The organism is Ensifer sp. ENS02, from assembly GCF_014851885.1.
Classification (GTDB): Bacteria; Pseudomonadota; Alphaproteobacteria; order Rhizobiales; family Rhizobiaceae; genus Ensifer; species Ensifer adhaerens.
In genome coordinates this window covers 170,917-286,259 of sequence record NZ_JACVAO010000005.1, presented here as the reverse complement: position 1 = coordinate 286,259, position 115,343 = coordinate 170,917, and the positions used below count along the sequence as shown (strand labels likewise).

Annotated in this window: 96 protein-coding genes, 4 pseudogenes and 1 riboswitch (2 of these 101 only partly in view); of the genes and pseudogenes, 36 read left to right on the top strand and 64 right to left on the bottom strand. The window is 59.4% G+C overall.

What is annotated here, in order from left to right:
• A protein-coding gene (locus IB262_RS13010; RefSeq protein WP_192493644.1) for an aspartate aminotransferase family protein crosses the window boundary here: on the bottom strand, positions 1-639 show its 5' end (the start). The gene continues 840 nt to the left of window position 1, outside the view; only the first 639 of its 1,479 coding nucleotides appear in the window; it begins with the start codon at positions 637-639; the stop codon falls past the left edge of the window.
• A gap of 31 nt (positions 640-670) precedes the next feature.
• On the bottom strand, positions 671-1,519 hold the full coding sequence (locus tag IB262_RS13005) for a methyltransferase domain-containing protein (RefSeq protein ID WP_113080008.1): 849 nt from the start codon (positions 1,517-1,519) through the stop codon (positions 671-673).
• 236 nt (positions 1,520-1,755) lie between these two features.
• Between IB262_RS13005 and IB262_RS13000 the strand changes: the two genes are divergently transcribed.
• The gene (locus IB262_RS13000; protein ID WP_034797910.1) at positions 1,756-3,564 is read left to right on the top strand and encodes an ABC transporter ATP-binding protein/permease; all 1,809 of its coding nucleotides are present in this window, start codon (positions 1,756-1,758) and stop codon (positions 3,562-3,564) included.
• 133 nt (positions 3,565-3,697) lie between these two features.
• Here IB262_RS13000 and IB262_RS12995 read toward each other — a convergent pair whose 3' ends face one another.
• Positions 3,698-4,525, bottom strand: coding sequence for a bifunctional allantoicase/(S)-ureidoglycine aminohydrolase (locus IB262_RS12995; protein ID WP_192493643.1), 828 nt, complete (start codon positions 4,523-4,525; stop codon positions 3,698-3,700).
• 69 nt (positions 4,526-4,594) lie between these two features.
• Positions 4,595-5,281: a GntR family transcriptional regulator gene (locus IB262_RS12990; protein ID WP_060521105.1), complete on the bottom strand. Its 687-nt coding sequence runs from the start codon at positions 5,279-5,281 to the stop codon at positions 4,595-4,597.
• Positions 5,282-5,473: 192 nt separating this feature from the next.
• Between IB262_RS12990 and IB262_RS12985 the strand changes: the two genes are divergently transcribed.
• A complete protein-coding gene (locus IB262_RS12985) occupies positions 5,474-6,118 on the top strand; it encodes a flavin reductase family protein (RefSeq protein WP_192493642.1) in 645 nt (214 codons plus the stop codon).
• Between the two features lie 3 nt (positions 6,119-6,121).
• On the top strand, positions 6,122-6,853 hold the full coding sequence (locus tag IB262_RS12980) for an aspartate/glutamate racemase family protein (protein ID WP_060582932.1): 732 nt from the start codon (positions 6,122-6,124) through the stop codon (positions 6,851-6,853).
• Positions 6,854-6,917: 64 nt separating this feature from the next.
• Here IB262_RS12980 and IB262_RS12975 read toward each other — a convergent pair whose 3' ends face one another.
• The 8 genes from IB262_RS12975 to IB262_RS12940 form a co-directional block, all read right to left on the bottom strand.
• Positions 6,918-7,562 (bottom strand): DUF480 domain-containing protein, encoded by a 645-nt coding sequence (locus IB262_RS12975; protein ID WP_192493641.1) that lies wholly within the window; start codon positions 7,560-7,562, stop codon positions 6,918-6,920.
• A 283-nt stretch (positions 7,563-7,845) separates the two neighbouring features.
• Positions 7,846-8,826: an ABC transporter ATP-binding protein gene (locus IB262_RS12970; protein WP_234798773.1), complete on the bottom strand. Its 981-nt coding sequence runs from the start codon at positions 8,824-8,826 to the stop codon at positions 7,846-7,848.
• A complete protein-coding gene (locus tag IB262_RS12965) occupies positions 8,823-9,809 on the bottom strand; it encodes an ABC transporter ATP-binding protein (RefSeq protein ID WP_034797922.1) in 987 nt (328 codons plus the stop codon). The genes IB262_RS12970 and IB262_RS12965 overlap by 4 nt, the downstream gene beginning before the upstream one ends.
• A complete protein-coding gene (locus tag IB262_RS12960; protein ID WP_192493640.1) occupies positions 9,806-11,290 on the bottom strand; it encodes an amidohydrolase family protein in 1,485 nt (494 codons plus the stop codon). Before IB262_RS12960 ends, IB262_RS12965 begins: the two co-directional genes overlap by 4 nt.
• Positions 11,287-12,480 (bottom strand): amidohydrolase family protein, encoded by a 1,194-nt coding sequence (locus IB262_RS12955; RefSeq protein ID WP_113080013.1) that lies wholly within the window; start codon positions 12,478-12,480, stop codon positions 11,287-11,289. The genes IB262_RS12960 and IB262_RS12955 overlap by 4 nt, the downstream gene beginning before the upstream one ends.
• 3 nt (positions 12,481-12,483) lie before the next feature.
• The gene (locus tag IB262_RS12950; RefSeq protein WP_060529200.1) at positions 12,484-13,434 is read right to left on the bottom strand and encodes an ABC transporter permease; all 951 of its coding nucleotides are present in this window, start codon (positions 13,432-13,434) and stop codon (positions 12,484-12,486) included.
• Between the two features lie 10 nt (positions 13,435-13,444).
• Complete coding sequence (locus tag IB262_RS12945) at positions 13,445-14,416, bottom strand: ABC transporter permease (RefSeq protein ID WP_034797927.1); 972 nt, start codon at positions 14,414-14,416, stop codon at positions 13,445-13,447.
• 58 nt (positions 14,417-14,474) lie between these two features.
• Positions 14,475-16,037: an ABC transporter substrate-binding protein gene (locus IB262_RS12940; protein ID WP_060539346.1), complete on the bottom strand. Its 1,563-nt coding sequence runs from the start codon at positions 16,035-16,037 to the stop codon at positions 14,475-14,477.
• A 644-nt stretch (positions 16,038-16,681) separates the two neighbouring features.
• On the opposite strand from IB262_RS12940, the gene IB262_RS12935 reads away from it, so the two are divergent.
• Positions 16,682-17,257: a nucleoside 2-deoxyribosyltransferase gene (locus IB262_RS12935; protein WP_090428025.1), complete on the top strand. Its 576-nt coding sequence runs from the start codon at positions 16,682-16,684 to the stop codon at positions 17,255-17,257.
• Positions 17,258-17,289: 32 nt separating this feature from the next.
• Here the strand turns inward: IB262_RS12935 and IB262_RS12930 are convergent, their stop codons facing one another.
• The 3 genes from IB262_RS12930 to IB262_RS35940 all read right to left on the bottom strand — a co-directional run bounded on the left by IB262_RS12930 (position 17,290) and on the right by IB262_RS35940 (position 19,152).
• On the bottom strand, positions 17,290-17,982 hold the full coding sequence (locus IB262_RS12930) for a pentapeptide repeat-containing protein (protein WP_034798066.1): 693 nt from the start codon (positions 17,980-17,982) through the stop codon (positions 17,290-17,292).
• 241 nt (positions 17,983-18,223) lie between these two features.
• Entirely contained in the window at positions 18,224-18,799 is a 576-nt protein-coding gene (locus tag IB262_RS35945; RefSeq protein ID WP_246802633.1) for a LysR substrate-binding domain-containing protein, read from the bottom strand.
• The gene (locus IB262_RS35940; RefSeq protein ID WP_246802632.1) at positions 18,799-19,152 is read right to left on the bottom strand and encodes a LysR family transcriptional regulator; all 354 of its coding nucleotides are present in this window, start codon (positions 19,150-19,152) and stop codon (positions 18,799-18,801) included. The genes IB262_RS35945 and IB262_RS35940 overlap by 1 nt, the downstream gene beginning before the upstream one ends.
• A 64-nt stretch (positions 19,153-19,216) precedes the next feature.
• Between IB262_RS35940 and IB262_RS12920 the strand changes: the two genes are divergently transcribed.
• From IB262_RS12920 to IB262_RS12910, 3 genes are all read left to right on the top strand, one after another.
• Positions 19,217-19,831, top strand: coding sequence for a LysE family transporter (locus IB262_RS12920; protein ID WP_192493639.1), 615 nt, complete (start codon positions 19,217-19,219; stop codon positions 19,829-19,831).
• Positions 19,832-19,933: 102 nt separating this feature from the next.
• Complete coding sequence (locus tag IB262_RS12915) at positions 19,934-21,331, top strand: PLP-dependent aminotransferase family protein (protein WP_192493638.1); 1,398 nt, start codon at positions 19,934-19,936, stop codon at positions 21,329-21,331.
• 178 nt (positions 21,332-21,509) lie between these two features.
• Complete coding sequence (locus tag IB262_RS12910) at positions 21,510-21,920, top strand: DUF983 domain-containing protein (RefSeq protein WP_060529243.1); 411 nt, start codon at positions 21,510-21,512, stop codon at positions 21,918-21,920.
• Between the two features lie 132 nt (positions 21,921-22,052).
• On the opposite strand, the pseudogene IB262_RS12905 reads toward IB262_RS12910, so the two are convergent.
• From IB262_RS12905 to IB262_RS12870, 8 genes and pseudogenes are all read right to left on the bottom strand, one after another.
• Positions 22,053-22,233: pseudogene (locus IB262_RS12905) on the bottom strand (porin); the annotation flags it as partial.
• Between the two features lie 153 nt (positions 22,234-22,386).
• Entirely contained in the window at positions 22,387-22,989 is a 603-nt protein-coding gene (locus IB262_RS12900; RefSeq protein WP_060582940.1) for an alkylhydroperoxidase domain protein, read from the bottom strand.
• Between the two features lie 20 nt (positions 22,990-23,009).
• Positions 23,010-23,627: a CMD domain protein gene (locus IB262_RS12895; protein WP_192493637.1), complete on the bottom strand. Its 618-nt coding sequence runs from the start codon at positions 23,625-23,627 to the stop codon at positions 23,010-23,012.
• A gap of 39 nt (positions 23,628-23,666) precedes the next feature.
• Complete coding sequence (locus IB262_RS12890; RefSeq protein WP_112983581.1) at positions 23,667-24,713, bottom strand: putative FMN-dependent luciferase-like monooxygenase; 1,047 nt, start codon at positions 24,711-24,713, stop codon at positions 23,667-23,669.
• A 27-nt stretch (positions 24,714-24,740) separates the two neighbouring features.
• Positions 24,741-26,381, bottom strand: coding sequence for an ABC transporter ATP-binding protein (locus IB262_RS12885; RefSeq protein WP_089044807.1), 1,641 nt, complete (start codon positions 26,379-26,381; stop codon positions 24,741-24,743).
• The gene (locus tag IB262_RS12880) at positions 26,378-27,259 is read right to left on the bottom strand and encodes an ABC transporter permease (protein WP_113080005.1); all 882 of its coding nucleotides are present in this window, start codon (positions 27,257-27,259) and stop codon (positions 26,378-26,380) included. The genes IB262_RS12885 and IB262_RS12880 overlap by 4 nt, the downstream gene beginning before the upstream one ends.
• Positions 27,256-28,200 (bottom strand): ABC transporter permease, encoded by a 945-nt coding sequence (locus tag IB262_RS12875; RefSeq protein ID WP_112977327.1) that lies wholly within the window; start codon positions 28,198-28,200, stop codon positions 27,256-27,258. Before IB262_RS12875 ends, IB262_RS12880 begins: the two co-directional genes overlap by 4 nt.
• A gap of 66 nt (positions 28,201-28,266) precedes the next feature.
• Positions 28,267-29,904, bottom strand: coding sequence for a TIGR04028 family ABC transporter substrate-binding protein (locus IB262_RS12870; RefSeq protein WP_060529211.1), 1,638 nt, complete (start codon positions 29,902-29,904; stop codon positions 28,267-28,269).
• 331 nt (positions 29,905-30,235) lie between these two features.
• Between IB262_RS12870 and galE the strand changes: the two genes are divergently transcribed.
• Entirely contained in the window at positions 30,236-31,222 is a 987-nt protein-coding gene (gene galE / locus IB262_RS12865) for a UDP-glucose 4-epimerase GalE (RefSeq protein ID WP_089044804.1), read from the top strand.
• Between the two features lie 55 nt (positions 31,223-31,277).
• On the opposite strand, the gene IB262_RS12860 is transcribed toward galE, so the two are convergent.
• From IB262_RS12860 to IB262_RS12845, 4 genes are all read right to left on the bottom strand, one after another.
• The gene (locus IB262_RS12860; protein ID WP_113080004.1) at positions 31,278-32,294 is read right to left on the bottom strand and encodes an acyltransferase; all 1,017 of its coding nucleotides are present in this window, start codon (positions 32,292-32,294) and stop codon (positions 31,278-31,280) included.
• On the bottom strand, positions 32,291-33,574 hold the full coding sequence (locus IB262_RS12855) for an O-antigen ligase (RefSeq protein WP_192493636.1): 1,284 nt from the start codon (positions 33,572-33,574) through the stop codon (positions 32,291-32,293). The genes IB262_RS12860 and IB262_RS12855 overlap by 4 nt, the downstream gene beginning before the upstream one ends.
• 1 nt (position 33,575) lies before the next feature.
• Positions 33,576-34,847 carry a polysaccharide biosynthesis/export family protein gene (locus IB262_RS12850; RefSeq protein ID WP_089044801.1) on the bottom strand — a complete coding sequence of 424 codons (1,272 nt, stop codon included), beginning with the start codon at positions 34,845-34,847 and terminating at the stop codon, positions 33,576-33,578.
• A 65-nt stretch (positions 34,848-34,912) separates the two neighbouring features.
• The gene (locus IB262_RS12845) at positions 34,913-35,593 is read right to left on the bottom strand and encodes a sugar transferase (protein ID WP_034797965.1); all 681 of its coding nucleotides are present in this window, start codon (positions 35,591-35,593) and stop codon (positions 34,913-34,915) included.
• A gap of 751 nt (positions 35,594-36,344) precedes the next feature.
• Here IB262_RS12845 and IB262_RS12840 point away from each other — a divergent pair.
• Positions 36,345-36,623, top strand: a complete 279-nt coding sequence (locus IB262_RS12840; protein WP_060582949.1) for an exopolysaccharide production repressor protein — start codon at positions 36,345-36,347, stop codon at positions 36,621-36,623.
• Positions 36,624-36,855: 232 nt separating this feature from the next.
• Entirely contained in the window at positions 36,856-37,872 is a 1,017-nt protein-coding gene (locus tag IB262_RS12835; protein ID WP_060521084.1) for a glycosyltransferase family 2 protein, read from the top strand.
• A gap of 88 nt (positions 37,873-37,960) precedes the next feature.
• Here IB262_RS12835 and IB262_RS12830 read toward each other — a convergent pair whose 3' ends face one another.
• Complete coding sequence (locus tag IB262_RS12830; RefSeq protein ID WP_113080002.1) at positions 37,961-38,908, bottom strand: polysaccharide pyruvyl transferase family protein; 948 nt, start codon at positions 38,906-38,908, stop codon at positions 37,961-37,963.
• 86 nt (positions 38,909-38,994) lie between these two features.
• Complete coding sequence (locus IB262_RS12825; RefSeq protein WP_192493635.1) at positions 38,995-39,960, bottom strand: glycosyltransferase family 2 protein; 966 nt, start codon at positions 39,958-39,960, stop codon at positions 38,995-38,997.
• A gap of 121 nt (positions 39,961-40,081) precedes the next feature.
• Here IB262_RS12825 and IB262_RS12820 point away from each other — a divergent pair, with 121 nt between their 5' ends.
• The 10 genes from IB262_RS12820 (at position 40,082) to opgC (ending at position 53,101) form a co-directional block, all read left to right on the top strand.
• Positions 40,082-41,566 (top strand): lipopolysaccharide biosynthesis protein, encoded by a 1,485-nt coding sequence (locus tag IB262_RS12820; protein WP_060529218.1) that lies wholly within the window; start codon positions 40,082-40,084, stop codon positions 41,564-41,566.
• A 408-nt stretch (positions 41,567-41,974) separates the two neighbouring features.
• A complete protein-coding gene (locus IB262_RS12815; RefSeq protein ID WP_192493634.1) occupies positions 41,975-43,090 on the top strand; it encodes an acyltransferase in 1,116 nt (371 codons plus the stop codon).
• Positions 43,087-43,875 carry a glycoside hydrolase family 16 protein gene (locus IB262_RS12810; RefSeq protein ID WP_192357652.1) on the top strand — a complete coding sequence of 263 codons (789 nt, stop codon included), beginning with the start codon at positions 43,087-43,089 and terminating at the stop codon, positions 43,873-43,875. Before IB262_RS12815 ends, IB262_RS12810 begins: the two co-directional genes overlap by 4 nt.
• Positions 43,876-43,974: 99 nt before the next feature.
• Complete coding sequence (locus IB262_RS12805; protein WP_192493633.1) at positions 43,975-45,198, top strand: glycosyl transferase family 1; 1,224 nt, start codon at positions 43,975-43,977, stop codon at positions 45,196-45,198.
• A complete protein-coding gene (locus tag IB262_RS12800; RefSeq protein WP_192493632.1) occupies positions 45,195-46,175 on the top strand; it encodes a glycosyltransferase family 2 protein in 981 nt (326 codons plus the stop codon). The genes IB262_RS12805 and IB262_RS12800 overlap by 4 nt, the downstream gene beginning before the upstream one ends.
• Positions 46,172-47,098 (top strand): glycosyltransferase family 2 protein, encoded by a 927-nt coding sequence (locus IB262_RS12795; protein ID WP_192493631.1) that lies wholly within the window; start codon positions 46,172-46,174, stop codon positions 47,096-47,098. Before IB262_RS12800 ends, IB262_RS12795 begins: the two co-directional genes overlap by 4 nt.
• A complete protein-coding gene (locus IB262_RS12790; protein WP_192493630.1) occupies positions 47,098-48,114 on the top strand; it encodes a glycosyltransferase family 2 protein in 1,017 nt (338 codons plus the stop codon). Before IB262_RS12795 ends, IB262_RS12790 begins: the two co-directional genes overlap by 1 nt.
• Before the next feature lie 4 nt (positions 48,115-48,118).
• Entirely contained in the window at positions 48,119-49,024 is a 906-nt protein-coding gene (locus IB262_RS12785) for a UTP--glucose-1-phosphate uridylyltransferase (RefSeq protein WP_113079998.1), read from the top strand.
• Positions 49,025-49,097: 73 nt separating this feature from the next.
• The gene (locus tag IB262_RS12780) at positions 49,098-51,458 is read left to right on the top strand and encodes a polysaccharide biosynthesis tyrosine autokinase (RefSeq protein ID WP_110819094.1); all 2,361 of its coding nucleotides are present in this window, start codon (positions 49,098-49,100) and stop codon (positions 51,456-51,458) included.
• 536 nt (positions 51,459-51,994) lie between these two features.
• The gene (opgC, locus tag IB262_RS12775; RefSeq protein WP_192493629.1) at positions 51,995-53,101 is read left to right on the top strand and encodes an OpgC domain-containing protein; all 1,107 of its coding nucleotides are present in this window, start codon (positions 51,995-51,997) and stop codon (positions 53,099-53,101) included.
• A gap of 821 nt (positions 53,102-53,922) precedes the next feature.
• Here opgC and IB262_RS12770 read toward each other — a convergent pair.
• Complete coding sequence (locus IB262_RS12770; RefSeq protein WP_034798022.1) at positions 53,923-55,377, bottom strand: TrkH family potassium uptake protein; 1,455 nt, start codon at positions 55,375-55,377, stop codon at positions 53,923-53,925.
• Between the two features lie 354 nt (positions 55,378-55,731).
• On the opposite strand from IB262_RS12770, the gene IB262_RS12765 reads away from it, so the two are divergent.
• A complete protein-coding gene (locus tag IB262_RS12765; protein WP_034798024.1) occupies positions 55,732-55,974 on the top strand; it encodes a hypothetical protein in 243 nt (80 codons plus the stop codon).
• A gap of 50 nt (positions 55,975-56,024) precedes the next feature.
• Here IB262_RS12765 and IB262_RS12760 read toward each other — a convergent pair whose 3' ends face one another.
• The 7 genes from IB262_RS12760 to IB262_RS12730 all read right to left on the bottom strand — a co-directional run bounded on the left by IB262_RS12760 (position 56,025) and on the right by IB262_RS12730 (position 65,864).
• A complete protein-coding gene (locus IB262_RS12760) occupies positions 56,025-57,119 on the bottom strand; it encodes a glycoside hydrolase (protein ID WP_246802631.1) in 1,095 nt (364 codons plus the stop codon).
• 25 nt (positions 57,120-57,144) lie between these two features.
• Positions 57,145-58,317: a polysaccharide pyruvyl transferase family protein gene (locus tag IB262_RS12755; RefSeq protein ID WP_034798026.1), complete on the bottom strand. Its 1,173-nt coding sequence runs from the start codon at positions 58,315-58,317 to the stop codon at positions 57,145-57,147.
• Between the two features lie 142 nt (positions 58,318-58,459).
• The gene (locus IB262_RS12750; RefSeq protein ID WP_113079995.1) at positions 58,460-59,638 is read right to left on the bottom strand and encodes a polysaccharide pyruvyl transferase family protein; all 1,179 of its coding nucleotides are present in this window, start codon (positions 59,636-59,638) and stop codon (positions 58,460-58,462) included.
• Between the two features lie 38 nt (positions 59,639-59,676).
• Positions 59,677-62,358, bottom strand: a complete 2,682-nt coding sequence (locus IB262_RS12745; RefSeq protein ID WP_113079994.1) for a glycosyltransferase — start codon at positions 62,356-62,358, stop codon at positions 59,677-59,679.
• Positions 62,345-63,817 (bottom strand): DUF6212 domain-containing protein, encoded by a 1,473-nt coding sequence (locus IB262_RS12740; protein WP_162731851.1) that lies wholly within the window; start codon positions 63,815-63,817, stop codon positions 62,345-62,347. The genes IB262_RS12745 and IB262_RS12740 overlap by 14 nt, the downstream gene beginning before the upstream one ends.
• 174 nt (positions 63,818-63,991) lie before the next feature.
• Positions 63,992-65,245, bottom strand: a complete 1,254-nt coding sequence (locus IB262_RS12735; RefSeq protein WP_051659390.1) for a glycosyltransferase family 4 protein — start codon at positions 65,243-65,245, stop codon at positions 63,992-63,994.
• A 46-nt stretch (positions 65,246-65,291) separates the two neighbouring features.
• The gene (locus IB262_RS12730) at positions 65,292-65,864 is read right to left on the bottom strand and encodes a MarR family transcriptional regulator (RefSeq protein WP_034798035.1); all 573 of its coding nucleotides are present in this window, start codon (positions 65,862-65,864) and stop codon (positions 65,292-65,294) included.
• A 232-nt stretch (positions 65,865-66,096) separates the two neighbouring features.
• Between IB262_RS12730 and IB262_RS12725 the strand changes: the two genes are divergently transcribed.
• From IB262_RS12725 to IB262_RS12685, 9 genes are all read left to right on the top strand, one after another.
• Positions 66,097-67,842 (top strand): type I secretion system permease/ATPase, encoded by a 1,746-nt coding sequence (locus IB262_RS12725; protein WP_034798037.1) that lies wholly within the window; start codon positions 66,097-66,099, stop codon positions 67,840-67,842.
• Positions 67,839-69,257, top strand: a complete 1,419-nt coding sequence (locus IB262_RS12720) for an HlyD family type I secretion periplasmic adaptor subunit (RefSeq protein ID WP_113079992.1) — start codon at positions 67,839-67,841, stop codon at positions 69,255-69,257. Before IB262_RS12725 ends, IB262_RS12720 begins: the two co-directional genes overlap by 4 nt.
• 311 nt (positions 69,258-69,568) lie before the next feature.
• Positions 69,569-70,228, top strand: coding sequence for a calcium-binding protein (locus IB262_RS12715; protein WP_034798040.1), 660 nt, complete (start codon positions 69,569-69,571; stop codon positions 70,226-70,228).
• 67 nt (positions 70,229-70,295) lie between these two features.
• Positions 70,296-72,548 (top strand): glycosyltransferase family 2 protein, encoded by a 2,253-nt coding sequence (locus IB262_RS12710; protein ID WP_192493628.1) that lies wholly within the window; start codon positions 70,296-70,298, stop codon positions 72,546-72,548.
• Positions 72,545-73,390, top strand: a complete 846-nt coding sequence (locus IB262_RS12705) for a class I SAM-dependent methyltransferase (protein ID WP_060521064.1) — start codon at positions 72,545-72,547, stop codon at positions 73,388-73,390. Before IB262_RS12710 ends, IB262_RS12705 begins: the two co-directional genes overlap by 4 nt.
• Positions 73,387-74,649: a glycosyltransferase family 4 protein gene (locus IB262_RS12700; RefSeq protein ID WP_113079990.1), complete on the top strand. Its 1,263-nt coding sequence runs from the start codon at positions 73,387-73,389 to the stop codon at positions 74,647-74,649. The genes IB262_RS12705 and IB262_RS12700 overlap by 4 nt, the downstream gene beginning before the upstream one ends.
• Positions 74,650-74,659: 10 nt before the next feature.
• The gene (locus IB262_RS12695; protein WP_113079989.1) at positions 74,660-75,391 is read left to right on the top strand and encodes a hypothetical protein; all 732 of its coding nucleotides are present in this window, start codon (positions 74,660-74,662) and stop codon (positions 75,389-75,391) included.
• A 10-nt stretch (positions 75,392-75,401) separates the two neighbouring features.
• Entirely contained in the window at positions 75,402-77,621 is a 2,220-nt protein-coding gene (locus tag IB262_RS12690; RefSeq protein ID WP_113079988.1) for a hypothetical protein, read from the top strand.
• On the top strand, positions 77,618-78,919 hold the full coding sequence (locus tag IB262_RS12685) for a glycosyltransferase family 4 protein (protein ID WP_113079987.1): 1,302 nt from the start codon (positions 77,618-77,620) through the stop codon (positions 78,917-78,919). The genes IB262_RS12690 and IB262_RS12685 overlap by 4 nt, the downstream gene beginning before the upstream one ends.
• A gap of 23 nt (positions 78,920-78,942) precedes the next feature.
• Here IB262_RS12685 and thiD read toward each other — a convergent pair whose 3' ends face one another.
• Together thiD and IB262_RS12675 are read right to left on the bottom strand one after the other, a co-directional pair.
• Positions 78,943-79,818: a bifunctional hydroxymethylpyrimidine kinase/phosphomethylpyrimidine kinase gene (thiD, locus tag IB262_RS12680; RefSeq protein ID WP_113079986.1), complete on the bottom strand. Its 876-nt coding sequence runs from the start codon at positions 79,816-79,818 to the stop codon at positions 78,943-78,945.
• Between the two features lie 117 nt (positions 79,819-79,935).
• A riboswitch (TPP riboswitch) is annotated at positions 79,936-80,039 on the bottom strand.
• A 289-nt stretch (positions 80,040-80,328) separates the two neighbouring features.
• Entirely contained in the window at positions 80,329-81,141 is an 813-nt protein-coding gene (locus IB262_RS12675) for a MobA/MobL family protein (RefSeq protein WP_113079985.1), read from the bottom strand.
• A 747-nt stretch (positions 81,142-81,888) separates the two neighbouring features.
• On the opposite strand from IB262_RS12675, the gene IB262_RS12670 reads away from it, so the two are divergent.
• Together IB262_RS12670 and IB262_RS12665 are read left to right on the top strand one after the other, a co-directional pair.
• Positions 81,889-82,521 (top strand): class I SAM-dependent methyltransferase, encoded by a 633-nt coding sequence (locus IB262_RS12670; protein ID WP_112985389.1) that lies wholly within the window; start codon positions 81,889-81,891, stop codon positions 82,519-82,521.
• A 165-nt stretch (positions 82,522-82,686) separates the two neighbouring features.
• Positions 82,687-83,763, top strand: coding sequence for a polysaccharide pyruvyl transferase family protein (locus IB262_RS12665; RefSeq protein WP_112985388.1), 1,077 nt, complete (start codon positions 82,687-82,689; stop codon positions 83,761-83,763).
• A gap of 190 nt (positions 83,764-83,953) precedes the next feature.
• Here IB262_RS12665 and IB262_RS12660 read toward each other — a convergent pair whose 3' ends face one another.
• From IB262_RS12660 to IB262_RS12625, 7 genes are all read right to left on the bottom strand, one after another.
• Positions 83,954-85,684: a hypothetical protein gene (locus IB262_RS12660; RefSeq protein ID WP_112985387.1), complete on the bottom strand. Its 1,731-nt coding sequence runs from the start codon at positions 85,682-85,684 to the stop codon at positions 83,954-83,956.
• A gap of 274 nt (positions 85,685-85,958) precedes the next feature.
• Complete coding sequence (locus IB262_RS12655; RefSeq protein ID WP_162727368.1) at positions 85,959-86,840, bottom strand: hypothetical protein; 882 nt, start codon at positions 86,838-86,840, stop codon at positions 85,959-85,961.
• Between the two features lie 409 nt (positions 86,841-87,249).
• Positions 87,250-88,317, bottom strand: a complete 1,068-nt coding sequence (locus tag IB262_RS12650; RefSeq protein WP_112985385.1) for a hypothetical protein — start codon at positions 88,315-88,317, stop codon at positions 87,250-87,252.
• A gap of 16 nt (positions 88,318-88,333) precedes the next feature.
• Positions 88,334-89,599, bottom strand: coding sequence for a hypothetical protein (locus tag IB262_RS12645; protein ID WP_112985384.1), 1,266 nt, complete (start codon positions 89,597-89,599; stop codon positions 88,334-88,336).
• 5 nt (positions 89,600-89,604) lie between these two features.
• A complete protein-coding gene (locus IB262_RS12640; RefSeq protein WP_112985383.1) occupies positions 89,605-90,258 on the bottom strand; it encodes an ABC transporter ATP-binding protein in 654 nt (217 codons plus the stop codon).
• A gap of 844 nt (positions 90,259-91,102) precedes the next feature.
• Positions 91,103-91,693, bottom strand: a complete 591-nt coding sequence (locus IB262_RS12630) for a hypothetical protein (protein WP_162727366.1) — start codon at positions 91,691-91,693, stop codon at positions 91,103-91,105.
• Between the two features lie 27 nt (positions 91,694-91,720).
• Positions 91,721-94,054: a glycosyltransferase gene (locus tag IB262_RS12625; RefSeq protein ID WP_112985381.1), complete on the bottom strand. Its 2,334-nt coding sequence runs from the start codon at positions 94,052-94,054 to the stop codon at positions 91,721-91,723.
• A 480-nt stretch (positions 94,055-94,534) separates the two neighbouring features.
• Here IB262_RS12625 and IB262_RS36475 point away from each other — a divergent pair, with 480 nt between their 5' ends.
• The 3 genes from IB262_RS36475 (at position 94,535) to IB262_RS12610 (ending at position 96,237) form a co-directional block, all read left to right on the top strand.
• Complete coding sequence (locus IB262_RS36475) at positions 94,535-94,891, top strand: tyrosine-type recombinase/integrase (protein ID WP_348646907.1); 357 nt, start codon at positions 94,535-94,537, stop codon at positions 94,889-94,891.
• Positions 94,866-95,066 (top strand): tyrosine-type recombinase/integrase, encoded by a 201-nt coding sequence (locus IB262_RS36470; protein ID WP_112985415.1) that lies wholly within the window; start codon positions 94,866-94,868, stop codon positions 95,064-95,066. The genes IB262_RS36475 and IB262_RS36470 overlap by 26 nt, the downstream gene beginning before the upstream one ends.
• Before the next feature lie 110 nt (positions 95,067-95,176).
• Positions 95,177-96,237, top strand: a protein-coding gene (locus IB262_RS12610; RefSeq protein ID WP_192493627.1) for an IS630 family transposase whose coding sequence is annotated in 2 segments (ribosomal slippage) — positions 95,177-95,669 and positions 95,669-96,237 — 1,062 coding nt in all. Because the reading frame shifts where the segments join, the coding sequence is not laid out codon by codon here.
• 16 nt (positions 96,238-96,253) lie between these two features.
• On the opposite strand, the gene IB262_RS12605 is transcribed toward IB262_RS12610, so the two are convergent.
• The 5 genes and pseudogenes from IB262_RS12605 to IB262_RS12585 all read right to left on the bottom strand — a co-directional run.
• Positions 96,254-96,421 carry a transposase gene (locus IB262_RS12605; RefSeq protein ID WP_162727365.1) on the bottom strand — a complete coding sequence of 56 codons (168 nt, stop codon included), beginning with the start codon at positions 96,419-96,421 and terminating at the stop codon, positions 96,254-96,256.
• On the bottom strand, positions 96,418-96,777 hold the full coding sequence (locus IB262_RS12600; protein WP_246802630.1) for a transposase: 360 nt from the start codon (positions 96,775-96,777) through the stop codon (positions 96,418-96,420). The genes IB262_RS12605 and IB262_RS12600 overlap by 4 nt, the downstream gene beginning before the upstream one ends.
• Positions 96,778-96,898: 121 nt before the next feature.
• Complete coding sequence (locus tag IB262_RS12595; RefSeq protein ID WP_210337636.1) at positions 96,899-97,195, bottom strand: transposase; 297 nt, start codon at positions 97,193-97,195, stop codon at positions 96,899-96,901.
• Between the two features lie 60 nt (positions 97,196-97,255).
• Positions 97,256-98,332 carry a polysaccharide pyruvyl transferase family protein gene (locus IB262_RS12590; protein ID WP_112985378.1) on the bottom strand — a complete coding sequence of 359 codons (1,077 nt, stop codon included), beginning with the start codon at positions 98,330-98,332 and terminating at the stop codon, positions 97,256-97,258.
• A 292-nt stretch (positions 98,333-98,624) separates the two neighbouring features.
• Positions 98,625-99,178, bottom strand: a pseudogene (locus IB262_RS12585) (transposase); the annotation flags it as partial.
• 216 nt (positions 99,179-99,394) lie between these two features.
• Between IB262_RS12585 and IB262_RS12580 the strand changes: the two are divergent.
• Positions 99,395-100,132: a methyltransferase domain-containing protein gene (locus IB262_RS12580; RefSeq protein WP_162727364.1), complete on the top strand. Its 738-nt coding sequence runs from the start codon at positions 99,395-99,397 to the stop codon at positions 100,130-100,132.
• 428 nt (positions 100,133-100,560) lie between these two features.
• On the opposite strand, the gene istB is transcribed toward IB262_RS12580, so the two are convergent.
• The 13 genes and pseudogenes from istB to IB262_RS12515 form a co-directional block, all read right to left on the bottom strand.
• Positions 100,561-101,355 (bottom strand): IS21-like element helper ATPase IstB, encoded by a 795-nt coding sequence (istB, locus tag IB262_RS12575; protein ID WP_112977379.1) that lies wholly within the window; start codon positions 101,353-101,355, stop codon positions 100,561-100,563.
• Positions 101,345-102,877, bottom strand: coding sequence for an IS21 family transposase (gene istA / locus IB262_RS12570; RefSeq protein ID WP_192493671.1), 1,533 nt, complete (start codon positions 102,875-102,877; stop codon positions 101,345-101,347). The genes istB and istA overlap by 11 nt, the downstream gene beginning before the upstream one ends.
• Before the next feature lie 109 nt (positions 102,878-102,986).
• Positions 102,987-103,451: pseudogene (locus IB262_RS12565) on the bottom strand (IS66 family transposase); the annotation flags it as partial.
• A 45-nt stretch (positions 103,452-103,496) separates the two neighbouring features.
• Positions 103,497-103,844, bottom strand: a complete 348-nt coding sequence (gene tnpB, locus IB262_RS12560; RefSeq protein WP_027997154.1) for an IS66 family insertion sequence element accessory protein TnpB — start codon at positions 103,842-103,844, stop codon at positions 103,497-103,499.
• Positions 103,841-104,236 (bottom strand): transposase, encoded by a 396-nt coding sequence (locus IB262_RS12555; RefSeq protein ID WP_113079415.1) that lies wholly within the window; start codon positions 104,234-104,236, stop codon positions 103,841-103,843. The genes tnpB and IB262_RS12555 overlap by 4 nt, the downstream gene beginning before the upstream one ends.
• 248 nt (positions 104,237-104,484) lie before the next feature.
• A pseudogene (locus IB262_RS12550) lies at positions 104,485-104,664 on the bottom strand (ATP-binding protein); the annotation flags it as partial.
• Positions 104,665-104,838: 174 nt separating this feature from the next.
• Complete coding sequence (locus IB262_RS12545) at positions 104,839-108,639, bottom strand: glycosyltransferase (RefSeq protein WP_162727291.1); 3,801 nt, start codon at positions 108,637-108,639, stop codon at positions 104,839-104,841.
• A gap of 194 nt (positions 108,640-108,833) precedes the next feature.
• The gene (gene rfbA / locus IB262_RS12540; RefSeq protein ID WP_192493626.1) at positions 108,834-109,700 is read right to left on the bottom strand and encodes a glucose-1-phosphate thymidylyltransferase RfbA; all 867 of its coding nucleotides are present in this window, start codon (positions 109,698-109,700) and stop codon (positions 108,834-108,836) included.
• A 117-nt stretch (positions 109,701-109,817) separates the two neighbouring features.
• A complete protein-coding gene (gene rfbD / locus IB262_RS12535) occupies positions 109,818-110,711 on the bottom strand; it encodes a dTDP-4-dehydrorhamnose reductase (protein WP_113079417.1) in 894 nt (297 codons plus the stop codon).
• On the bottom strand, positions 110,708-111,763 hold the full coding sequence (rfbB, locus tag IB262_RS12530) for a dTDP-glucose 4,6-dehydratase (protein ID WP_112984655.1): 1,056 nt from the start codon (positions 111,761-111,763) through the stop codon (positions 110,708-110,710). Before rfbB ends, rfbD begins: the two co-directional genes overlap by 4 nt.
• Before the next feature lie 17 nt (positions 111,764-111,780).
• Positions 111,781-112,353 carry a dTDP-4-dehydrorhamnose 3,5-epimerase gene (gene rfbC / locus IB262_RS12525; RefSeq protein ID WP_112984736.1) on the bottom strand — a complete coding sequence of 191 codons (573 nt, stop codon included), beginning with the start codon at positions 112,351-112,353 and terminating at the stop codon, positions 111,781-111,783.
• A 62-nt stretch (positions 112,354-112,415) separates the two neighbouring features.
• Positions 112,416-113,519, bottom strand: coding sequence for a glycosyltransferase family 4 protein (locus IB262_RS12520; protein WP_162731796.1), 1,104 nt, complete (start codon positions 113,517-113,519; stop codon positions 112,416-112,418).
• On the bottom strand, positions 113,516-115,343 hold the 3' portion of the coding sequence (locus IB262_RS12515; RefSeq protein WP_192493625.1) for a glycosyltransferase family 2 protein. 152 nt of this gene lie beyond the right edge of the window; the window shows 1,828 of its 1,980 coding nt (coding positions 153-1,980); its start codon lies off the right edge, out of view — the gene reads right to left on this strand; it ends in the stop codon at positions 113,516-113,518. Before IB262_RS12515 ends, IB262_RS12520 begins: the two co-directional genes overlap by 4 nt.

The window sequence follows — 115,343 nt, the reverse complement described above, 5'->3', positions numbered from 1 at the left end:
AACGCGCCGGAGGGCGCGGTCGCCGAGGCCGAACAGTTCCACCGCCTTGCGATGGCAACTGTGGCTCTGGTCCGAACCGTAGAAGCAGAGCGGCCGATCGCCGATGCCATGCGCACGCACATCGATCCCGGCTTTGACGTTGCGGGCAACCGTCAGGCCGACAATGTTGGCGACCGAGCCGCCGCTGACGAGCGTGCCGCTGGCCGTCGTCGGAAACCCCAGCATTTCCTTGCACCAATTGACGACCTGTTGGTCCATGAGTGCGGCGGCATGGTTGCCGCCGCCGACGTTCGACCCCTGGACGGCAGCAAGAAATTCGCCAAGCGCCCCGGTGAAGTTTCCCGACCCCATGTACCAGGCCCAGAAGCGGGGGTGGATGTTGCCCATGGGATAGCCGAGCACGTTTTCCGCGACCGACGCGTAGATCTCTTCGAGCGGCTTTGGTGTCCTGGGAAGCGGGGCAGAAAAGCTCTCCCGCACCATATCGGGCATGTTGCGCCATACCGGCCGTTCCCGGACCTGGCTGAGATAGTCTATCGCATCGTCGACGATGCGATGCGACAGAGCCCGCAATTCAGCCCAGTCTTGCGGGTCGAGCGTTTCCTCCACCCTGCTGGACGCTGCCGATCGCTTGTCCATGGAAACCTCCCCTCCCCGTCGTTCCCTTCTGCTATGGTCGCGTGCCGGCGACGATCGTTGCCGTCGCGCACAGTTCCACCTTGCCCGCCCGGATCGCCTGGCCTGCCAGATCGAGAACCTCGCTGCGGATGCGGTTGCGCGTCTGATCATCCGCCTGTGCCAGTCCGGCGACGACGGGTGCGGCGATCTCGGTCATGAAGGCCCAGTAGTCCTCCGGGGTCTCGTGGACCATCGTGGTGGTGACCTCCTCCTCGTGGATGTCGTGCAATCCCGCATCCTCGAAAACGGCCTTCATCAGGCCTGCAGACGCGCAGCGAAACAGGCCGGGCGCGCCGGCCGGAGGCTTCGGCATGTCGACGTGCCGGGCGATCGTCGCCATGATCGTCGTTGCCCAGGCGTTCTTTTCCGGTGCACCCCACACGGCAGCGCATACACGCGACTGGGGCTTTGCGACCCTCGTCAACTGTTGGGCTGCCGCTGCAACGTCGGGAAAAAACATGAAACCGAACCGGCAGAGGACGGCGTCGAATGTTGCTTCCGGAAACGGCAAGGCGCCAGCGTCGCAGGCCCTCGTTTCGAAATTCGTAAGACCGCGATGCCTGGCGTTCTCCGTCGCCACCTGCAACATGCGCTCTGAAAGGTCGGTGACAGTCACGCGGCCCTTCGGTATCGACGCCGCCACCGTCAGGCCTGGTTCTCCAGTTCCCGCAGCGACGTCAAGCACCCGGTCGCCGTCCTTGATGGCCGCCTGCCGGATCATTGCCTCGCCGAAGGGGGCGAGCCATCCAAGCACCAGTGCGTCCCACTTCTTCCAACCGGCGGAGAAGCGGTCCCAGGTCTCTCTTTGCTGATCGCGGATTTGATCGAGATGCGCCGACATGCAGGCTCCTCCCTCGGTGCCGTGTTCCGACCTCGCTCACGAAACTATGGACCCTCTGCGGAGGGTTGCAATTCAACTTTCCCGCCGCAATTCGGGCAGTGTGCCGCATTGTCACGGTTTTTACGATCCGCCCTGTGACCGCGGTTACATGTGGGCGCAGACAATCCGCGCTAGGGAGAGAGGGTAAGGCAGGCTATATTCTACTCGAGGAGACCGGGAAGGAGAGATTCGCACCGATGTCGAACCGGACGAACGGCAAAAATAGCGGCCGGATAGAACCCAGCGACGAACAATCCCTCGGTGATCAATTGCGGATGATGCATCGGGCCTTCATGGCCTCGCCACTGCGCAACAAGATCATCTGGCTGAGCATAAGCATCATCGTTGTCATCGTTGTGACAGCCTTTGGTCAGATCATCCTCAACCGATGGTACAAGCCGTTCTACGACACGCTCGAGCGACGCGACCTTCCGGCCTTTCTCCATCAGCTCGTCGTCTTCGCCCAGATCGCCGGCGTGCTCCTCGTTCTCAATGTTTTGCAAACCTGGCTCGGCCAGGTCATCAAGCTGCGCTTGCGCGAAGGCCTGACCCAGGACCTGATCACCGAATGGATGCGCCCGACGCGCGCGTTCCGGCTGGCGAATGCCGGCGCCATCGGCATCAACCCGGACCAGCGCATCCATGAGGACGCGCGCCACCTGACCGATCTCTCGGCCGGACTTTCGATCGGCCTCTTCCAATCCGGTATTCTGCTGGTGAGCTTTATCGGCGTGCTGTGGTCACTGTCCGACGGTTTCGTCTTCCATGTCGCGAGCTATTCCTTCGACATTCCCGGCTACATGGTCTGGGCCGCGATCCTCTATGCGGGCACCGCCTCCTGGCTGAGCTGGCTCGTCGGCCGGCCTCTGGTGGCGCTCAATGGCGAACACTATGCCCGGGAGGCGGCGCTGCGCTTCTCGCTGATGCGCGTCAACGAACATATCGAGGCCGTTTCGCTTTCATCAGGCGAGGCCAATGAGAAAAAGCGGCTGCAGCGCGACCTCGCCTCGGTGCTCGAGATCAGCTACGGCCTGCTGCGTGCGGTTACGCGGCTCACCTGGGTGACCGGCGGCTATGGCTGGATCACCGTCGTCGCACCGATCGTCATTGCCGCACCAGTCTATTTCGCCGGCGACCTCAGCTTCGGTGGGTTGATGATGGCCGTCGGCGCCTTCAATCAGGTGCATGCGTCGCTGCGCTGGTTCGTCGATAATATCGGCGCGATCGCCGACTGGCGCGCCACATTGCTGCGCGTCGCCGCCTTCCGCTCGGCGCTCTTGATGACCGACGAACGGCATGAGGGCGACAAGCGCATCGACTTCAGGACCTCCGATACGCCGCAGATGAGCTTCGACAACATCGAAATCGTCTCGCCGACCGGCTGCATCCAGCTTCGCGAGCCGAGCGTCACCATTGATCCGGGCGAACGCGTGCTCGTCACCGGCGCGCCTGAGGTCGAAAAGGCGCCGTTCTTCCGCGCGATCGCCGGGCTCTGGCCCTGGGGGCACGGCCGCATTGCACTGCCGGTCGACGACGGCCTCGCCTTTGTGCCGAAGTCTCCCTATTTCCCGCCGGGCACGCTTGGAGAAGTGCTCGCCTATCCGAGCCCGCCCGATACCTACAGCAAGGGCGAACTCGCCGCCGTTCTCTCGAAGGTCGGCCTTGGTCGGCTGAGCGGCCGGCTCGACCAGGATGCGCGAAAGCAGATGAACCTCAGCGAGGCCGAGCAGCGCCTCCTCGCCATCGCTAGGCTCAGCCTGCACAAGCCGCGCTGGCTGATCATCGACGAAGCGCTCGATACCCTTGAGGACGACGCCTACCAGCGCGTGCTGAAGTTCATGGACGACGAGCTTCAAGGTGTTGCGATCGTCAACATCGGACGCACCGAACGCGGCAGCGACTTCTTTACCCGCGTGCTCCACCTCGACAAGAACCCGACCGGCAACACGCTCAGGCGTCTCCAGCCGCGCAGCCTGCAGCCGGCCGATCCGCAACTGGTGGACTGATAGTCCGGTCCACGGTTGGCAAACGGCGAAGCGTTGAGAGCCAGGATCTGGAAACGGCTTTATCTGGCGGAAAAAAAAGAAAAACCGCGCAATCCCTGGAATGCGCGGTTTTTCTTGGCCTAAGGTGAACTACTCAGCGTGATTTCAGCTTCATGTGGCGGTTCACGTCCTTGTATAGCAGGTAGCGGAACTTGCCCGGACCGCCAGCATAGCAGGCCTGCGGGCAGAAAGCGCGCAGCCACATGTAATCGCCGGCCTCGACCTCGACCCAGTCCTGATTGAGCCGGTAGACGGCCTTGCCTTCGAGCACATAAAGGCCGTGTTCCATCACGTGCGTCTCGGCAAAGGGAATGATCGCGCCGGGCTCGAAGGTGACGATCGTCATGTGCATGTCGTGGCGCAGGTCCGTCGGGTCGACGAAGCGGGTCGTTGCCCACTTGCCTTCCGTGCCCGGCATCGGCGACGGGGTGATTTCGGCCTCGTTGGTGAAGAAGGCCTCCGGCGCGGACAGGCCATCGACGTACTCGTAAGCCTTGCGCACCCAGTGGAAGCGAACGATCGCTTCACTTCCGTTGCGAACGGTCCAGTTGCTCGCCGGCGGAATGAAGGCGAAGCCGCCCGGCTGCATCTTATGCGCCTTACCGTCGAGCGTGATGGTCAATTCGCCCTCGACGACGAAGATCGCGCCCTCGGCGCCTTCGTCGAGTTCCGGCCGGTCGCTGCCGCCGCCCGGAGCGATTTCCATGATATATTGTGAAAATGTTTCAGCAAAACCGGAGAGCGGCCGGGACAGTATCCACAGCCGGGTCTTGTCCCAGAACGGCAAATAGCTGGTGACGATGTCCATCATCGTCCCCTTCGGAATCACCGCATAGGCTTCGGTGAAGACCGCGCGATCCGAAAGGAGTTGGGTTTGGGGCGGGTTGCCGCCATGCGGTGCATAGTAACTACGGTTGGTCATATCTTCCTTCAGTCTGCTTGCAGGCACCGCCTCCTCTAAAGTGCGGTGCAATGGGTCGCGCGCGCCGCATCAAAGCAATGCGGTGCGAAGATCGCGGGGCTGGTCTTTCTCCTCGTCCAGGTCCAGCTCCGCTTCGACGTGGTTCAGGTGCTCGGCCATTTCCTTGATCGCGCTCGCGACGTCGCGTGACGCGATGTACTCGACCACGGCCAGATGTTCGTCCGGTCCGCAATTGTGCAGGTGGTTCGACCGGTACATTGCGGTGATCAGGGATGTCCGGGACACGAGGTCGCGCAGGATACCGAAGAGGAAGGCAGACCCCGAAAGTTCCGCGAGCAACAGGTGGAAACCACCGGAAAGCCGAACGATATCAGAGAGATTGCCGGATCGGCCGGCAATGCGCTCCTCTTCGATATGGGCGCGCAACCGGACGATATCCTTGGGATTGGCGCGCTCGCAAAGCCGCTCGACGACCCGCTGTTCGATCGCCCTGCGGGCAACGAAGACATCGCGTGCCTCGTCTACCGAAGGCTCGGAGACGAAGGCGCCCCGGTTCGGCATGATCGTCACCAGGCCATCGCGCTCGAGCGCGGTCAGTGCCTGGCGGATGCGAGCCCTGCTGACGGAGAATATTTCGGCAAGTTGTTCTTCTTTCAATCGCGTTCCCGGCCGTAGCCGACGCTCTGCAATCGCAAGCCAGATCTTCTCGCAAATGATCGCCGTCGGAGCACCGGCGACTTCGTCCGCGTTATACATGAAATCTCCCTTAGCCGTTCGCTTACTCTCGCCGTGCGGCGCTCAAAGTCAATTCCATCCGCTGCAGTTAGATATTGACTACAAAATTGTAGACAATATTGTGTACCGCAACTTGATGTGCAATGGCAACCGCTTAAACACGACCGTGCGACCGGCAAATAGACCGGGCCGCGGCGCCAATTGAGAGCTCCGATGGACTTCGATTTCACAGAACTGCCGGCCCAGGACCGTTACCGCCTGCTGACGAACTTCATCGGTCCGCGACCGATCGCGCTGGTCTCGACGCTCTCGCCGAGCGGACAGGACAATGCCGCGCCGATGAGCTTTTTCAATGTCTTCTCGCACGACCCGCCGATCGTCATTCTCGGTATCCAGACCCGCCCGAACGGGGAAGAGAAGGACACGGTCGCCAATATCCGGCGCACCAACGAGTTCGTCGTCAACATGGTGGACATGGCGATCGCCGACCAGATGCTGGTCTGCGGCCTGTCCTTCGAGCCGGATGTCGACGAAGTGGCAATCGCCGGACTGACGGCGGCTGACGGCCTCAAGGTCGGCGCCCGCCGTATCGTCGAGTCACCCTGCTCGATGGAATGCCGCGTTGAGCGGCTGATCGAATATGACCGCCGCGTCATCGTTCTCGGCGAGGTCGTTCATATGCACGTGCGTAAGGACTGCCTCGACGAGGAAGGCCGCTACGTCGACCCCTCCCAATACCAGCCGATCGCACGGCTGCACGCCAACAACTACATCACATCGGATCGTCAGTTCGTCATGCCGACGCCCGACATTACCGCCTATGCCCCCCTTGCAAACGCCATGCGGAAGACGAGCTGATCCATGCGTATCCTGCTGATCAATCCGAACTCCACCCGCTCGATGACCGAACAGGCGCATCGCAGCGCCGAGCGCGTCGCTGCATCCGACACCCAGCTCGAATCGATCAACCCGACATCGAGCCCAGCCAGCATCGAAGGCCATGCCGACGAAGCGATGGCTGTGCCAGCGATGCTTGCGGAAATCCGCAAAGGCGAAGCGCGCGGCATCGATGCCTATGTAATCGCCTGCTTCGACGATCCCGGACTTGGCGCTGCACGCGAGATCGCTCGCGGTCCAGTCATCGGCATCTGTCAGGCGGCCGTGCAGGTCGCGATGAACATCGCGACCCGCTTTACGATCATCACCACCCTGCCCCGCTCCGTGCCGATCATCGAGGACCTCGCCGAGGCCTACGGTGCCGGCCATCGCTGCCGCAAGGTGCGCTCGGTCGACATGCCCGTGCTCGCGCTGGAGGAGGATCTGGCCCACACCGAGGAGATGCTGGTTCAGGAGATCCTGAAAGCACGCCAGGAGGATGGCGCCGAAGCGATCATCCTTGGCTGTGCGGGTATGTCTGAGCTCTGCGACCGCCTGAAGGCGCGTACCGGCATGCCTGTGATCGACGGCGTGACGGCAGCCGTGAAACTTGCCGAGGCGCTGGTCGGGGGCGGCTATGCCACCTCGAAGGTGGGTGCGTACGACTATCCGCGCGCCAAGGAAGCGCCGGCCTGCCGACTGGTCGACGCCAGCTGAGCGCATCCGAATATGTCCCGGGCGCACATGGCGCCCGGGACATTTTGTTTCCGGTGCCGTGCTGTCAGCGCGTCAGGGCGTCAAGCTGCTCCTCGAGCGTCGCCACCTTCCGCTCAAGCGCTTCCAGTCGTTCTTCGAGAGCCGATAGGGCCGAACCGCTCGGCGCCGACGACACGGCCGCCCTTTCGGCAGGCTGCTCGACTTCACCACACAAGAGATGCGCGAAGCGGTCTTCGCGCTGGCCGGCACCCCGGTTCAGTTGAACGATGAGCGGCGGACGGCGGCCCATCATCAGATCCAGATTGTCCTTCAGCTCCTCGATCGACGAGAACCGCGCCATGCGCTCGCTGCGCGCCCAAAGCTCGTAGGCCGTCTGCGGGCCGCGCAGAAGAAGCAGGCCGAGCACGACGATCTGCGGCGACGTCAGCGAGAAGCGGTTGGCTGCGAGGTGCTCGTAGCGCTCGACCCGCGAGGCAAATGCTTGCCGGACCAACCCTTTCTGCCCCAGAGACGAGAGAGCGCGGTGGATCTCGACCTGCTCGAGCGCCATGACGGGATCGCGCGCCGTTTTCTGGTTGGCAGCCGAATGCGCCGAATTGAGCGTCAGCGGATAGACGTCGGGCGTCGTTTCCTTCTTCTCGATCAGGCATCCGAGAACGCGGGCTTCGACGGCATTGAGGACGGGGAAATCGGTGTCGGAGGTGTTCATAAGCCAACTCTTCAAATCAACGCATTTCGATCCCGGCCGGATGTCCCGAGCGGGAAGCGGTCCGACCATTGGCCCCTAACCTAACGTGAGTGTTGGAGCCCGGGAATGGTCATCGGTCTATTTCGTTGAATTCCGGTTAGCAGCCTAGCACTTGCCCCACGACAGCGATGCGAAAGGGGCATGCGAACTGCTTGGCGCAAATACTGAAAATCGTCGGCGGCAAAAAAGAGGCTCCGCGACTGGTACGACACGGAGCCCAAGTCTTCAGGGAAAGAGGTGGGCGTTACGCTGCGTTGATCGCCTTCACAGTTTCTTCGATGCGGTGGCAGGCGGCACGCGAGCCGTCAGCGAAGCTGCGCATCTCCGGCCGCTCGCTCTTGCAGCGCTGGTCTGCAAACGGGCAACGCGGATGGAAGGTACAGCCGGACGGCGGGTTCAGCGGGCTCGGCACTTCGCTCGCCGCAATGCTGCGCCCGCGCTTTGGATGGGTAATATCCGGGATCGTCTCCAGCAGCAGCTGGGTATAGGGATGCCTCGGATTGGCAAAGAGCGTCTCGGTGTCTGCCTCCTCGACGATGCGTCCGAGATACATCACGGCGATCCGGTCCGACATGTGGCGAACCACGCTCATGTCGTGGCTGATGAACAGATAGGTCAGCCCCATCTCGTCCTGCAGCTTGCGCATGAGGTTGAGGATCTGCGCCTGGACCGACACGTCGAGCGCCGAGGTCGGCTCGTCGCAGACGAGGAACTCCGGCTCGCCGGCAAGCGCGCGGGCAATCGAGATACGCTGGCGCTGGCCTCCCGAAAACTCGTGCGGGAACTTGGCACCGTCCGAGGGCGCAAGGCCGACGATCGTCAGCAGTTCGCCGACCCGGTCCATGATCTCGGCTTCGGAGTTGCGCAGCTTCAACTCGCGCAGCGGTTCGGCGATGATGTTGCGCACCCGCCAGCGCGGATTGAGGCTTGCATAGGGATCCTGGAAGATCATTTGGGCCGAGAGCGGCTCGCCGTTCTTGCTCGGTGCAAACCGCACCTCGCCTTCGCTGGCGCGATAAAGACCTGTGACCAGCCGCGCCACCGTCGACTTGCCGCAGCCAGATTCGCCGACGAGGCTCAGACAGCCGCCCATGGGCACGCTGAAGCTGATGTCGTCCACGGCGCGCACGAACTGCCGCGGTTTGCGCTCGATGACGCGGTTCAGCCAGGGTGCCGAAACGTCGAAATTGCAGGTCAGGTCGTTGACCGTCAGGGCATCACTCATAGCACTCCTCCTGCATTGAGCCAGCATGCGGCGACGCCGGTCCCGACCGGCGCCGGTTCGGGCCGATCCTTGCGGCAACGCGGCCCGGCATCCGGGCAGCGCGGGTTGAAGGCGCAGCCGGCGGGGATCGCGTTCAGCCGCGGCATGGAACCGTCGATCTGGTTCAGCCGCTCGACGCGGCGGCCAAGCGCCGGGATCGAGCCCATCAGGCCCCGCGTATAGGGATGACGGGCGTTTTTCAGCACCTCGGCGACAGGGCCGATTTCGACGAGCCGCCCGGCATACATGACCGCGACGCGATCGGCCGTCTCGGCAATCACGCCCATGTCGTGGGTGACGAGCATGACCGCCGTTCCGTGATCATCGCAAAGACGGCGAAGCAGCGAGGTGATCTGCGCCTGGATCGAGACGTCGAGCGCCGTCGTCGGTTCGTCGGCGATGATCAGCTTCGGTTCCGCGGCAAGTGCCAGGGCAATGACGACGCGCTGGCGCATGCCACCCGAGAACTGATGCGGATAGTGGTCATAGCGTGCCTCGGGCGCCGGAATGCCAACTTCCTTCAGGAGCTGGATCGCCCGCGCCTTGGCATCGGCCTTGGAAAGCTTCAGGTGAAGGCGGATGGTCTCAACAAGCTGCGCCCCGACGGTGAAGAGCGGGTTCAGCGAGGTCAACGGATCCTGGAAGATCGCACCGATCTGACGGCCGCGCACCTGCTGCATCTGCTTGTCGTCGAGCTGGTCGATGCGGCGGCCGCCGACCCAGACCTCGCCGCCGGAAATGCGGCCAGGCGGCTCCAGAAGACCCTGGACGGCAAGACCGGTCATCGACTTCCCGGCGCCGGATTCACCAACGACGCCAAGAATTTCGCCGGGGCGAATGCTGAGCGAAACGTCGGATAGCGCCTGCACTGTTCCATGGCGGCCAGGGAATTCGACGCAGAGACCGCGCACGTCGAGCACGGCCGATGAGGTATGTTCAGTCATCGCTGCACCTCCAATGGGTAGCTCGGCGGGAAGATCTCGCTGACAGGCGGGTGACCGAAGCTCCGCTCCGGATACTTGGCAATCAGGCCATCGAACTGGACCTGTGCCTGCGCGCGTGCCGCGTTCATGTCGAAGCCTTCCACCTCGCCATCGCGCATCGACAGACGGCCATCGACGAAGACCGCCTTGGTGACGCGTCCGGAACCACCGACGACGAGCGTCGTGATCGGATCGATCGCCGGCGCCATGTGATGGTCCATGAGATCGAACACGGCAATATCGGCACGGGCGCCCGTTTCCAGGCGACCGAGATCCGAGCGACCGAGGGCCTTGGCGCCGCCAAGTGTCGCAGCATCAAAGAGATCGGCGCAGCTGACGGCTGACGGGTCGCCTTCGACGACGCGGGCAGCGATCAGGCCGACGAGTAGGTTCATCAGCATGTCCGGCGGCGTCGTATCGGTGCCCATGGCAATATTGACGCCCCGCGCCTTGACCGAGCGGAACGAGTTGAGCGTGCTGCCGCCGCGGGCCGAAACCAGCGGGCAGTGCACGATACTCACACCGTTTTCGGCATAGAGACGCAGATCGTTGTCGGTCGCCTGGGTCGCATGCGGCGCAATCAGCCGGTCGCTCAAGAAACCGAAGCTCGCCAGCCATTCCGGCGCCGTCTTGCCATGCAGGCGGCGGACGGTGTCGACCTCCATCGTGCCCTGCGCAGCATGAAGCCGGATCGGGCAATTGAGGTCGCGCGCCGCATCGGCGGTGCGCACCAGCAGTTTCTCGGTGCAAGTTTCCACCCGGTCGGGAGCCAGCAGGCCCTTCACCAGGCCACCATGGCGACCTTCATGGTCACGGATGAAGCCAATCGCGTCGTCAAGGCCCTTCAGACCCCTTGCCTCGTCGAAGATCGCTTCGAGCTGACCCGGCGCCGTCACCATCATGCCGCCGGCGCGATAGGCCGGGCTCAGATAAACGCGAAGACCCAGGTCACCTGCGGCGTCGGATGCGGCGGCGAATTCAGCAACGGTCTCGCCCCATTCGCGATAGAAAAGCGAGGCGATCGGCGCTGCGGTGGTGATGCCATTCAAGAGAAGCTGCGCGAAGGCGAAGCGCTTCTGGAACGCCAGCTCCTCCTGCGTGTACATCTCATAGGGGCCGCGCTCGATGTAGCTCAGCGGCCAGACGCGACCCTTGGCCCAACCAGGCTGATGGTCGATCGCTAAGATCGTCGTGTCGAGATCAGACAGCGCATCGAGGTCGATGAGCCCGGGGCTGATCATGGCTGCGCCGAGATCGATGCGGCGTGCCACCTCTCCTTCGAAACGTGGGCCGACATAGAGCAGCGTGCCGCCCTCGATGACGACTTCGCCGTTCGGGATCAGCCGGTGCGAACCGTCGCGGTGCCCGAGAACCCATTGCGCTGTCAGAAGCGTGCGTCCTTCGGCGCGCTCACCGAGCGTCAAATCCTTGATGTTGGTCATGGGATCGCCACCTCCGCAACGCCGTTGCGGGCGACGACGCGGCCACGCTTGACGACCAGCGGCCGCGGCGCGACGTCGACGACGGCATGCGCCAGCGTCTCGCCGATGAGCAGGGTGAAATCGGCATCGCAGCCAACGTCGAGGCCATATCCCTTGATATCCATGACGTCGGCGCCGCCCTTGGAGCAGACGTAAAGCGCATGTTCGAGATCGACGTCGCGGCGCAGGCCGTTCTTCATGCCGAGGATGCGGGCGCGATCCATCATGTCGGGTTGGCCCCACGGACCCCAGGTGTCGCGGATACCGTCGCAGCCGGCAGCAACCTTCACGCCGGCATCCTTCAGACGCAGGATCGAAGGCACGGTCGAAGACGGAGAGCCTGTCGTGACGATACGGATATCGAGTTCGGCGATCTGTTCGATGAGACCGCCGACGCGCAGATAATCCGGTGCGCCGAGCGCAAAGGCGTGGCTGATCGCGACCTTGCCCTGCATGCCGAGCGCGCGGATGCGCTCGAACATCATCTCCATGCTGAAGGCGCCGAGTTCGCCCTGCTCATGCAGGTGAATGTCGATCGGCTTTCCATGTTTTTCGGCAAGGCCGAAGATCGCGTCGAGATGGCCCTTTGGGTCGCGATCGATGCCGCAAGGATCAATGCCGCCAAGGACTTCAGCGCCATTGCTCAGAGCCTTGTCGAGCAACTCGACAGTGCCGGGCCGCGTGACGAGGCCCGACTGCGGGAATGCGACGATCTCGATATCGATGACATCTTTCAGCACCTGGCGGGTCTCGATGATGCCTTCCATCAGCCGAAGGCCGTGGGTGGTGTCGATGTCTACATGGCTGCGGATGTGGCTTGCGCCATTGGCAGCGAGCATGATCGCCTGGCGCATGGACTGACGGTGCGGATCAATGCCGATTTCCAGCCGCTTTTCGCGTTCGAAATCGATGCGTTCGCGCAGCGTTGCGGTCTTGGCGTTGACGTGCCAGGGCATGCCCCAGACCGACTTGTCGAGATGGGTATGCGCCTCGATCAGACCGGAGATCACGATATGACCGTTGCCGTCTTCCACGGCCACGCCATCGGCGGCGAGGCCCTTGCCGAAGGCGGCGATCTTGCCGTCGCGCACCAGGATGTCGGTCGCTTCGCCGGCGTTGGGCCTGACGTTACGGATCAGGAGATTGGACATCATTCACCTCAATTTCGGATTGAGCGCATCGCGCAGCCAGTCACCGAGAAGGTTGACCGAAACCACGAGAAGGCAAAGCTGGACGACGGGGAAGAGCACCACCCACCATACGCCCGAAAACAGGAACTGGTTGCCGAGACGGATCAGCGTTCCAAGGCTCGGCTGGCTCGGCGGCATGCCGATACCCAGGAACGAAAGCGTCGCTTCCGTCAGGATCGCCATGCCGAAGTTGAGGGTCGCAGCGACCATGATCGGCGTCAGCGTGTTCGGCAGGATGTGCTTCAGCATGATGCGCCGCGCTGGCGTTTTCAGAAGACGCGCCGCCTGAACGTATTCCTTGCCGCGCTCGACGATCGTCTGGGCGCGCACGGTACGGGCATATTGCACCCAGGCGCTGAGCGTGATCGCCAGCACCAGAACGGCGGCAGAGCCAACGTCCCGCAGTTCCGGCGGCAGCATCTGGCGCGCGACGGCACTGACGAGAATGGCGATCAGGATCGTCGGGATCGACAGAAGCACGTCGCCGATGCGCATCAGGAAGTTGTCGATGAAGCGGCCGAAATAGCCGGCAACGAGGCCGAGGCTAAGGCCGACGGCGAGCGAAAGCACAACCGAGGCGACGCCGATCAGGATCGAGATGCGCGAGCCATAGAGAATGGCCGAGAGCATGTCGCGCCCTTGCGTGTCGGTGCCGAGCACGTAAGGCCATTGGCCGTCGGCCTCCCAGATCGGCGGCAGCTCGGAGTTCCAGAGCTCGAGCTGAGCCGGATCGAAGGGGTTCTGCGGCGCAATCAAAGGTGCTGCAAAGGCGGTCGCGATCAGGAACGTAAGGATGATCGCGCCGATGATTGCCGAAGGCTTGTGGGTGAAGGACCACCAGAGATCGCTCTGGCGCCAGCGGGCAAGCCGCGAAGGCTTGCGCGCAGGTGTGGTTTGCTGGACGTGATCTGTCATGGCAACGACCTCAGCGGGTTGCATCGCGCAACCGCGGATCGATGACCGCATAGGCGATATCGACGAGCGTATTGAGCGTGACGAAGATGAAGGAGACGATGCAGAGATAGCCCGCCATGACCGGCATATCGAGGAAGGTGACCGCCTGGATGAAGAGCATGCCCATGCCCGGCCACTGGAACACGGTTTCGGTGATCAGCGCGAAGGCGATCAGCGAGCCGAAGTTCATCGCCGTCATGGTGACAACCGGCATCAGACAGTTCCTGAGCGCATGTCGGAAATAGATCCGCCACCGCGGCACGCCACGGGCGCGTGCGAACTTGATGAAGTCCGAGCGCAGCACTTCCATCATTTCTGCGCGCACCAGACGCATGACCAGAGTGATCTGGTAGAGCGCGAGTGCGAGCGACGGCAGAAGCAGCGATGCGCGGCCCGACGACGTCAACAGGCCGGTGCTCCACCAGCCGAGCTGCACCACATCGCCGCGCCCGAAAGCAGGTACGAGGCCGAGCGTTACGGCGAAGACGAGGATCAGAAGGATACCGACGACGAAGCTCGGCAAGGAGACGCCGATGATACTGACGAACTGCAACCCCTCGGAATACCATCGCCCTCGGTGGATAGCGGTCAGGACACCAAGTGGAAGACCGATCAGGAGCGACAGGACGGTTGCGACCAGCGCCAGTTCCATCGTTGCCGGGAAGCGCTCGGCAATGAGCTTCATCACGTCCTGGCCGTTGCGGTAGCTGATGCCGAAATCGCCCTGGGCGGCATTGCCGACGAAGCGGCCGAACTGGGTGAGGAACGAATCGTTGAGCCCGAGCTTTTCGCGCAGCTCGATACGGTCGGCCTGCGACATCTGCTCGTTGGCCATCAACTCGACCGGATCGCCGGCGAAGCGGAAGATCAGGAAGGCGAGCAGCGCGACGGCGAGCATGACCAGCACGGCATTGGCCAGCCGCTTGATGAGAAAGACAATCATTGGGTTTCTCGCTGAATGAGGAGCCCCGGCAAAGCACGCTCTGCCGGGGCAAGAAAACTCAATCGCCGATACGGGTCAGCCAGTGACGCGGCTTGTTGTCGGCCCGAATGGTCACATCCGTGACGTTCTTCGACATTGCCCAGGCCATCGGCTGCTGATGCAACGGGATCATGATGACCTCATCCTTGGCGAACTTCAGCGCCTCGGTTTCGATCGCCAGACGCTTGTCGTGATCCATCTCGAGCGCGGCCTTCTTCACCATCGCGTCGAGTTCCGGATAGGACCAGCCGCCATAGTTGGCGACGCCGGCCGCGCCTTCACGGGTCGAGAGAACCTGAACCAGGATCGAATAGGCATCGAGGGTCGGCTCGTTGGCCCAGCCGATCATGTAGGCGTCGGACTTGCCGCCGGCGCGCTTCGGCGCCTGCACGGCGCGCGGACCGATGTCGAGGGTTGGCTTCAGGCCGACGCGCGACAGCATAGAGACCAGTGCGCTGCAGACGTCTTCCTCGTTGACGCTTTCGTCGTTCATGCATACGAGCGTGAACTCCTTGCCGACGGCGCCTGCCTCTTCGAGCAGCTTCTTGGAGAGTTCCGGATCATAGGCGGTCGGCACATCGAGTTCGGCGCTGTAGCCCGGGATTTCCGGAGCAACCATGGTGCCGGCGACATGCGACTTGCCGCGCATCACGCGCTTGAAGATCAGTTGGCGGTCGATGGCATGGTCAATCGCCTGGCGCACCTTGATGTTGTTGAAGAAGTTTTCGCGACCGTCGGCGAAGGTCTCGTGACGGTTGAAGACCATGTGCACGGTGCGCAGGTCAGTGCGCTCGATGACCTTGATGTCCGGCGAGCTCTTTAGGCGCTCAAGATCCTGCACCGGCGCACCATCGGTCAGATCGATTTCGCCCGAAAGCAGCGCTGCAACGCGGGTTGCGGCCGAGGTAATAGGCATGAATTCGATGCGGTCGAGATTGTGCTTCGGCGTATCCCACCAGCCGTCGTTCTTGATGAGAACGGTCTTGCTGTCGGGCACGCGCGATTCGACCTTGAACGGGCCGGTGCCGTTGGTGTTGTAGGTGGCGTAGCCTTCGACCTTGGCGCCGACATCGGTCGGCAGCTCGGACTTGTTGTCGACCAGCCAGTCCTTGTCGAACATGAAGATGTTGGTCATGTCGTTGAGGAAGAGCGGGTTCGGCGAATTGACTTCGATGTCGACCGTGTAATCGTCGACCTTGGTGGTCGAGACATAGGCCGGAATGTTGCCGCGCAGCGGCGAGGTCGGATGGCTGACGCGGGCCATGGAGGCGACGACGTCGTCAGCGTTGAACTCGGCGCCGTTTTGGAACTTTACGCCCTTGCGCAGATGGAAGCGCCAGACCTTGTCCTTGACCATCTCCCAGCTCGTGGCGAGGGCCGGCTCGACCTTGAACTCCGGCGTATAGCGGGTCAGGCCTTCGTACACGTGGTTGAGGAAGGCCAGGTTCGAGGTGCTGCCATAGGAATAGGGGTCGAGCGAGAAGATATCCCGCGGGCTACCCCAACGCAGCGTTTCGGCGGAGGCCGAGGATGCGAGAAAGGCAAATGCCAACCCCGCGAGGAGATGCTTTCTCAGTTTCATATCGTTCCCTCTGTTTTCTCATCAGTCGCCATATGCAGGCGCCCTTACCCACTCGTGAGCAAGTTGCCCTAGATTTGAAGCTGTCGGCGACAATGTCAACTATTTTGTCGACAATTTTGTATGCATGATTGTTCAAAGTCGCATACGGCGGTGAAAACGACGGCCCACCAGCGGACGAGGGCAAGGGAAAAATAAGGGGGAAGCGGCAACCATGGAGCGAATCGAAACCGGAGAAGCGCCCTTGCAAACCGGCGGCGGGCATCCTGGCATGTCTGCGTGCAAACAGGATTCGTTAGGAAACACCCGTATTTAGGAGTGTTTCCGCATGTGAACGTGGCAGAGACCGAGCCACCAACGACCCGCGAGCCTTCCCGTGGGATGGTGCGCGCGCCGGTGGCGGCGGTTGCGTTCGCAGCCCCCGCTGACATCGGCTGCAGATTTTGACACGTCCGCATGTCCAGCTCGCCCGCGTGGCATGCGCAAATCTCCGGAATTGGCCGAAGGTGGCACATGGCGGGCCACGGGCGTCTCCACCGGTGGGGCAATGCGCTCAGCCAGCATACCTGCTTCCCACGCTCCAAAAAACCGTGGGCAAGCTGAAGTCCATGGCTAGGCTCGGCGGCCGCTCGAAAATGTGAGGAGAAATGCGCGTGAAAGTCTATCTCGCTGGCCCGGAAGTGTTTCTGCCCAATGCGGCGGAGATTCAGAAATTGAAGGCAGAGTTGGCGCGTGCAGCCGGGTTCACACCGCTCGTGCCCGGCGATCTTGAGATTCCGCCGGCTCCGACCAAGCATCAGCGCGGCCTTGCGATCTACGCCGTCGACGAAGGCATGATGCTTGCCGCCGACATGATCATCGCCAACCTGACACCGTTTCGCGGCATCAGCGCCGATGTCGGCACGGTCTTCGAACTCGGCTTCATGTGCGGTCACGGTAAGCACGTCTATGCGTATACCAACACCTCCCGCAGCTACTACGAGCGCATCTTGCACGACCACTACGGCGGCAAGGCCGGCTTGCGCCTCGACGGCCGCATGGCCGGTCCTGACGGGCTCAGCATCGAAGACTTCGACATGGCCGACAACCTGATGCTCGATGGCGGCGTTCTGCGAAGGGAAGGCAGGCTCGTCCAGCGCGAAGTGCCTGAGGCCGATCGCCTGACCGACCTGCAAGCCTTCAAGGAATGCCTTGCGATTGCCGCAAAGCGGCATTTGGCATAACGACCGATTGGGCCGCGGCTTTGTGACGGCTATCAGTCGCTGGCGCAGGGCCAGCCCGCCGGCGTGCTCATGCCGGCGGGAAGCTTGGTCGAGCTGTCACCGCAAGTCATGTCGACCTGCTCCTGTTCAAGTCCGGTTGCCTCGGACAGGTCGACGCCCTCGATACGTGTCAGGAACATGAACGCCCCCTGGAAATCGATCGGGCCGGAAAAACTCGTGCTGGTCAGGTCCGCGCGCGAAAGGTTGGCATGGGTAAACCGGGTTCCGGTGAGCTCCGCCTTGTCGAAATTCGCCCGGCCGAGTTCGGCCTTCTCAAAGCTTGCCCCCGTCAGGCGGGCACCGCTGAAATTGGCCCGCTGCAGCTCGGAATTGACGAACGATGCCTTCTCGGCGGAGACGCCTGCGAAATTGCACCGATAGGCTTCGATTTTGGAGAAGTTCGCGCCATTCGCGGTAGCCCCCGCAATCGAGGATCGAACCAGAGTTGCCTTTTCCAGATTGGCTTCTGTCAGGTTCGCACCGCGCAGATCCGTCAAGGTGAAGTCGGTGTTGACGAGATTGGCACCCTGAAGGTCGCTGCCGCCGAGCATAAGCGCTTTCTTGTTGCAGTCGGTCCAATCGGCTCCAGGCGATGCGGAATCCTTGCAACTGGCGGCATGCGCCATCGACGGCGCTGCGAACGCCACTAGGCCTATAGCCGCCGCCGGAACGACCAGTGCCTTCATGACGTCGGCCACGATCCTCGATGCCTTTGCGCTAGCCGGGCGCAGCGTACCGCGCTCCTGGCCGAGATTGATTTTGAGGATGTTCATGGCGCCGCTCCAGGACCCGAGGGTCGAATCGATTGCATATCAGGTGCTTCGCGCGCCTTTCCGCCGACTGGCATCGCCGGTCATGCGCGCGTGTTCGTTAAACGTATGACGTTGCTCGCCTTTATGCAAATGACAGAAATGAAAACGGTCCGTTTCAGATCGATTCGGCCAGCAGCCAGTCACGCAACGCCGCGCTTGGTCCATGGTCGCCGATCGCTGACGGCGACAGCAGATGATAGGCCGTACCGTCTTCGATAAATCCGCATGGCGCGGCCAGGATGCCATTGTCGATATCGTCGCGGACGAGTTGCCAAGGCCCGATCGCCACGCCGATCCCGGCGATGGCCGCCTGAAGGCTGATATAGAAATGCTCGAAGACTTGGCCGCGCTGTTCGGGTGCGGCGCGGTCTGCCGTCGTCCCCCAGGTCTCCCACGCATTTGGCCGCGTTCGCGTATGCAAGGGGATCGCGTCCTTGCGCAATTGAGGCAAAGAGCCGGCCTCAGCCTCGTTAAAAAACAGGGCGATTTTGTCCGTTCGGCAGACCGGACCTATTCGCTCTGGAAAGAGCGGCACGGCATGAGTGCCGCCCGATCGAGGAAAATCATCGCGCCGGATCGCCAGATCGATGCCACGGCCCAAGGACACCGGCTCACCTCCGGCAACGAGGTGGATAGACACCTCAGGATGCCGCGCCTGGAAATCAGGAAGGCGCGGTATCAGCCAGCGCATCAGAAGGGTCGGCTCGCAGGACACCACCAGCGCCGGCGTTCGCGCCACGTCCCTGATCTCCCGGACGGCACTCTCCACCAGACGAAACCTTCGCGCACGGCCGCCGCCAGCTTTCGCCCCGCTTCTGTCAGGAAGACACGCCGGCTGCGGCGTTCGAACAGCGCCACGCCGAGTTCGTCTTCGATAAGCCGGACCGCGCGACTGATCGCGCCGTGCGTCAGATGGAGCGCGTCCGCGGCGCGACTGAAGCTCTCGAGTCTGGCCGCCGCCTCGAAACAGCGCAGCGCCGCCAGCGGCGGAAGCCGCGTCGCCGACATCTGTGAGTGCAGCTCACCAAAATGGTCAGAACTCATCGTTAGTCGCTTCTCATCGATCAAGTTATTTAGACATTAATGAAAGAGACGAACGGGAAAGACAATGACTGAACTGTTAGCTGTAGTAACCATTACAATCTTTGCCGTCGTCAGTCCGGGACCGGATTTCGCGATGGTGACACGCAACAGCCTGCTTTTGTCGCGGCGGGCCGGCGTCCTGACGGCGCTCGGTATCGCCGCCGGCGTCTGGGTCCATGTCGCCTACACTTTGCTCGGCGTCGGCCTCTTGAGCCAGTCGCTATTTCTCTTCACAGTTCTGAAGTTCGTCGGCGCCGCCTATCTGATCTGGCTTGGCATCAGGATGCTACGCACCAAGCCAGCCGAAACGACGGGCTTGGCCGCACATCCCGCCCTCTCCGACATCGGTGCGCTGCGTGTGGGGTTTCTCACCAACGCGCTCAACCCCAAAACGACGATCTTTGTCGTCAGCCTGTTCATGCAAGTCGTCGGGCCGACCACGGCTCTGCCCGTCCAGATGGGTTACGGCGCGTTTATCTCTGCCGCACATCTGATCTGGTTCGCAATCGTTGCCCTGTTCTTTTCCTCCGGGACGGTACGGCTTCGTCTTATCGCGCTTCGCCATTGGATCGATCGCACCTTCGGCGCCCTGCTCGTCGGCTTCGGCGCGTTGCTGGCAACGGCAAGCGTGACACGCTAGGCGACGCTTGGTCGCGGGCGCGCCGCTGCATTCCCACTGTTAACACTTGCCCTCAATCGGATAACCATGCAATATCCATACAATTAGCATGAGGTAATCGCGATGGTGGACGTGCGCTTGGGAATTTCGTGGCAACCGGTAATCCGTAAATCGGATGGACCGCTTTATCTCGCGATCGCCGACGCCATCGCTGCCGATATCAGCGAAGGGCGCCTGTCCGAGGGGATGCGTCTGCCGCCGCAGCGCACGCTTGCCGAGGCGCTGGGGATCGACTTCACCACCGTCAGTCGCGCCTATAACGAAGCCCGGCATCGCGGCCTCGTCGAGGGCCGGGTCGGCCAGGGCACCTACGTGAAAACGCGACGCATCCGAACCGGCAGTACGCCGGCAGGCGGCCTCATCGACATGAGCATGAACCTGCCGCCGTTGTTCGACGACCCGATGCTCGCCGCTCGGCTCTGGGACGACATGGCGGCGCTGCAGGCCGATCATGGGCTCGAACTCCTGATGCGATACCAGCCGCCGGGCGGCACCCTGCACAACCGTGCTGCAGGCGCCGCATGGCTGAAACCCAGGCTGGGCGAGGTTCCGGCTGAGCGCGTTCTGATTGCCGCTGGCGCGCAAGGAGCTCTGCTTGCCACGCTTGGCAGCCTGACCAAGGCCGGTGACATGATTTGCGCCGAGGCAATCACCTACCCCGGCCTGCGCGCGCTCGCAGCACATCTCGGCATCAGGCTGCACGGCCTCGCCATGGATCGAGAGGGCCTCCTGCCCGAAGCATTCGAAGAACTCTGCGCGAAGCAAACGCCGAAAGCGCTCTATTGTAATCCGACGCTTCACAATCCCACGACAACGACACTTTCGCTCGAACGGCGCCAGGCGATCGTCACAATTGCCCGGCGGCACGACGTAGCGATCATCGAAGACGATGCCTATGGCGCCCTTCCCGTTTCGACGCCGCGCCCGTTGGCGGCGCTGGCGCCTGACCTCGTCTACTATGTCGGCGGCCTTGCGAAATGCCTGTCGCCGGCCTTGCGCATCGCCTATCTTGTCGTGCCGGACAGCCGAAGCTCGGTCCGCGTCGAAGGCGCGATCCGGGCCACTGTCGGCATGGCGTCCCCTCTTGCGGCCGCTATCGCCACGCGCTGGATCGAGGACGGGACGGCTGACGCCGTGCTCGCAGCCATACGTAGAGAGACGGCGGCGCGACAGCGCATCGTCTCCGAGCTTCTTCCAGCCGGCGTCGCACAAACGCATCCGCATGCGTTTCACGCCTGGCTGCAGTTGCCGCCGCCCTGGACACGCGGCGAACTGAGCGCGCGATTGCAGGCAGCCGGCATCAGCGTCGTTGCAAGCGACGCCTTTGCGCTCGGCGCGCCACCGGAAGCCGTCCGCCTCGGCCTGGGCGCCGCTGCCGGCCAAGCGGAGCTGCGACGCAGTCTTCTCGTCATCAACGACCTCATCGGCCGGCCCCCCGCCGCCTCAAGCTTCGTGGTGTAAATGATCGGCGGGCGAAATTGTCGCAGACATGTATGCATACAATAAATTGACAATGTATGTTTTTCGGCGCCTAATCCTGGCGAGCCTGATGCGGCCCCAAGAAGAAGAAGCGGCCGCATATCCAGGCAATCTCGGCGCAAAACTCCAGCGCCAACCGGAACGCCTGAAAGGAACAAACATGTCTTCCGATAGTGATTGGCCGCCGATCCCGCCCATGCAGACTGGCTTGCGCGGCCGCTGCCCGCGCTGCGGGCAAGGGCACCTGTTCAACGGCTTCCTGAAGATGCGCAAGGAATGCGAAGTCTGTGGCCTGGATTACTCCTTTGCCGATCCGGCCGATGGCCCCGCTTTCTTCGTCATCTGCTTTGCCTGCGTACCGAGTGTTTTCCTTGGCGTCTGGCTGGAAGTTCAATACAGCGCACCGCTCTGGATACACCTACTGGTGACCGGGCCCTTCATGCTGCTGACCTGCATTCCGCCGCTTCGCCCCCTGAAGGGCTGGCTCGTCTCAAGTCAGTTTTTCTACAAGGCTGAGGAAGGCAAGGTCGTAAGGCGAAACACCGAGCCGCCGGTGGCGACGACGCAGTAGGTCCTGAGTGCCGGAGAAGCCTAGAACCTCCAAATAGATCGCTAGAAAATAATTGCGCCGCCTACTGTTCATAGTTGACGGCGCTTTCACCGGATGTCTCTCTTCTTAAAGGCCGGCTCTACCAAACGAGGTTTGGAAGAGGATGAAGCCACCGATCTTGAGGCAGATTTCGGTGCCCGGGATGTAGAAGTATCCAGTGCCGAAGCGTCGCAAACGCGAACGTATTCCATGGCTGCGGCTCCGCTGCAACGATGGGATCGGCGGCCTGGGCGCCGGAAAATGCTGCGAGAGCAGCAGCGGAGCCGAGAGCGATCTAGGTGGCAGTCGGACGACCAGGTTCTCGGCTACGTCCGTCTGCAGCGTAACTTCTAACCCGATTAAACTCGGATGAAGGAGGCCCGCAACATCTCTCGACCTTGCGGGCTCTCTATGTGTTGTGCCAGTTACGGCGGATCGCGTGAGCGGCTTAGTTTGCCGGTGTCGGCTCTCCAAGTGAGAGCATCAGCCGGTTTGCCCAGTTGAAGAAGGCGGCACCATGGATGACGTCGGCGATCTCCAGTTCGTCGAGGCCCGCTGCCGAAAGTCGGGAGATGTGCTCCTCTCCGAAGGCGGGCGGGGTCGCCGTCAACGCCACAGAAGCGGCGACGATTGCATTCCAGCGCTCGCCGAGATCGGTTCCGACGCCCTCGTCGAGGAGCTTCTGCACATCCTCTGTGCGCTTTGAGTGATGCGAAGCGAAGCGCGAATGTACCGAGGCGCAGAAGATGCAGCCGTTATATCTAGACGCGGCGGTCGCCGCCAGTTCGCGCTCGGCGCGCGGCAGGCCCGAGCGGGTGTTGTAGAAGATGTCCTTGTCAGTTTTCGTGCGCGCTTCAAGCACTTCCGGATCGCGCACGAGCAGGCGGAAGTAGGGCGACTTTGCGCGCCCAGCCTCGACCAGGCCTTTGAGGTGACGCTCCGTCAGTTCTTCCTCAGGCAAAGGCTGCAGCCACGGTGTCCATCCGATCTCGGCCTGCGTGAAGGTAACAGGAGGATTTTCAACGATCGGGATGATGGCATGTTCGGTCATTCGCATGTCCTCTTGAGTTCTTAAGCCGCAGCGCGCTTCGTGGCGGTCGACAGCAAGCCAAGACCGGTGATGACGCGGATCTGAAACGCAACGAAGGAAATCAGCTGCGACAGGGTCACGACACCATTTGTCGTCCAGCCAGCGTCGAGCAAGGCTTGCAACGCCTGCGGGCTGGCATCACGCAAATGGAAGACGAGCAGGTGGGTGTGGTCCAGCGCGGCGGACAGCTTACGGCCGAGCACCTCGCGGCTTGACCGTGATACTTGATAGAGTGGGCCGGCTTCATTCTCTCCATTAAGGGGCCCGTCCGGATAGTTGCCGTATGGCCCTGTTGCCCGTCCTGACCCGATCTCGGCCTTGATAACCTCGATCAACCAGCGATCGGTGTCGCTATCCTCGAAAGGACTGCTGTAAAATTCGAAAATGTCCGGCTGACGGTGCAGGCCGGCAACGAAACTTGCGATCGCATGCCGCTCCGCCGCCGACACGTCGCCGAAATCCGCGGGCTGAAAGAGTGCAAGATAGCTTTTCTGCGCCTGTTCGCGGGTTTCCGGCCGTTGGGCGCGAATGCGGTCGAGCGCCGACCCGGCGGTGATGCCGGCCAGCAGATCGATGATATCCGGTGACGTGGTGGTCATGACGTCGTCTCCTTTGAAAAATGGAACCAGCTGTCCGTTTCAACCGACGGCGCCGAAACGCCGGGCATGGAATTTCTCCTGTGGCGACCAGCCGAGCGCCGGAGCGACCTTGCTGGCGATGAGCTCGATGGAGCGCAGAATCAATGGGTGCGGCGGATCAACGGAATGAACCTGGAACACCAGATCGGTGACACGCTCCAGCGTCTCATCTGCGCTGAGACTGGCGATGACGTCGTCAACGGAGCCGACATGCACGTCGAAGGCCGCAATCAGATCGGCAAGTGAATTGCCGGGAACTGTATGACCGCTAGCGATCAGTCGTTCCGCACCCCGTCTCAACCCAACCTCGGCAAGCCGCAACGCTTCGGCGCGGCTGTCGGCAACGAACAGGCTGCGAGAACCGAGGATACGCGGCGCGCGGCCGGAAGGAAGCGCATGCAGATAGGCGTCGATGATCGGGTTTTGCAACTCCGCCAGCGAAGCGTGCGGATTGTCTTCTGGCCGCGGTTGGGTGCGTGACAACATCAGGCCGTCGCCGGCCCGCCCCGCCCGCTCGCCACCCGCCACCGAAAAGGTTGCCTGCCAGATACGGCCGAGCAGTTGCGGCGCTGACGGGTAGAGGCGATCTCCGCCTGGAAGGCCACGACCTGCCCAAGCGTCGAGAACCGTTTGGAGATGCCTGCCGAAGATCGCGCCGCGATCGGCGCTTTCCAAGCCAAAGGCCGTGAAGGAGGACGGCGTGCCGCCGGTCCCGAACCCGACCTCCAGTCGCCCGCCGGAGAGCAGATCGAAAACGGCGGCGTCCTCGGCCACCCGGATCGGATTTTCGAGCGGCAGCGTAATGACACCGGTCCCGAGGCGGATGCGCGTCGTCTCCGCGGCGACATGAGCAAGGAAAACCAGAGGCGCCGGAAGGCCGCCTTCGTCCGCGTGGAAATGGTGCTGCGCGACCCAGGCCGTGTCAAAGCCGAAACGCTCGGCGGTGACGATCTGCTCCTTTGCGTAGTAGTAGCGGGTGCCCGCCTGAACGTCGTCGAGCAGCCGGGTAAAAAAGCCAAGGCGTTTGCGTGGCGTCGTCTCAATCATGGTCGGTCCTGTCTGTAGTCCGCTGCTTCAGGCCGCAGCCCGGCGGTTGCGTCCGGGAATGGCATTGATCAGCTCACGGGTGTAATCGCTGCGAGGGTTTTCGAAGACGTCGGAAACGGTTCCGCCGTCGACCAGACGCCCATCCTTCAGAACCGAAACGGTGTCCGAGATCTGACGCACCACGGCGAGGTCGTGGGAAACGAAGAGGTAGGTGAGCCCGAGGTCGCCCTGCAGTTCGTCCAAGAGGTCGAGAATGCGGGCCTGCACGCTGACGTCGAGTGCGGAAACCGCTTCGTCGAGCACAACCAGTTGCGGATCGAGCACGAGCGCCCGGGCGATGGCAACACGCTGGCGCTGGCCGCCGGAAAGCGCATGGGGCCGCCGTGCAAATGCGTCCTCAGGCAAACCGACGCGGCCAAGGATCGCCCTTGCCTTCTCCTCACGATCAGAACGTAGAAGTCCCGGGTAATTCGTCAGCGGCTCGGTCACGATCTTCAGCACGCTTTGACGCGGGTCCAGCGAGCCGTAGGGATTCTGGTAAACGAGCTGGACCTTGCGGCGGAACTGCCGAAGCCCTTCTCCGCTCAGGCCCGAGACATTGGTGCCGTCGATCTCAATCCGCCCGGCCGTCGGCCTGTCAAAGCCGACGATGTTGCGGATCGTCGTCGTCTTCCCAGAACCGGATTCCCCGACGATCGCATGGGTCGTTCCGCGCCGGACGCGAAAGCTCAGTTCGTCGACGGCGCGTAGCGGGGACCCGCCGTCCTTGCGAACGAATTCGCGGACAAGGCCCTCGACGACGACGATATCGTCCGGAGCCTCCGCAACGGGTGGTCGAACCGTTGCCAACCTCGGGGGGGCGGTAAAGGATGGCGCGTCCGAAAGCAGTTGTTTCGTGTAGGGACTGCGTGGTGCGGCCAGAACAGCGCCCGTTGCGCCCTGCTCCTGAATCCGGCCGCCCTGTAGGACGACGATCCGATCGGCCCGGTCGGCGGCAACACCGAGATTGTGGGTCACCAGAAGCACGGACGTACCATACTCCGTTCGCAACTCGTCGATGAGATCAAGAATGCGCTTCTGGACTGTGACGTCGAGCGCGCTCGTCGGCTCGTCTGCGATGATCAGCTGCGGCTTCAGCGCAATCGCCATAGCGATCAAGACCCTTTGGCGCATGCCGCCCGACAGTTCATGCGGATACTGCCGCGCCCGAAGTGCCGGCTCGCTCAAGCCGACGCGGGCCAGAAGAGAGAGCACCCGGGCCTCGATCTCGTCGGATCTCAGCGCGCCGTGGATCCGGAACATCTCGCCAAGTTGCGAGCCGATCGTCTTGACCGGGTTGAGCGAACTTCCCGGATCCTGAGGCACGAGGCTGATCCTCGCGCCGCGCACCGTATCCAGTTGCCGATCCGTCCAGCGGGCAATGTCGGTTCCATTCAGCTTGATGGTTCCGCGTTCCACTCGGCCATTCGCAGCGAGCAGACCGATGATCGACTGTGCGGTCGTCGTCTTGCCGGAACCGGATTCACCGACAAGGGCCACAACCTCACCTGGATTGATGCGAAACGAAACGTCATGAACGGCGCGGCGTTCGCCGCTGCTGTCAGCGTAGGCAATGCAAAGATCCTCGACCTCGAGAACGGGGGGAAAAGATCCAGGTATGACGGTCATGCTGCGGCCCTCCCGAAAGATTGGCTGACGCGATTGGCAGCCAGCACGACGAGGACAACCACGATGCCGGGCGCGGTGGTCAGCCACCAGGCGGTCGAAATGTAATTGCGCCCCTCGGCGATCAGCAGCCCCCATTCCGGGGTCGGCGGCGGCGCGCCGTAGCCGAGAAATCCGAGCGTCGAAATCTGCAGTACGGCCGATCCGAATTGCAGCGCGGCAAAGGCGACGACCGAGTTTAAGGAATTCGGCAGAATATGGCGCCACAGAACCGAGGCAAAGGTCCCGCCACTGCCGAAGGCCGCCTCGACATAATCGCTGCGACGCACGCGCACGACTTCCGCCCGCGCCAGCCGGGCAAAGCCTGCGACCGAGGTGACCCCAACAGCGATTGCCGCGTTCACAGTTCCAAAGCCGAGCAGGATAATGATGCTGAGCGAAAGCAGCAGCGGAGGGATCGACAGGAGCACGTCGACAACGCGCATGATCGCATCGTCGAAGCGACGCCGCACCGAACCAGCGACGACGCCGAGACCGGTGCCAACCGCAAGTCCCAGCCCAACGGCGACAAAAGCACCTGTCAGGGAATGAACTGCCCCGTAGACGATGCGCGCATAGAGATCGCGCCCGAGCGCATCGGTTCCGAGCAGATGATCAGCGCTCGGCCGCTGCAACTGCGCGCCGCCGACGCCCTCAAGCGGGTTGTAGCCTGTGAAGAACGAGGGGGCGACCGCCCAGAGGAAAACAGAACCGAGGATAAGCCAGGAAAGGGCCAGTCCTACGGGTACACGGCGCAGCCGCGATGCCGCGCCAGAACGCCGCTCGCTCCTTGCCCTTGGCGCCGCAACGGCGTCATCGTGAAGCGTATCGAAGGTCGTCATGCAACGGCTCCTGTTTTGGTCCTGAGGCGTGGGTCGAGCACCGGATAGAGCAGGTCCACAGCGAGATTGATGATCACGAAGGCCAGCGCAGACAGAACGACGATCGCCTGAAGCACGGCTGCGTCCTGGCTGCCCACGGCGCGTTCGGTCAGCCCGCCAATGCCGTTCAGCCCGAAGACGGTCTCGGTCACCACCGCCCCGGCAATCAGTTCGCCGAACAACACGCCGGCAATCGTCAGCGTCGGAAGCAGCGCGTTCTTCGCGACGTGCCGCCAGAGAACCCAAAGGCGAGTGGCGCCCTTTGCCCGCGCCACGGCGACGAAGGGGCGTGTCATCACCTCGTCGATGTTGCGAACGAGCACCTGCGCCAGTGGCGCGGAAATCGGCACGGCAAGTGTTGCGACCGGCAGGATCAATTCCTGCCAGGGACCAGGGTTGATGACGGGCACGAGTTTCAGGCGGAAGGAGAAGATCTGGATGAGCATGATGCCGAGCCAGAAGGTCGGGATAGAAATGAAGAGCGACGGAACCGACTGCAGCGCGCCACGCAGCCACGCAAACGGCGCGAGACTGGAGACGAAAGCGATGACGGTCGCCAGGATCGCAGCTAGCAGGAAGCCGAGCCCCGCGAGCTTCAGCGTTGCCGGCAGATGCGCAGCAAGCAGACTTGAAACCGGAACACCGGCTTGAACCGAGTAGCCGAAGTTGCCGGCCAGGAACTTGCCGATAGTCCGCGCGTATTGCACCGGCATGGAGCTATCGACCGCATAAGAGGCGCGGATTTCGGCGACCTGTTCGGCGGTCAGGCCGAGATCGGGGTTCTGGAACTTAATGAGGATCGCATCGCCGGGCATTGCCTGCAGCAGCACGAAAGAGATCGTGAATGCGGCCCAAAGCACAAACAGAGCCTGAGCAACACGATTGAACAAATAGGCGGACATGATCCGTTCCTCGCAGGCGGATTTCAGAGACGACGGCCACCGGCGTTGCGGTGGCCGTCGAACCGATCAATGTTCAGCAAGCCAGGTGCTGTAGAAGCTTGGACGCCCGACGGCCTCGAATGCCACACCCTGGACGTAGGGCGCACCTGCATAGGCCTGCGGCTCCTCGAAGATCGGGATCGCATAGGCTTGATCGACGACGTAATCCTGAACCTCGCCGGCAATCGCGAGGCGCTTCTGGCGATCCGGCTCGGACGCGAGCGCATCGAGCAGACCATTCAGCTTGGTATCGACGAAGCTCTGGACCTTGTCGCTAAGCCCGCCCTTCTGGCGCAGCACATCGCGGTTCTTCGGATAGTACTGGCTCTTGATCACATCGGGATCGGCACGGCCGACCATGGCAGGCGACACCGGCGTCTTCAGCGGATCGAGATCATCCACCGTCTTGCTGCCGCTATCGCCGGCAAGAACGCTCAGCTTGACGCCCACCTTTCCCCACTGCTGCGCGACCAGTTGCAGCGTTTCCTTGTTCTGCGGCTGCGGCAGCGATTCATAAGCTGTCAGCACCAGTTCCTTGCCGTCCTTCTGGCGCAGACCGTTGGCGGCGACCGACCAGCCCGCTTCATCGAGCAGGGCCTTGGCCTTCGCCGGATCAAAAGCGAGCTTGGCCGAGATATCCTTGTAGCCGAGGGCCGACGACGCGATGATCGAGGTTGCCTGCGGATAATTGGCAGAAAACAACGTGGTGACGATTTCCTTGGTGTCGGTTGCATGCAGCAGCGCCTGACGCACCCTGATGTCGGACACCAACGGGTTGTCCGGGCGGAAGACGACACTGTTGTTCACCCCGCGGGTGGAAGGCGCGTAGATCTGATAGTCCTGCGCCTCGACTTGGCCCTCGTCATAGGCCTGGACCTGGCGGATGAAATCCGCCTGCCCTGCGAGCAGTGCACCAATGCGCACGCTGTCTTCACCGGTGATGATGTACTTGATGCCGTCGAGATAGGCGCGGCCCTGGTGTTCGAGTTTGGCCGGGCCCCAATTGTATTCGTCGCGCGCCTTCAGGTTCAGTTCCTTGCCGATCGTCTCGCTCTCGACGACGAATGGGCCGGAGCCGATGATTTTCGTGGCGTCGCCGAGTTCTTCGAAGGGCAGTGCCAGCGTGCTTGCCGCGACCAGGCCCGAACCGATCACGGACGTTCCCTGAAGGAACCCCGGCGACGGCTTCTTGAAGTAGAATTTGACCGTCAGCGGATCGACGACTTCGCTGCGCTCGTAGTTGTTGATGACCTCGGAGACCGGCTGCTTCAGGGCTTTGTTGCCGAGGCCGAAGACGTCGTAGTTCTTGGCAACGGCAGCCGCGTCGAGCGGCGAACCATCGGAGAACGTCACGCCGGGACGGATCTTGAACGTATATTCGGTCGCATTCGCGTTGACCGTCCAGGACTCGGCGATCCAGGGCTCGATCTCCAGCGTCTTCGGGTTCTGATAGGTCAGCTTGTCGGTGATCTGGTTGAGGATGCCACCGTTCGGATAAAAGCCGCCGGCCGGCGGGTAGAGGTTCGTATGGGCCTGCTGCTCAAGATAGATCAGCGTACCGCCCTTGACCGGATCTGCCGCTTGCGCCTGCGCGTCGCTCAGAGCCAGGCCAGTGGTCGCAAGTGTGGCGAGCGTCAGTGCCAAGCGTTTCAGTTTCGTCGTCATGAGAGCCTTCCTTCAGAAATCTGGAGGCTATGGTACGACTGCGGCCGGCGTAATCAATTAAATCTAGTAAATTAATATGCTATATGTTTTACCCGAACCGAAAGAAGCATCTAGCGCGCCGTCGCCGGGGAGATAATTGTCCCTTCCCGCATTTTTCCCACCAATTTTGAAGGGCCGGGATCGACGGAAGTGTGGAAAGAAGCCCGCTGGTAACCACCGCCACATACGCGACATGGACACGTGCTTGATTGCGCGCGGCATTGACACCATTGTCGTCATCCGTTGAAAAATCTTGGCAATTTCTCTGAACCTCCCAAGGATCGTAAGCATCATGGAAAGCAATAAAGTCCTCGTCGTCGGCGGTGCCGGCTACATCGGCTCGCATACGTGCCTCGAACTCGCCAACAAGGGTTTCGAGCCTGTCGTTTACGACAACCTTTCGAACGGCCACGAAGAATTCGTCAAATGGGGCGTGCTGGAAAAGGGTGATATCCGCGACCGAAAGCGGCTCGACGAAGTCCTTGCCCGTCACAAGCCACGCGCCATCCTGCATTTTGCCGCGATGATCGAGGTGGGTGAATCGGTGAAAGACCCGGTTTCCTTCTACGACAACAATGTCATCGGCACGCTGACCTTGCTTTCGGCTGCCCTTGCCGCGGGCGTCGAAGCTTTCGTCTTCTCTTCGACCTGCGCCACCTATGGCCTGCCGGAGAGCGTGCCGATCGACGAACAGCACCGCCAGGCGCCGATCAACCCTTACGGCCGGACCAAATGGGTGTGCGAACAGGCACTGAAGGACTACGGGCAGTACAAGGGCCTGCGCTCGGTGATCCTGCGCTACTTCAACGCCGCTGGCGCCGATCCGGAAGGCCGCATCGGCGAGTGGCACGAGCCGGAGACGCATGCCATCCCGCTCGCCATCGACGCGGCCCTCGGCCGACGCCAGAGTTTCAAGATCTTCGGCACGGACTACGACACCCGCGACGGCACCTGCGTGCGCGACTACATCCACGTGCTTGATCTTGCCGACGCCCATGTGCGCGCGGTCGAATACCTGCTTTCGGGCGGCGACAGCGTCGAGCTCAACCTCGGCACAGGCACCGGCACGACCGTCAAGGAACTGTTGACGGCGATTTCCGAGGTTTCGGGACGCGAATTCCAGGTCGATCTCGTCGACCGCCGCGAAGGGGATTCGACCACCCTGGTCGCCAACAACGACAAGGCGCGCGACATTCTCGGCTGGGTTCCGAAATACGGTCTCACCGACATCACGCGCACGGCCTGGAACTGGCATTCCCGTCGTAATCAGGGTGTCTGAGATACAGACCACGTCTGGCGCGGCGGTGATCGCCGCGCCAGACGGCTCCGATTTGTCAGGCCGTGTGCTGCACCGGCCTTGAGAAAAAACCCGAGCGCAGCCGTGTGGCCAGCGGCTTCTCGATCAGAAGATAGCCGAAAACGCCAAGCGCAGTCCCCGCAATGACCGCCAGCAGCGCCGATGTGAGCAGCCCTATACCCATCATTCCACAAGCCTTGACCACGACCGAAATCGCAAAGGTGTGCCAGAGGTAGATCGAGTAGGATGCGTCGCCAAGCATCATCGGCAGCCTGCTGGGGCGGAACCAGCCCTGCGCTTCGAGCGCCAGCGTTCCCAAGACGAGCATGACGGCCAAAGGCCCGAGGATGAATTCGTCGAAAGGCAGGCGAAGCACGGCGACCGCCGCAAATCCTGAAAACGCGCCGGCGACAAGCATAAGGCCGGACATTGCGCCGGGCACCCTGCCTCTCAGCCACAACTCGGCGACGACCATGCCTGCCACAAATTCAAGAATAATCGGCCGCGTATAGGTGACGAAGAGCGCGTTGTCGCTGTCGACGGCAAAGCCGATGGCAACCACCGCCGAGAAACAGCCAGCGATCGCCGGCAACCGTCTCGACCGCGGCAACAGCAGTGTCAAGGCGAAGATCGCATAGAAGAACATCTCGTAGTTCAGCGTCCAACCCTGCACTAGCACTGGCCAGATTTCGTCGCTGCTTGGCGATCGCATGGGAATGAACAGCAGTGAGGAAAGCACATGCGCGTTGCTCAAGACCAGATTGGGAAACAGGCCAACAAGGCCGCCGATGACCATGACCGCGGTTGCGAGCCAGTAGATCGGCGCGATCCTCTGAATGCGATCACGGAGGAAGGCGAGCGGTGACACCGGCCGCCGTTCGCTGATCACCCACATGATGAAGCCGCTGATGACAAAGAAGACATCGACGCCCGCAGCACCAATTGCGAAGTGGTGCCCGGTGCGCTCGGCGGCATGAAAGACGACGACCCCGAGCGCTGCGACGGCCCGCAGATACTGAATGCCATAGATCGTTGTCGTCGGGGCGCTGATCATTGATACCTCAGTCGTAGCGGGATCTCCGATACGGCCGGCGCCGGACGATCTTCGACGCTCTGGTGCGTGCGCGCTTCCGGTAAAGTCAGCTTTCCGGCGGCGAAATAGAGCAGGAACGAGCCGATGTGATAGGGGTTCATGATGTCGATTTCGACGAAGGACCGCACCAGCAGAAGCAGCGCTATGCCGAAGAGAACGGAAGATTGCGTGTCATGATCCTGCGTCAACAACCGCTTGGTATGCCCGAGCACGGTTATCAGAAGGATGCCGGACAGAAGCACGAGCCCGATCGCGCCGGTCTCCACCATCGCTTCGATAAAGGTGTTGTGGAAGTGGAAGCCGGAGCGCGTGGCAATATAGAACTCTTCCCACAGGCGTTCGGGCTCCGAGAAGCCCTGGACCCAATAGGCCTGATAGCCGACACCGACCAGCGGTGACGACATGGCCGCCTCGATGCCCTGCTGCCACAGATAGGTCCGTCCGGTTAGGGTGGAATCCTTGCCGAAAAGCCCGAGGACAAGATCGACGCCCCCACCATAGATGGCCGCAATGGCGACCATGACGCCACAGACGGCGGCGGCGAGGAAGAGCCCCTTGCGGTGTGCCGGCGACAATAGTCCGACCAACCGCATGCCCAGCCACAGCCCGATGATGACCACTGTGGTCAACACCGACGTCGCCGATTGCGAGGCAAAAAGTGAATAGGCCGACAGCAACGCGACCAGGCTGGCTGCCGCGAACCACAGGCCGCGTTCGCCAAGCGCGATCGGCGCGACAAAGGCGAAATAGATGCCGAGCGAGGCGTAGAAGCCCAGCTGGTTCTTCGAGGCGAAAGCGCCGACGAAGCTGTAAGTGCCGTCGAGAGGATCGAGGTGGTAGACGCCGAAGACGAGTGAGTAGACGAGAACGACGCCGGTTCCGGCAATCGCGCCGCGCACCAGGGTCCTGATGTCGACAACCCGCATGGCAATCAGGGCGCAGATCACGTGGGAGAGATACTGTATCCCCGTTCGCGCCGTCATTCCGGGCGCCGCCGACCAGAAGACCGACAGGCAGGCGAAGATCGCAAATCCTAGGATCCAGAGGCGGATTCCGTAGTTGCCGAGCACACGACGGTAGTCGACCAGCACCAGTGGCAGCCACAGGCCATAGTAGAGCAGGATCGACGCCTGTCCGAAGCGCGCGGAATAGGCGAAGACGAAGAGCGACAGCGCGATCGCAACGGTGCCATAGACACCATTGCGATCGGGAGAAATCAGGCTCGCCTTCGAAATTTTCATCCTACTGCGTTGCCAGGTTGGCTTCGACCTTGATCACGTCACCCGGCAATACAGGCGTATTTTCGTCGGCGGAGATCTCTGTCGGCTTTCCGTCACGCTCGCGTATGATCGAATAGGCGATCGTCGCCTCCTCCGTATTGTCTTTCGACTGCGCGGCTTCGGCCGATTGCAGCAACGCTTCGGCCATCAAGTCGCGGCTGGTGCCGAGCTTGATCGAAAGCGTGTCGAGTTCGGCCTCGGTGTTCTGCAGGTCCTGCGCCAGCTGAGCGTCCCAATCGTTGCGAAGATTGGTTTCGTCCTGGCCCGCCTTGCTGACATCCTGTTTCGCCTTCAGCGAAGCAGTATCGATGTCGAGAAGGGCGGCCTGCAGTTCGGCCACGCGCTGCTCCAGGGACAGCTTGCGCTGGCTGAGCGCCAGGCCCTTTTCGGCGAGGCTTTCGACCTTCTCGCGGTCTTCAACGACGAGCTCGAGCTGGCGGTTCTGGGTTTCCGTCTTCTTTGCCAGCGACTGGATTTCGCTTTCGAGCAAGGACTTCAGATCGGCGAGCGACTCCAGTTGCAGCTTCTGCTTCCTGTCACGCGAGGCCATCAATGCGGTCTCGTTTGCGAGAAGCTTGTCGATACCGGGAACACCCTGAAGGTCCTTCGGCAGTTCGATGCCATCCTTTTCGGCGATCTCAGCCTGAAGGCGGGCGCGACGGATCAGCAGCCGGTTGCGCTCGGACGTCTGGACGCTCGAATCGCCATGCGCATTTATGTAGTCGCGCGCAAAGCGCTGGCCGCTTTCCGAACGGCGCAATCCGCCGCCAAGGCTTACGGCCTTCAGCACCGTCAGATTGGGGGCAAAAGGATATTCGCCGGGCTTCTGGACCTCGCCCGCGAGATAAACCGGGCGGTACTGCGCGAGTTCGACGGAGGCGGACGGCCGATCGCGCAGACCGAAGAGCGTCTGCATCTTCTCGCCGATCGCTTCACCAACTTCGGTCGTCGTCTTGCCCGCCGCCGGCAGGTCGCCGATGAAGGGCAAGGATAGAGCACCCGAAGGACCAACGGTGTACTCGCCGCTGACGACCGACCAGTCGCGGACAGCCCCCTCCGCGGTCTGCCATTCGGCCACGCGAATTCTCAGCCTATCCATAGTGCCGAGCTGATACTCATCGGCCCAAGCCGGAAAAGCACAAGTGAGCGCCGCGGCGATGAGAACCGCCCGGCGCAGGAAACGGGGTAGCGTGCGCGGCATGCGCGACTTTCCCGACAGATGATGTTCTCTCATTTGGGCTTCCCGATTGAAGGCGCCTTCCCGCGACCGGTCGCGCGGGCTTTCCAGGCGCTGTTTCGTCAGTAGCTGCCGCGCGAAAGGCAAACGGCGGGAATGGTTCTGACAACGATGGAGAAGTCCTTCAGCAGCGACCAGTTCTGGACGTACTGGGTATCGAACGCGATGCGGGTTGCGTAGGATACGTCGTTGCGCCCGCTGATTTGCCAAAGGCCGGTAAGACCGGGTCGGGATTGCAGGTAGTAGACGGCGGCGCTGTCGTAGAGCTCCAGTTCGTCCTCCACCACCGGGCGCGGGCCAACCATGCTCATTTCACCGCGCACGATGTTGACGAGCTGCGGCAGTTCATCAAGGCTGAGTTTGCGCAGGACACTGCCGACGACCGTGACACGCGGGTCGTCCTGCAGTTTGCGCGTCGCGCGCCATTCCTCGTAGGCGGCCGGATTGGCCTTGAGGTAGTCCTGCAGGATCCGGTCCCCATCAGGGCGCATGGTGCGGAACTTAAGGCAACGGAACGACTTGCCGTTGTGGCCGATGCGGCGGTGGCCGTAGAAGATGCTGCCGCCGTCGGAAAACTTGACCAGCGCCATGAGCATCAGGAACAGCGGGCTTAAGAAAACGAGGGCGAGGGAAGCGGCAAGCACGTCGAAGCCACGCTTCGAAACGCCACCCACGGGTGGGATTGCCGCAAACTCTGCGGCACTGAAAAACGGCGAATTGGCCGATCTGGTCGCAGACTTCATAGAGGTGACTCCATTTACGTTTGGCGATTTGTCGGTCTCCCCAGGGGGGCCTACAGCCCACACTGGGGCGCGCTCATCGTGAATAATGAACGTCCGGTAAGGATTTGCTTTTTGAAGGCGAAATAAAGGCGAGTATCCGAGCAGGGGCCAAAATGCGTATATCACCACTTTCGAATATGAAATATTTCTCGTGACAGGCGCTGTTATATTATTGCGAGAAACAGTATCACCTCGCACGTATTCCTGTATTGTTTCTGGCGAGCCAAATTACATTTCCGGAGAAGTGGCGATATCTTCGCAGGCCGATGTTTTCCTTGAGCTTCGGGAGCGTGATTTCCCCAGCTCCAAAATTATCGGTCGTCCGTATTTCCCAAATTTTGCTGCGTCGCACCAAGTCTTCGCGGCGCACACAAAGACTCGCAACATCGTTCAAACTTGTAATAAAAGTTGATCAGCACGTGAGTGTGGCGGCAACCATCGGGCGATGCGGAGACCGTCTCCCGACGGGAGGTGGAAAATCAGCTGCCGAGCGCAGGCTCGCGTCACAATGGCGCTCGAGGCTGATCAACTGATTTTGATTCGATCGACGCTGCTCGAAACGCGACATAAAGATTTGCCTGTTTCTATGTGCCAAAGCGGCGGCTATTGCCGGTTGCAGCCGATGTCCGCCGCCAATATATTAACATTTGCAGAGGAAAGGCCGATTTTGCGATGACGTCTGCAGCGATAGAATCGATTGCGAGCTAGTGCCATGTACGCACCACGCGTCTTCGTGAGTATGATCGGCGCCCTGACGGTTTTTGCGGTCGTCACCTATTTCCTCAATGGCTCTCTCACATCCACGCTGATCCAGACGGCGATCTGTGCGGTCCTCATTCAGATCGGCTATTTCCTCGCGGTCGTTTTCCTAATCTGGAGGAAAGCGCGTGAGCGCGGAAAAAAAGCGGCTGAAGTGCTGCAATCGGCCAATGACGACAAGCCGGGCAGCAATAGCCACCGCCTGGACCGGCCCGGTCACTTCAATCGTTGACCGCACGACCGGACAAGCCTGCCTCGCTATTCTTCAAAAAAATCGCCTTTGACGCGGTTGCGACATGATCGCCCTGCATGGTGCGGCCCGTTACGGCAAGATTCCATGCCGGGCTGCATGATCTAGCGGGTTGCCAATGACCCGGCTGCGTCATGCAGCGATCGAGAACTGGTGCAGTCCACTTGGCCCCTAGGCGCCGCGCTGCCCGCGAGACACGATACTGGAGGCCCTCATGACCACAGTCGCCCGGACAGATGTCTGCGTCATCATTGCTGCGAAGAATGCCGAGGCGACCATCGCCCGCGCGGTCGCGTCGGCGCTGGCCGAACAGGAAACCGCCGAAGTGATCGTGGTGGATGACGGCTCCACCGATCAGACCGTCGCCGCGGCGCGATCTGCCGACGATCACAGCGGACGGCTGACGATCGCACGCTTTGAAAGCAATCGCGGTCCTTCAGCAGCGCGCAACCATGCGATTGCCATCAGCCGCGCCCCGGTCCTGGCGATCCTCGACGCCGACGATTTCTTTCTACCGGGCAGGCTCGGCAGGCTGCTCGCAGTAGAGGAGTGGGATTTCATCGCCGACAATATCGCCTTCATGGGCGAGGCCGCAGTGACTGGTGCGGCTCCAAGGGTCGATGACTTCCCGCCACGGCCGCGCCTTCTCGGCCTCATTGATTTCGTCGAGGGCAATATTTCGCAGCCGGGCGTGAAACGTGGCGAGATCGGCTTCCTGAAGCCGCTGATGCGCCGCCGCTTCCTCGATAAGCATGGCATCCGCTATCAGGAGGCGCTTCGTCTGGGGGAGGATTATGACCTCTATCTTCGCGCACTGGCCAAAGGTGCACGCTACAAGGTCATTCAAAGCTGTGGCTATGCGGCGATCGTGCGCGGCAATTCGTTGAGCGGCAGCCACCGGACCGAGGATCTAAAGCGCCTCTACGAGGCCGACCGCGTCATACTCGCGGCAAACGACCTCGACGGTGAGGCAGCGGCTGCCGTGCGACGGCATGAGCGTCACGTGCGTGGCCGCTACCAGCACCGCCACTTCCTCGACCTCAAGAAAGAGCGCGGTGCTATGGCTGCGATCGGTTACCTCATGCGGCGCCCGGGCGCCGCGCCGGCCGTCACCGCCGGTATCTTCGCCGACAAGACGGAGCGCTTCAGGCCGCGCCAGGATGCGGCACCGGCGGGCGGAGGCGCGGCAGTGCGCTACCTTCTGCCCATCGGCGCGGAGCACGCGCGCTAGCACCACGCGTTGCGGCGTCGGCGCCACGTCGAACCATCGCGAGCGGAATACGCTCCGGCATCTCGTCCGGAGCGCCGTTTGTCACATCCTAGAAGTAGGCGCGCCGTACGGCGGCCAACGCATCCTGGAAGCGTTCCTTGCGTTCGGCGAGCCGGCTGTCGCTGCTCAATTGCGGCTCTGCGCGAGTGGCCTGCCAAAGTGCAAGCGTCGACGGCGCCGCAAGCACCTGCTTGGCCGCGCTGCGCAAGAACGTCTGACGCGGTTCTCTGGCCGCGACGATCACCTCGCCGTCGGCGGATCGCAGGTTCGCAGCCTCCGGCACGGTCTGCGCCTCGAAGCCCATGCCCCAGAAACGTGCGCCCTTGATCATGGCTTCGGTGCGGCTGGAGACCGGAACATGGCGGGGACGGTATTCGACGCCGACGGTTTTTGCCCAGTCGTTCCACTTGAAGCTGTTGATGCTGTCCGACGTCGTCACCGCCACCCAGGGAACGCGGAATGCATCGGCAAGAATCGCCCCATGCATCGATTCGGCGACAATGAACTCCGATTGCGCGATCTCGCGGATCACGCTCTTGGCCTCGCCGCGCGGGTCGATGTAGTGCAGGCCGACGGTGCCGCAGGTGACGGGCCACATACCGGCGATCGCACTTTCCCAATGGGGAATGAAACTGCGCTTGTATTGCTTAGGCAGGTTCCGGAATTCCGGCATGTCGGCGACCATGACCGCGGGATCGACAATACCGCGCTCCGGCGCAAGGCCGATCTTCTCGGCTGTCAACGGCCCGCGCACGCAGCGAAGGTCCCATTCGGCGGCATCCCGCATGTCCGGCAAGCTGCCGTAGCCGAAACCGCTGCCGATAACGAGCTTGCGGACGCCATCAGGCAGAAGCGCGCGGTTGAGCACCGTGCCGACGCCGACGAGGAGGATGTCGTCGTGGACATCGCGAAAACCCGGCAGCAGGAAATCCCAAAGCCAGAGGTTGAGGTCGTCGCCGAAATTGCCGTGCTGAGATTCCCAGTAATAGGGCTTCATGGGCGGTCCCTTCTTTCAAATGCGAGATAGGTTCGATGCCGCGCCTGGCGGGCTTGTTCTTCCTCCAAAAGGAGTTTCTGTCCGGATCAGCGTGAACGGGAAAACTTGCCGACGGCAAGCTCGAATGCGCTTTGCAACAGCTTGGGATCGCGCAGGACCCAACGTGCCAGCAGTCGAAACTGCGGCGACTTCCGCCGCTTCAGCCGGCGCGCCTGGCTCCAGAGCGCCTGACGACGGGCCGTGTGCTGGTAGGACTGGATCGTCGCGACGGCCGATGGCTTGCGCGAAAGCCGGTGCTCAAGCGTCTCAAGGGCAACAAAGGTGTTGAACTGCTGCTGCAGGAATTGCGGCGAATCGTTGTCGATCGAGTGGAAGATGTTGATGCCCTCCCCGCGCATGGCACCGGCTGCATCACAAAGCACGACACGATTTGCCGCCAGAATGCAGTCGCAGAAGAACAGCACGTCCTCGGCCGCGAGACGCAGCTCGGCATCAAAGCGCACCGTCTCGAAAAGCCGGCGACCAACCACCATGCAAGACAGGTGCAGGAAGCTCCAGTTCCGCAGCATGACATTGGAAAGATCGGGAATTTCGACGACAAGCGGGCTTTCCTGCAAGCGCACGACCGTATCGCTTGCCTCGAGATCGGCGATGCCGAAATGGTAGTAGAACGCCTCGCCGCCTGTTATCGACGCCCAGTAGCAGTCGGCACCAAAGCAGCTCATGCTGTCGACGGCATTCTGGAGATGATCGGTGGTCCAGATGTCGTCGGAATCGAGGAACGCGGCGAACGCGGCGTCGGCCGGAACGTTGTCGAGCCCGGTGTTGCGCGCGCCGCCTGGACCCTTGTTGTCCTGCCGGATCACCGTCACGCGCGCCCGCTCGCCATCGGCAAGCGGCCTCAACTCCTCGTCGATCGAGTAGGGAGATTGATCGTCTATCACCAGGACATGGAAGTCTTGATAGCTTTGGGCAAAGACGGACGCGAGCGCGCGCCGAAGAATACCCGGCTCCTTCTGGTAGTAGGGAATAATAACAGTCAGCTTCGCCATCTTTTCGCCCCTGCGGTTTCTCTAAAAGAGTATTTCGTGGTCTCCTCCCACCGGGTCGCGACCTCAAATCTAGCGCTTGCCCTTTGTCGGAAATCCTTCAAAGGCATCACGGGATGCTCACATGCCTTCAAACGTAAATGCCAAGTCTGTGACTCGGAACGTCGGCTGGAGCGTCCTTTCAAAGACAGGCACATTCGGGCTGAAGTTTGTCACCGTGCCGATTCTTGCCCGTATCCTGACGCCCGAGGAGTTCGGAACGGTCGCCGTCGCGCTCACCGTCGTGCAGTTTCTGGCGATGATCGGCGGCGCCGGTCTTGCCTCCGCTCTGATCATCCAGCGCGACGAGGACATGGAACTCATCCACTCCGCTTTCTGGGCCAATCTGGTGGTTTCGCTGATGATGGCGCTTGGGCTTTTCGTCTTTGCCGGACCGCTGGCGAGCCTGCTGGGTGCGCCGGAGGCAAGCCATCTGCTCCAGATCATGAGCCTGCTCATCCCGTTGCAGCTTGCCGGCGATGTTGCCTATTCACTGCTTGCCCGGCGGATGAATTTCAGCAAGGACGCGGTCTGGACCATGCTCTCCGAAATCCTCGGCGCGCTCATCGCTGTCGGGGCGGCGCTTCTCGGCTTTGGGGTGTGGTCGCTGCTCGCCCAGCTTTTCGTTTCTGCATTCATCCGTTTGGCCGGTCTCTACGCCGTCTCCGGCTATGTCCCGCGTTTCGTGTTTTCGGCACGGCGCGTACTTTCGCTCTGCCGCTTCAGCTTCGGCATGATGGGCTCCGAGATCGCCAACTTCGTCACCTTCCAATCGCCGATGGTCGTCATCAGCCGTTATCTCGGCCTTTCGGATGCCGGCGCCTATTCGGCGGCGAACCGCTTTTCCAGCATTCCGAACCAGATCGTCCTTTCAGCAGTCATGGGCGTTCTCTTTCCCGCCTTCAGCCATATGGGCGAGGATCGCCAGCGGCGCTCGCAAGCGCTGATGCTCAGCACGCAGGTCACCACCGTGCTGCTCGCGCCGATGATGTTCGGCCTCTGGGCGCTTGCCGAGCCGGCGATGCTCGTGCTCTTCGGACAGCAATGGGCCTCAGCCTGGCCGGTGCTCGGCCTGCTCGCCCTGTCGAAGGGCCTGCTGACACCCTGCAGCACCTACATTCCCTATCTCAAGGGTATCGGCCAGGGCACGACCCTCTTCTGGTGGGCGGTGATCCGGGCAATCGCCACCACTGCCGCCGTCGCCTATGCCGCGATCGGCGGATCGCTCGTCGAAGCGATGATCGCCCTCTGCCTCGTCAACCTAGCGACGCTTGTCGGCTATTCCTGGGTTGTCTTTCGCGCCGACCAGCTGCCCTTCCTGCGCGGGTTCCTGATTTCGGTGAGGCCGCTGGTCTCGGCTTTCATCATGGCTGTCGTCGTAAGGCTGCTGCTGGACCACTACGGCACGCTTCTTCCAAGCGCGGTGCTCCAGGTTCTTGTTGGCGCCGCGATCGGTGCCCTGATCTATCTGGTGTTGGTACTCGTTACCGAACGGTCGCTGCTGGCAAAGCTCACCGATATGGTTCGTTCCCGCGGTGCTTCGAGCTCGGTACCAGCCGCCGCCGAATAACGGCTGGAATAGCGCTAAAGACTGCCCCACCCTTGCCGCATTTCGGCGAGGAATGAGATCCGCGGCATTGTCTCAACTGAAAAACAGAAGAAAAAGCGCACAACTTTTCGGCGTTACATATGCGCTTTAACAAGCAGAAGCATCAGAAAATCAGCGGCCGTTAATATTCCGCAACTGACGCCCACGTCATGGTTTTTTCCCAGTCCAAGTGCGGGGATAGGCCTATTTTCCTAGTATTGCCGCGATTTCTAATGCTGCACCGCAGCAAACCAAGGCCGATTCGTTTGCTGCGGCGCCATATTTTGATCCGTGCCCGAGCCTAATCTTCTGGGTGCGGGCTCTGGTCTGCTCTGTTGAAACGGCCGCTTCTAAACGCGCTGCCAGATGGGGGTGACGGATATCGTTGATGTGAACGCGAATATCTCCTCGCGGATCAATCTGATGCGCATCGTGCTGATCTCAGGCATTGTCTTTGTGCATGTGCCTTATGATCCGGCGACCAGTCCGTATGTCGGCACCTATGGCGGCATCGACTGGTTGCGCATTTTCCTGGGTGACAGCCTCTTCCGTGTCGGCGTCCCCTGCCTCAGCGCGATTTCCGGTTATCTCCTGTTCCGTCGCGGTCTCGAAAATTTCGACTATGGCCGGACGCTGAAGACCAAGGCTCGGACGGTACTTTTGCCATTCCTTTTGTGGAACCTGGCGTTTCTCGCGCTGGTTTTCGTCGCGCAGAGCAAGGACATCAGTTCGGGCTATTTGCCGGAGGTCATCGGAGCCAGCCCAATTGAGTGGCTGAGCTTTGCCTTCGCGCTCGAGGATCTGCCGATCAATCTGCCGCTCTATTTTCTGCGCGACCTCCTGCTTTGTATCGTTCTTTCGCCAGCGCTCGCCTGGCTGATCAAGCGCTATCCGGCACAGACGCTCGCCGTCCTCTTCGCCTATGCGGTGCTGCCCGTTCCGAACGGCATCTTTTTGAAGAAGTCGATCCTCTTCGGGTTTAGCGCCGGCATCTACATGAGCCTGCATCGCATCGATGTCCGCAGCTTCGATCGCTTTTCCTGGCCGATTACCATCGCGTTCCTGAGTGCAGCCGTGCTCCTGTCCATCCTGCTCTATCAGTTTGGCCCGAATTTTCCGGTGTGGCTCGAAATGCTGCGCAGTCTGATTGCGATTTCCGGCATCGTCGGTTCCTGGGCGGTTTCGGCACTTCTCGTCCGAACCAACATCGGCGCTCAGCTTTCGCGCGGCAGCGGTCTCAGCTTCTGGATCTTCTGCACGCACTTTCCGCTACTCGTGCTCTTCTGGATGATCTGGAACCGCTCGGACATCGGCTACTACCCGGCGTTTTACTGCGCGGTTCCGCTCATCACGATCGCCTTCCTCGCCGGCGCCTACGCTCTTTCCGCGCGCTGGCTGCCAGCCCTCACCGCTATTCTCACCGGCAGCCGGACCGGCTCCGCCCGCGACATGCGTGCGCGGACAGCTGCTGTTCGCGCCGGTCCCTCCCCCCAGCAAAGGACCTGACCATGAGATCGAAACGACCTCACCGCCTCGCCCTGCTCACCCTTGTCGCCGTCGGCCTTGCCGGTCCGGCCCTGGCCGAAGAGACCACGACGGGTGCGTCTTTCATCGACAACTTCGATACACTCGACACCGCCGTCTGGTACGTCTCGGACGGCTGGAACAATGGCGCGCATCAGAACTGCACCTGGTCGAAGAAACAGGCGAAGGTCGTCAACGGCATCGCCGAACTGACGTTTGCTGAAGGAAAACTCGGCGAGCGCAATTACGCCTGCGGCGAAATCCAGACCCGCAAGCGCTTCAGCTATGGCACCTACGAGGCGCGGATCAAGACGGCCGACGGCTCGGGGCTCAACTCGGCCTTCTTCACCTATATCGGGCCGGCCGACAAAAAGCCGCATGACGAGATCGATTTCGAAGTGCTCGGCAAGAACCCGGCAAAGGTCCAGATCAACCAATACGTCTCCGCCAAGGGCGGCAACGAGAAGCTGGTCGACGTGCCGGGCGGCGCCAACCAGGGCTTCAACGACTACGCTTTCGTCTGGGAGAAGGAGCGTATTCGCTATTACGTAAATGGCGAACTGGTCCACGAGGTCACCGACCCAGCGAAGATCCCGCCCAATCCGCAAAAGATTTTCTTCAGCCTTTGGGGAACCGATACCCTGACGGATTGGATGGGCGCCTTTTCCTACAAAGGCCCCTCGATGATGCAGGTCGACCGGGTCGCTTTCACCGCGCCGGGAGACGAGTGCCAGTTCCCCGAGTCGATTGCCTGCAAAACAAACTAGCCGACGATCGGGAGCCGCGCCCGTGGGCGTGGCTCTCGCCGCTGCAAGGCGCAAAATTTGAACCATGTCCGGCGCGGCCGGGCAGAAAACTGGATGTTCATGCTTCAGATACTTTACTTCGCCCAGGATCTTGCCGACCCCGCCGTTCGCCGACGCGTGCTGATGTTGCTTGCCGGCGGCGCAAAGGTGACGCTTGCCGGGTTCAGGCGCGACGCAAACCCGCTGGCGGCGATCGATGGCATCGTACCTGTCGAGCTCGGCAACACCCATGACGGCCGGTTCGTCCAGCGCGTCGGTGCGATCGCGAAGAGCTGTCTCTCGCTGAAGCAGGCGCTGCGCGGCGTCGAACGTCCAGACCTGATCATAGCCCGCAACCTCGACATGCTGGCCATCGCCAGGAAGGCCGTCAGCCTCTTCGGCGGCGACGTCCCAATCGTCTACGAATGCCTCGACATTCACCGCCTACTCCTTTCCCCCGGCATCGCTGGCAAGGCGTTGCGGACAAGCGAGCGCCTGCTCGGCCGTGACGCGCGCCTTTTGATCACCAGTTCTCCCGCCTTCGTCGAGAACTATTTCCGCCCGTTATCGGGTATCTCGGCACCGACCATGATGCTTGAGAACAAAGTGCTCGAGCTCGACGAAACCGATGCGCGACCATCGGTGATCGCTGCCGCCGCACCGACACATGGCCCATGGCGGATTGGCTGGTTCGGTGCTCTGCGCTGCCGCAAATCACTTGCGCTGCTGGCGGCCTTCTCGCGCCGCATGGAGGGTCGATTCGAGATCGTGCTGCGCGGCCGGCCGGCCTATCGCGAGTTCGACGACTTCGACGGCTTCATCCGCAACGAACCTTTCATGACGTTCCACGGCCCCTATCGCAGCCCGGAAGAGCTTGGCGCGATCTACTCCGACGTGCACTTCACCTGGGCGATCGACTTCTTCGAGGAAGGTCAGAACTCCAAATGGCTGCTCCCGAACCGGCTCTATGAAGGCTGCCGCTTCGGGCGGGTGCCGATTGCGCTTCGCGGCACCGAGACCGCGCGGTTTCTGGCCATACGTGGCCTTGGCGTGCTGCTCGAAGAAGCTGATGCCGACGCGCTTGCCGCGCTCATGGGGTCGATGACCTCCGAGATTTACGACGCCACATCCCGGCGGATCGCCGCCTGCGCGCCGGAAACCTGGATCTTCAATCGCAGCGATTGCGAGGGCCTCGTGCGCCGTCTGTCGGCCGTCACGTCCGCCGCTCCGCCGCGCATCGCGCTGGACTTCCCGCAAGCACATCAAAACACCTCAACGCCCCAGAACGAAGGTGGATTGTCATGAGCATACGTGTCCTCATCGTCATTCCCTGCCTCAACGAGGCGGAACATCTGCAGGGCCTCGCCGAAGCCTTGCTACCCGCGGCAAAGCGCCTCAACGGCGCCATCCTGATCGCCGACGGCGGCAGCACCGACGGCACCCGTGAGATCGCGGCGCGTCTCGCCGAGAAGGATCCGGCCGTGCTGGTGCTCGACAATCCGAAACGCATCCAGAGTGCTGCGATCAATCTCGCCGTCGCACGCCATGGCACCGATTTCGATTATATGATCCGCATCGACGCGCACGGCACCTATCCGCATGACTATTGCGAGCGCCTCGTCGAGGAGGCTCTTCTGACCGGCGCGGACTCCGTCGTCGTCGCCATGCAGACGGTTGGCTTCACGCCCTTCCAGAAGGCCACGGCCTACGCCCAGAATTCCAAGCTCGGCAATGGCGGCGCCAAGCACCGTCTCGGCGCGGCGAGCCACTGGGCCGATCACGGTCACCATGCACTGATGCGCATTTCCGCCTTCCAGGCGATCGGCGGCTACGACGAGATCTTCAGCCACAACGAAGACGCGGAGTTCGACTATCGCTTCCGCCAGGCGGGCTATCGCATCTGGATGACCGACCGGACCAGCATGGTCTACTACCCCCGCGCAAAGGTCGGGCCGCTCTTCCGCCAGTACTTCGCCTATGGGCGCGGACGCGCGCGCAATGTGTTGAAGCATCGCGCCTGGCCGAGCCTCAGGCAGTTGCTGCCGCTTGCCGTCGCTCCGGTCGCTGTCGGCGCACTGCTCGCGGTCGTCAGCTGGCTTGCGGTCGTTCCGGTCGTGCTCTGGGCTGTGGCCTGCATCGGCTACGGCATGTGGATGGCGCTCGGCCAGAAGAACCCCTACGGCCCGCTCGCGGCCATCTCGGCAATGGTCATGCATTTTGCCTGGTCGGCCGGCTTCTGGCGGGAATTGCTCACCACGCGTAACCGGAGGGTGGCACCATGACCAACACCGTCGCCCGGACACAGATCGACATAGCGGTGTGCACGTTTCGCCGGCCGGAGCTTGCAGAAACGCTGCACTCCCTCGCGCTAATCACCGTGCCTGCCGATGTGGCGATCCGCATTATCGTCGCCGACAACGACGTGACGCCGAGTGCCGAGGCGCTCGTCAACCAGATGCGCCCGACCATGCCTTGCGAGATCCTCTACGTGCATTGCCCGGCGTCGAACATTTCCATCGCCCGCAACGCCTGTCTCGACAACAGCACCGGGCACTATCTCGCCTTCGTCGACGACGACGAGACGGTGTCGAGGACCTGGCTCGTGCAATTGCTCGATACCGCCCTAACGACCGGCGCCGATGTCGTGCTCGGTCCGGTTCGTGCCGAATACACGCTGTCTGCCCCGAACTGGATGCGCCGCGGCGATTTTCATTCAACCCGGCCGGTCTGGGTCGATGGCGAGATCCGCACGGGCTACACCTGCAATGTTCTGATCGATCTCACTCGCCCGGTCGTCTTCAACAGGCGGTTCAATCTGGCGCTCGGGCAGACAGGCGGTGAGGATACGGAGTTCTTCCGCCACATACATGCGGATGGTGGGCGTCTGGCCTATGCGCCCGATGCGCTGGTCTTCGAACCGGTACCGGAGAAACGCGCGCGACTTGCCTGGCTTGCAAAGCGTCGTTTCCGTTCCGGCCAAACCCATGGCCGGCTCTTGAGTGAACCGGGCCAAGCCGGCAGCCGAGTGGCCGAAATCGTCCGCGCGACGGCGAAATCAGGCTATTGCGCCATCGCAAGTCTTATGCTGCTCGGATCGCCGGTCGCTCGCTCGCGCTACGCGCTTCGCGCAATCATGCATGCGGGCGTCGTCAGCGGCCTCATTGGTGTGCGCGAACTCCAGCAATACGGAGCGGCGACCGCTTGATGACGCAACGCGCCCCCGACGTCAGCTTCGTCATCGCGGCCTATAATGCTGCCGACACGATCCGACGCTCCATCGACAGTGCGCTTGCGCAGACGGGCGCCGACGTCGAGGTGATCGTCGTCGACGATTGCTCAAAGGACGAGACCTGTGCGGTCGTCGAAGAACTCGCTGATCCGCGCGTGCGGCTGCTGCGACTTGCCGAGAACCGCGGGCCCGGCGGCGCGCGCAATGCCGGTCTCGAAGCGGCCCGTGGCGACTGGATCGCCATTCTTGACGCGGACGACACGGTTAGCCCTCAGCGGCTGTCGCGCATGATCGGCCTTGCTTCCTCGACCGAAGCTTCGATTGTGGTCGACAACATCGACGTCCTCAATCTCGATGGGCGGCTGGAGCGCATGTTTCCCGAAGCCGAGCTTGAGCGCCGTCGGACGCTGACGCTTGCGGCCTTCATCGGTTCCAACGTGCTTTTCCGCTCCACCTTCAATTTCGGCTACATGAAGCCGATCTTTGAGCGCCGGTTTCTGAACGAACATCGCTTGCGCTTCGAGGAAACGATCCGCATCGGCGAGGACTACATCCTGCTCGCCTCGGCGCTTGCCCATGGCGGCCGATGCGTCATCGATCCCTCGGCCGGCTATTGCTATCACATCCGCGAGGGCTCGATTTCGCGCGTGCTCGAACTGCGCCACATCGACGCGATGATGACGGCCGACCGGGAATTCCTTGCCAGGCACACGCTCGATGCCGAGGCGCTAGCGATGCAGCGCCGGCGCGACAAAAGCCTCGTCGAGGCGCACGCCTTCCTTCGCCTTGTCGAACACCTGAAATCCAAATCGTTGGCCGGAGCCACCCAGGTGGCTCTGACCAACCCCAGAGCGCTTCGGCACCTCAGAATGCCGATCGCCGTGCGATTGCACCGGCTGCTTGCGCCAATCGCACGCATGAAGCCTGCCACCTCGACGGTGGCGGCCGAACGACCCACCTCGGGCGAAAGCCCACACGTAAGTAAAGGATAAGACCATGGACCGTATCAGGACCGTCAGGAAAGCTGTGATCCCGGTCGCCGGCAATGGAACGCGGTTTCTTCCCGCGACGAAGGCGATACCGAAGGAGATGTTGACGATCGTCGATCGTCCGGTCGTGCAATATGCGGTCGATGAAGCCCGTGAAGCGGGCATCGAGCACATCGTTTTTGTGACCAGCCGCAACAAGCAGGCGATCGAAGACCACTTCGACGACACGCCTGAACTCATCTCGTCGCTGACCCGCTCCGGTAAGAACGCCCAGATTTCCGAACTGGAGCAGATGCTGCCGCGCGCCGGTTCCGTCAGCTTTACCCGCCAGCAAGCGCCGCTCGGCCTCGGCCATGCCGTCTGGTGCGCCCGCGATCTCATCGGCGACGAGCCCTTTGCACTGCTCCTGCCGGACATGCTCTGCCACGGCGGACGCGGCTGCATGGCCGGTCTTGTCGACCTCTACCGTCAGACCGGCGGCAACGTTGTCGGCGTCGAGCAATGCGCTCCGGAAGATGCCTCGAAATATGGCATCGTCGGCAAGGGTGCGGCCGTCCCCTATGGCTTCGAAGTCACCCAAATGGTCGAAAAACCGCTTATGGGCGAAGCCCCGTCCAATTTTTATCTGAACGGTCGCTACATCCTGCAGCCGCAGATCTTCGACACACTCGCCCATCAGCCGCGCGGCGCCGGAAACGAGATCCAGCTAACCGACGGCATGCTGAAACTCTCGCAAAATCAAGCGTTTCACGCTCATCCCTATGATGGGCGCACGTTCGACTGCGGCTCCAAGGAAGGCTTCATCGCGGCCAATGTCGCCTTCGCGCTGGCGCGTTCCGATCTCGGCGACGCGGTCTATGCCTCGGTCAAGGACATGGTCCTGTCTCACGAAGGCCGCATCCGCGCCGCATAACTGGCTTCGGCGCCTCTTTTGAAAAGAAGAGGCGCCAGCCTTCGGACCAAAGGGAAACGGACAGAGCGACCCAATGAATCAAAGAAGTCTCCCCTTCAACAGTGTCGTACCGCGCAACGTGGAGGAGCCCGACGGCTTCATCGACCTCGATCGTCTGTTTTCGGTCGTCTTGCGTCGCGCCAGAATGGTCGGCCTGTTTGTGGCGCTCTTCATCGCGCTCGGTGTCGCATACCTGGTCTTCGCAACACCGCTCTACACATCGGCAACGCAGGTCCTTCTCGACGAGAACCTGTCGAAATTTGCCGAAGAACAGGCGCCGCCACAAAACAGCGCCCTGCTCGACACCCAGATTGCCAGCGCCGTGGAAATCCTGAAATCCGGCGAACTCGCCCTGCGTGTCGTCGACAAGATGAACCTTGCCGACAACGACACCGTCCTCAATCCGCCGCGCTCGCCGTTCGACGTCGTCAAGGACGGGCTGAAGTCCGTTACGGGCATCTTCTCGAGCGGGCCGGAGATTTCCGAGGATATGGCCCGCAACGGCCGCAGGCAAAAGGCGGCGGCACTGCTCCAGCAGGGACTGGCCGTCGAACGCGTGACGCGAAGCTCCGTCGTCTCGCTTGCCTATCGTTCCAGCGATCCGCAGCTTGCCGCCGGCATCGTTCGCACCTATGCCGACGCCTATCTCAACGACCAGCTCAACGCCAATTTCGAGGCGACCGAACGGGCCTCGGTCTGGCTGCAGGAACGTCTTGCAGACCTTCGGCAGCGCACGCAGACCGCGTCTCTAGAGGTCGAAAAATACCGCAGCGAAAACGGCCTGACGCTTGCGCGCGGCGAACTCATGTCGGAACAGCAGCTCGCCGATCTCAACAGCCAGCTGATCATTGCCCAGGCCGATAGCGCAAGCGCTTCGGCGCGCTACAAGCAATTCCAGGCGATCGTCGACCAGGGACCGGAGACGGCCGTCAAGAACGCCACGATTTCCGCCAAGGAAGGCGACAACTCGGTCATCCGCGATCTGCGCACGCGCTACCTTGCGGTCAGCAAGCGCGAACAGGACGTGAGCCAGAGCTTCGGCGCCGACCATCCGCAGGCCGTGTCGCTGCGCAAGGAGAAAACCGATGTCGGCCGCCAGATCTTCCAGGAACTGCAGCAGCTGACGGCAAGCTACCGCAACGAATACGAGGTGGCGCGCTCACGCGAAGCGTCGCTGCGCGAAAACATAGAAGGCACCACCGGCCGCAACGCAAATGCAAATGTCTCGCTCGTGCACCTGCGCGAACTGGAGCAGCGGGCAGCCGCGCTGAAGACGCTCTATGAGACCTATCTGAACCGCTACGAGCAGGCCTCGCAGCAGCGCTCCTTCCCGATCGCCAAGGCGCGGGTGATTTCCAGCGCCGGCGTCCCGGCCTCGCCTTCGAGCCCGAAGAAGACGATGGTGCTGGCCCTTTCGGCGGTGCTCGGCCTGATGGCGGGCGGCGCGTTTGCTGCCTTCCAGGAGTTCCGCGAACGGACGTTCCGGCTCGAAGGCGACGTGCGCGCCATCCTCGGGCACCGGTCGTTCGGCTACATTCCATTGGTCGGCCCACGTCACCCTGGAACGACGGATCTCGTTCGCGCCAAGCTGATGAAGAACAAGATGCCGCCGCCGGTAACGCAAGGGGCGCCGTCGTTCGAGCGCCTCAGCCGCATCGTGCTCGACGCTCCGCGCTCGTCCTTCACCGAGACCTTCCGCAACGCCAAGCTCGCCTGCGACCGGATGCTGACCGGCAACGGTTCACGCGTCATCGGCATCGCTTCGGCGGTGCCCGATGAAGGCAAGTCGATCATTGCCGCGAATTTTGCGGCCCTTCTTGCCGCAAGCGGCAAGAAGACCCTTCTGATCGATGCCGACATCCGCAAACCGGGTTTGAGCAAGATGATCAATCCGCCGCCGAAGGCGGGTCTGGTGGAAGCGTTGACCGGGCAGGCATCCTGGCCGGCGGGCATCAAGATCGACCAGCAGACGAAGCTTGCGATCCTGCCGGTCGGCGGTGAAGCAGTGGACGGCAACGGCCCGTATGACAGCCATGAGCTGCTTGCGTCGCCGGCCATGGCCGAGCTCATCGACAATGCACGCAAGTCCTTCGACTATGTCGTCGTCGATCTCGCGGCACTCGCCCCGGTCGTCGATGCCAAGGCCTTCGCGCCGCTTGCGGACGGCTTCCTCTATGTCGCCGAATGGGGCCGGACGCCGTCGCGCCTGGTGCGCGACCTCTTGCATTCGGAGCCGCAGATCAATGCCAAGATCCTCGGCGTGATCCTCAACAAGACCGACATGCAGGAACTGGCAAAGTACAGCGACTTTGGCGGTGCCGAGCATTATCGCCACCGCTATGAGAAGTACTACATCGAAAGCGCCGGCACACGCCGCAAGACCGAGGCTGCATGAGGCTCAGCATCCGCCAAAACTGCGTACCTCGGATCGGAAATGGTCCGAGGATGCTGAGAGTGCATGGGAGCTGCGGGATCGCGTATGTCATTTGCCGCGTGAGCCCCATAAAATATGATTGTTATTATCATGTTTAAATGATACGTGCCGCAAACCGTGAGACCGTGGCGATGAACAGCGATATGCCGAAATATGACAGTGAGCTGATTGCGATCATTTTAGCGACGCTCGGAGCGCTGATTCTGGTCGCAAGCGCTTTGCTTTTTGTCGTTGTCTGAATCGGAACGTGAGCTTGGGGGCATCCAGGCGGTCTCACCTGAGTTTGGAGATTGATGCATTTCTGGACGCCCGAGCCCTGCTGGCTCCCTACGGTACCAGGTCGAGTGAACGGGCCATTGTCGTGGCGTAGCGGCCACGTGACGCTCGCTCAACGAGTTCGTTAAAAATGTTCCTTTAGCCGGATATCAGAAACTAACGATTTTCTCGTATGGATTTCCTCAGGCCTTAGCGCCGCCGAAATCCAAACGGGGAGATAAATGGAGAAGCAACGAGAAAGCAGGATTGATCTTCTGCGTGGGCTCGCTCTCCTCTTGATCTTTGTCGGCCACTCCGAGTTCACGTTTTCGGGTTTTGTGCAGCATTCTCGCGGTTTCGCAGATGCTTCCGATGTCTTTGTTCTCTTGGCTGGAATATCCGCTGCCCTTGCCTACTATCGCACCGATGGTTCGGTCCTGTTCCTGCGACCGTGGAAACGCGCCTTCGCCTTGTATCTCGTCCACGTCTTGTTGTTTTCGGTGCTGGCAAGCATCTCGGCCGCACTGATGCTGGCCGTTGGTCCATCGACTTGGTCCGATATGAATTCATTCTGGAGCGCGCCTTTTCAGCATGGAGCCGAGGCCATTCTGCTCATGTACATGCCGGGAAATCTCGATATCCTGCCTTTGTATATGGTGCTGCTTGGTCTCACGCCGTTTGCCATCTGGCTTCACAGTCGCTCGCGAACGATGTTGCTGAGCTTTTCGTGCCTGGTCTGGTTGGCCGCTGGGATTGGTCACATCAATCTTCGGAACTGGGCCCTAGATGGACGTGAGTGGTATTTTGATCCGTTTTCTTGGCAGTTTTTGTTCATCATCGGGATCGTTGTCGGCATTGGACTGAAACGGTCGATGCCCGTGCTCAGCTACAATCGCGTGGTGTTCCTCGTGGCCGCCATCTTTGCGATCACTGCCATCCCGATAAATCTTGCCGTGTATCTTCGCCTTACAGAGCCGCCGTTCAGCGAGCTGTATCATCAGCTCGTTTCTAAAACGAACAGCGGCCCGCTGCGCGTCCTAAATGTACTGGCGATCCTGTATCTTGCCTGGAACATCCGAGCCGTGCAGCTCGCGGCCCGTCAGCCAGCCTTTCGCCTGGTCTGCGCTGCCGGTAAGCACAGCCTTCCTGTTTTTTCCGTCGGCGTAATCCTTGTTTGTGTAGCCAAGACAGTTGTGGCCGCCACACCAAACCCGTCGCTTCTGGTACAAGCGATATTACTGGTTGCCGGTTGCCTCTTGCAGTTGGCCGTCGCGTGGTTACTTGAGGAGCGACAGCGAAAAGCCACCTGGCATGCGCATACCGCAATATCGATCCCAAAACGGTCTTGACCTTATCATTCAGCTGGCGGCCGGAGCATTGCTCCAGATAACAGACACATTGTTGCCCGCAGCACTTAAACCCTGAGCCTAAAACCGGCTAGTTCGACCGCTTCTCGAACTTACGTTCACCTCGCAGATACGCGGGGATCCCGCGCCTTAAAGTGTGCAGACAAAGTCGGATCGCGTTCGAGTAAGTCCCGCCATTCCTGCTCAGTGATGAGCCCGAGCCTAAACTGCTTCAGGAGAAATTTCTGCTCTTCGCTAAGTCGTGGGAGTTCGTCGGGCTCTGACCGCCCGAACAACATGTAGTCAACCAATTTCCGTAGAAAGTGCCTCGTCCCCATTTCATTCCTAACCACAAGGAGTTGATGCAAGAAATCTAGCATTGCGTGCACGTTTCGCGAAAGCGTCAGCTCCTACACTCAGACGAGTTCATAGCAGCTGGGACAAACCATGATTTCAGACGAAACTGCCATGATGGCCTGGAGCATTTCAGCCCGACATCTGGCACGAGGACAACGTGACCCTACGACGATGGTTGCTGAGGCGATTGCCTTGGAGCGGCAACGCTGTTTGGGCATTGTCACCGAATGCTGCGGAGAAAACAGCGACGTCGCCAGAAAGCTACAACGCTCTGACAGATAAGGTCCAAATTTCGATTAGCCTATTCGCCCGGTTGTAGATGGTCTTAGCCTGCCGCCGCCTCGCTAGTTGTAGGGGTCGTACGACCGACCGCGAAGCACCGGCTCATGCACAACGCAACCCGCCGGATGAGCAACCCTTCTCCAGTTGACGGAAGGAGGATGATTTCAAAACAATCACGACAGTGCTCAATCTCTCCAGAAGAGCGGTGTCAGGATGACCAGCACCGTCAGGATTTCCAGACGGCCGAGCAGCATCATGAGCGACAGGAGATAGAGCGCCGGGTCGGTCAGCGTCGAGAAGTTGCCGGCCGGCCCGATGATCGGGCCGAGCCCGGCGCCAACGTTTGAAAGCGCCGTTGCGACCGCCGACACCGCCGTGACAAGATCATAGCCCATCGCCCCCATCGCCAGGCTGCCGAAAGCCCAGATGAACATGTAGGCCGTGAAGAACATAAACACGGTGCGCTGCACGTCTATGTCGACAAGTGTCTTGCCGTAGCGCACCGTGTGGACCGCATTGGGGTAGATCAGCTTGAAAAGACCGGCGCGGATTGAATTGAAGATGATGATGAAGCGGTAGGCCTTCATGCCGCCTGCCGTCGAGCCGGAGCAACCACCCATGAAGGTGGCGGCAAAGGCAAGTGCGACGATGAACTCACCCCAGAGCATATAATCGTCGCTTGCAAAACCGGTCGTCGACAGGATCGACGAGACGGTGAAGAAGCCGTGCGCCAATGCCTCGTGCGCCGAGACCCCGTTGACGATCCGCTGGTAGAGGCTTGCGGCGAGCGCAAGTGCCGTCAGATAGGACAGAAAGACGATGATCTGCGGATCCTTCAGCGTATCGAGCCGCCCACGAACGATAAACAGGATGAGCACCGAAAACGGCAGGCTGCTCAGCGTCATGAAAAAGGTTGCGACCCAGAGGATCGGCAGGCTGTTGAAGTAGCCGAGCGAGGCATCGTGGGTGGAGAAGCCACCGGTCGCGACCGTCGACATTGCGTGGTTGATCGCGTCGAAACGGCTCATGCCCAGATAGGAGAAGATGATTGTGCACGTCACCGTCATCACGACATAGATCAGGATGAAGGCGCGCGTGAAGGTGACGATGCGGGCGAAGGGCTTTTCGGTGGTGTCCGAGGACTCCATCTTGAAGAAGGACATGCCGCCGACCCTGAGATAGGGCATGACGAAGAGCCCGAGCGCCACGATCCCGATACCGCCGAGCCAGTGCAGAACCGAGCGCCAGAGAAGGATACCCGGAGGCGCATGGTCGAGGCCGCTGATGACGGTCGAGCCCGTCGTGGTGATGCCGGAGACCGATTCGAAGAAGGCCTTGGCGAAATCGAGCTTCAGCGACGACAGCCAGAAGGGCACGGCGCCGACGAGAGACACGACGATCCAGAGAAGATTGACGACCAGAAAGCCCATCTTGCGGCTGAACAGCGGCGAGCCGCCCTGCGTGGCGGCGATCGCCAGAAGCGACAGACCGCCAGTCGCAAAGGCCGAACCGGCAAACACTCTCCAGTTGGGATGACCATAGAACAGATCGACTGCGGCCGGCAGCAGCATCGCGAGCGACAGATAGAACGCGGCCTTCGCGGCAATGTTGATCGCGGTCTGGTAGAGGGGTGCATGCAACGGTTGATCGCCTCAGCGCAATGTCCAGGACCGAATCGGTCCTCTGGATCTGCGGCCATTCAACCTCAAAGGCGCGCGATTCGCACCGGCTCGGGGTAGAGAACCCTCTGGTAACCAACAGTCAGTCCCGTATTTTCGCCGATTTTGTCCCATGGGCGCGGCAATCGGGTCCACGCGTTCCCGGCAAATGCCGCGCGAAAGGCGCCATTTCCATGCTGCACTGCGGCATTTTGCCCAATCAATTCTAACTCACGAAAAGATCACGTCTTTTGGCCGCGGCAAGTCATCACCTTGACTTATTTCCACGTGTAAAGCCTGCTTCATTCATTCCACATGCAACCTTGAGCACAACCGATGACCCCCGCCCGTTTCACCCAATGCCTTCTCGTTCTTCGTTGGACGCCGATCAATCTGGCAAGCGCCCTCCATTGCAACCTGGCGTGGATCGAGGCGATGGAGACCGGGGACGAAATGGTCCCGGAGGAACTGGCGACCTGGCTGGAAACGCTGGCGCGAACCCACGAGGAACTCGGCATTCCCGTCACCTACCGCGGCAAGGGGCTTGAACCGGCGACGAGCCGCGCAACGCGCCGCTGATCGACAAGGGCGCTTCGCTCCATCCAGCTCACAGCTAAAAATGCCTTGCATCAATCACCCTTGGCCGGTTCGATCGCAAGCGCGCCGGCCGGGCTTAGAGCACCGCAGCGCCATAGCCGGTAGTTTTGCTGGGTGTCCCAGTCGTAGTAGTAGGCCGCATTCAGGCGATTTTCTTCGGAAAACCGCTCGAAGACCGTCCGCATGGCCGTCATCGCCCCTTCGCGTTCGCGATCATCGACGGGGCAGCTGCGCAGTGTATTGGCAATCCCCCATTCCGTCACCCAGCAGGGCCGCCCTCTGTCGGCAGGCGCACAGAAATCGAGAAGTTTGGTGACGATCGAGGTGATTGCAGCCTTATCCTTGCGCGCCGGGTAGATGTGAATGCCATAGGCATCGACGAGCGCGTCCATGCCCCGCGCCTTCAAAAGGGCAATCACCTCGCCCGGATCCAGCCGCTCCATTCCCTGGCGGTCCGCTTCCTTGGCCCCCATGTCGGAGAGCCCGGCGGAGACGATGATCGCCTTGCTGTTGGCGCTCGCTCTTACGGCGTCGCGGGTGATCTTCAGCGCCTCGACGTAGTTGTCGAGACCCTTGCCGAACGCGTGGGCATCCTTGAGTTCGCCGAGATGTCGCGGCGTCGCTTGGCCCGGCTTCTCGTAGACGGCGAGGCCCCCGTTATAGCCGGCGAGGTTGATCTCGTTTCCGGGTTCCACCGCGTCCAGACGGATGCCAAGGGCATCGATGCGCTGCAGTGCTGACGCCAGGCCCGCGCGGTAACGATCAAGGTCCAGATCGGACAACCGGTTGATATCCCAGATGCGCCCGAAGCCGGTGCGCGGGCGAACGCTGTCCGGATAATAGCTTTTGTTCGACAGCTGGATTTCGAGCAGGATCCGCAGACCCAGCCGGTTGGCGATCTCCAGCGCGTCGATGCTTTTGTCGACAGGGCGCGACAACGATAGCCGCACATGCGTCGCGCCGCTGTCGGCAATGGCGCGAAGGATGCGTTCCTGATCCGTGCGTTCCAGCCAGGCGAGATTGAGCCGATTGATGCCGTAGCGCGCGGCCGCAGTCTCGCCCGCAAACGCCGGAGCGCCACGCGAAAGCCCCGCCCAGGCGATCAAGGCGGCCAGGAGCAGCGCCAAGGGCGCTGCCCGGTTCAGGGGCAGATTAAATGCCAACCTGTTTAAGCGCACTTTGGAAGTTCGCCTCGCATGCCGAGTAGCGTTCGGTAACCGCCTGCGCATCGATTTTCGACAGGAAGTTGGCGAGATGAGCCTTCTTGTCCGCCTCACGGTTCCAGACGCCCGCTTCGATATAGGGGAAGCCGATGAATTCGAGCATCTCGCGCATACGGTCGTCGACGGCGATCATCAGCGAGGGCGTGCCCGCCTGCATGCCGATGACGCATCCATGGAAACGCCTACCGATGCACAGGTCCCGGGTCGATGACCAGGCGCGCCACTGGTTGGTGTCGAAGAACACCATCAGTTCGTTCTGCCGCTGCCATTTTTCCTGATGCTTGTATTCGGTCTTGCCGGTGATGCGGCCGCTGGAGCGGTCATAGACCGGCGCGTTGTCATCCACGGGAAGGGTGAGGTTATAGGCGACGACTTCGTCCTGGATGACGTAGCTGGCCACGCTCTCCGGCTTCAAGAGCGCGTGGGCATCGACGATGGTGTCGGCGACGCTACCGAGATAGCCGCCGAGCGCGAGCTTCTGTGCCGAGGCAAGGTCTGCGTTGGCAAGCGACGTCAAGGAGTGGCGCATCTCGTTGGGAGCGAAGAAGAGCGAGGGGCAGCCGGTCGGCTTGACGAACTTCATCCCCTCCGCGCGCAGAAACTCCGCGGTGAAATAGCCGCGGGTCAGGAAGAAGCTTTCCTTCTGCTTCAAGACCTCGAGGAACCGCAACGTACCGGCCGGCAGGTTTTCTTTCAGACCTTCACGCTTCTGGATGCCGATGCCCATCACCAGAACCGGCATCTTCAGCTTCTCGAACACATCCGCTTCGAGATCGGCCGAGTATCCCGGACGCAGCAGGTTCGCCGAAGCGAACACGCACATGTCAAATTCCTTGTTCAGGGCATCGTAGACGTCGTTGGCGCCGCGGCTGTTGACCAGATGCCAGAACGGCACATAGGTCACGTCATGACCGCGCAAGGCATAAGCTGCGCCCTCGCCGATCAGGTAGTTGCCGGTGTTGGCGATCTTCTTGACCTGGTCGACCAGATCCTTCTTGCTTCGGATATCGTCGAAGTAGGGTTTGTGATGAACCGTCGCACCGGAAACGCGCGCCACGGTACGCTGGAGGTAGGAAGGGATTCCGGTGAGCAGGATACGCATCGATACACCTGGTTTGTGGACTGGCCCACAGAGTTGAGGAAGAGGGAGGGCGGCACGAGGAAGCGGATCTGCAAACCTCACCGTGCCGCCCGAACATCATGAATTGAGCGCCTCGGATCGAACGCGTCCGAGGCATCCCGGCTTAGAGGCCGATGCCGATCTCGCGCAGCACCGTACGGAAATTGCGTTCGCGATCGGAGTAGCGGTCGACCAGTTCCGATGCGTTCAGCCCGGCCAGATGGCTGGCAACGAACTCCGCCCGGTTTTCCGCCTTTTCGAGCTCCTGGACGTCGACCGACGGCAGGCCGGTAAAGCCCAGCATTTCGCGCATGCGGTCGTCGACGGCCACCATCAGGCTCGGCACGCCTGCCTGCATGGCGATGATCGAGCCATGGAAACGACGGCCGAAATTGAAGTCCATGTGCGAGGCCCAGGCGCGCCACATGTTGGTATCGAAGAAGGTGCGTACATCGAAGGGCACCTTCTGGCGCTCAGCGCCCGGAAAAGCCAGTTCCCCGAGCATCTTGCCCGAGCAGGAATCGAAGACCCTGCCATCGGCATCCGGCTCGACCTTCATATCGAAGTGCAGGAATTCGTCCTGGATGATGTATTGGGGCTTGGCGCCTTCCGGGTTCAGCGCGATCGCATCGACGATGCAATCGTGATTGGCGCCGAGATAGCCCGAGAAGATGGTCTTTGCCTGACCGATCTTGACGTCGGGCAGCTTCTTCATCGAGGCACGCATATTGTTCGGCGCGAAATAGACCGAGGGGCAGCCGGTCGGCCGGACGTATTTGAATCCCTGGTCCTTCAGGTAGCCGGCGGTTTCGTAGCCGCGGGTCAGGAAGTAGTGCTCGCGGTCCTTGAGAACATCGAGCAGGCGCTTCGTCCCCTCCGGCAGGCCTGTTTCCAGGTCCTTGCGGTTCTGGTGGCCGATACCGAGCATGACGATCGGCATCTTGAGCTTGCTCAAGACATCAGCCTCGGCATCCGCAGAAAGCCCCTTGCGCAACAGATTGGCGCAGGTGAACACGCAGATGTCGAAGTTGTTGTTGAATTCATCGAAACCGGTGCCGTTTTTGTGGGCGTTGTAAAGATGCCAGAACGGAATCTGCTTGGCGTGCGGCGTGATGGCGCGCAGAGCCCCCTCACCGATCAGATAGTTGCCGGTGTTGCTGATGTTGCGAAGCTCCTGAAGAAACTCGTCCTTGGATTCGGGCTGTTTTTGCCGTTCCGAATAGGAAACCGACAGGCCATTGGCGCCGTTTGCGAGGCGCGTGTAATGACCAGGAATACCCGTCAGGAGGATTCTTGGACGCATGCGTAAGTCCCTTCTTTTTGAAAAGTCGTACGGGTCGATCAGCCTGCAGCTGCGACGCCGGTATTGGATGTCTCACGCGCCCGGATGACCTTGGCGCGCGAAAGCGAGGAATTGTTCACGGCGCCGTCGCACCAGCCGAGGAACTCCGAAAAGGAGTTCGCCCAGCCGCGACGCGCCGCTGTTCTCAGGCACCCTTCCATGATCGGAGCCAGCAGGTTGCGATCGCGCGAAACCTCGGCGATCGCCTTGACCATGTCGCGCACCACCTGGGGATCGGAGGAGGCATCGATCAGGATGCCGTCCTCGCGATCGACGATCAGTTCGTCGACGGCGCCAACCGCGGTTGCGATCGGCACGCACCCGAGCTGTTGGGCTTCGGCGATCATCAGCGGGGCACCTTCCCAGCGCGAAGGCATGATCAGAACATCGGCCCAGCCGAGCGCCTTGATCAGGTCGCGGCTGGCAAAGACCGGTGGGCGCACGTCGACGCCCAGTTCCTTGAGCCGGTCCGTCCAGGAGAACGAGGCATCCGCCAGGATCTCGCCACCGATCGCCCGCGCGTCGAACGACACGTGCGCCGCACGCAGCTCTGCAATGGTCGCGGCCAGGCGGTCGATGCCCTTCTGCTGGTCAAGACGACCCATGTAGAGCAGCCGCAGCCGGTCGTCCTTGCGCTCGATCCGCCGCACCTGCAGCACGTCTGCAAGCACCTTGGGCGGCACGGAGAAACTTGCGCCGTTCGGAACGGCAAAGATCTTTTCGAGCGGCACGCCGAAGCTGTGCAGGTAGAACTTCAGTTGTTCCGAGCAGGTGAGGAAGGCGTCGTAGCAATGCTCGTGGGCGATGGCTGCAAAGGGCTGGCCGGCCGGGCGCTTGAACGGCGTGTTGTCGACGACGTGCAGATAGCACGCCGTGCGTGTCCCTTCCGAGCGCAGCCGCGCGATCAGCGGATGCATCGCCATCACGTGGTTGTTGATGACGAGATCGAAGCCCGAGAGCTGACCTTTAAGCGCACCCCAATCGACTTCATGATGGTCGGCAATGAAATCCTGGCCGAGGAACGAGCCGGAGCCGCCCCAGGCCGGGATGCCCTGATCCCAGAAGTGAACATAGTCGAAGCTCGAATCGAACTCGTCGATCACGTCCATCCGGCTGGTGCCGAGCACGAACAGATGCGTCTCGTAGCCCGCGGCCCTAAGTTCACGCGAGGCGGCGTAGATGACCTTCTCGGCGCCGCCAAACGACGCGTTCGGCACGAGAAGCGCTGCAGTTTTCTTGCCGGCTTCGCTGTGCCCGAGCGGCAGCACCGGCGAGCCGCCGATTTCCGTTCGCAAGGCCTTGTGCAGGTCTGAATAGGGCATGAGCCGCGCGGGGCGCCAGGTCCAGCGACGGCCGGCCGTGCGGCGAAGCGGACTGGTGGCGATCGCGTTGACGCAGTTGATCATCACCTGTTGCGGCGTGATCAGCGTGCGGCGCGGCAGGGCGCGCGGGAACGGGAAGCGCACATTGAGAACCGCCGAGGTCGGCCATACCTGCTGCGTGCCGATAGAAGCAAACCAGTCGAGCGCATTGTTGCGGATGACGTCGCGCAAGAGCGCCGTCGAAATGAAGATGAGATCCGGTTGGCCGAGATGCTGGGCGCCGGCGTCGAGGAAGGTCGGCTCGATCTTGCGCTGCGTCGCGTCGTTGCCGAGATGAACGAAAACGACGTTGGCTTTCTCACTCAGGCGCTCCAGGTGACAAAGCACGTTGGGCAGCATGCGCGAGCGCAAAAGCAGATCGATCGTCGCACCGCTGCCGGCCATGACGAAGGGCGGAAAATGCACGTTGTCGGGCTCGCCGGTGCTGGCCCAGAAGGCTGGGATGATGTCGTCGAGGCGCAGCCGCTTCGGTTGCTTCGTCGGATCTGTGAAGAACGAGATCGCCGCGTCTTCGGTGCGCGCGAAGAGATAACGCGGGCACTCCTCATGCTCGAAATCGACGAGCATCGGCCGCTGGAACAGCGCCTTGTGGCGCTTTCTGAGGAAGCTCACGGATGTCGCGCGGTCGCGGTTGGCTTCCTTGAAACGGCTTTCGGCGCGCAGGCGGTATTCGAACGTCGTGTCATGGCAGGGCGTTCCGACAAAGCCGTGCTCGACGCAGGAAAGCCAGAACTCCCAATCCTCAAAACCGTTCTGTCGGTCGTCGTTGAACCGAACGCCTTCCTGGAAGACCTCGATCGAGATCATCGAGCCGGTGTCACAGATGTTGTCCGTGATGCAGTGGACGAGCCGCGAATACTGGTTGCCGTAGTGAGCCCGCCAGCTCACCGAGAAGGTGTCAATGTTGGTATAGACCCAGCCGGCGCCGCTTTCGTGCAGGCGCCGATAGAGGGTCTCGATCGTTCCCGGCAGGACTCGGTTGTCGGCGTCAAGGAAATAGACGGCCTTCGCCTCGGGCAGATTTTCGAGCACGTAGTTGATGGCGCGGTTGCGCGCGCCGCCGGGGCCGGCGTTTCGCCCGAAGACCACATGGATATCAGGGTGGGCCCCGGAATAGAGCAACAGCTGATCGAAGGTTTCCTGCCGCGGGTCGCCGTCGACCGAAACGACGATGGCAATACGGCAGCCCTCGAGGTCCGATGCAAGCGCGGATTCGAGCGCTTCGAGCGCCAGCGCCGCATGGCCATAGAGCGGCATGGCGATCGCAACGAGGTCCCTTGGATCGCTATTGCTGGACATGAGACGCACCACTCGACTGCTTGACCATCCGGAAGCCCGACACCTTGAGCCAGGAGAAATCGACCGAGTCGGTTACGGCGCGGCTGAGGATCATCAGATCCATGGGCTGGCGCACCGGCTCGTCGAGCTGGAAGTTGATGTTGATCGGCTGCTCATTGGTGACCTCGCGCCAGCCGCTGAAGAAGGCGGACGGCTTGACCACCCCCTTGCGAGCCAGTTCCGCCACTTCGGAGCGCGCGTTCGAGCCCGCTGGCGCGAGCAGGAAGCTGACGGCTGCCGGGGCGCCCTTGGGATGATCGACCACAGCGCTTGCGGAGAAGGATATGGTGCCGGGCTCGACAGCGCGACCGACGGCGCCGGCCGATACCCCATTTGCAAGCGGATGGCAGACGACGGCGTGTTCGTGTTCGAGAAAGCGCACGGTCTGGAATTCCGGGACGACCGGCGTCACCGATACGTCAACGATCTGGCTGAGCAGATCGACCGAAAGCCGGTAGTCCTCGATGAAGTGGCCGTCGAGCAGCGCGGTCGGCGCGATCATGTTGGGCATGCGCGTCGGCTTGACGCCGGGCAGGCCGGTGTAGACGCGGAACGCTAGAGGGCGCAGATCAAGGTCGGCGTGTCGGGTCTCGGACCGAGCCGTATAGTGTTCACTGGCGATGGGATAGCCGAGCGAAAGCCCGATCGTTTCACTACCGGTCGTCGAAACGCGCAGCCGCAGTGTCTTCGCGCCTCCCCCGCAGGTGCGCGGCAGGGCAAAGAAGTTCCAGCTCGGAACGAGCTGCGAGAATGGAACGGCCCACTCGGCAACCCCCTCGCCGCTCTCGACATAGCTCAAGACAACGACCAGTTCGCCGCCGTCCCGCGGGACCGAGTTGAAGTGAAGCCCGATGCCGGCGACGCCATGGCTGGAGACCGGCAGGAGCTGTTCGACAAAGGCATTGGCAATCAGATGGCCGATGCCCTCGTCCTTGGGATCGACATAGGGGTCGTGCGCAAAGACTTCGGCGACCGGTTCCCAGTTGCGTGCCTGGAACGCATCTTCGAGCGCGCGGTAGTTTTCAAGCAGCGTTTCACGCTCGCGGCGAAGCAGCGCAAGCTCGGATGTGATTGCCGACGAGAACCGGGCAAGCCGCCCGACACCACCATCGACCAGCGTTTGAATGAGCCCAGCGCTTTCGCTGACGGCCTCGGCGCTCAAGCGCTTGATCGGGATATCCGGGACGGTGCCAAGTGCTCGCAGCGAGACGATGCCGTCGGCCAGATCCGCCTCGCCCTCGCTAGAAAAGGCGAGCCCGATCAATGGAAACACGTTTTCCAGGGTCGCATCAGGCCGATCGCCTGCCGGAAGAAAATGAACCAGGTGCTCGATGCCACTGCCCTGGACACTCGCCCTATCGTGATCCGAGGCCAACACCAGCTTTCTCTTCGCCTGCGAATACCTCACGCCAGAAGACACCAACCCTTGCACGCGCCACCCTCAATTCAACCGAATTCTCTCTGTAGTTGAATCCCCCAATCCGAAATAAACCGGCGAATTCAACGACCTAGAGAAAGCATATCAAGGTTATTTGCACTGCACAATAAGTTATATTTGCGTTTTTCGTGAAATAATAGTTCGGCTTTTGAAGTATTATGCAGATGAGACCCGTAATATTTGAGTGGATCCGGGGGTTCCCATTGCCTTATCCAGCAATGTCATCTGTCGCGCAATGCAATCGCCCAGACGGAACCTTTGCTCGACGGTGCGGCGGGCGGCTGCACGCAAGTCGGAATACTTCTCCGGTTGCTGCAAAGCGCCAGAGATCGCCTCCGCGAGCGCATCCGTATCGAAGAACGGCACGAGCAGGCCGTTGCGGCCGGAGCTCAACACCTCCTGCATCGGCGCGGTGTCCGATCCAATGACGAGAGCGCCGCAGGCCATGGCCTCCAAGACCGACCAGGAAAGCACGAAAGGATAGGTCAGATAGATATGGGCGGTTGAAATCTGGAACAGCTGCTTGAGGACACCATGCGGCACCACGCCTGGAAACAGGAACCGGTCGGCCGGGATATTCAGGGATTGAAGCAGATAGTCCTTCCACGAGCCGCCACCGGGCGGTGGGGCGCCGTAACTGACGCCGTCGCCACCGACGAAAACGAAAAGCGCATCGGGATGGCGCTTCGCGACCTTTGCGGCCGCCTCCAACGCCTGCGGGAAGCCGCGATAGGGCTCGAGATCGCGGGCGACGAAAGTAACGATCGGCGGATCACCCGCCTTTAGCACCCGTCCGTCCGGAAGCTTCAACGATGCCGACGGATCGGGACGGAAGACGCGAGTGTCGACGCCCTCGTGGCAGACGGCGATACGGGCGCGATGCTCCGCCGGATAAAGGCTCCGTTGCCATTGGGTCGGGCTGAAGCCGCCATCGATCGCATCAAGCGTCAGGAGTTGCGACATGTTGCGCAGCCGCAGTCGCTTACGCGTATCCTGGTCGGGCTTGTCGTCGGGGGCAAAGCCGATATCGGCCCCTTCGGCGCGGTAGAAAAACTCGCAATAGCCGAGTGCCGGGACATTCGGCAACACATCCTTGACGAAGGTCATACCGCCCCAGCCGATGTGCCCGACGATAACGTCGGGCACCTGCCCCTGGCGGGCCATGGCATCGAAGGTTTCGGCGACCCGGTGACCGATCCGGACATGATGGTCAGGCACACCAAGGTGCCTTCCCATCTGCGAATTGGCCTGCGGGCCGGGTTCTGCTCTGTGGCGAACGACACGCGTTGCCGGAATCCGCTGATCCACGGTTTCCGTCACGAGTGTCACTTCATTTCCCGTCTGCGCCAAATGAGACGCGAGAGCGGCGAACTGGCAGAAGCCGCGCCGGTGTACAAATGCTACGTGCATATTCCCTGCCTATAGCCGTTGAAAGGACAGCCTGTGCGCGGGCATCTCAGATGCCGTAGCGCGTTGCATTCCCCCAAACCAGCTCGAGCCGGTGCAGTGTTTGAAATGCGGTTTCGAGATTGCGCCGGTCCTGCTCGCCGTGGCTGAGGACACGTTCATAGGCGCCAGCCGCCTTGCGTAAGGAATCGCACAATTGCTTGCCCTTCTCCGAAAGCTTGATGCGGGCCGAGCGCCGATCGCGCTGGGAGGCGGCCCTGTCGATATACTCTCCGTCGCCCAACTGCTTCAGGTAGTAGGAGACGTTGGAGCCGACATAGTGGCCACGGTCCAAAAGCTCCGCCACCGACACTTCCGCATCGCCGATCGCCAGAAGGACCATCGCCTGTGCCGGGCCGATATCGTCGACGCCAAGCTTCGTCAGCTCGGCACGCAACAGGCCGGTAAAGCGCCGGCTGGCCCGCTCCATCATCCGTGCCAACTCGAAATATGTGACCACGGACGCTTCGCTCTCCTGGTCAATATTGTCATGTTCAGGGGCACTTCCAGCTGCGTCATCCCCGGGGCGGATGGCAACAGCGCCGCCAAAATCTGCGAACGGATAGAGAATCCTTTGATTCATCCCTCTCTCCAACTGAGCATTACTACAATATTCAAAAATTACTTCAAATTTTGAAGCAATTTTTCGCCCCCTTTACTCCCCCCGAATACGACTATCTTGAGCATTCCACCATTATTGTGTCACACTTATCACGGCAACACTGTGATTTAAGTGATAACAAACAAAATAGCTTCCTCAAGACCCCAACGAACTTATCCAGAAAATCGCCACGCGTGACAGCAAACGAGGCAATATGATTAGCAAGAACCAAATTGGGCCAAAGAAGGCGCAAAATGGAGCAAACGATCCGCGGCTGCTTATTTTGAAGGCGCGCCGCGTGTTTGTTTTGGCACTTATTTATGCAGCCCTGCTGAGTGCTTGCATCGGCATATTGCAGCTCTCGACACCACTCTACATGATGCAAGTTCATGACCGCGTTTTGAACAGCCAGAGCATGGACACGCTGACCATGCTGACGATTCTCGTCATCGGCGCACTCGTGATCTACGGCGTGCTCGAATACATCAGGGCTTTGACGTTCCAGGCGATGGGTAGTGCGGTCGTGCGCTGGCTGAACCTGCCGGTGCTGACCGCCGCCGTTCAGGCGGCCGCCGATCAAGGGCTGACCCGGGCGACCCAGTCGCTACGGGACCTGGCGGAATTGAGAAGCTTCCTCACAACCTCTGCCGTCAGCGCCCCACTCGATGCCGCCTGGTCGCCGATCTTTCTCGGGGTGCTCTTTGCGCTGCACCCAATGTTCGGCCTTCTTGGCGCCATTTCCATTGCCCTGCTCGTATGCTGTGGATTGCTGACTGATTTGCTGACTCGCCGGCTGATGAAAGAGGCCAATCAAGCCAATATCGAGGCCGTTTCGAAAATTGGTTCAAGCTTGCGCCATGCCGAGGCGATCGAGGCGATGGGCATGCTGCCGGCACTTGCCCGCCGCTGGCGCACCGCACAGCTGCACGCGCTCGACGCGTTGGAAACCAGCGGAAGCCGCAGCAAGGCGATGGCTTCGATCACCCGTTCGCTGCGCTTCATGATCCAGGCGGCCGCACTGGCAACAGGCTCTATCCTCGTGATGAAACAAGAGATTTCCCCCGGCGCGATGATGGCGACGACCATCCTCGTCGGACGCCTGCTCGCCCCGTTTGATTCGATGATCGAGAACTGGCGTCAGTGGGTGCTCGCCATCGCAAGCTGGCGCCGGATAGAGACTGCGCTGAACCAGGATCTGGCCGTACGCCAGACCATGCCGCAGCCGCGCACGCAGGGCGATCTTGTTGTGGATAAGCTCGTTTACGCGGCGCCCGGCCTCGATGTGCCGATCATCAAGGGCGTTTCCTTCTCGCTCTCGCCCGGCGAAGTTCTCGGCATCGTCGGCCCCTCGGCGGCGGGCAAATCGACACTGGCCCGGCTCCTCGTCGGAATTCAAAAGCCGACCACCGGCGGCGTCTTCCTCGACGGCAACAATGTCTATCTGTGGGAGCGCGCTTCCTTTGGCCAGATGACCGGTTACCTGCCGCAGTCGGTTTCGCTGCTCGAAGGAACCATCCGCGACAACATCTCGCGCATGGAGGAAGGCGAACCCCAAAAAGTGCTCGAGGCGGCTCGGCTTGCTGACGTGCACGACATGATCGGGCGCCTGCCGCTCGGCTACGACACTCCGGTCGGCGATGGCCACCTGACGCTTTCGGGCGGCCAGCGCCAGCGCATCGCTCTTGCCCGCTGCCTTTACGACCATCCTCGCCTGATCGTTCTCGACGAGCCGAACGCCAATCTCGACGCCATCGGCGAGCGCGCATTGATCCGCGCGATCGAGCGGGCGCGCAACGACGGTGCGATCGTCATCATGATCGCCCACCGGCCGACGATCATGCAGGCCGCCGACAAGCTGCTCGTTCTTGAAAACGGGCGCATCACCCAGTTCGGCCCGCGCACCGACGTGGTCGCATCCATGACACCCGGCGAGCCGAGACGGGAAGGCGTATCCGCATGACGAACAAACAGAACCTGCCAGCCTCTCGCGACGCACGCATACTCGTGGCCAAGGACGACCGCGCGAACTTGCCCGCGATCCCCGAGCGGCCCCACCCTCTGCACGGGCTGGATGCGGACGCAGAAGGAAGCGCCACCGCGCCGCTGCGCGGCGTGGTCCTTGCGGGCCTGACGACGATCCTCGTCGCCTTCGGTGGTTTCTTCGGTTGGGCGTTTTCAACGGAACTCAGCAGCGCGTCGGTCGCAAGCGGCACGATCGTGGTCGATTCGAAGCGCAAGACCGTCAGCCACTTCGAAGGCGGCATCCTCGACCGCCTCCTCGTCCAGGAAGGCGATCGCGTCACGCTCGGCCAGCCGCTGGTCAAGCTTGCCGACACCCGCGCCCGATCCGACCTTGAGGCACTGCAAAGCCGGCGCCTTGGGCTGATCGCAAAGCTTGCCCGCCTCAGGGCGGAGCAGACCGAAGCCGCGCAGATAGATTTCCCAGACGAGCTGATGGGCACCGCGGAAACCGCTGCCGACGACGCGGTGAAGGCGGAGACAAACTTCTTCGACCGCCGGCGCGAAGCAAAGGCCGGCCGGCTCGAGGTTCAGGGCAAGACCATCGAAGAGTACTCGGAAAGGGCCAAGTCGCTTGCCGAGCAGATTAGAGCGACCGATCGCCAGATCGAACTGATCACCGAGCAGCGCACCGCGATCGCGACGCTGGTTGCCAAGGAATTTGCCCAGCGCTCCAAGCTGATCGAGATCGATGCCAAGCTCAGCGAACTTGCCGCTTCGCGCGGTGAGCTTGCCGGCAACAAGGCCCAGGCCGAAAAGGCGGAAGCCGGAGCGGAACTCGGGCTGACCGGTATCGAGAACGAATTCCAGTCGGAGATCGCCGGCGAAATCACGACCGCCCGCCTCGAACTTGCAGATGTGGGACAGCGCCTCGTCTCGGCCAAGGACGTCTTGAGCCGCCTCGAAATCCGCTCGCCGCAGACCGGTATCGTCACCAACATTCAGTTGCGCACACCGGGCAGCGCGGTCTCTGCCGGCCAGCCATTACTCGACATCGTGCCTGAGGACGAACCGCTTCTGGTCGAGATGCATGTCGGCACCCGAGACATCGACAGTATCGGCATCGGCTCAAAGACGCAAATCCGGCTGACCGCCTACAACCAGCGCTCGCACCTGCCGCTCGATGGCGAAATCAGCTACGTCGCAGCCGACCAATCAGTCGATGAAAAGTCGAACGTCTCCTACTACGTGGCGCGCGCCCGCATTGCGCCGGCCTCGCTCACCGCCAACCCGGACATCCGCCTCTATCCCGGTATGCCGGCGGAAGTGCTGATCGTGCACAAGCCGCGCTCGGCGATCGATTACATGGTTTCGCCGATTGCAGAGAGCCTCAATCGAGCCTTCCGGGAAGACTGATCCAGAAGGCTCCAACACCGCCTGCGCCGGCGAAATTCAATTTCGCCGGCAATTTGTTTCTAAATTTGAATTTATTTCTAAGTAATAACAAATCTATGACCCCTTAGATATCAGGGATAATCATCAAACTGATACAAGATATACATCGTAGGTAGCAGATAATAATACAGTGCAGCTGATTTTATTTCTTTTTTGCTGTTGCCATATGTTTTTTTGCAGTGCAATGTCGCCGCGCTCGCCACCGGTTTGAGACCGAGGATGAGCGCAAGCACAACCAAAATGACGTACGCAACAACTAAGAGGAGTAGCATATGGCCACGTTGGAAGGCGGCGCGTATGATGACGCCCTTTTTGGCTCACGCTTCGACGACTTCATCCATGCCCGTGCTGGCGATGACTTCGTGAACGGAGGCAATGGCGACGACACCATTTTCGGCGACGAAGGTGATGACATGCTGTTCGGCGGTAACGGCAGCGATACCCTGTTCGGCGGCTGGGGTGACGACGTTATCCATGGCGAGAACGGGAACGACGTTCTGTTCGGCGGCCAGGGTGATGACCTGCTTTACGGCGACAACGGGAACGACATTCTCATTGGCGGCGGCGGCAGCGACCTGCTGATGGGCGGCCGAGGCAGCGACATCCTGTTCGGTGGTGCCGACAACGACATCATCAACGGCGGCCAGGGCGACGACGTCATGACCGGCGGGGAAGGCAGCGACGTGTTCGTGTTTGACGGCGGTGGCGGCAACGACGTCATCCTCGACTTCACGCCCGGCGAAGACCTTCTGCAGATTTCGAAGGACATCAACGGCCTCGACATTTCGTCGCCTGAAGATCTGGCATCGCGCGTCACCCAGGTTGGTGGCAACGTGGTCATCGACTTCGGCCATGGCGATACGCTGACGCTCGTCAATGCGGACGCCGACGACATCCAGGCGAACCCGAACCACTACTTCACGATCCATTGAGATTGACTGGCGCGCCCCACTTCCTCCCGGTGGGGCGCCCTCCCTTTTCGTCCTTCAGGAGTAGCGCGTGACGGCAGACGACCGTATCAGAAGCTTCGGCCTCGACTTCACAAGCGCCGCAGCATTCAGGCTCGGCTTCGACGTTGCTGTGCTGATCTGGGACGCACCTTCCGAACTCTCGGCAAAGACCAAATACGCCCTTTCTGCGTCGCGTTCCCTCGTACCTCTCGTCAGCATGGCGCTTCCGCGCGCCCAGGGGGGCCAACGGATCTTCTGGGCGATGCGCCCCGGAAACGACCGCGAACTCGCCGAAATCGCGGCGGACGGCGAGATCTTGCAGACGGTGGTTCTGGAACCGACCGCCAAGCTCCCTTTCCTCGATCTGGCGGCCCAACTTTCCGATCTTCAGCCCGATGGTCGTCTCAAGTTTCTCAACAATCTGCTGACGGTCTGGCGAAGCGCGTTTCGCCTGTCTCGTGACGAATTCTTTATTGGCCTCGTCGATGACGTGATCCACGCCCTGAACCTTGGGCAGCGCCCCGCAACCATCGCCTGTCAGCTCGCGCATGGACGCTATTTGGCAGAGACGACCGTCAATGCCGAACTCGGCGAGATCAACGCTATCTATGCGCTCGGCGCCGAGGCAATTTTACCGCTGCCGCAGCAATTTGCCGTAACCGGCCGAACCGAGCGCGGCCAGCGCCGCTGCCATTTCGTTCTTGAATCGTCGCGCGCGCCTCAGGCGCTCTCACTTATCATCATGGGAAAGCGCGGTATCGCGGTGCGTGAGCTTTCGCCGCGCGGTTCCCGAATTCCCAACCTCCAGCGATGGTGGCCTGAGCACGGCGCAGCGCCTGGCTTGCGCGAGTTCGTCGTGCGGTCCTTGAGCGAGGTTCCGGAAAGCGGGACGGCCCTTGCGATCGACCTGCAGCTTCGCTCCGCCCTGCCGGCAAAGCAGGCGGGCAAGTCGGCACTGCATCCGGGTGCTGAGATCGACCTCGCCCTTGCCATGTCGGAAGGCCTGCTCATCGGCGGATGGACGCGGGACGCGAACGGCGTCCTTGCCGGCATCGACTATCTCCAGGAAGACGGCACGGCCTTGCCGCTCGATGGCAACTGGTATGAATTTCCGGGCTGGGCCCGCGGCGCCGAAGAAGGCTCCAAGACCGACGTGACCGGTTTTGTAAGCTGGCTGCCAATGCGCGATCCACTTGGTCCCCTTCTTCAGCCGCGCTTCCAGTTGCGGCTGGCGTCCGGCGCAGTCAAGCCGCTGGTGCCAAAACCGCAACCCTTCGATCCAGCAACACAACGCAACCGCATCCTGCGCGCCGTTCCGCCCCAGCACGCCAACGATCAGGCATTCCGCACGATCCTTGCGCCGGCGCTGAAAGACGTGGAACAGCGACTGGGCAAGACGATCAGGGTCGACCAGACCAAGGACTTCGGCCCGATGATGGCCGCGCCTCTCATCTCGATCGTCGTTCCCCTCTACCGCGTGCTCGACTTCCTGCGCTTCCAGCTGTCGGGACTTGCGACCGATCCTTTCGTCGCGGCCAACGCCGAGATCATCTACGTGCTCGATTCCCCGGAGATCCACGACGAGACGGAGCACCTGCTCGGTGGCTTCCATCTGCTTCACGGGCTTTCGATGAAGCTCGTGGTGATGAACCGCAACGGCGGCTATGCCCGCGCCTGCAATGCCGGCGCACGCTTTGCCCGCGGTTCTGTCATCGTCATGCTCAACTCGGACGTCGTGCCCTGTGGGGCCGGCTGGCTGGAAAAGCTTGCGATGCCGGTGCTGAAGGAAAAGTCGATCGGCGCCATCGGCCCGAAACTGCTGTTCGAGGACGGCTCGCTGCAGCATGCGGGCCTCTATTTTGCCCGCAACAAGCAGGACATCTGGCTCAATCACCATTTCTACAAGGGCATGCCGGGCGCCTATGCGCCGGCGCAAGAAATGCGGAGCGTCCCGGGTGTCACCGGCGCCTGCCAGGTGATGCGCAAGGAGGTGTGGGACCTCGTCGGCGGCTATGCCGAGGACTTCGTCATTGGCGACTACGAGGACAGCGACCTCTGCCTCAAGATCCGCCAAGCCGGCTTCGACATCGTCTATGAGCCGGCAGCCTGTCTCTATCATCTGGAGCGACGCTCGATCAGCCGCAGCCAGGATTACACGCGCGGCGTCGCCAGCCAGTACAATGCATGGCTGCATACCGAGCGCTGGAACCAAGACATTACCACCCTGATGCCATCCTACCTCGGCGCCGAAGAGGCGGCAGCGCCGAGCACCCGTAAGCCTGCCGCCAGGAGCGCCGCATGAACCAGCCCGCACTTCGCCACGCAGACAACCTGCAGCCGGCCTGGCAACAGAACGAAGACCGTATCGAAGGCATGCTTCAGACGGTTCTCACCAATCGTTTCCTGCCGCAGCCGGACCAAAACAGCGTCTTCGTCGGAGATGGCAACTACCGGGCTGTCGGCGCGGAGTTTCTCGGCCACTTCATCCGCATGGGCGGATTACAGCCGAAAAGCAGCGTGCTCGACATCGGCAGCGGCATCGGCCGCATGGCCGTTCCGCTGACGCAATATCTCGATAGCGATCACGGGCGCTATGTCGGTATCGACCCGGTGGAAGGCGGCGTCACCTGGTGCCGTCAATCCGTCACGCCGGTCTATCCGAATTTCACCTTCCAGCATGTCGACATCGCCCACGAACTCTACAACCCATCAGGCAGGATCAACGGCAAGGCGCTGAAGCTGCCCTACCCCGATCGCCAGTTCGACTTCGCCATCATGACGTCGATCGTCACCCATCTGCCGCCGGACGAAGTGCTCGTCTATTTCAGCGAGATCAACCGGATGCTGAAGCCCGGCGGACGGCTCTTCGTTACCGCCTTCGTGGTCGATAGCATCGCCGCGAAGGATGAACACGGGCGGCGGGATCCCCGTCTTGCCTTCGTTCGCAGCGGCGACGGCCCCTGCTGGTTCGTGCCCGGCCTGCCGCCGCTTGCCGCCGTCGGTTTCGACGACGGCTTCCTCGACCGGGCGCTGGAGCGGGCAGGCTTCACGACGGTCCTGAAATCGCTCGGTCACTGGCGGGGCCAAAGTGCCGGTCACTACCAGGATGTCTTCGTCGCCGAACGCCGGAGTGTGAGCGGATGAAGAAGCGTATTTTGGTCGCCGCGCACAACCATCCGGCGCTTCACCCCGGCGGCACGGAGATTTTCGCGCACGACCTCTTCCGCGCCTATCAGCGGGCCGGTCACGAGGCGCTCTTCCTCGGCGCCACCAACCAGACGCACCGCCAGGTGCGGCCCGGCACAAGCTTTCAGGCGATCGGCCCCGAAGGCGACGAGGTGCTTTTGTGGTCCGGCCATTTCGATCGCTTCTTCATGAGCCAGATCGACCTCTATGGCGTCGTGCCTGACCTTACCGAGCTTTTGCGCGATTTCCGGCCGGACGTGGTTCACATCCACCACCTGCTGCTGCTTGGCGCCGAGTTTCCGCACATCGTCCGCCGCACCCTGCCCGACTGCCGGATCGTGATGACTTTGCACGACTACTATCCGCTTTGCCATCACGACGGGCTGATGGTGCGCACCAGCGGCAAGGAGCTTTGTCACAAGTCGACCCCGGACCGTTGCCATAGCTGTTTCAAGGACATTCCGCTCGATCGCTTCGTGCTTCGCGAGCAGCATCTGAAAGCATTGCTCAGGACCGTTGATCGCTTCATCTCGCCGAGCCAGTTTCTGAGGCAACGCTTTATCGACTGGGGTCTTAACGGCGACCAAATCGACGTGATTGCCAATGGCCTGCCGCCACGAGACGCGCCGTCGCGCAAGGGCCAGCCGGAGAACGATCGGCCGGTTTTCGGCTATTTCGGCAATCTCAATCCCTGGAAAGGCACGTCCGTGCTTCTCGAGGCTGCGCGGCAGTTGATCGACGAAGGCCTGCGTTTTGAGCTGCGGGTGCACGGGGGCGCCCCCTTCCAGGCCGACAGTTTCAAGGATGAGATCGCCCGCCTCTTCAAGAAGACGGCGCCTTCGGTCCAGCAGCGCGGCGCCTACAGGCGCGAGGACATCGGCGAGCTCATCGCGGCGGTCGATTGCACCATCGTGCCTTCGATCTGGTGGGAGAACGCACCGCTGGTCATCGGCGAGGCCCAGTCTCAGCGCAAACCGGTGATCGCCAGCAATATCGGCGGAATGGCCGAAATGGTGCAGGACGGCGTCAACGGCATCACCGTCTCACCAAACGATCCGCGTGCGCTGGCCGCCGCCATGCGCCGCATGGCGGAAAGCCCTGACCTTCGGCGCCGCCTTTCGGCCAATGCCCGCAAGCCCAACGATATCGATACCACTGCCCGGCGCTATCTCACGCTCATCGACGCGATCGAGCCCCGAGAAACCGTCGCCGCCTAGAGGGAAGACCATGTCTGTAGCAGCCGACAAACCGGACGTCGCACCGGAGCAAAACAATGCAAAGCCGCTGAAGGGCCGCGTGGACGCGATCGACCAGGGCCGCGTCTTCGGCTGGGCATTCGACCCGGAAACTCCGGAAAAGCGGCTTGCCATTCGCGTGCTTCTCGACGGCAAGGTGATCGCCGAGGCGCTCGCCGACCGCAACCGGCCCGATCTCAAGCGCAACGGCATTGGCGACGGCAACCACGCGTTTGAAATCGCGTTGCCCGAGATGGCGAGCGCGCGCAGCGGCGAACTCGTCGTGCTTGCGGCGACCGGCAAAGGCGGCGAACTGCCGCTTCGTGTTCCCAAGCCCGATGAACAGGCGGCCGAAGCGCTGATTGCAGCACCGCTTGCAAAAGTGCTCGACAAGCTCGACGTGCTGATGGCAGCGCAACGGCAATTGCAGGTCTCGCAGCGTTCCGCCCTGCGGTCGAAAGTTGACGACGGCGATGAAGCCGAAAGCCCCGGGCTTGCGGCAATCAGCGACGATGTCGCGAACCTCCGCGGAGAGATCACCCAGCGACTGACCGATCTCGACGTCCACCTGATGCGGCTCGACGGTGTAATCGCGGGCATGGAAAGGAGCCTCAACGCACTGAAGCAGCGCTCGAACGGCGATTTGAAGCCCGCGTTTCTGCTACTCTTCGTGCTTGCGGGCTTTGCGGCAGGTGCGATCCTTTCCGTCTTCCTTCGGACCTGAGGCGCATCTCATGCCCAGTTCGGAACTCAGCCTTTCCGCAAGCCCAGCACCGCTTGGCCGCATCGCGCGTAGTGGACGGATCATCGCCTGCCCGATCGACGAAACACTGTTGCTCGTTATCGGAACCGGTGGCCCGATGGCCGATCAGTTGCCGGTTGAGATCAATGAAGATGCGTCAAGCCAGGTCATGGCGTCGGTCGTCGGCTGGCGGCTGGCGGCACCCCAGTCTTCCGCCACGCATGGCTTCGCCGCGCTGTTGCCGGTCGAAGGTTCTGAGCTGCTGCCGACTACGCTCCGCTTCGGCAAGGCGGGTAACGGCAAGCGCTATATGGTTGCGCCACGCACTGTTTCGATCGGTGAAGTCACGGCGATGCTGAAGGATTTTGCCGGTCCGCAGTTTGTCCATGTCCTCGGCCGGCTGGTCGACGTGCTGATCAAGCCACCGCATGCCGATCAACGGCTCGCGGCCATTACGACCCTGCTTAAAACGGGAGCGGCGAGCGACGGATATATCGAACTGCTCGGCGAGGGCCATGACGGGACCATCGCCCTGAAAGGATGGGCGCACGACCTGCCCGCCGGCGTCTGCCGGGCGATCGTCAAGAGCGACGATACCGTCCTTGCCGATTGCAACGTCGCCATTTTCCAGCGCAACGACGCGCCTGACGGCTCGGCCGGCTTTGTCGGCCTCCTGTCCGCAAACGATCTGCCCCGAGCGCGCGACATTAAGGGCATATTCTATCGCGGCCGCGGCGCCTGGCGTTATGTCGGGCTCCACGAAAGCCGGGTCGTGACCGGTCCGCTCGAGACACCCGGCCATATCCGCGCGATGCTGCTCCAGAGCCAGAGCTCGCCCCAGGTCATGCTTCGCCTGCGCAATGCAGCGAGCGGATACGATGGCACCGAGACGATCTCAAGCCTTCCGGTTCCTGTCCGCCTTGGCGTGGATGCACTCTACCAGGGTGAGGATGGTGCCTTCCTGATTTCGGGCTGGCTTTTAGACGCGGAAGGCCATGTTGAAAGCGTACGACTTTGCCGGCAGGGCGGCGGCGCAAGGCTGGACGCGAGCTGGACCCGAACCGAACGGTCCGACGTCGAAGAGGCCTTCGTCGATCGGCCGGAGTTCAAAAGCGCGATTTCCGGCCATCGCCGGTCCCATGGCTTCATCGGTCAAGTCGAGCCGCTTGGTGGCGAGGCAGAAGGACCAGTTCACCTCGAACTCACCCTTCGCGATGCCCGCCGCGCCTACATGCCACTTTTCCCCGTCCGGCTACCGGCACGCGCCGCCGCCCTACGGCTGCTTGGCTCGATCGATCCGACAAGCTGGGCCCTGCCCGATATTATCGACCGACAGATCGTCCCGTTCCTGACAAGGGCACGTAGCAGCGCACCAACTGTGGAAACCACCGTCGACATGGGCCCCTTCGACCAGGCCGAGGGTACCGCCATCCTTCTTGTCGCCGGAGAAACCGAGACGGATTTCGCACCGCTTTTGGGGCTGCTCGCGCTTGATCCGCAAACGCGCCGGGCCCCCATCGCGCTCGTGCTCCAGGCCGAGCGGTTCCGAAGGCATGCAGTCCACATCCGTCAACTCTCCGAATTCTATCGCTTGCCGCTGCGGCTCGTCTCCGTCGAAGGCGCCGGCGATGCATGCGACATGGCGCAAGCGGCCGCCGAAAGCGTGAACAGCGACGCGGTCGTTCTGCTTTCCGCGTCGCTGACGCCAGCCAATACCGGGTGGTATCAGGCACTCGTTGCCGCTTACGAGGCAAAGACGGGAAGCATCATTTCGCCGACCCTTGCCTACGAGGATCACTCTATCCGCTGGGCCGGCAGCACGTCGCTTGATCGCCCCGACCATCTGCAATCGAGCCGCTACGCCGGCTATCCTGTCGGCGCCGTCAATCGCCTGAAGCTGACCCGGGTCGCAACTGCATCGCTCGATTGCTGCATCCTGCCGCGTAAGGCGCTTTTGGAGGACGCTGGCCTGTCGCAGACCTATCTCGGCGCAGCGCTGAAGGGCCTCGATCTTGCCCTTCGCCTCAGCGGCAAGGGCTATGAAGCCTACTGGCTTCCTTCCCTGCAGATGGTCGGATCGGACGACATGCCCGGAGCGGGCTCCGCCGCCACCGCCCGGTTCGTGGAGCGTGTCGATCGGACGCTCTTCCGCGCCCGATGGATGCCCGCCTCCGAAACCGCCCAAACATTCTTCGAGGAGACTGACGCATGAGCGAAAAACTCCGCGTACTGGTGGTCTCCCATGGCCACCCGACCCATTCGCTTGGCGGGGCCGAAATTGCTTCGCATGGCCTTCACAAGGCGCTGAACGGCCTATCGGGCGTGGAATCGATCTACCTTGCCCGTGTCGGCAGTCCGGTTCCGCGCCATGGCGCCTCCGCGCTGATGAGCCTGCGTCTTGCCATGGACGAAGTGCTCTACCACGCCGAAGACTTCGATCATTTCTTCCTCTCCAACGGCGATACGGACGCGATCCGCCGCGACCTCTTGCGCTTCGTCGGCGACATCAAGCCGGACATCGTTCACTTCCATCATATCCTCGGCTTCGGCCTGGAAGCGCTCTACGCCGTTCGTGATGCCCTGCCCAAGGCGCGCATCGTCGTGACGTTCCATGAGTATCTGCCGATCTGCCACAATCACGGGCAAATGGTGAAACGCCCCTCGGGCCAGCTTTGCAACGGCGCCTCGCCGATCAGCTGCCACACGTGCTTCCCCGAAATCCCGGTGTCGCGCTTCGTTCGCCGCGAACAGTTCGTGCGCGGCATGCTCAATCTCGCCGATGCCTTCATCGCGCCGAGCGCCTTTCTCGCCAACCGCTATGTCGAATGGGGGCTCGAAGCCGCAAAAATTTTCGTGATCGAAAACGGCATCGTCCTGGGCGACAAGGCGCCGGCTCGTGAATTGCCGTCACCAACGGCGCGGCGTAACCGTTTTGCCTATTTCGGGCAGATGACGCCATTCAAGGGCGTTCACGTGCTGATCGACGCGGTATCGCGTGTGCCGGACGACATCTGGGGCGATGATTCCTCGCTGATGATCTTTGGCGGGAACCTCGAGCGTCAGCCGAAGGACTACCAGGAGAAGGTGGCGAAACTGATCGAGGACGCCGGTCGCCGTGTGCGCTTCTATGGCGCCTACCAGAACCAGGACATGCCGCGGCTGATGCGCTCGGTTGACTGGGTGGTGATGCCCTCGGTCTGGTGGGAAAACTCGCCCGTTGTCATCCAGGAGGCACTACATCACGGCCGGCCGATCCTGTGTTCGGATATCGGCGGCATGGCCGAAAAGGTTCGCGACCGGCTGGATGGCTATCACTTCCGCGCCGGCAGCGCCCAGGATCTCGCCGACCGCCTGATCGACGTTTTGGGCGCGCCACGGGCATGGGACAATCTGCGTGCGACACTTCGGCGACCGACGAGCCATGTCGATTGCGCGCGGGAACATGTGGCGCTCTATCGGAAAATGCTCAAGGGCGAGCAACCGGCCCTGCCGAGCGCGGCAGTGGCCTGAGATAGGCCAGAAGCCCACACTGCTCAGCCAGATCGCGAAGCACGGCCAAGAGCGCCCTGGGCTTCGGCTACGTTCGATGCCGCGGCGCCCGACCCTTTGTCGTCGCCCCACCAATGATGAAAATGATGCACCGGCCCCCGCCCCTGTCCGATAGTCAGACGATCGGCAGCGACCAACGCGTCATGCAAGTAGGCCTTGGCAGCGACGACCGCATCCTCGATCGACTTGCCCTTGGCAAGACCCGCAGCGATTGCGGCCGAGAGGGTGCACCCGGTGCCGTGATCGTTCCTGGTTTCGATCCGAGGCCGCGACAGGTTGAGGACGTCCCGCTCGCCAAAGAGAACGTCGGTTGCATCCTTGCCCTTGCCATGCCCGCCCTTCATCAGCACCGAACGCGCACCGAGTTTCAGAAGCATCTCGGCCTGGCGTGCGATCTCGGTCTCGGTTTCAGCGATTGCGCGTCCGGTCAACAGCGCCGCCTCGGGCAGGTTCGGCGTCAGTATGAGCGCCAGCGGCAGCAACTCCTCCCTGAGCGTCGCGATCGCGTCGGGGTGCATCAGGTGATCGCCGGAGGTCGCCACCATCACCGGGTCGATGACAGCCAGCCGGCCATAGCGTTTCAGACCGGCCGCAATCACCTCGATCGTCTCCCGCCGCGAGGCCATTCCGATCTTCACCGCACTAACGGCGAGATCGGAAAATACGGCATCGATCTGAGCCGCAACGACGGTCGGGGAGATATCCTCCACCGCAGATACCCCGCGGGTATTCTGCGCCGTGACCGCCGTGATCACGCTGGCGCCATAAACGCCCAGCGCCGAGAACGTCTTCAGATCCGCCTGGATGCCGGCCCCGCCGCCGGAATCCGAGCCTGCGATGGTGACGGCGATCGCGGTCATAGCCCCACCTGCTTGAGACCTGAGCCCTTTCGGTTTGATTTAAGAACAGACACGAGCAAAGCGACCTCCCCGACATGGACGGAGATCCGGTCGACAAGCGCAGAGACGGCTGGTGAGCAGAAAGGCCCTCGCCGTTCCTACGCCGGTATGATCCGGATCAGGTTCAAGGGTCTGGCTCACCGCCATCTCAGCACCGTGATAGTGCGCCCCTCGGCGGGAGGGATGCTAGGGGAGCGTAGGCGGGGATGTCAATTGCCGGAGTTTAGAGCCGGAGCATCCGGCTAACGCAATTGGGGAGAATCCAAAGTGTCTCACTGAGAAAGAAGGCCCCTCATGCTCTTAGAGCACGAGGAGCCTTCTGCCTGAGCGTTCGACTTCACAGACATTTGGACTTTACTTCTCTCAGACGACGACGCAAGCGCTCATGGGCCCAGACAGCGGAGATTTGGCGCGTTAATGTCCAAGTCCTAAGCGCACGTGTACCGGAAAAACGCCGGCGATCACCCGCTCCTAAAGCGGTCTCTTAAAGCGAACGCCAACACCGCCACCATTCTCGGGAATGAACTCTATTCCTGCGTCTTCGAGCACGCGTTGCACGCGTACGAGCGTCGACGGACGTAACTTATCGTCTCGCTCGATACCCGCGCAACGTTTCACCATTGTGGTCTTGCCGGCGCCGGCACGACCAACAACCGCAGCAAGTCGGCCAGCACCGGTAACATTGGCTACGGCCGCCTGTTGCTCTGGGGACACTCGCGAGGCTGACATCCCGCGCGTCGGCTCTTTCCGGATGCCGTGGGTTGATTGGCGCGCCAGCCAAGCAGCACGCTCAGCGATTTCGGCTTCCAGACGGATCAGTTTCCGCGTCGTGTAACTGGCTGGGACACGAGCACTGGTCGCAAAGTCTAATCGCTTGCGGTCGATGCGGAAGATCTCGGGGGATCGGAGGATACGTGCCATAAGTTGGGCAAACACCCTCTCATCATCGGTGTATCGATGGAGAATTTTGGCGATGTCACGTTCGTCAAAGACACTTTTTTGGCTGACAATCAGGTCAAGCGCTATTTCCGGCCGGCGGTGAATGCGGCGAGTGTTTTGCGCTCGCCGCCCCGCTTTCAACTCAATCGACTTCGGTTTTCGCAAAACGGGTGTCTTTTCGCCATCTATTATGCGCTCAATTGCCTTCGTTTCAGCGCTAAAGCGGATGATCGGCTCAAGGTCGATGCCTTGGCGCTTGAATGATGTTCCATCAATCCGGACATCGAGACCAGCAAGCGCCAAATGACGGTTTTGGCAGGCGAACCAACCATCCCCTAGTGGCATCACGTTCGAAGTACATCGTAGCTCGATGCTTGTATGCTGCCGCAGTTAACGCGCTACGTCCTTTCCCACGACTGATGACTTGAACGTCAAAATGAGGGCTGACCACTGCACTTGCTCCCGCCTCGCGTGAGTTCTCATTGCATCCGGTTGGCGCTTATTTCGGCGACTCAAAACGCATTCTGACCGGTCCAGACGTCTCGCTACTGGGGCACCTCTCGGAGTTTGCCCCAATGGTCTGATATTTTGCCTTTCGAGACCATTTGGCAGCTTCTCTAACTACTTTTTTTCGCAACTTGACATTATAGATATCGTCTCGCTCGTGGCGACTGCCACCGCTCGACACAAACAATGGCGCCGCGAGGTATTCGGCTAGCGCCTGATGACGGCGCACCTTCATTGACGTTTTGGCCGTGGCCGCTGACTGCAGCACTGCTCCGGAAACAGCCTCCTTTTACGACGACCGTCTCGACTTTAGATCTTTGATCTTTGATTTTATATTTTCGACCTTATATTTTAGATCTTAGATCTTAAACCAAGGGACCTTGAGTACGAAAAACGTCAAGATCGTTGACGCGAGAAACTAACTCGGTCCTAATCTTACGGACACGTCAAGCAAAAACACTGAACGGTACTGACTTACCTTTCGTGGAATTCTTATCTTTACAGAAGACGTAGGCGCGTGGCGACTTGACAGTCAGAGGTTGGGCAAGGTTACTTTACTATCATGTTAACAGTGGGGACGGTTCAATGATGCTTGACGACATCGGACTGAAGAACGGTACCGACAAGGCCTCCGATCGTAACGATTTCCTGCGCCGCTACGAACCTTTCTTGGAAAGACACCGCGATAGGAAGGTCAAACTTCTGGAAATCGGCGTTCTCGGCGGCTCTTCGATACGCACGTGGCGTGACTATTTCAGCGAAGGCGAAATCATCGGCGCTGACATCAATCCTGAGGTCACACAGTATGCCGGCGAGCGCATCAGCATCGAGATCATCGATCAGGGGAAACCGGCAGACCTTGACAAGCTGGCTTGCAAAGGCCCGTATGACGTCATCATCGACGACGGTTCCCACCTTTGGGAGCACCAGATCCTTACGCTCCGCAAGCTCCTCCCGGCTTTGAAGCCAGGCGGAGTTTTCATCATCGAGGATTTGGATACGAGCCATGGCAAGTACCGCAAACAATACGGCACGCCCGGAACGTTAACCGCGACCGAATACCTGCAGCGTATCTCAGATTGGGTCATTGGTATTTGGGTTTCCAGTCGTGAAGAAGTCGAAGATAACTTCATTATCGAAGCTGGGCGGGACCTTGAGTTCGTGGCGTTTCTTCGCGGTGCGGCAGTCCTTCGCAAAAAGCTCCCCGAGCTTAAATAAACCGGTAGGCAACCTGCCATAAACGCATACTGTTTGCTGGCATCAGCCGGGCACGGTTCCCTAAAGTTTTGGGTTCTTGCCGCCTAATTGCCGTTCCGCTGGACAATCGCCCGGCAAAGGGCGTAACGAAAGATCGCCTTCATCCATTGAATACAAGGAATACCAATGTTTTTGCGACCAATCGTAATCGGATGCCCGTCCATCGCTCAAAAAGGTGATTTAAGCAATGCGGAGCTTGTGCAACGATTGGGCGGCAACTCGGGGAACATGTTGTTCACGGAGGCAATCCTGCGAAACATTGACAGAAGTTCGTTCTACCATGGAGGTCACCTACCGGATGATGCAGATGGTATTATTATTGCCGCAGCAAACTGGATGAACCCGGGCGATGATTTTAGCGCACTAGCGTCGCTGATAGAAGCTACGGACCTCCCGGCTGCCATTATAGGGATCGGCGCACAGTCGAGCGTAAGGAAAGAGATGCCTAGGGTTGAGCCTGGGACTATTCGACTTATGAAGATTGTATCCGAGCGCTCTAAAGTGATCAGTACTCGGGGACCATTTTCGTGCGAAGTCCTCGAATTTTATGGCATCAAGAACTCTATCCCGACGGGCTGTCCGTCCCTGCTGATGTGCGGCCCCTCCGGCCCAACGGTCAGATCGCGCGCATTGGGAAGAGGAATTGTAATGCATGGAACTCGCCACGCAGACAATATTCCAATCGATTTTCAGTCCTACATTTATAATCAGGCATATAAACTTAAGGCTGACATTCTATTACAATCAGAGACCACAGACCTAGAAATAGCTTACGGCAGGGCTCCTTATGACATTCCTGGGCAATCCGCTCACATTGCTGGCGTCACTTACAGAACAGAAAATTATCCCAATCTTGTAAATTACCTCAGAAACAAGGCCGCGTTCTTTCACAATCTAGACGAGTGGATCGAGTATGCCAAAAGCAAAGAGTTCTTTGTCGGAACTAGAATTCATGGAACAGTAGCGGCTTTGATCGCTGGAACCCCCGCCCTTTTAATAGCTCACGACTCCCGCACTATTGAACTCGCTCAAACCATGGGCATCCCTTACATTTCTTCAGAAAAGATAGATGTGTCAAAAGATTTGGATATCTCCGCGTTATTCGAACTGTGTTGCGGGTACAATTTCCCGCGCTACAAGTTTTATCGCGATGGCTTTAGATCATTTTTTGAGGCAAACGCCATACCGTTTAACTGGAACTAAGCAATAAGCGGCAACGATGCGTTAGCTGCAATCGCGCGGAAAATATCGGAAGGTCAATGATTTGATTCTCGCTGTATCGTTGGCACTCCCGCTAGATTTTGGCTTTCAGTCTGTCGCCATCGGACTTGCAGCTATATTGCCGATAGATGTAGGAAACGGGAATGGCAACATCGGTTCAGCCGCTGGCGTTTCATTTCGCAATCCATCCCGTGTTGCGAGAGCCCCGTTCCTTCACATACAATGTAGTGTTCGTGCCCCCATCTAACCGAGTGTAGAGCGATCCGACGGGTGCCGAAAGGACACCCTCTGGGCTTCCAGTCCCGGAGGTCCAGATTGGGCTAGATACACCCGGTCCCGGTCGGAAGTTCCGAGAGAAGACGTTCAGGAACTTCTCCGTACCTGTGCCTAGGCTCATAAACATATCAGTTACGAGTTGGAAGAAGTCACCATCAGGAGTAAAGCGAGCGATCGTTACCCCACCAACCTTGAAGGCTAAGGCCTGCTTCGCTTTGCCTTTTGTCCGGGTTGCCGCAACAAAGGCATCCGCGCCGTCATAGCCTAGCGCAACTCCGGCTGCTCCAGAATTCCGATTGCCGAAGAATCCGGAAACCTTCTCCTGACCGTAGACCGTTCTTTCGCCCCTCGCGGCCACCATGCCACGCGGAACTTTAATTCCGGTCGGCTCTACATAAAGTGCATCGTCTTCGATGCCAAAGTTCTGTCTGTTGAAGTCGCGGCTACTGTTACCAAAGAATTTACCACCCGACCATCGTCCAATTCCGAAGTATTCAAATCGAGTAATCGCTCCGGCCTGATGTGTATTCCCCGAAATTACGGGCATTTGATAAACGGTCCCGGCACGCTCATTGACAAACTCTATGTCACACTTGCCGGGAGTACCGTTGTTTGGATCTAGTGTCCGAAATGTGCAGCCGACGACCGAACTTTCCACGTGATACGTTGTGGAATCGTCCATAAATGTATCGAAGCGCAACCCTACACACCAATTCCCGTCAAAAGTACATCCAATGAAACAAGACCGCTTCGTGTTCGCCGACTTAGCGACTGTCATACCCACAGTTTGAGACCGCTCGAATTGGCAGCCAATGTAACGAACTTCTATCCCTCTATCTACCGCACCGTTCCCACCAGTGAACTGGCAGTCTAATACGGTACTGTCCGACCAACTGACGTCCAAGGTATGCATTGAGTTTTCATCGGGCAACCGGACCTTGACGTTTGACATCCTGTTAGACCAACTTATGTCCGAAAGATTTTTCTTGTAGCCGTGAAAGCCCGTTGTTCCGGTATGCGTGGTCTCCAGCTTTATGTCTTCAAACGTCATTTCGATGCATTGTCTGAAATTCATCAGATAGCGGTAGCCACCGCCAGACGTGTCCCGCAAAACGAAGCCGCCGATTTTAGAGTGCGTCGAAAGTCCGTCTGAATCATTAGTTCCGATGCAATGTGTGCCAGTCCCTGTAAAGATAAGCTTGGGCGCACCCGTCGTACCGTCGCTATCGCTGTTCGCCATCCCAAAGCCAATAATACATTGGAAACGGGGGAGATTCAGTTGTCCGTGCAGGCGGTAGTTGACGCCGCCGCGGATCAGATAAAGACGTCTAGAGAAAGCTATCGCACTCTGAAAGGCTGGCAGATCATCCGTAATACCGTCGCCCTTTGCGCCAAACATCTCCGGCGTCACGCCGAGCTCGGACAATTGATAATAGGCCGTTGTAACACCATCTGCGAGGCTGATCTCAAAGAAGCCGTCGTGCGACGGCACCACATCTACTTGCGTGTAGAGTGCACCACCAAAATCACCGGGCATTGTGTAGCCGGCTGTACGAATGAGGGTTGGAGCGAAAACGGGGTGATAATTGGCAACCGCCCACTCCCGACTGGGCACCTCGTCCACCATATCCAGGCTTCGACCACTACAATGAAAGCCGTGCTCTTTCTGTTCCGGCCATGGTACATGATCGACAGCAGCACCACTCTGCCCTACGGCAACCATCCCGACTTGGAGAAACGATCGTCGCCTCATGAACCTCCCCTAACGCGCTCGTCGGTGGAGCACCTCCATCCGAAGATACGCCACGAACCTATTGCACCCATTGCTGCACGGCTTCTGCCCACGTAGGAATGAACCGACGCAGCTAGCTAGTGCGATGTGGTAATGTTTCGCACGCCTCCTAGACTAGGCTATCTCGCAATGTTGCAACGATAAGGCTAACGATTGCCCAAACGACGAAGCAGCCAAGTCCGATTAAGCCACTATCTGTAAAGACTTCGGGATAGAGCGGCGAGTCTGGCAGAACACCAGGAACAACAAGGGCGACGTAAAGCTGCTTCTTTTCGACCTCCTTTCGAGCGTCTTCATATCCTGTTCGGGCGAGTGTGTAGATCTTCTCCGCAAACTCTTCTTTGAGACGTATGATCTCATATTCTTTCAGTTGAAATGAGACCGAATTGCTACCATCCCCAGTCAGACTGGTATTCAGAGAATCCAATTGCTCGGCAACAGCTGCGAGGCGTGCCTGGTCGTATCGTTCACCTGGGCGCCCCCCTACACCTGTCGTCGTAGCGGTCGCAAGCCGCGTCTCAATCTCTATCTTCTTTGCAGTTAAAGTCGCGATATTTCCTATTATAACCTTAGCCGTCTCAAGCGGATCAAGGTTGCCGCTCCGTTTCTGGAATTCAAGCATCGCCGTCCGAACATTCGCTAATTCGGTTCCAGCCTTTTCGACTTCCGCTATCGCTCTTGAAAGTGCGTCCGTACGACGCCTTCCAGAGATTTCATTCACAAGATGCTCACTTCTCTCTACCAATCTCTGTGACAGATCTAGAGAATCTTGCGGACTATAGGCCCTGACTCGCATAGTAAGAATATTCGAGATTGTATCGACAGACGCTGTAATATGCGTTTTCCAATAGTCCCAGCTTTGTTCTAGATTTGCAGCCGATTGCAATCTAGAAAACCTGTCTATATCTGGCCTGCCGTACCAGCCTTTGAGCGTCTCAACACCGCCGAGATCCTGAATTACAGCACGGCTTTTAAGGTAATCCAGCACCATCAAAGTGTCCTGCCCGGTGCCCTGCGAGGATGGCCCAAGTCGGATACTACCGAGGATTGATTGCGCGAGAGATCGTCCGTCGCCCCGGGCTGCCTCTCGAACAGTTAACTTCACTTCTGTGACATAAACGGGCGATGCAATTGTCGCATAGTAAATGAACGCAATCAGTGTCGGAAAGAGAACAAACAGACTGAAAGTGGTACCTAAGGATCTACCCGACCCGCTACTCGAGGCCACCGATTGGTTCTGCCCGGACCGGCCTCGCATGGCCGGCCGAAACAATAGGTTCGATGCGCGCTGCACACGAGACAATGTGCGTCGAGCGCTCGAACTTAGGAGCGCAACTTTCCGGTCTTGCGTATTGATCCCTTCATGGTCCGCTCTCAAGCCGGGGTCAACGAGACCTGTTTCAGTGGGACGCGAATTGTTTGTCATATGCGTTCTTGCATTCGATTAGGGCTTCATTGACAAAATTATGAAGGGCAATGTCCTCGTCTAACAAATCTCCAATCAATCCGATATCCGACAACATCCGCGCTAGTTCTGCGGATCCTGGCAGCACATCAAGCTTTACGTCTTCAAAGCCCGTTGTTCGGAGATACCCTGAAACGACGTTCGAAAAGTCATCGAATCGATCACGCGAACCGACAATGTTCATATCAGCCAAATGATCAAGAGCCACGCTCACGTGCTTTCTGTTGACGTCTTCTTCTGGAGCACATGCGAGCGCAGCCGTCATTGGAGACCTTAGTAATTTGCGCTGTCCAGCGTTGAGCTTTCTAAAACCGGCCAAGACGGCTCTCGGACTTTGGAGATCGATGCTTGATAAAGCGGGAGCGAGATCGCCAAACCTATCTAGTTGTTCTCGCATTCTAGGATTATTCGCCCGTTGGCGATCCAAGGTCTGTATGAGCAACAACCGTTCCGCAAGCTCTTCATATGGGTCTCGGGTTAGTGCAACTGTAAGGAAATCGCGCTCCTTCGCATATCCACCGTGACGCAACCAATTGAGTTGACCGTATATAAAAATAGAGTCCGAGAAATTATGGGTTATCGTAGCATTGATCGTATCAAGCGTTTGCCTTTCCAGGAAAGGGTACCTCAGCGCAAAGTTCGACATTAGCACTCTGAGCATATTTACTTGAGGCAACGCCGAAACCTCAAGAAACATTACTTTCTTGGAGAAGTGCGTTCTAAGATCACGGCGTCGATAAATCGGATGCCCGGTAGTTGCTTCGCAAATCGTAAAGTCTGATGTTTCAATATCTGCAACAAGACCAGCGTCCACTTGAAATCCTGCCATACCAGTGGCGTGGATTCCATGGTGCACCAGATCTGAGCGGAAGACATTCGCCTTAAACAAGATTGGCGCTCGATCCGGAAATTTTATCGAGAACTCCGGTGTTACAGTTATGTTTTCCATTACCAACCATCCGGTAACGGCTTGTCCTGTGTCTGCATCAACGTTGAAGTACATGAAAACACTGCTTTCCTCAGGAGGCCGCCATGTGGTCACGGACCATCCAGCCTATCCCGGCCAATATGCCCCAAATTAGCCCTCCGAGCAAAAATACAGCCAAGCTAAAGAGAATGCGACGCGGGTAGAGAGCTTCCTCGGGAAGCCGTGGCGTAACGTAGGTTAAAAGATATGAGCGCTTCTTCTCGAGGGTGATCCTAGCTCGTTCGTACTCCAAAACGGCATCAGCATAGATCGATCGTGCGATTTCGGCCTGCACCTCCCGCTCACGTATACTAGTCGCACGCGTCGCCAGAGAAACTTCTCCCCCAGACATCGAACCCGCTGCCATCGACGCCTCATAACCAGCGATCTGGTCCTTTATCGAATCAGCTTGATGTTGAAGCGGTGTCATTTGGGGAGCACCCGCTGCGTCACTCGCCTTCAGGGTATCAATCTGCACTTCAATGTTCGCGAGAGCCGACCTCAACTGAGAGATCAAAGTTGAAGTGACTTCGGCCGACAACTTCACATCTAAGACCCCTGCAGTGTTTCGCGCATCTCTGAGACTGGAAGTTGCAGTCTCCAATTCCAACTTAGCTCTGTTTACTTCTAGTTTACTCGTCTCGAATGCATCGATGTCGCTTTTTTGCGTGAGATTATTCACGACGGATTCAGACAACCCGATAATTTCTGTGGCGATCTTCAAACTGTCCCCTGGTGAGAATGTGCTTACAGATAACGTTGCCAGACCCGACGTCCGGTTCACATCCACAGAAACATGCCTCTTCCAATACTTTAGCAACTCCTCGGCCGTGGCATCTTCACTGACTTGCGCAATAAAGTCGCCGTTCCCAGGTCGAAAAACTCGTCGCAAACCTATGCTTTTCTCCAATGCATCGACCATTGGTCTACTGGATATGTACTCGGAAATAATGATCGTGTTCTTGGCCTGTCCGGTCTGAATTAGCGATGAGACTCCGGCGAGTGCATCAAGTGCTGAAGTGTCGCCAGACGCTACTGAGAACCTAGCCTCTGCTGTAAACTGATCTGCTGCCACAAACGAGAAGTATCCTACGGCGGCGATCGTGGGCATAACAACAGCCATAACAAAGATCGCGGCAAGATAGTACCTGAAAAACTTATCTGAACGCCGGACCCGAAACCCTCCGCTTACAACAGGCCTTGAAAAGCGCGCTTTCCTAGCAACGCGACGCAATTCTTTAGAGGCAAACTCCGCCTTAGCGATTGCGGCTTCTGAAACTCCGCTGGGTAAGCCACGCTTTGCTGCAATCTGCTCCATAGCCGTTACCGATTCAGTTTCTTATACAGCTCAACTGCATCGTCGACATCTGTAAACTCATAGGCGAGACCGTGCGCCAGAACAATTGCCCGCTTGCAGTATTCGCGAACCGTTTCCATTGAATGTGAGATCATGATCACGTCCGCTCGGTCTCGGCGCTTTGCAAACTCCTCATGACATCTGGCGGCAAACCGCGCATCGCCTACGGCAGTGACTTCATCGATAAGATAGCATTCAAAGTCGATCGCCATCGACAATCCGAAAGCCAAACGGGCCGCCATACCGGACGAGTAAGTGCGATAAGGCTCATCAATGTATGCCCCTACTTCCGCGAAGTCCTCGACAAATTCAACGGCGCGCCTTGGGTCTTGCCCATAAAGGCGAGCGACAAACTGAATATTCTCGCGCCCGGTCATCGCCCCGTGCAATCCTGCGCCAAAGCCAAGGGGCCAAGACACTCTCGTAGAGCGCTTGATCCGCCCGGAGTTTGGAAGCTCGGTACCGGCGATCAAGCGCATTGTTGTGCTTTTACCTGCCCCATTGATCCCGAGAATAGCATACGACGTACCCGCGCTAAATTTGAGGGAAACATGATTCAGAATTATCTTCTTCTGCCCCTTAGTTCGATAGAACTTGAGCACGTTGTCTAACTCGATCATGATGACAAAAGTTTGCCCCGCATAAACCGCTCGCCTAGGAGACCGAGCAATAGACATGAGTTCGAGAACCAAACGAGATATCCACGAGACAACATGTCATCGCCATAACCCTCATAGTACGCAGACCTCATCCACTCGACGCAATGGACCAACGGATTGAACCACATCATGTCCCGTACGTGTTGAGGCAACGTCGACGGAACGATAAAGACCCCTGCAGTTGCATACAGCAGCACCATTAATACGACGAAGCCAATGTGCCAGAATGGGAAAATTGCAATGATGACAGTACTCACATAACCCAAAGATATAGATAAATATATTGTGCAAATTATGGCCCCGGCTACCGTGGAATAGTCCAGTGGTATAAGATCAACTCCCGCAGCCAACAAACTTCCGGAGAAAATAATAACAACTATAAATGCAGTTACGAATTCAATTATAATTCTCGAAACAATGACATCAAACACCCTTACCACCGGGAAGAGAAATAAGGGCTTACTCAGGGTAACTGAAATTGCAATGAGACGAGCAGGATAGAGGCAGAGGATGTATGGGAGCGCACCAGTCGCGACGAAAACCGCCGGATCCGTCCCCATAGGAAGCACGCGATTTATGAAGGCCGCAAGCACGACGATCGACGTCAAGTGCGCAAGGGGCCACAGGACCGCGACGAGGTAACCGAGGTGCGACCGCCCAAACCTCGTCCGCATGTCCCGAAGAACCAACGCCGAGATAACATCGAGGCGGCTTTGCAACTTGGATTTTAGCATCTCCCCGCTCCCTAATTCCGTCGGGTGTCGGACTTGCGCATCAAACTTGGCTAAAATACGATCTTCAAGAACTAAAATTCCCACGTTACGCCTTCGCGAATCACGCGAGCGGGATTTCCTGCAATTAGAGAATTCGCTGGGAAATGTTTTGAAACGTACGTCCCTTTTCCCACGATAGAATCGGCGCCTATATTAGCGCCGCACCATACGCTCGCCCCCGCCGAAACCCATACGTGGCGCCCGATTACAATATCCCCCGGCGGGTTGAGCCTTTTTCCTGTTTTGACGTCAACAATTTTGTGAACATGACTACTAGAGACCATCGTGTCGCCCCCGAAAAGCGAATGCGCTCCGATGTTAATTGAAGATGGCTCATGCATCTGGATGATTGAATGTCCGTTAAAGCCGCATCCCACGCCGATGCGTAAATGTCCCGGCGCGAGCAGATGTATATTCTGCCCGTGAAATACGCAACTCGCCTCGATATCAACGCTTGCACCACCGGTAACTTCGAGAAAAAGATTGGCGCAATACTTCGGCGCGTCGATGCGCACCTTGTTCCCTACGCCTCTTATCACGACTCGACCAACCCCGTTTTCTCGATACTCTGGCGCGATGTGAATCTCGTTACAACCTTGGTTTTGTTCAATTATCTCAAGCATGCGCAGTCTCTTTCAGATAGGGTATCGCTAGTGATCTGTGGGCAATACAATGGATTTTGTCGAGCCTACGAACCTTATGGGCCGACGCTCGAAGAAGCCATCCTGGAGATAATGCACTAACGGATTAATCCCTCTTTGCCGGATATCGGAATTTTGTTCGACATACCACTCGAGATCGAACAGTGGCCCGGGGTTTCTCCCTTCTCTCCATCCGTAACGACAAAAATGCCTCGCGTGCCCCCGTTCCATGGCACGCATATCCCTGTAGGTCTCTCTATAATATTGTTCATCGAAGAACGGAGACATACGAACCGCATGAAGGTCAGTGAAGATCGATGAGAACAATTTTCCACCGCGACGGCGGAGTTTTCTTCCGAGCGCCAGCGTCATTTTCCCAAGTGAGCGCAGCAGACCACGGTCTGCATCGTCATCGATGTCCCCGGACTCAAATGGCAACAACTTTTCGTGAAGATCGGATCTCGTTTGGTTGGCACAGAGTGCAGCCAAAGATTTTAGCAGAAGGTCCGATGAATCTTTCCACGTTACTTCGCTAACGTCAGATTCTTCAGCGATCCAACGCGGGAAATGACCGTTCAACGTGTCTACTAGTTCGCTAGTTGTATCGTATAAATGAATATTATTTCCAAAACCATTATGAACTCGAATTTCCTCATATACCGGCATACGCCTAGCAAGAATAGGCTTTGCGTTCGCCATTGCGTTTAATACAGGAAATCCAAACCCCTCATAGTGTGATGGAAAGACAACCATACTCGCGCCTTGATACAAGTTTCGAACTTGTTCCTCTGCGATTTTTCCGGACCTGAAGTACCGAACCCTTTGAGTATTGATTCCTTCAATACCAAGCACAACAAACTTCTGCTTAGTTTTTGAAAGAAGCGCCTCCACTGTTTCCTTGACGAATTTGTGCCTGAATTCATTCCCTACAATCAGGACGTAATTATCATCTACTTGTGTGGGCCGGCGCGAAACTCGCGTTCCGCCATATTCCGCGATACTCGTCGAATGCAGCGCCACAACCTGTTGGGTAGAGCGCGGAATACTGAACCTCAGGTTAAATTGACGGGCGGTGTAGGCACTATTAAAGAAGATGGCGTCGGACGTACGCAGCGTGAGATCCCAGATACGCCGGAGACCGTTCTCGTCTAAAGACATCGCGTCCATGGCAATTGTATCCAACATGAAAATCACTACGACCGGTGCCCGGTGCCGAAGCCATTTGACATCCTTCTCCCTAAAAGGTTGACCGATGCGAACGATTGCCGCCACCGGAGATTGATCATCAATTGCCTGCCACCGGACTCCTTGTAGTCGGCCAAAGCCATGAAAATCATACGCGTCCTTTTGGCTGATGATGCTTATAGAAAACTCGCTCTCGGCCTTAGAAAAGGCCTCCACGATCTTGAACGCAGCTTCAAAAGTGCCGTTGTGGTATCTTCCAAGGGAACGCATATCAAAAGCAACATGCAACTTTTGCCTTCGATCAAGCACGAATCCGTCCAGCAACGCTAATGCCTTATAGCCAGGGGAGGACATGTATCGCGCAATACTCCGAGAATATTCCGGATACCTGGCGTTAAAGATTTCTGCATTTTTCAGCTCGCGTGACGACCTCCCAGCCTCCAGCAATGAAAATGAGCTCTCTCCAACGTGATACACAAACGCGTGGTTGGCGATCACCGCACGATATCCAACGCGATTGGCCCGCATGATGAGGTCGTTTTCCTCATTGTATCCCATTCCGTAAATTTCGTCGAAAACGCCGAATTCCGCAATTACAGCGTGTTTAACGTACAAGCAGAACCCCACCGCAATTGGTACGTATTCAACACGGGACAAGCGATGCTTTAATTGTTCAAAATTGGAATAACAGTCTTTGGGAGACAGGTGATGGAACGCTGTTCCCACCGGAGTGGTACATATAGTTGCGTTATTGGAGCGCGGGCTCACAAAGCCAACCATGTGATCGTAATAGGCGACAGCCTTCATTTCCCTCAAAGCTCCGGGAAACAATTCCACGTCGGAGTTGAGGAGGATGACGTCCTGGCGGTATTGTCGCCCCATACAGAGCGCAATATTCGCGGATTTCAGGAAGCCAACGTTCTCGCTGTTCACGATGACGTCTACCTTGAGGTCGTGCTGTAACACGCTCAGGTAGCCGTTGAGGGCCGTCAGAAGTTCATCATCATTCGGCGAATCAACAATGAAGAGAAGTTGAACATTTAGTTCCTTCAACTCTTGAATAACATTCCTTATGGAGCCAATCAGCGGAGGCAAAAGGTCTGCGCGGCGATAAAGCGGGCAGGCCAAAATAATACCCGGGCTCTGAGTTTCAGACATGTTCTGGTCGCTCTATTTTTTGTAGGTGAAGCATATCCTTGCGCGGATCCTTATGGATTGTGCTCGATCCCATGTCAGGGTCGCCGGCGTTCATAGCACTTACCAATCGGTCTCCTGATCCATCAGATGCGCTTAGCTCGGCTGCCATGGCAATGCAAGCAAAGTGAGTTGGGCATGTAGATCATTTGTAGCTCGGCCGCAGGTATGTTCGTCCGTTACCTTGCTCGCTCTCATAGCGATACCCCAACGAGCAATTCCTTATCCGACCGATCTCGGCCAGTCGTTTGCGTCGGAAAGTGCGTCGCCATATCGGACGCTGGCATGGAAGGGGCAAGCATCCCGTGAAAGCATTTTCGCTTGGTTGAGAGGCCGAGATTATAGGCCGCGTTTCAACTCGGCTGCCATAACGCGTTCGACCACGTCCGGATCGCATTGTTCATCGACGAGAAACTGGCGGATTCCACCATCCCATGTCCGTATGTGTATGTCGGCGAGGAGATTTTGGAGCTCAACGCAAACGACCTTCAGTTGGAACGGTCGCACCCGCAAGTGCTGCTGCGCGGCAAAGGGCGCAGAGACCGCGTCATCCCCATTCCTCAGGATCTGGCGCGAGCACTGACAGCCTTGTTGGCCGAACACGGAATCGCGAACCACGAGCCGCGACCGATATTCGTCGGCGCCCGCAACGAGCGCCTGACGCGCTTCGGAGCAACCCACATCGTGCGGCGAGCGGTGGCCCAGGCCATGACCATCAAGGCCGGTCTTGGCCCAAAAGCCTATATCGCCGCACATCTTCCGACACTCACTGGCCATGAGGCTCCTCCAGTCGGGCGTTGACCTTCTGACGATCCAAGCCTGGCTCGGGCACGCACAGGTCGCTACAACCCATCGCTATGCCGCCGCCGATGTCGAGATGATGCGTAAAGGTCTCGAGAAGGCTGGAGTCGCCGGCGATTTTGGCGTCCGTTTCCGACCAAATGACGCCGTGCTGCAACTACTGAACAGCATCTGAGTATTATGTGGCGGAGAATTCCAGATTATACCAGCGAGCGCTGATTGCGACTCGTTTGGGATTCCCAAATCGGCTGATTTCTGACTCATTATGTCAAACGGAGATTTGGCATGACGAGAGCGATTTCGTTGCGTGGAGACTTTGACGGGCCTGCGCTGAGGCGGCTGGCGAAGAAGGCAAAGGATGCGGCCCAGGTTCGGCGGCTGTTGGCGCTGGCTTCGATTTATGATGGCGGCTCGCGGCAGTATGCATCCGAGATCGGCGGCGTGACGGTGCAGATCGTCCGCGATTGGGTCATGCGCTTCAACGAACGCGGCCCCGATGGTTTGATCAATGGGAAAGCGCCGGGCAGCCGGGCGAAGTTGAACGATGCGCAGCGCCAGGCGCTTTCGAAGATCGTCGAAAGCGGCCCGATCCCTGCCGTGCACGGCGTCGTGCGCTGGCGCAGAAAAGACCTCGTGCAGTGGCTCTTCCAGGAATTCAGAATATCCGTCGACGAGACGACGATCGGTCGGGAGTTGAAGGCGCTGGGCTTTGCCAAGCTTTCCGCCCGTCCGCGCCACTACGCCCAGAACGAACTGGAGGGCGAGCTTTTTAAAAAGACTTCCCAACCGCGCTGGCAGATATCCGGGCAAAATGCCCGCCCGGTACGGATCTCGAAATCTGGTGGGCCGACGAAGCCAGAATAGGCCAGAAGAACAAGATCACTCGGCGATGGGCGCGGCGAGGAACCCGACCGTCTGCCCCGCATGATCAGCGCACCATGTGGGCCTACATCTTCGGTGCGATCTGCCCGAAAAAGGGCAAGGGGGCTGGCCTCGTCCTTCCCTATTGCGACACCGAGGCGATGCAGGAGCACCTTGCCGAAATCAGCAACGCCGTCGATCCCGGTGCGCACGCCGTGCTCATTCTCGACCAGGCCGGCTGGCACGTCACGCCGAAGCTGAAGGCGCCGGACAACATCACCTTGATGTTCCTGCCACCGCGGTCGCCGGAATTGAACCCAGTCGAGAACCTCTGGCAGTTCATGCGGGACAACTGGTTGTCGAACCGCATCTTCACGGACTACGACGACATCGTCGATCACTGCTGCCGCGCCTGGAACAGGCTCATTGATCAGCCGTGGAAGATCATGTCCATCAGAATGCGCGAATGGGCCCACAGGTCATGATTAGCGCACGTTGGTATTAGACGGGCCTCGGCTGGCGCAGGGACGGAACCGCCACATAATCTCGCCCGGCACATAAGAACGGATCACTGCCAGCGTCCCGCACCAGCGAAAGCAGGCTGTCCGGCTCCTTGCGGAAGTCGATCGGATGGCTCGCAAGGAAGACCTTCACGTCTGACGGGATCATGCCGAGCGTACCGCTCGGATAACGCGCTGCAAATGCGCTTCGTCGATCTCAGCACCGGCCCGGATTACAACGTCGCCGATGACCACCTCGACGACCGAGCTGACCCCGATTATCGATCTCTGTCCACTTTCAGCCGACGCCACATGGTCCGGCTCGCTCTCGTTCAGAAGGTCTCGCCGCCACCGGTAGAGTTGAGAGGGCGTAATGCCGATCCGTCGTGCGATCGCCGAGATATTCACTCCAGGCCGGCAAGCTTCCTCAACGGCCCCGACCTTAAATTCGTCAGACCAGAAACGTCGCAACTGGCGGGGAGAACGCTCAAGTCGATCCGTTACCGCCTCAATCATATGGATCATTCTAGAGCTAGCCATAGGCGTAGACATAGATCCTCACAGTCAGAGAAATCAGATGCCTGCCATAGCGTGATGTCCATCAGCCCTGCCAGATGGGGTCTGCTTATCGCTTACATTTTCGCGCTCATACCGATCTTGCTGAAGACGGTCCCGCCGCACTTCGGTCAGGAACAGACACGTGGATGGGTGATCGTCTCGCTCGGCAAGTGGGCGGTAAGGGTTTGCGCCCCAGGGGAGACTTCATCTTCGCGGCAACGGTGGGCGACAAGAGCGATGAACAGTCTTGTCTCTGTTCGACGCCGGCCTGCGTCTCAGTTTCCTCCAGGTCGGTGATCGTCAATTCGATTTGCTCGATCAGGCGATCGAGCTTCTCAGACGAACGACCAAAACGGCCGCTTAACGTCGCAAGCTGCGCCTTCAGCTTCTCGATATAGAGGTTCCTGGCATAAAGCTCCGCCCTCGAAGCGCGCGCGTAACCAAATCACTCGTTACTCGCTGTGAAGCCGTTTTCACGAAAGAACTCCAAGAACTTTGTTCTATATGCGCGATACTTGCCGAAGTCGGAGTTTTTGAAGATTTCAAAAAGACCCTCGCAATCCAAGGGGGCGTTCGTATCGATTTTGTCAGGTCTTACGTAAGGAACCCCCATCACTTCGGCAAGTTCTTCCGTTCGCGAATCATGAGCGATTAGTACAGCGGGCGTTCCGGCAATCAACGAAAGGACTGTTGCATGAATTCGTGTGCCAACAAAAAAATCCTTTTTGCGCGCGTAAGAAATCCACTTTTCCAGATTGTAAAAGAATGCGGCCTTTGTTCTCAAAAATTGAACGAGGTTTGGGTACGGCCCGGCGGCATAAGTTCGATTGACCATGTGCGCGTCAGCCGGCTCGATGTCATATGGCGCAATGCCGGTTGCAATCTCGAGATCTACTAGTTCTGACTGCAGCAGTATTTCCTTCTTTAAAGCGAATGCTTGGCGATAAAAGTAAGACTGAAATTCGCCGCCTGCGAAATTACCGTGTCTCGTCCCGTGAAGAACAATTTGTGGCCCCAGCACGCCTTTATTAAACGCAGGCCCCTGGGGGCCACAAAGCAACAAAGACGGACACCCGGTCGGAACTGAGTTCTTGATGCCGTAGTGTTCGAGCACTTCAGAAGAAAACGGTCCTCTGGTTGAAATCGCGCCGGAGCGCTCAGCTACAACTTTTAGGAGCCGAACAGTTCCGGGCTCGATTCGAGGAATCTCTTTCCTGAGGCTAGACTGCGCTCCAATCCCCACGATGAACGCTGGCAATCGCGATTTCTCAATTTCGTCTGCCAGCCACCCAAAGTCATCACCAGGGTTGAGCCAGTTCGCCGCTGCGACGACGACACAGTCACCATCGGCGTCATGTAGGCTGTTTGGCTGCCATTTACTGCCAACTATCAGCCTGAGAAGCGCTTCCGTGAAGAGCATATTTCCCGAATTTCCGCCCAGACGCTTTAGTAGCGCCATGTTGTCGCATTTTTCGTTGTCTAGGAGCGACGGTACGCCTATGACGAGTGGACGAACGAACATACTTATTTCTCGCTGCTGCGGCCCGATATAAACTGGAGGCTCATTAGATCTCTTAACGAGTACAGGTGAGGCAAGCTAGAGGGCCAGAGTGCCCATTTCGCCGGACAAGTCAGCTCTTGAGACAGTGCTTTGATAGTTTGCCTGGGGCATGCCAATTCACAGCGCTAAATGCGAATGGATTTCGTTGTAACGCTCATTCCATCGCTCGATGTTCCGGAGCGCGTTGTCGGCGTCGGAAATAGGCGAGATGGGTGTGTAGTAGCGTTTCAGGGTTTTGATGATAGCCTCCCGCGATCCGCCGATAGCCATAAGTTGGCCTGGCATCCACCAGCTTGCGAATGGCAGGCAGCAGCTCGGCATCGTCCGCTTTGAGGTAGGGTCCGCGAGGCTTGGACTTGCCCTTCAGACGTTCGGAGAGATTAGAACGCGACACGTGTAAGGCCTCCGCCACCGCCTTCATCGGGAACCGCCCTTCGGCAACAATATCGGCCGCGATATCGGTTTTTTTGACTGGGCTTTGGAAAGGGCTTCGCGAAGAATCTCGTTCTCCAGCGTCTTGCGTCCGAGAATGCGCTCAAGCTCGCGCACTCGATCTTCCAGCTTCTTCACCTCAGAATTGCCGATTACCGGCTCGTCGGAGTCCACCGCCACCGCACCTCCCTCGCTCAAGAGCCGACGCCAGCGATAGAGAAGGTTTGGCGCAACTCCATGCCGCCGAGCCGCAGAGGAAACCGTCTCCCCTGGGGCATAGCTCTCCTCGATGATCTGCAGTTTGCGTTCCGTTGTCCAGCGCCGCCGCCGGACGTCACCGATCATCAGGTCAATCTGTCGAAACTCGTTAGACATAAGCCTATCCTCAAGCCTGTGCTTGAGCCTTCCTGCTTATGCTGAGTGTCCGGTCGAAAGTGGGGGCAGTTCACACTCCAAAAGTGTTTGACAAAGTTCCTGCTTTTCAAGTCAAACGGGAATTGCCATAAGACAAACCGGCTTCGGCCCGGAAATTACGTTCAAATGTCGGCGCGAATTGCGCGACGCCTTACGAAAGAAATGGGAGAGAGACCAATGCACGATACGGCGTTAAGTACTGGAGCACTCTTCTTCGCGTCGTACGCCAACGACAACTGGACGACCGTGGTCGAGACTGGATCCCTGGATGTAAACGGCAGCCTACGGACTGTGGCGCCTGCTGGTCTCTTTTACGTTGGCGTTGATACTGAATTCGGGAAGTCGGTTGACGTGAAGGTTTGTATCGGCGATCCATTGCCATTCCGAGACGAATATGCAGATTGCATTGTTTCCTCATCGCAAATGGAGCACGACGATTTTTTTTGGATGACGTTTCTTGACATGCTTCGAGTGGTCAAGACCGGAGGCTACATCTACATCAACGCCCCATCAAACGGAGCATACCACAGATACCCGAACGATAATTGGCGCTTCTATCCAGACTGCGGCAACGTTCTCGTTAAATGGGCGCGGCGAAACGGGTTCGCTGTAGAACTGGTTGAATCGTTCGTTTCGGACAGAACTGGCGACATATGGAATGATTTTGTTGCGGTTTTCGTTAAGGGCTCGTTAAACAATCCGCCAACCACCTATATCGCTGATCAAATCAAAAGCAGGAACGTCTGGAAGTGGCACGCCGAAGCTCCCGACCACTTTACTCCGGTGGTTGAAGATCTTAGCATCCAACGGCATCAGGCAGAGCAAATCAAACAATTACGTGCACAGATCGAAGATATGGCGCAAGAACGGGTGTCCCATTCTGACCCCGTCGTAGTCATTGAACAAGCAAGCTGATGTGCTCCTGGGCTGTCATCCAACTGCGACTCGAACATCAGGTGTCCTGAACCACGGTGGCCGGATGACCTAGGCCAGTGTGTCGCTGTTGCAGCTTCGACGCCACTGCTGCAGGTAAGCCCAGCTGCAGAAGCTCGGCGAGGAGCCGCTCAATCGCCACCTGTCAGTACCGGAACAAGACTCCCCACTAGTTGGAGTGCGCCCCTGAGGATGGACGGTGATCAGGCTGCGTATTCCGGTGAAGTCGCCCGCTGATTCCGAAACGACGCCGGCCACCTATTCCGATTTCATGCCGGCCACCATTCCGATCTGAAGCCGGCCAGTTGGTGCTCCCCTGGGTCGTTGTTTTGCATGGCTGTTGGTTTCCGCGCGGAACTGAGCCGGTATTTCCACCGAGAAGTGAGCCACCTCTGAGTATGGTTTTCTGATCAGGGTTTGGTCAAGGGATTGGCTTTTTCTCCTCTCTTCTGGGCCGCAGCGGCCGAGCTGGCTTTGAAGCGGAAGCTGTCGTTGCCGGTTTCCAGGATGTGACAACGATGGGTCAGACGATCGAGGAGAGCGGTCGTCATCTTGGCGTCGCCGAAGACCGTGGCCCATTCGCTGAAGCTGAGGTTGGTGGTGATCACCACGCTGGTCCGCTCGTAGAGCTTGCTCAGCAGGTGGAAGAGTAATGCGCCGCCGGAGGCGCTGAACGGCAGGTATCCCAACTCGTCCAGGATCAGCACGTCGAGCCTGACCAACGTCTCTGCGATCTGGCCCGCCTTGCCCTTGGCCTTTTCCTGCTCGAGCGCGTTGACCAATTCGATGGTCGAGAAGAAGCGGACCTTTCGGCGATGATGCTCGATCGCCTGAATGCCGAGTGCTGTCGCGACATGTGTTTTGCCTGTGCCCGGCCCGCCGACGAGCACGATATTCTGCGCTCCGTCCATGAACTCGCATCGGTGCAACTGGCGCACGGTCGCTTCGTTGATCTCGCTGGCGGCGAAGTCGAAGCCGGAGAGGTCCTTGTAGGCCGGGAAGCGGGCAGCCTTCATGTGATAGGCGATGGATCGAACCTCGCGCTCGGCCATTTCGGCTTTCAGCAACTGGGACAGGACCGGCACGGCCGCGTCGAAGGCCGGAGCCCCTTGCTCGATCAGGTCCGTGACGGCCTGGGCCATGCCATACATCTTCAGGCTGCGCAGCATGATGACGACGGCCGCGCTGGCAGGATCATGACGCATGGCGACCTCCTACGATCCGGACGCGCAAGCCGTCGTAGCGTTCGACATTGGCCTTGGGTTCACGCAGCAAGGTCAGCGCCTGTGGCGTATCGATGTCCGGGCCGTCGGTCGTCTTGCCGTCGATCAGCCGGTGCAGAAGATTCAGCACGTGCGTCTTGGTCGCCACGCCCGCATCCAGAGTCAGTTCCACAGCCCTGACGACGACCTGTTCGTCGTGATGAAGCACAAGCGCGAGGATATCGACCATCTCACGGTCACCGCCAGGGCGGCGAAGCATCTGGTCCTGGAATTGCCGAAAGGCCAACGGCAATTCCAGGAAGGGCGCACCATTGCGCAAGGCACCGGGCTTGCGCTGGATGACCGCAAGGTAATGCCGCCAGTCGTAAATCGTTCGCGGCGGTTTGTCGTGGCTGCGCTCAATGACCCGCGCATGTTCGCATAGGATATTGCCCTCGGCCGCAACGACCAGCCGCTCAGGGTAAATCCGCAGGCTGACGGGCCGGTTCGCAAAGGATGCAGGCACACTGTAGCGGTTCCGTTCGAAGGTAATGAGGCATGTCGGTGAGACGCGTTTGCTTTGCTCGACGAAGCCGTCAAAAGCGCTAGGCAACGCCATCAACGCGGCCTGCTCTGCGACCCAAATGTCGGCGATCGTGCCAGGCAAGGTGCCGTGCGATGTCTCCCGCCACAGGTTCTGGCAATGCTGTTCCAGCCAGGCATTCAATGCCGCCAAATCTGGGAAGTCCGGCATCTGTTGCCACAGCCGTGGACGGGCATCCTGGACGTTCTTCTCGACCTGACCCTTCTCCCAGCCTGCCGCCGGATTGCAGAACTCGGGTTCGAAGACGTAGTGGTTCGTCATCGCCAGGAAGCGGATGTTGACCTGCCGCTCCTTGCCCCGTCCCACGCGATCGACCGCCGTCTTCATGTTGTCATAGATGCCGCGACCAGGCACGCCGCCGAACACCCGGAAGCCGTGCCAGTGGGCATCGAACAGCATCTCATGCGTCTGCAGTAAGTAGGCTCTGAGCAGAAAAGCACGGCTGTGCGACAGCTTGATGTGCGCGACCTGAAGCTTCACGCGCTCTCCGCCTATGACGGCATAGTCCTCGCTCCAATCGAACTGGAATGCCTCACCTGGGCGGAAAGACAGCGGAACGAATATGCCGCGGCCCGTCGTCTGCTGCTCACGCTGCCGATCAGCCCGCCAATCACGGGCGAAAGCGGCCACCCGGCCATAAGAACCGGCAAAGCCAAGAGCCACCAGATCGGCGTGAACCTGCTTCAACGTTCGACGCTGCTTGCGCGACTTCCCGGCCTCGGTCTTCAGCCAGCCGGCCAGTTTATCGGCAAAAGGATCGAGCTTGCTTGGTCGCTCTGGTATCGCGAACTTCGGTTCGATCGTGCCAGCGCTCAAGTACTTCGCGATCGTGTTGCGCGACAATCCGGTTCGTCGGCTGATCTCGCGAACCGACAGCTTCTCGCGCAGTGCCATCCGACGGATGATGTTTAAAAGTCCCATGTGGATCACTCCGTTGCCCCCGTCGCTCACCGCGTTGAGGGGAAGGTTCACATGGCTCAATTCTCAATGGAAATTATGCGCCTAACCGGCTCAGTTCCGCGCGGAAACCAACAACCTCCAGCGTCTCGGTGATATCCTCACCCAGCTTCGCCAGTTTGGCCGAGCCGCAGCACGGGCAGTTCGGGGGTGCGGCAATGACGACGCGCTCGCGCGGCAGATGCTCTGGAAAAGGCTTGCGAGATGGACGCTTGCGCTCGAAGGCCCTGACCGCCGAGGAGCGTGCCGCCATCTCCGCCGCCAGTTCGTCCTCGCCGGCGTCCGCTTCCAGTTCCTCGAGCTGCAGCTCCATCTGTTCGAGAAGCCGGGCTTTACGCTCCGAGCGGCTGCCATGGATGTCGCGCTTCAGCTTCTCAATCTCCAGCCTGAGCCGGGCGATCAGTGCATCCGAATGCGAGTTCACGGCCTGGGCGCGAGCAGCGAGCGCCTCGGCTTCACGGCGGGCCGCACGCTCGGCGAGGATCATCGCATGCGCGCTGGCAAGGTCGTCGGGAAGCTGATCGGCCGCATCGGTCATGGCGGGATGGAATCATATTCGCTCCCGCCGTGCCAGCGGTTTTGCTCATCCCGCCGACGTCGGACGCCAGGTTTTTTGCGGCATTCGCCAGTCGATGCCTTCGAGCAAATAGCCGAGCTGCGCGGGCGTGATCACCACCGTGCCGTCGGCCGCGGATGGCCATATGAACCGCCCGCGCTCGAGCTTCTTCGTGAACAGGCAGGCACCTTGGCCGTCGTGCCAGATCACCTTGATCAGGCCGCCGCTCCGGCCCCGGAAGACGAAGAGATGGCCGCTCATCGGATCGCGCTTCAACGTCTCCTGCACCATCAGCGACAGGCCGGGAAAGCCTCTGCGCATGTCGGTATAGCCTGTCGCCAGCCAGACCTTCACACCGCTCGGGACCGGGATCATCGCCGCTCCAACACATCGAGGATCCGGGCCAAGGCTTCGGTATCGATGTCGCTCTCGACCCGCAGGCGACGGCCACCGCCAAGCTCGATCATCACCATGCTTGCTTTCTTGCGCGAGCGGGAGACCGGCGGCCGCTCGGTCGGGATCGCCGGCGCAGGCAGCGCTTCGACGATCTCCACCGGAATGAGTTGCGGCACGGGCGGAGCGGAGATTTGGCAGAGCTCCTTGCGCCAGCGGAAGAGCTGACTCACATGGATGCCGGCCGAGTGGGCGATCTCTGAAACACTTGCCCCTGACTCAAGCGTCGCCGCGATCAGGCGCTCCTTCTCCTCCCGGGACCAGCGCCGACGCCGCTCGACCGACGTAATGACCTCAATCTGATGCTTCGTCATAGGACTACCCCTAGTGTTTGCACTAGGACTTGCAGCCTTCAGCCTAACTCAGCAAGGCGGCCCTCACCGGAGGGGTACCGCGCGGCTTGCGTCGCGCCCGCACCGGCGCCGCCGTCAAAACCTCGAATGTTCGCGGCTGATTCACACTGTCGCTCATAGGATTCTCCGCATGATTCATGCAGAAAATCCCCGATCAGCGGACCAAATGATACGTGGGGGTCCCTACGCGCCTACTCTCCAGGAGATCGGAGATCGCGCCGCTGCTCGTCGTTGAGCTTCTCCGGGCCCCAGTCGTCGAGGATTAGCAAGTCGGTTCTGGCGAGCGCCTTGAGGACCTTGGGATAACGGCCGTCGCCGCGCGCCAGCGCAAGGGTGGCGAACAGCCTGGGCAGGCGATGATAGGCGACGGAGAAGTCCTCGCGGCAACTTCAAATGGCCGCGACTAACGACGATCTTGCAAAATTATCCAGGATCCCGTGAAATTTCGTAGTCAGACCGCTGGCGGCGTATAAGAAGCGCGCCAGCGCTACCTCCTTCACCTAAAGGCTCAATGGAACTGAATAGAAGGTCAGCCCACAATCCCCATTTTTATTGACGCGCTGTCAACTTCGACCCGCGCGCTCTTCGAACTCCAATAGCCAACGATGAGCACGTCCAAAAAGGAAAGGTTTCCGGCTCGGGACTCTGAACTGAACACCCCTGATCGCAACGTACTCAGCGTGCATCTCCTCCCAAACGTCAGAAACCGCGTTTGTCGCTACGCCCCCGTGAAACTGGTGGAAAGTGCCTTCACCCAAAAGGGTCACGACCAAATTTCTCTCGTCTTCACACAGCCTCCGCCACATATCCAGATTCACAAGACCACCGCCTCTGCCTTTAAAGGCAGGATCAAACCCCCCGTATTCGTTCCAGAGCTCTTTTCTCAGGAACAAAGCGTTTGTTTCAGCCGGGCACTCATACAATCCAAACCGAGACGACGGGTCGAAACTGCTGATACGAAATAGCTCATAACTATTCAGACGCCAGTTGACGGTGGCGAGCAGTTCGTCTTCGATAGTTTGATTATACCCTTTAAAAACACTTGCATTTTGAGCCTCATGGCCGAGATGGAAAGAGAGGCTTCCGACGACGGCTCGATCATGCATTTCGCAGGCAGCCAAGCCCGCTTTCAGCAAATTCGGAGAGCCCATTCTGGCCGCGTCTATGAAAGCACAGACGACAACCCCTTCCGCCATCTCGATCCCCTGATTCAAAGCGGCAACCGGGGATGGCGATGGGTGCTCCATGCGCACCAACCGCATGTTCGGGCAAATATCTTGCAATGATTGAACATCATATTCCTGGGTCGAACCATTATCGACAACAATGACTTCGTAGTCATCGCTCGACAACTCTTGATTTGTTGGGCTCAGAGTTAAGAGGGTCCGCGGCAATTCCCGTGCCATATTGTAGGCAACAAGAACTACAGATAGTCTAGTTTGCCGCGATCTTCGCTTAGCGCTCTGAAACACGCTATTATATACGCCTATATATTGGTCGACCACCAAATCTTGATCAAACTTGCGGGCAGCGGCCGAAACATTCCCCGTAACTTCCTCATACAACTGAGCATCGTTCGCTAAAGAGTGAATCTTGTCCGACAGTGAGATTACGTTGACGGACCAATTATCAAGCTCTTCAATTACCCCAGCAAGCCCGTCCTCCGTCGACAGCATCTCCCGTACCTCACCAATCTCGGTCGAGATCACTGGACGTCCCACACTCAAGCACTCTATGAGTACTAGAGGACAACTCTCTCCTCGGAAGCGAGAAGCAATGAGGCCAGCATCGCATAATGCGAAGTAGTCTCGCACATTATCACGAAAACCAAGCAGCCTCACGTTAGTTGGAAGCGCTTCTTGGATAAGCCGCTCAAACTCAGGGCCATCACCTATAAGAATCAGCCCAATCCTGCGGCTTGACCGCTCGTTCGCAATCCTCGTTGCCTCAATGGCTTCGGACCACCCCTTCTCTGCAACGGCTCTAGAAGCGAGGCATAACAGGAAGTCACCTTCATTAAATCCAAGCTCTTCACGGCTCAAATTAGATAAAGGCCTCATTGAGATCGTATTCGTGATCTTTCGGAATACGTTTTCTTTCCGAAACTCCTCCGAAAATGGCGGCAGATTCTTATCCGCGATGTAAACAAAGGCGTCGATACGCTTCAAATCATTTTCATAGCGCCTCACGGTCTCAGGCGCCATAATTTCGTAAAAGCCGTGGGTGGTCACGACTTGCCGAATACTTGGGAAGTTCTCAAGCGCAATCGCAAGTGTAATATCAACCCACCCATGATGAGAATGAACTAATTCTACTCCAAGCGATTTCAGTATATCTCCGCATTCCGCGCTGTTTTTCGGCTCCACTATCGGTATTGACGGATTGAGAGTTCTGCGGACGCCCAAGTTGGTTACTTCGGACTGGAAATTTAGCAAGGTTACTGCGAACCCTCGCTCGTGCAGCAAGTTTGCGAGCAAGATCGGGAACGCCTCCCCACCACCAGTCACAAGAGCATACGTCGCAACTGCAATGTTTCTTTGCCTAAGCTTCCCCTCCTGGATAACTTTTTTCAAGCTAAACAGTCTCTCAAACTCGGCCCGCGAATTATGACCACGCTTCATGCACCAGTGTCTGTACAAGACCTCTTCGTGCGCACGAAGAACCTTCTCCCCGACAGCGTATGTCCTATTAAGATACCGCGCTACGACTTCATGTTCCTCATAATATATGTCTTTATCATGAGTCGATATCGATGTATTTTGCGGATGTTGGCGGTAGTAGTTTGTGACGTTGGGACTATAACCAACCAATCCGCCTCGAATAAGCGATAGGTAGAAGATCCAATCGCCGCACATCCTGAGGCCGCGCCACTCGGGATCGTCTAGAATACTGAGATTTCCTGGGTTACGAAATAGAACCGCGCTCACATTTGGAGCAATATTCCTCGCCCCCCACGCCGTTTCCACCAATTTGTGAGAGGGCATTACAAATGGCGCAGCCCCACTATTGAAATCAATCTCGGCCCAGTATTCTTCTGAGGTCCAGGTTCTATTTCCAGAATTTCCAGCAACAAAATCTGTACGGCAAAACGCGGCCATTACAGCGTTGTTCCGAAAAAATCGAACGAGTTCACACAACAGGTTTTTATCGCAGTAGTCGTCACTCTCGGCGATCCAAATTATTTCGCCGGTAGCAAGCTCCAAACCTCGCTTCCACTGATTAAAGACTCCACCTGAATTCGCGATATTGCAGACTAAACGCGTTTTGTCGGAGTACTTTTCAGCGTATTCTGCCAGCACCGCGACACTATCATCCGTCGATGCGTCGTCCAGAAGTATGACTTCGAAATTCTCGTATGTTTGCGAGTAGATCGATTCAAGCCTCTCGCGCAGAAACGGAGCATGGTTGAAGTTTGGCACAATCACCGACACCATAGGAGAAAAATCCGGGCGCGGTTCTGGGACTTTCCATTCTACACTGGTCGTTGCACCCGTGCCAAAGTGAGTGTTCGGGAATCCCCACTTGGTGATATTCATTCTGTCCGAGAAGGAGAGCGGTCGCCCTTCCCAGCGCCCTCGGCTTGTATAATGGGCGTGCGGATCCAGTTGACGGTCAGCCACGTCTTTATAGAAGCCGGTGTACCAATGCCTATTGAACGCGGGGACACGACCTTCATGCCGTCCGTGGGCGGTGTAGTGCTCGTAAGCATCGAGCCCAGACTCGGAAATATCGCGATAAAGTAGCAAATAGAAATTGCGGTCAAACCCAGCGTGGAATCCGAGCGTTTTCCCAACCGTTCTATAGTGCTCCGTCGGATCGGAACAAGCGGAACGTACCTGCGGATACTCGTCTAAATACCAAGCGCTATCGAAAGCAGGAATACGCCCCTCAAACTGACCATGGGACAAATAATGTTGCTTGAGCGAGCCGTTAAAGGCAGCTAGTTCAGGGTATTCCTCCAAGTACCAAACTTCGTCGAACGAAGTATAGTAACGGCGTTTCTCTCCTATCTTGCGATAGTGGTCCCAAGGGTTCAATCCACTCTCGGAAACGTCAGGGTACAACGCACAATAGAAATCAGGATCAAGACGGAATCCAAGCGTCTGCCTACCTTCGTGCAAGCCGAATAATGTATAGTGAACAAGCGGATTCATACCAGAAGCAGCAACATCTGGATTGTTCTGCAGATAGTAGGATGTATCAAATTGCGGCCCCGGATCTCGGCCCTCTGCAGATCCATGTCTCAAATAGTGTTCACCACTATCCATCGACGCCCTCGCGACATCCGGGTACTCATGCTTATACCAGCCATCATCCAAAAGTGGGGATGACCGAACAACGGAGAGTTGTCTGCGATAGTTCATCAAGTGCAGCTTCATAATGTAGTGATCACCTAAATTGCTTCGCTCGCCAGTATAGTCCCGTCGTCATTTTGGGCGACGCTACCGAAGTATGGCGGAAAGGCCTTCGGCTTTACCATTGTGAGCGTCGAAATCGACTACGGATCTTGCGTAGCCTTGCTCAACCGACGCGATGTGCCAACCAATGCTCTATCCGATCACTCGTTGATGAGTTTTAGTAGGTATTTCCCATAGGCAGTTTTCCCATATCGGGTACCATACGCAATCAGTTGCTCGCGCGAAATATAGCCGTTCACATATGCGATTTCCTCAATGCACGCGATATTTGTCCCTTGCCGATGCTGGATAACCCGAACGAATTCAGATGCCTCTAGCAAACTGTCGTGTGTACCTGTGTCCAACCAAGCATAGCCTCGCGACATCCGTTCCACAAAGAGCGCTCCCTGCTCCATATATACTCGGTTTAGGTCGGTAATTTCGTATTCCCCGCGCTTAGAGGGCTTCAGTGTCTTGGCATACTCAACGACCCTGTTGTCATAAAAATATAGGCCGGTCACCGCAAATCGGGACTTCGGTCTCTCTGGTTTCTCTTCGATACTGATGGCATGCCCATCCGCAGCCAGTTCGACAACGCCGTAACGCTCGGGATCGTCAACCTCATAGGCAAATACTGTCGCACCTTTTCTGCGATGCGCGGCTTTTTCCAAAAGGTCGCTTAGGCCCGCTCCAAAAAATATGTTGTCCCCTAGTACAAGCGCAACGTTATCCTGTCCGATGAACGTCTCGCCAATGGTGAACGCCTGAGCGAGGCCCTCAGGTTTAGCCTGGACGGCATAACTAATTTGCAGTCCCAGTTCTTCGCCCCCTCCAAACAGCCTCTCGTAACTACCTAAATGCTCCGGCGATGAAATTATCATTATCTCTCGAATTCCGGCCTGCATCAGGACAGAAAGAGGGTAGTATATCATTGGCTTATCGTAGACAGGGATCAACTGTTTGTTGATCGCTAGCGTTGCCGGGTGAAGGCGCGTACCAGAGCCGCCGGCGAGAATGATGCCTTTCATTAAAGATCTACTCCCTCGTTTGTCGTTTGATACGGCGCCCAATCCGCAACACCGAATATTTACTTGCACCCGAATCAATGAGGTAGATTCGGATTTTCCCGGGGGCAATTGCGCGGCCTATTTGGCACCAAGGAGATCTGTTAGCACGGGGCGCAGCGCAGATGCCCATTCGCGAGGCTCGATGCCAAAATCACGTTTCAATTTCTCGGTGGAGAGCCGGGAGTTCAGCGGGCGCCTAGCTGGAGTTGGATATTCGTTTGTAGCAATTGGCTCCAGCGTTGGCACTGGATACCCTGCGTTTTTGCATTCCTTAAAAACCTCACGTGCAAGGTCATACCAAGTTGCGTGACCGCCATTGACGAAATGGTAGGTCCCGGTAGGGAAACCGTCGCTGTCATTCAGTGAACGGAGAGTGATTGCGGCCAGTGTTGCGGCGATATCCGACGCCGAAGTGGGGCAACCTCGCTGATCGTTGACGACCCTTACCACGGGTTTCTCACGTCCCAGCCGCAGCATCGTCTTTACGAAGTTATTGCCATGAGCACTAATGACCCAAGCCGTGCGCAGGATAATATGGCGGGGGTTTCCGCTCCGCACCGCCTGCTCTCCCGCCTCCTTGGAGGCTCCATATACACCGACCGGCGCGATGGGGTCATCTTCCAGATATAGGCCATCTTTCACTCCATCAAACACATAATCCGTGGAGAGTTGCAGCAGTGGAATGTTGAGAACTCGAGTTGCGGACGCGAGCGCTGCAGGAGCTAACGCGTTTACTTTCCACGCCGAAAGTATGTCTGATTCGGCTCGGTCCACGGCTGTGTACGCGCCGGAGTTAACTACTGCAGAAAAACTGCCAGTAGATACATATTGTTCGAGGCGATCGCAATTTGCAAGATCCACCTCATTGCGAGTCGGAGCCACCAACTCGACGTCTTTAGGCCAGCTGTAGCGAAGCAGCTCACCTCCAACCTGCCCGGTACCACCCGTAATTAGGATACGTCGCTTGATCATACTCCTAGGCCTCGTCGTTTGGCCGCATGTGTACGATCGAGGATTTCTGTCCACCAGTCGCTGTTACTCAGATACCATGCAACGGTCCTCTCAATTCCGCTTTCGAAGCTTTCCTTTGGCTCCCAGCCGAGCTTGCTTGAAATCTTGCCGGCATCAATTGCATATCTATGATCATGCCCCGGCCGGTCAGCGACGTATGTGACCTGTTCCCGATAGGATTTCCCGTCTGTCCGGGGCCGCAAGCGATCTAATATTTCACAGACAGTTTTCACAACGTCGATGTTTCGACGTTCCGAATTACCGCCAACATTGTATGTCTGCCCGGGCACCCCCTTCTCAAACACACATTGGAGCGCACGAACATGGTCTTCCACATAGAGCCAGTCGCGCACATTGGACCCATTCCCGTAAACTGGAAGCGGTTCGCCGGCGAGAGCCTTCACGATCATGAGCGGGATGAGTTTTTCCGGGAAGTGATAAGGCCCATAGTTGTTTGAGCAGTTGGTGATGAGAACCGGCAGGCCAAAGGTGTGCCCCCAAGCAGATACGAGATGATCCGCACCGGCCTTGGAAGCAGAGTAGGGCGAGCGGGGATCATAGGGCGTCGTTTCGGTAAAGTAACCGGTCTCACCGAGCGACCCAAATACTTCATCGGTCGATATGTGGTGGAAGCGGAACTGCCGCGCGCGTTGCTCTCCTAGCTTTCGCCAGTAGTCGAGGGCAGCGGCCAGCATCGTATACGTGCCGACGATATTCGTCTGGACGAAAGCGCCAGGACCATCAATCGATCGATCAACGTGTGATTCGGCTGCCAGGTGGGTAATTATATCCGGCTGGAAATCGCGGATGGCGGCCGCTACAGCTCGCTCGTCGCAAATGTCGCCCTGTTTGAAGCTGTATCGCGCCGACGACGCAACGGATGACAGAGAAGTCAGGGTGCCGGCGTAGGTCAGCTTATCGAAGTTCAATACTTCATGTTCGGTGTTTTCGATGATGTGTCGAACCAAGGCCGATCCAATGAAGCCGGCGCCACCGGTGACGAAAATACGCATGGTCGATCCCTCTAAAATTACACTTGGACAAGTTCGAGCGGAGTACCGTCGTAATCGAACGGGCTATTGAAATCGCTGAGCAACGGCTGTCGCCCATCCTTCGGACTCAAAACCGCGTGTACCCCTTGCGGTAGGGGCCACTCAACACCGATGGCCGGATCACTCCATAGAATGCCCCCATCGTTCTGCGGCGAGTACAGATTGGAGACTTTGTACGTCACTTCCGTAGAAGGCTCCAACGTGACAAACCCATGAGCAAAGCCCACTGGAACATAAAGCTGATGTCCATTCTCAGCGGAAAGTTCGGCGCCGACCCATCGCCCAAATGTCGGCGAGTTCCGGCGGATATCCACGGCAACATCGAAGATTCGTCCACGGATGCAACGAACAAGCTTGGCCTGCGCGAAAGGTGGCGTCTGAAAATGCAGGCCTCTCAAAGTCCCAACGGGAACTGAAAGCGAATGGTTGTCCTGAACGAACTGATCGCCGATACCGTAGCCGGCGAAAGCCCTCTCATTGTAGACTTCAGTGAACCATCCGCGATCGTCGCCATATCGTTTGGGACGAAGCAACACAACCTTGGAAGTCATTGCAAATACCTTACGTGAAAAGATCCGGGATCCTAAACCCAGCCAAACGCGCGACATCGCACCTACACATGCCGCCCTTCAAGAACCTCAAGACCCGTATCCGCTGCCGCCGTCATTTGCAATACTGTTTGGCGCATCGCAGCTGCAACCCTGCGACGTATTTCATCGTCATCAACAAGTTGAAGGATGACCTCGCGCCAGGCATCGGCAGCATAGGGAATTCGTAATTCCTCGGTATCCCGGGACGAGCCGTATGCAACGCTCTCCGAAAACACCCCTGCTGCCTTGTACCGGGCCACGTCGATCCGCTTGGTCGTCGAACGGCTGTCGTTCACGTGTGAAGGCGAGAGCGGGACGAGCATGATATCGATTCGCCGGGCCTTTGCGTCTGCTAGATACTCCGACCAGGGCATTGGCTCCCGGATCGTCACGCGCTCCAGGCCTTGCCAGATTGCGTTGGCACGCCGATCGGCGAAGACTTCAAACCGGGCCTGCGGCCGTTCGCGCAGCACGTCCAATATGATTGGCCGGAGGAATCGATGCTCTTCGAGATGAACGCCAGTCGCGTGGTAGCCGATTAAAACATCCCGCTTTGGCTCAGAAATTCGATCATCATCATACTCGCTCGGTTGCCAAAGCGTCGTCGGAGGTGCCGGCGGCAACACCACGGCATTTGAGCGCGCCAATCTCGAGGCGAGGTGCGGCGTCGAAGCCCAAACGATATCGAGATGCCGATTCAATCGGCGAAGCGGCCAGAGAGCGCGATACCAAAGGAATAGGCGATAGAAAAAATCTGCGTCCCTGCCCGTCACGACCGCGGGGATGTCGTCGTCGAGGAGCAGGCCCACGCCGGATAGGCGTTCCGCATTTCGTTCGATCCATCGCAAAACAGACGGAGACGCATAGCGGCACAGGATGACAAAGGCACCATCGGCTTCTGAGGCCGGCGCTTCGCGGACGCGAATATCGGCCACCTCATATGGCGGCATGTGCGCCGCCTTGAGGCGAGCGGCTAGATAATAGTCAAAGGTCGGGTTCGGAATGCGACCAAAAACGATGATCCGATTCACCGGCCGCCGCTGACGACCGGTAGCTCCCTCCCGCAAACGCGGGCGCGGCAATCGCCGCTCAATCCAGCGGGCCAGCCGTTCGCGTGTAGTGCTCAACCGCTTGACCTCGCCGCGAGATCCCGCGGACGCGCTTCCAGGACGAATTCTTCGGCGATGAGCGAGAGATTCGGATTGTAGTATGGATCGGCTTTCAATGTATCGCCCCAGCGCTCATGCATGGCTCGCTCCTCCCGCGCAAAGCGCTGAAGCTTTTGCGGCGTGTCGTCGGCGCCACGCGAAACGCTCTCTCTATGCAACATAGCCGCCTCCGGCGTCCAGACAATTCGGAAGCCCGCTTCACGTAGCTTCAGGCAGTAATCGACATCATTGAACGCGACCGTCAGTCTTTGCTCCTCCATGCCGCCCAGACGGCGCCACAGGTCCTTGCGTGTCAGCAAACATGCGGCGGTTACTGCCGACAAATCGCGTCGTTGGCCTAACAGCCCCCTGTCGCCGCCGCCCTTCGGATCAAGAAAGTGAAAGCTGTGCCGCGCGACTGTGCCCGCACCGAGGGTCACCCCACCGTGCTGAACGAAGCCATCAGGAAATAGAAGCAAATTGCCGGCGGCGCCGACCGTCTGATCATCGAGCTCCCCTGCCAGACACTCAAGCCAATGGCAATCAATAGGTTCCACGTCATTGTTCAGCAAGAGTATGAGGTCGTGCTTGGCTGCATCGACACCAATGTTGCAGGCGCGGGCAAAATTGAAACCTCCCGGAAGAGGTATTCGGCGAATGCGTCGGGACTGCTCATAAAGCGAGAACAAAGCGAGCGTCGCTGGTTCGGTGCTTTCATTGTCAATGACGATGACGTCAAGATCTGCTGGAGCGGTGTTTTCAAACAGGCCTTTCAGGCATACCTCAAGCAGGTCGGCTCTGTCGCGGGTCGGAATGATGACACTGACCGCCGGGCGTAGGTGTTTGGGTTGAGCACCTTTCGCACGGGTTTGGGGTAAATAGCATGATGGCCCGCGGTGCAATAGAACCCGTGGCAAATGCAGCAGTTCACCTGTCCGCGCCTGCGCGACTGCCAGTGCGATCTCGGCAGTCGAGGCGCTCTCCACAGCAACGCTTGTGGGAATGTGGGATAGGCGAAATACCGCTCCTTCCAATGGTAGCCAACCCGAGCGAGCGAGTGGCGCGTTCCAAGCGGGCTTGAAGAAAGGGGCAAAGCGTTCGCCTCGAACATTTACACAGTCTTCGTCGGAATAGCAGAGAGTAACATCTTCAGAAAATGCGAATGGCTCCACCAGTCTTTCCAGCGCGCGCTCGGCTAGGCGCATACCTGCCGGAAGCCGCATCCAGAGTACGTCGCTGTCGGCCTTGTTGCATTTCAGCGATTTCGCAACGTCAGCCGCGGAGGCCTCCCGAAAGCCTCGCCAAGACTGAGCATTCAACGATTCTCTGCTTTCCTCGGCAGCGATTGCGTCGCCGCCTTCAATCGAGACGAGCACACGGAGTCTACTCTCTGAGACCCTCACATCGTTCCGCACCTCCCCCTGCTCAGCATGCGCTTGCGCTTCTACCCAGTCGGCGTAGTCCGGCGCGGAAAGTGCATCGCATTGCCGAACGAACCGAAACGCTGCGCCCTTCTTGTTGCCCGCTAGAAAAAGGCGAATAATTTGGAGGAAGGCTAGAATCCGTCGACAGGCGATCAGGCCGACAACCTCGATAAGGGACAGGCGCCGAAGCCTTATTCGTGGCTGGATCCTAGCTCCATCATTCGCGGTTTCAGCATCGGCGGCTAAGGCAATGGCGTCCAACTGCACCGGGGTCCAGCCGTAGAAACGTCCACGCCCCGTCCGACCAATGAGGAAGGAGCGAAAGACCGTGGCAGGAGTCCGATCACGTCGCTTAAATAGAAGTTGCGGACGCAGTCCA

Excerpts from the sequence above, each read along its gene's own strand:
- IB262_RS12665 (WP_112985388.1), top strand. The coding sequence starts at position 82,687 with ATGTTTTTGCGACCAATCGTAATCGGATGCCCGTCCATCGCTCAAAAA.
- IB262_RS12835 (WP_060521084.1), top strand. The coding sequence starts at position 36,856 with ATGACCACAGTCGCCCGGACAGATGTCTGCGTCATCATTGCTGCGAAG.
- IB262_RS12645 (WP_112985384.1), bottom strand. The coding sequence starts at position 89,599 with ATGGAGCAGATTGCAGCAAAGCGTGGCTTACCCAGCGGAGTTTCAGAA.
- thiD (WP_113079986.1), bottom strand. The coding sequence starts at position 79,818 with ATGACCGCGATCGCCGTCACCATCGCAGGCTCGGATTCCGGCGGCGGG.
- IB262_RS12720 (WP_113079992.1), top strand. The coding sequence starts at position 67,839 with ATGACGAACAAACAGAACCTGCCAGCCTCTCGCGACGCACGCATACTC.
- IB262_RS12880 (WP_113080005.1), bottom strand. The coding sequence starts at position 27,259 with ATGACGACCTTCGATACGCTTCACGATGACGCCGTTGCGGCGCCAAGG.
- IB262_RS12590 (WP_112985378.1), bottom strand. The coding sequence starts at position 98,332 with ATGTTCGTTCGTCCACTCGTCATAGGCGTACCGTCGCTCCTAGACAAC.
- IB262_RS12655 (WP_162727368.1), bottom strand. The coding sequence starts at position 86,840 with ATGGTGCTGGATTACCTTAAAAGCCGTGCTGTAATTCAGGATCTCGGC.
- IB262_RS12650 (WP_112985385.1), bottom strand. The coding sequence starts at position 88,317 with ATGTACTTCAACGTTGATGCAGACACAGGACAAGCCGTTACCGGATGG.
- IB262_RS12605 (WP_162727365.1), bottom strand. The coding sequence starts at position 96,421 with ATGATCCCGTCAGACGTGAAGGTCTTCCTTGCGAGCCATCCGATCGAC.
- IB262_RS12940 (WP_060539346.1), bottom strand. The coding sequence starts at position 16,037 with ATGAAACTGAGAAAGCATCTCCTCGCGGGGTTGGCATTTGCCTTTCTC.
- IB262_RS12705 (WP_060521064.1), top strand. The coding sequence starts at position 72,545 with ATGAACCAGCCCGCACTTCGCCACGCAGACAACCTGCAGCCGGCCTGG.
- IB262_RS12945 (WP_034797927.1), bottom strand. The coding sequence starts at position 14,416 with ATGATTGTCTTTCTCATCAAGCGGCTGGCCAATGCCGTGCTGGTCATG.
- IB262_RS35940 (WP_246802632.1), bottom strand. The coding sequence starts at position 19,152 with ATGAGTTCTGACCATTTTGGTGAGCTGCACTCACAGATGTCGGCGACG.
- IB262_RS12795 (WP_192493631.1), top strand. The coding sequence starts at position 46,172 with ATGACCAACACCGTCGCCCGGACACAGATCGACATAGCGGTGTGCACG.
- IB262_RS12960 (WP_192493640.1), bottom strand. The coding sequence starts at position 11,290 with ATGACCAACATCAAGGATTTGACGCTCGGTGAGCGCGCCGAAGGACGC.
- IB262_RS12935 (WP_090428025.1), top strand. The coding sequence starts at position 16,682 with ATGCGCGTGAAAGTCTATCTCGCTGGCCCGGAAGTGTTTCTGCCCAAT.
- IB262_RS12600 (WP_246802630.1), bottom strand. The coding sequence starts at position 96,777 with ATGATCCATATGATTGAGGCGGTAACGGATCGACTTGAGCGTTCTCCC.
- IB262_RS12885 (WP_089044807.1), bottom strand. The coding sequence starts at position 26,381 with ATGACCGTCATACCTGGATCTTTTCCCCCCGTTCTCGAGGTCGAGGAT.
- IB262_RS12790 (WP_192493630.1), top strand. The coding sequence starts at position 47,098 with ATGACGCAACGCGCCCCCGACGTCAGCTTCGTCATCGCGGCCTATAAT.
- IB262_RS12725 (WP_034798037.1), top strand. The coding sequence starts at position 66,097 with ATGATTAGCAAGAACCAAATTGGGCCAAAGAAGGCGCAAAATGGAGCA.
- IB262_RS12825 (WP_192493635.1), bottom strand. The coding sequence starts at position 39,960 with ATGGCGAAGCTGACTGTTATTATTCCCTACTACCAGAAGGAGCCGGGT.
- IB262_RS12745 (WP_113079994.1), bottom strand. The coding sequence starts at position 62,358 with ATGTCCAGCAATAGCGATCCAAGGGACCTCGTTGCGATCGCCATGCCG.
- IB262_RS12765 (WP_034798024.1), top strand. The coding sequence starts at position 55,732 with ATGACCCCCGCCCGTTTCACCCAATGCCTTCTCGTTCTTCGTTGGACG.
- IB262_RS12805 (WP_192493633.1), top strand. The coding sequence starts at position 43,975 with ATGCTTCAGATACTTTACTTCGCCCAGGATCTTGCCGACCCCGCCGTT.
- IB262_RS12820 (WP_060529218.1), top strand. The coding sequence starts at position 40,082 with ATGCCTTCAAACGTAAATGCCAAGTCTGTGACTCGGAACGTCGGCTGG.
- IB262_RS12910 (WP_060529243.1), top strand. The coding sequence starts at position 21,510 with ATGTCTTCCGATAGTGATTGGCCGCCGATCCCGCCCATGCAGACTGGC.
- IB262_RS12980 (WP_060582932.1), top strand. The coding sequence starts at position 6,122 with ATGCGTATCCTGCTGATCAATCCGAACTCCACCCGCTCGATGACCGAA.
- IB262_RS12675 (WP_113079985.1), bottom strand. The coding sequence starts at position 81,141 with ATGCCACTAGGGGATGGTTGGTTCGCCTGCCAAAACCGTCATTTGGCG.
- IB262_RS12890 (WP_112983581.1), bottom strand. The coding sequence starts at position 24,713 with ATGATTGAGACGACGCCACGCAAACGCCTTGGCTTTTTTACCCGGCTG.
- IB262_RS12920 (WP_192493639.1), top strand. The coding sequence starts at position 19,217 with ATGACTGAACTGTTAGCTGTAGTAACCATTACAATCTTTGCCGTCGTC.
- IB262_RS12780 (WP_110819094.1), top strand. The coding sequence starts at position 49,098 with ATGAATCAAAGAAGTCTCCCCTTCAACAGTGTCGTACCGCGCAACGTG.
- IB262_RS35945 (WP_246802633.1), bottom strand. The coding sequence starts at position 18,799 with ATGCGCTGGCTGATACCGCGCCTTCCTGATTTCCAGGCGCGGCATCCT.
- IB262_RS12965 (WP_034797922.1), bottom strand. The coding sequence starts at position 9,809 with ATGACTGAACATACCTCATCGGCCGTGCTCGACGTGCGCGGTCTCTGC.
- IB262_RS12970 (WP_234798773.1), bottom strand. The coding sequence starts at position 8,826 with ATGAGTGATGCCCTGACGGTCAACGACCTGACCTGCAATTTCGACGTT.
- tnpB (WP_027997154.1), bottom strand. The coding sequence starts at position 103,844 with ATGATCCCGGTCCCGAGCGGTGTGAAGGTCTGGCTGGCGACAGGCTAT.
- IB262_RS12670 (WP_112985389.1), top strand. The coding sequence starts at position 81,889 with ATGATGCTTGACGACATCGGACTGAAGAACGGTACCGACAAGGCCTCC.
- IB262_RS12715 (WP_034798040.1), top strand. The coding sequence starts at position 69,569 with ATGGCCACGTTGGAAGGCGGCGCGTATGATGACGCCCTTTTTGGCTCA.
- IB262_RS12755 (WP_034798026.1), bottom strand. The coding sequence starts at position 58,317 with ATGCGTATCCTGCTCACCGGAATCCCTTCCTACCTCCAGCGTACCGTG.
- rfbB (WP_112984655.1), bottom strand. The coding sequence starts at position 111,763 with ATGCGTATTTTCGTCACCGGTGGCGCCGGCTTCATTGGATCGGCCTTG.
- IB262_RS12545 (WP_162727291.1), bottom strand. The coding sequence starts at position 108,639 with ATGAACTATCGCAGACAACTCTCCGTTGTTCGGTCATCCCCACTTTTG.
- IB262_RS12695 (WP_113079989.1), top strand. The coding sequence starts at position 74,660 with ATGTCTGTAGCAGCCGACAAACCGGACGTCGCACCGGAGCAAAACAAT.
- IB262_RS12850 (WP_089044801.1), bottom strand. The coding sequence starts at position 34,847 with ATGAGAGAACATCATCTGTCGGGAAAGTCGCGCATGCCGCGCACGCTA.
- IB262_RS12870 (WP_060529211.1), bottom strand. The coding sequence starts at position 29,904 with ATGACGACGAAACTGAAACGCTTGGCACTGACGCTCGCCACACTTGCG.
- IB262_RS12685 (WP_113079987.1), top strand. The coding sequence starts at position 77,618 with ATGAGCGAAAAACTCCGCGTACTGGTGGTCTCCCATGGCCACCCGACC.
- IB262_RS12750 (WP_113079995.1), bottom strand. The coding sequence starts at position 59,638 with ATGCGTCCAAGAATCCTCCTGACGGGTATTCCTGGTCATTACACGCGC.
- IB262_RS12990 (WP_060521105.1), bottom strand. The coding sequence starts at position 5,281 with ATGTATAACGCGGACGAAGTCGCCGGTGCTCCGACGGCGATCATTTGC.
- IB262_RS12855 (WP_192493636.1), bottom strand. The coding sequence starts at position 33,574 with ATGAAAATTTCGAAGGCGAGCCTGATTTCTCCCGATCGCAATGGTGTC.
- IB262_RS12895 (WP_192493637.1), bottom strand. The coding sequence starts at position 23,627 with ATGACCACCACGTCACCGGATATCATCGATCTGCTGGCCGGCATCACC.
- IB262_RS12700 (WP_113079990.1), top strand. The coding sequence starts at position 73,387 with ATGAAGAAGCGTATTTTGGTCGCCGCGCACAACCATCCGGCGCTTCAC.
- IB262_RS12955 (WP_113080013.1), bottom strand. The coding sequence starts at position 12,480 with ATGTCCAATCTCCTGATCCGTAACGTCAGGCCCAACGCCGGCGAAGCG.
- IB262_RS12950 (WP_060529200.1), bottom strand. The coding sequence starts at position 13,434 with ATGACAGATCACGTCCAGCAAACCACACCTGCGCGCAAGCCTTCGCGG.
- IB262_RS12730 (WP_034798035.1), bottom strand. The coding sequence starts at position 65,864 with ATGAATCAAAGGATTCTCTATCCGTTCGCAGATTTTGGCGGCGCTGTT.
- IB262_RS12915 (WP_192493638.1), top strand. The coding sequence starts at position 19,934 with ATGGTGGACGTGCGCTTGGGAATTTCGTGGCAACCGGTAATCCGTAAA.
- IB262_RS12690 (WP_113079988.1), top strand. The coding sequence starts at position 75,402 with ATGCCCAGTTCGGAACTCAGCCTTTCCGCAAGCCCAGCACCGCTTGGC.
- IB262_RS12875 (WP_112977327.1), bottom strand. The coding sequence starts at position 28,200 with ATGTCCGCCTATTTGTTCAATCGTGTTGCTCAGGCTCTGTTTGTGCTT.
- IB262_RS12735 (WP_051659390.1), bottom strand. The coding sequence starts at position 65,245 with ATGCACGTAGCATTTGTACACCGGCGCGGCTTCTGCCAGTTCGCCGCT.
- IB262_RS12785 (WP_113079998.1), top strand. The coding sequence starts at position 48,119 with ATGGACCGTATCAGGACCGTCAGGAAAGCTGTGATCCCGGTCGCCGGC.
- IB262_RS12985 (WP_192493642.1), top strand. The coding sequence starts at position 5,474 with ATGGACTTCGATTTCACAGAACTGCCGGCCCAGGACCGTTACCGCCTG.
- IB262_RS12580 (WP_162727364.1), top strand. The coding sequence starts at position 99,395 with ATGCACGATACGGCGTTAAGTACTGGAGCACTCTTCTTCGCGTCGTAC.
- IB262_RS12930 (WP_034798066.1), bottom strand. The coding sequence starts at position 17,982 with ATGAAGGCACTGGTCGTTCCGGCGGCGGCTATAGGCCTAGTGGCGTTC.
- rfbA (WP_192493626.1), bottom strand. The coding sequence starts at position 109,700 with ATGAAAGGCATCATTCTCGCCGGCGGCTCTGGTACGCGCCTTCACCCG.
- IB262_RS12800 (WP_192493632.1), top strand. The coding sequence starts at position 45,195 with ATGAGCATACGTGTCCTCATCGTCATTCCCTGCCTCAACGAGGCGGAA.
- IB262_RS12625 (WP_112985381.1), bottom strand. The coding sequence starts at position 94,054 with ATGTCTGAAACTCAGAGCCCGGGTATTATTTTGGCCTGCCCGCTTTAT.
- IB262_RS12630 (WP_162727366.1), bottom strand. The coding sequence starts at position 91,693 with ATGCTTGAGATAATTGAACAAAACCAAGGTTGTAACGAGATTCACATC.
- IB262_RS13000 (WP_034797910.1), top strand. The coding sequence starts at position 1,756 with ATGTCGAACCGGACGAACGGCAAAAATAGCGGCCGGATAGAACCCAGC.
- opgC (WP_192493629.1), top strand. The coding sequence starts at position 51,995 with ATGGAGAAGCAACGAGAAAGCAGGATTGATCTTCTGCGTGGGCTCGCT.
- IB262_RS12640 (WP_112985383.1), bottom strand. The coding sequence starts at position 90,258 with ATGATCGAGTTAGACAACGTGCTCAAGTTCTATCGAACTAAGGGGCAG.
- galE (WP_089044804.1), top strand. The coding sequence starts at position 30,236 with ATGGAAAGCAATAAAGTCCTCGTCGTCGGCGGTGCCGGCTACATCGGC.
- IB262_RS12830 (WP_113080002.1), bottom strand. The coding sequence starts at position 38,908 with ATGAAGCCCTATTACTGGGAATCTCAGCACGGCAATTTCGGCGACGAC.
- IB262_RS12860 (WP_113080004.1), bottom strand. The coding sequence starts at position 32,294 with ATGATCAGCGCCCCGACGACAACGATCTATGGCATTCAGTATCTGCGG.
- IB262_RS12900 (WP_060582940.1), bottom strand. The coding sequence starts at position 22,989 with ATGACCGAACATGCCATCATCCCGATCGTTGAAAATCCTCCTGTTACC.
- IB262_RS12995 (WP_192493643.1), bottom strand. The coding sequence starts at position 4,525 with ATGACCAACCGTAGTTACTATGCACCGCATGGCGGCAACCCGCCCCAA.
- IB262_RS12555 (WP_113079415.1), bottom strand. The coding sequence starts at position 104,236 with ATGACGAAGCATCAGATTGAGGTCATTACGTCGGTCGAGCGGCGTCGG.
- IB262_RS12660 (WP_112985387.1), bottom strand. The coding sequence starts at position 85,684 with ATGGTGGACGAGGTGCCCAGTCGGGAGTGGGCGGTTGCCAATTATCAC.
- IB262_RS36470 (WP_112985415.1), top strand. The coding sequence starts at position 94,866 with ATGAGGCTCCTCCAGTCGGGCGTTGACCTTCTGACGATCCAAGCCTGG.
- IB262_RS12840 (WP_060582949.1), top strand. The coding sequence starts at position 36,345 with ATGTACGCACCACGCGTCTTCGTGAGTATGATCGGCGCCCTGACGGTT.
- rfbC (WP_112984736.1), bottom strand. The coding sequence starts at position 112,353 with ATGACTTCCAAGGTTGTGTTGCTTCGTCCCAAACGATATGGCGACGAT.
- IB262_RS13005 (WP_113080008.1), bottom strand. The coding sequence starts at position 1,519 with ATGTCGGCGCATCTCGATCAAATCCGCGATCAGCAAAGAGAGACCTGG.
- IB262_RS12845 (WP_034797965.1), bottom strand. The coding sequence starts at position 35,593 with ATGAAGTCTGCGACCAGATCGGCCAATTCGCCGTTTTTCAGTGCCGCA.
- IB262_RS12975 (WP_192493641.1), bottom strand. The coding sequence starts at position 7,562 with ATGAACACCTCCGACACCGATTTCCCCGTCCTCAATGCCGTCGAAGCC.
- istA (WP_192493671.1), bottom strand. The coding sequence starts at position 102,877 with ATGGGACTTTTAAACATCATCCGTCGGATGGCACTGCGCGAGAAGCTG.
- rfbD (WP_113079417.1), bottom strand. The coding sequence starts at position 110,711 with ATGATCAAGCGACGTATCCTAATTACGGGTGGTACCGGGCAGGTTGGA.
- istB (WP_112977379.1), bottom strand. The coding sequence starts at position 101,355 with ATGCGTCATGATCCTGCCAGCGCGGCCGTCGTCATCATGCTGCGCAGC.